Source organism: Streptomyces sp. NPDC043726 (assembly GCF_056436565.1).
Window position 1 is genome coordinate 1 of sequence record NZ_JBWKCI010000001.1, and the last position, 114021, is coordinate 114021.

General features: G+C 70.2%; 100 protein-coding genes and 4 pseudogenes (1 of these 104 only partly in view). 40 read left to right on the forward strand and 64 right to left on the reverse strand.

Features of this window, described 5'->3' with window-relative positions; all coding sequences use genetic code 11:
- The 4 genes and pseudogenes from AC068Z_RS00005 to glgB form a co-directional block, all read left to right on the forward strand.
- Positions 1-516, forward strand: a pseudogene (locus tag AC068Z_RS00005) (alpha-1,4-glucan--maltose-1-phosphate maltosyltransferase); the annotation flags it as partial.
- On the forward strand, positions 513-2213 hold the full coding sequence (gene treS / locus AC068Z_RS00010) for a maltose alpha-D-glucosyltransferase (RefSeq protein ID WP_478550759.1): 1701 nt from the start codon (positions 513-515) through the stop codon (positions 2211-2213). The pseudogene AC068Z_RS00005 and the gene treS, both read left to right, overlap by 4 nt.
- An 85-nt stretch (positions 2214-2298) precedes the next feature.
- The gene (locus AC068Z_RS00015; protein WP_478550761.1) at positions 2299-3717 is read left to right on the forward strand and encodes a maltokinase N-terminal cap-like domain-containing protein; all 1419 of its coding nucleotides are present in this window, start codon (positions 2299-2301) and stop codon (positions 3715-3717) included.
- Positions 3714-6299 carry a 1,4-alpha-glucan branching enzyme gene (gene glgB / locus AC068Z_RS00020; RefSeq protein WP_478550763.1) on the forward strand — a complete coding sequence of 862 codons (2586 nt, stop codon included), beginning with the start codon at positions 3714-3716 and terminating at the stop codon, positions 6297-6299. Before AC068Z_RS00015 ends, glgB begins: the two co-directional genes overlap by 4 nt.
- Here glgB and AC068Z_RS00025 read toward each other — a convergent pair.
- From AC068Z_RS00025 to AC068Z_RS00040, 4 genes are all read right to left on the reverse strand, one after another.
- Positions 6296-8506 carry a HelD family protein gene (locus tag AC068Z_RS00025; protein WP_478550765.1) on the reverse strand — a complete coding sequence of 737 codons (2211 nt, stop codon included), beginning with the start codon at positions 8504-8506 and terminating at the stop codon, positions 6296-6298. The two genes, glgB and AC068Z_RS00025, sit on opposite strands and share 4 nt — an antisense overlap.
- Before the next feature lie 165 nt (positions 8507-8671).
- Positions 8672-8986 (reverse strand): thioredoxin family protein, encoded by a 315-nt coding sequence (locus AC068Z_RS00030; RefSeq protein WP_478552225.1) that lies wholly within the window; start codon positions 8984-8986, stop codon positions 8672-8674.
- Positions 8987-9000: 14 nt separating this feature from the next.
- Positions 9001-9390: a MerR family transcriptional regulator gene (locus tag AC068Z_RS00035; protein WP_478550767.1), complete on the reverse strand. Its 390-nt coding sequence runs from the start codon at positions 9388-9390 to the stop codon at positions 9001-9003.
- Positions 9391-9419: 29 nt separating this feature from the next.
- Positions 9420-9863: an Lrp/AsnC family transcriptional regulator gene (locus AC068Z_RS00040; RefSeq protein WP_478550769.1), complete on the reverse strand. Its 444-nt coding sequence runs from the start codon at positions 9861-9863 to the stop codon at positions 9420-9422.
- 111 nt (positions 9864-9974) lie between these two features.
- Here AC068Z_RS00040 and AC068Z_RS00045 point away from each other — a divergent pair, with 111 nt between their 5' ends.
- Both AC068Z_RS00045 and AC068Z_RS00050 read left to right on the forward strand, forming a co-directional pair.
- Positions 9975-10886, forward strand: a complete 912-nt coding sequence (locus AC068Z_RS00045; RefSeq protein WP_478550770.1) for an NAD-dependent epimerase/dehydratase family protein — start codon at positions 9975-9977, stop codon at positions 10884-10886.
- A 1-nt stretch (position 10887) separates the two neighbouring features.
- A complete protein-coding gene (locus AC068Z_RS00050; protein ID WP_478550772.1) occupies positions 10888-11784 on the forward strand; it encodes an aldo/keto reductase in 897 nt (298 codons plus the stop codon).
- Here the strand turns inward: AC068Z_RS00050 and AC068Z_RS00055 are convergent.
- From AC068Z_RS00055 to AC068Z_RS00065, 3 genes and pseudogenes are all read right to left on the reverse strand, one after another.
- Entirely contained in the window at positions 11771-12412 is a 642-nt protein-coding gene (locus tag AC068Z_RS00055) for a TetR/AcrR family transcriptional regulator (protein WP_478550774.1), read from the reverse strand. The two genes, AC068Z_RS00050 and AC068Z_RS00055, sit on opposite strands and share 14 nt — an antisense overlap.
- Positions 12413-12463: 51 nt before the next feature.
- A pseudogene (locus AC068Z_RS00060) lies at positions 12464-12835 on the reverse strand (maleylpyruvate isomerase family mycothiol-dependent enzyme); the annotation flags it as partial.
- A 496-nt stretch (positions 12836-13331) separates the two neighbouring features.
- Positions 13332-14741 (reverse strand): cation:dicarboxylate symporter family transporter, encoded by a 1410-nt coding sequence (locus tag AC068Z_RS00065; RefSeq protein WP_478552226.1) that lies wholly within the window; start codon positions 14739-14741, stop codon positions 13332-13334.
- Between the two features lie 121 nt (positions 14742-14862).
- Here AC068Z_RS00065 and AC068Z_RS00070 point away from each other — a divergent pair, with 121 nt between their 5' ends.
- Both AC068Z_RS00070 and AC068Z_RS00075 read left to right on the forward strand, forming a co-directional pair.
- Positions 14863-16554 carry an ATP-binding protein gene (locus tag AC068Z_RS00070; protein WP_478550776.1) on the forward strand — a complete coding sequence of 564 codons (1692 nt, stop codon included), beginning with the start codon at positions 14863-14865 and terminating at the stop codon, positions 16552-16554.
- Entirely contained in the window at positions 16554-17243 is a 690-nt protein-coding gene (locus tag AC068Z_RS00075) for a response regulator (RefSeq protein ID WP_478550778.1), read from the forward strand. Before AC068Z_RS00070 ends, AC068Z_RS00075 begins: the two co-directional genes overlap by 1 nt.
- Here the strand turns inward: AC068Z_RS00075 and AC068Z_RS00080 are convergent.
- Together AC068Z_RS00080 and AC068Z_RS00085 are read right to left on the reverse strand one after the other, a co-directional pair.
- Positions 17242-19614, reverse strand: a pseudogene (locus tag AC068Z_RS00080) (tetratricopeptide repeat protein); the annotation flags it as partial. The gene AC068Z_RS00075 and the pseudogene AC068Z_RS00080 overlap by 2 nt on opposite strands.
- 47 nt (positions 19615-19661) lie before the next feature.
- On the reverse strand, positions 19662-20234 hold the full coding sequence (locus AC068Z_RS00085) for a hypothetical protein (protein WP_478550780.1): 573 nt from the start codon (positions 20232-20234) through the stop codon (positions 19662-19664).
- A gap of 46 nt (positions 20235-20280) precedes the next feature.
- Here AC068Z_RS00085 and AC068Z_RS00090 point away from each other — a divergent pair, with 46 nt between their 5' ends.
- The 4 genes from AC068Z_RS00090 to AC068Z_RS00105 all read left to right on the forward strand — a co-directional run bounded on the left by AC068Z_RS00090 (position 20281) and on the right by AC068Z_RS00105 (position 24426).
- Complete coding sequence (locus tag AC068Z_RS00090; RefSeq protein ID WP_478550782.1) at positions 20281-21138, forward strand: 5'-methylthioadenosine/S-adenosylhomocysteine nucleosidase; 858 nt, start codon at positions 20281-20283, stop codon at positions 21136-21138.
- Between the two features lie 192 nt (positions 21139-21330).
- Complete coding sequence (locus AC068Z_RS00095; RefSeq protein WP_478550784.1) at positions 21331-22695, forward strand: ABC transporter substrate-binding protein; 1365 nt, start codon at positions 21331-21333, stop codon at positions 22693-22695.
- Between the two features lie 10 nt (positions 22696-22705).
- Positions 22706-23590, forward strand: a complete 885-nt coding sequence (locus AC068Z_RS00100; RefSeq protein ID WP_478550786.1) for a carbohydrate ABC transporter permease — start codon at positions 22706-22708, stop codon at positions 23588-23590.
- An 8-nt stretch (positions 23591-23598) separates the two neighbouring features.
- Positions 23599-24426 (forward strand): carbohydrate ABC transporter permease, encoded by an 828-nt coding sequence (locus tag AC068Z_RS00105; RefSeq protein ID WP_478550787.1) that lies wholly within the window; start codon positions 23599-23601, stop codon positions 24424-24426.
- Here the strand turns inward: AC068Z_RS00105 and AC068Z_RS00110 are convergent.
- The gene (locus AC068Z_RS00110) at positions 24416-26494 is read right to left on the reverse strand and encodes a tetratricopeptide repeat protein (RefSeq protein WP_478550789.1); all 2079 of its coding nucleotides are present in this window, start codon (positions 26492-26494) and stop codon (positions 24416-24418) included. The genes AC068Z_RS00105 and AC068Z_RS00110 overlap by 11 nt on opposite strands.
- Before the next feature lie 71 nt (positions 26495-26565).
- Here AC068Z_RS00110 and AC068Z_RS00115 point away from each other — a divergent pair, with 71 nt between their 5' ends.
- Positions 26566-29331 (forward strand): tetratricopeptide repeat protein, encoded by a 2766-nt coding sequence (locus AC068Z_RS00115; protein ID WP_478550791.1) that lies wholly within the window; start codon positions 26566-26568, stop codon positions 29329-29331.
- Here AC068Z_RS00115 and AC068Z_RS00120 read toward each other — a convergent pair.
- Positions 29328-29695, reverse strand: a pseudogene (locus AC068Z_RS00120) (pyridoxamine 5'-phosphate oxidase family protein). The gene AC068Z_RS00115 and the pseudogene AC068Z_RS00120 sit on opposite strands and share 4 nt — an antisense overlap.
- Positions 29696-29872: 177 nt before the next feature.
- On the opposite strand from AC068Z_RS00120, the gene AC068Z_RS00125 reads away from it, so the two are divergent.
- Positions 29873-30607: a helix-turn-helix domain-containing protein gene (locus AC068Z_RS00125; protein ID WP_478550793.1), complete on the forward strand. Its 735-nt coding sequence runs from the start codon at positions 29873-29875 to the stop codon at positions 30605-30607.
- Here the strand turns inward: AC068Z_RS00125 and AC068Z_RS00130 are convergent.
- Together AC068Z_RS00130 and AC068Z_RS00135 are read right to left on the reverse strand one after the other, a co-directional pair.
- Complete coding sequence (locus tag AC068Z_RS00130; RefSeq protein ID WP_478550794.1) at positions 30579-31919, reverse strand: DUF3500 domain-containing protein; 1341 nt, start codon at positions 31917-31919, stop codon at positions 30579-30581. The two genes, AC068Z_RS00125 and AC068Z_RS00130, sit on opposite strands and share 29 nt — an antisense overlap.
- A 93-nt stretch (positions 31920-32012) precedes the next feature.
- Entirely contained in the window at positions 32013-33038 is a 1026-nt protein-coding gene (locus AC068Z_RS00135) for an ATP-dependent 6-phosphofructokinase (RefSeq protein ID WP_478550795.1), read from the reverse strand.
- Between the two features lie 200 nt (positions 33039-33238).
- On the opposite strand from AC068Z_RS00135, the gene pta reads away from it, so the two are divergent.
- From pta to pyk, 3 genes are all read left to right on the forward strand, one after another.
- Positions 33239-35329, forward strand: coding sequence for a phosphate acetyltransferase (gene pta / locus AC068Z_RS00140; RefSeq protein ID WP_478550796.1), 2091 nt, complete (start codon positions 33239-33241; stop codon positions 35327-35329).
- Positions 35326-36549, forward strand: a complete 1224-nt coding sequence (locus AC068Z_RS00145) for an acetate kinase (RefSeq protein WP_478550798.1) — start codon at positions 35326-35328, stop codon at positions 36547-36549. The genes pta and AC068Z_RS00145 overlap by 4 nt, the downstream gene beginning before the upstream one ends.
- A gap of 74 nt (positions 36550-36623) precedes the next feature.
- The gene (gene pyk, locus AC068Z_RS00150) at positions 36624-38054 is read left to right on the forward strand and encodes a pyruvate kinase (protein WP_478550800.1); all 1431 of its coding nucleotides are present in this window, start codon (positions 36624-36626) and stop codon (positions 38052-38054) included.
- Positions 38055-38172: 118 nt separating this feature from the next.
- Here pyk and AC068Z_RS00155 read toward each other — a convergent pair whose 3' ends face one another.
- The 4 genes from AC068Z_RS00155 to AC068Z_RS00170 form a co-directional block, all read right to left on the reverse strand.
- Complete coding sequence (locus AC068Z_RS00155) at positions 38173-39468, reverse strand: hypothetical protein (protein ID WP_478550802.1); 1296 nt, start codon at positions 39466-39468, stop codon at positions 38173-38175.
- Positions 39458-40024 (reverse strand): DUF6114 domain-containing protein, encoded by a 567-nt coding sequence (locus AC068Z_RS00160; protein WP_478550804.1) that lies wholly within the window; start codon positions 40022-40024, stop codon positions 39458-39460. Before AC068Z_RS00160 ends, AC068Z_RS00155 begins: the two co-directional genes overlap by 11 nt.
- Positions 40025-40155: 131 nt before the next feature.
- A complete protein-coding gene (locus tag AC068Z_RS00165) occupies positions 40156-40794 on the reverse strand; it encodes a DUF6230 family protein (RefSeq protein WP_478550806.1) in 639 nt (212 codons plus the stop codon).
- A gap of 659 nt (positions 40795-41453) precedes the next feature.
- Positions 41454-42431, reverse strand: a complete 978-nt coding sequence (locus tag AC068Z_RS00170) for a tetratricopeptide repeat protein (protein WP_478550808.1) — start codon at positions 42429-42431, stop codon at positions 41454-41456.
- 218 nt (positions 42432-42649) lie between these two features.
- Here AC068Z_RS00170 and AC068Z_RS00175 point away from each other — a divergent pair, with 218 nt between their 5' ends.
- On the forward strand, positions 42650-43273 hold the full coding sequence (locus AC068Z_RS00175; RefSeq protein ID WP_478550810.1) for a TetR/AcrR family transcriptional regulator: 624 nt from the start codon (positions 42650-42652) through the stop codon (positions 43271-43273).
- Between the two features lie 33 nt (positions 43274-43306).
- Here the strand turns inward: AC068Z_RS00175 and AC068Z_RS00180 are convergent, their stop codons facing one another.
- From AC068Z_RS00180 to AC068Z_RS00195, 4 genes are all read right to left on the reverse strand, one after another.
- Positions 43307-45007 carry an acyl-CoA mutase large subunit family protein gene (locus tag AC068Z_RS00180; protein WP_478550812.1) on the reverse strand — a complete coding sequence of 567 codons (1701 nt, stop codon included), beginning with the start codon at positions 45005-45007 and terminating at the stop codon, positions 43307-43309.
- A 122-nt stretch (positions 45008-45129) separates the two neighbouring features.
- Positions 45130-45468, reverse strand: coding sequence for a DUF3817 domain-containing protein (locus tag AC068Z_RS00185; RefSeq protein ID WP_478550814.1), 339 nt, complete (start codon positions 45466-45468; stop codon positions 45130-45132).
- A gap of 63 nt (positions 45469-45531) precedes the next feature.
- A complete protein-coding gene (locus tag AC068Z_RS00190) occupies positions 45532-46041 on the reverse strand; it encodes a MarR family winged helix-turn-helix transcriptional regulator (RefSeq protein ID WP_478550816.1) in 510 nt (169 codons plus the stop codon).
- A 22-nt stretch (positions 46042-46063) separates the two neighbouring features.
- Entirely contained in the window at positions 46064-47326 is a 1263-nt protein-coding gene (locus AC068Z_RS00195; RefSeq protein WP_478550818.1) for an MFS transporter, read from the reverse strand.
- Between the two features lie 77 nt (positions 47327-47403).
- Here AC068Z_RS00195 and AC068Z_RS00200 point away from each other — a divergent pair, with 77 nt between their 5' ends.
- Positions 47404-48384, forward strand: a complete 981-nt coding sequence (locus AC068Z_RS00200) for an ArsR/SmtB family transcription factor (RefSeq protein ID WP_478550820.1) — start codon at positions 47404-47406, stop codon at positions 48382-48384.
- A 78-nt stretch (positions 48385-48462) separates the two neighbouring features.
- Positions 48463-49464 carry a glycoside hydrolase family 6 protein gene (locus tag AC068Z_RS00205; protein WP_478550822.1) on the forward strand — a complete coding sequence of 334 codons (1002 nt, stop codon included), beginning with the start codon at positions 48463-48465 and terminating at the stop codon, positions 49462-49464.
- Between the two features lies 1 nt (position 49465).
- Here the strand turns inward: AC068Z_RS00205 and glxA are convergent, their stop codons facing one another.
- The 8 genes from glxA to AC068Z_RS00245 all read right to left on the reverse strand — a co-directional run bounded on the left by glxA (position 49466) and on the right by AC068Z_RS00245 (position 56588).
- Positions 49466-51421: a radical copper oxidase GlxA gene (glxA, locus tag AC068Z_RS00210; protein ID WP_478550824.1), complete on the reverse strand. Its 1956-nt coding sequence runs from the start codon at positions 51419-51421 to the stop codon at positions 49466-49468.
- Positions 51422-51424: 3 nt separating this feature from the next.
- The gene (locus tag AC068Z_RS00215) at positions 51425-53236 is read right to left on the reverse strand and encodes a glycosyltransferase family 2 protein (protein ID WP_478550826.1); all 1812 of its coding nucleotides are present in this window, start codon (positions 53234-53236) and stop codon (positions 51425-51427) included.
- A 167-nt stretch (positions 53237-53403) separates the two neighbouring features.
- Positions 53404-53670: a hypothetical protein gene (locus AC068Z_RS00220; protein WP_478550828.1), complete on the reverse strand. Its 267-nt coding sequence runs from the start codon at positions 53668-53670 to the stop codon at positions 53404-53406.
- A gap of 27 nt (positions 53671-53697) precedes the next feature.
- Positions 53698-54345, reverse strand: coding sequence for a TetR/AcrR family transcriptional regulator (locus AC068Z_RS00225; protein ID WP_478550830.1), 648 nt, complete (start codon positions 54343-54345; stop codon positions 53698-53700).
- A complete protein-coding gene (locus AC068Z_RS00230) occupies positions 54342-55022 on the reverse strand; it encodes a DUF4166 domain-containing protein (protein WP_478550832.1) in 681 nt (226 codons plus the stop codon). Before AC068Z_RS00230 ends, AC068Z_RS00225 begins: the two co-directional genes overlap by 4 nt.
- Complete coding sequence (locus AC068Z_RS00235; protein WP_478550834.1) at positions 55019-55780, reverse strand: hypothetical protein; 762 nt, start codon at positions 55778-55780, stop codon at positions 55019-55021. The genes AC068Z_RS00230 and AC068Z_RS00235 overlap by 4 nt, the downstream gene beginning before the upstream one ends.
- A gap of 164 nt (positions 55781-55944) precedes the next feature.
- Positions 55945-56244: an MTH1187 family thiamine-binding protein gene (locus AC068Z_RS00240; protein ID WP_478550836.1), complete on the reverse strand. Its 300-nt coding sequence runs from the start codon at positions 56242-56244 to the stop codon at positions 55945-55947.
- Positions 56241-56588 (reverse strand): DUF3817 domain-containing protein, encoded by a 348-nt coding sequence (locus AC068Z_RS00245; RefSeq protein WP_478550838.1) that lies wholly within the window; start codon positions 56586-56588, stop codon positions 56241-56243. The genes AC068Z_RS00240 and AC068Z_RS00245 overlap by 4 nt, the downstream gene beginning before the upstream one ends.
- Positions 56589-56781: 193 nt before the next feature.
- On the opposite strand from AC068Z_RS00245, the gene AC068Z_RS00250 reads away from it, so the two are divergent.
- From AC068Z_RS00250 to AC068Z_RS00265, 4 genes are all read left to right on the forward strand, one after another.
- The gene (locus AC068Z_RS00250; protein WP_478552228.1) at positions 56782-57414 is read left to right on the forward strand and encodes an AIM24 family protein; all 633 of its coding nucleotides are present in this window, start codon (positions 56782-56784) and stop codon (positions 57412-57414) included.
- A gap of 1 nt (position 57415) precedes the next feature.
- On the forward strand, positions 57416-58066 hold the full coding sequence (locus AC068Z_RS00255; RefSeq protein WP_478550840.1) for an AIM24 family protein: 651 nt from the start codon (positions 57416-57418) through the stop codon (positions 58064-58066).
- On the forward strand, positions 58063-58857 hold the full coding sequence (locus AC068Z_RS00260; RefSeq protein WP_478550842.1) for an AIM24 family protein: 795 nt from the start codon (positions 58063-58065) through the stop codon (positions 58855-58857). The genes AC068Z_RS00255 and AC068Z_RS00260 overlap by 4 nt, the downstream gene beginning before the upstream one ends.
- 95 nt (positions 58858-58952) lie before the next feature.
- A complete protein-coding gene (locus AC068Z_RS00265) occupies positions 58953-59429 on the forward strand; it encodes a MarR family winged helix-turn-helix transcriptional regulator (RefSeq protein WP_478550844.1) in 477 nt (158 codons plus the stop codon).
- A 4-nt stretch (positions 59430-59433) separates the two neighbouring features.
- Here AC068Z_RS00265 and AC068Z_RS00270 read toward each other — a convergent pair whose 3' ends face one another.
- Together AC068Z_RS00270 and AC068Z_RS00275 are read right to left on the reverse strand one after the other, a co-directional pair.
- The gene (locus tag AC068Z_RS00270; RefSeq protein WP_478550846.1) at positions 59434-60840 is read right to left on the reverse strand and encodes a sensor histidine kinase; all 1407 of its coding nucleotides are present in this window, start codon (positions 60838-60840) and stop codon (positions 59434-59436) included.
- Positions 60837-61502, reverse strand: a complete 666-nt coding sequence (locus AC068Z_RS00275) for a response regulator transcription factor (RefSeq protein ID WP_478550848.1) — start codon at positions 61500-61502, stop codon at positions 60837-60839. The genes AC068Z_RS00270 and AC068Z_RS00275 overlap by 4 nt, the downstream gene beginning before the upstream one ends.
- Positions 61503-61623: 121 nt before the next feature.
- Between AC068Z_RS00275 and AC068Z_RS00280 the strand changes: the two genes are divergently transcribed.
- A complete protein-coding gene (locus tag AC068Z_RS00280; protein ID WP_478550850.1) occupies positions 61624-62250 on the forward strand; it encodes a PepSY domain-containing protein in 627 nt (208 codons plus the stop codon).
- Positions 62251-62329: 79 nt separating this feature from the next.
- On the opposite strand, the gene meaB is transcribed toward AC068Z_RS00280, so the two are convergent.
- Entirely contained in the window at positions 62330-63286 is a 957-nt protein-coding gene (meaB, locus tag AC068Z_RS00285; RefSeq protein ID WP_478552230.1) for a methylmalonyl Co-A mutase-associated GTPase MeaB, read from the reverse strand.
- A gap of 30 nt (positions 63287-63316) precedes the next feature.
- Positions 63317-64510: an acetyl-CoA C-acetyltransferase gene (locus tag AC068Z_RS00290; protein ID WP_478550852.1), complete on the reverse strand. Its 1194-nt coding sequence runs from the start codon at positions 64508-64510 to the stop codon at positions 63317-63319.
- A gap of 148 nt (positions 64511-64658) precedes the next feature.
- On the opposite strand from AC068Z_RS00290, the gene mce reads away from it, so the two are divergent.
- The 7 genes from mce (at position 64659) to AC068Z_RS00325 (ending at position 74416) form a co-directional block, all read left to right on the forward strand.
- Positions 64659-65099, forward strand: a complete 441-nt coding sequence (gene mce, locus AC068Z_RS00295) for a methylmalonyl-CoA epimerase (RefSeq protein WP_478550854.1) — start codon at positions 64659-64661, stop codon at positions 65097-65099.
- A 210-nt stretch (positions 65100-65309) separates the two neighbouring features.
- Positions 65310-69191 (forward strand): polarized growth protein Scy, encoded by a 3882-nt coding sequence (gene scy / locus AC068Z_RS00300; protein ID WP_478550856.1) that lies wholly within the window; start codon positions 65310-65312, stop codon positions 69189-69191.
- A gap of 183 nt (positions 69192-69374) precedes the next feature.
- Complete coding sequence (locus AC068Z_RS00305) at positions 69375-70310, forward strand: cellulose-binding protein (RefSeq protein ID WP_478550858.1); 936 nt, start codon at positions 69375-69377, stop codon at positions 70308-70310.
- Positions 70311-70395: 85 nt separating this feature from the next.
- Positions 70396-71355, forward strand: a complete 960-nt coding sequence (locus AC068Z_RS00310; protein ID WP_478550860.1) for an ABC transporter ATP-binding protein — start codon at positions 70396-70398, stop codon at positions 71353-71355.
- Positions 71356-71358: 3 nt separating this feature from the next.
- On the forward strand, positions 71359-72129 hold the full coding sequence (locus AC068Z_RS00315; RefSeq protein ID WP_478550862.1) for an ABC transporter permease: 771 nt from the start codon (positions 71359-71361) through the stop codon (positions 72127-72129).
- 179 nt (positions 72130-72308) lie between these two features.
- Positions 72309-73547, forward strand: a complete 1239-nt coding sequence (locus AC068Z_RS00320) for an ABC transporter ATP-binding protein (RefSeq protein ID WP_478550864.1) — start codon at positions 72309-72311, stop codon at positions 73545-73547.
- Positions 73544-74416, forward strand: coding sequence for an ABC transporter permease (locus tag AC068Z_RS00325; RefSeq protein ID WP_478550866.1), 873 nt, complete (start codon positions 73544-73546; stop codon positions 74414-74416). The genes AC068Z_RS00320 and AC068Z_RS00325 overlap by 4 nt, the downstream gene beginning before the upstream one ends.
- 3 nt (positions 74417-74419) lie before the next feature.
- Here the strand turns inward: AC068Z_RS00325 and AC068Z_RS00330 are convergent, their stop codons facing one another.
- Entirely contained in the window at positions 74420-74761 is a 342-nt protein-coding gene (locus AC068Z_RS00330; protein ID WP_478550868.1) for an ATP/GTP-binding protein, read from the reverse strand.
- Positions 74762-74984: 223 nt separating this feature from the next.
- Between AC068Z_RS00330 and AC068Z_RS00335 the strand changes: the two genes are divergently transcribed.
- On the forward strand, positions 74985-76013 hold the full coding sequence (locus AC068Z_RS00335) for an LLM class flavin-dependent oxidoreductase (RefSeq protein WP_478550870.1): 1029 nt from the start codon (positions 74985-74987) through the stop codon (positions 76011-76013).
- Positions 76014-76118: 105 nt separating this feature from the next.
- Here the strand turns inward: AC068Z_RS00335 and AC068Z_RS00340 are convergent, their stop codons facing one another.
- The gene (locus tag AC068Z_RS00340) at positions 76119-76511 is read right to left on the reverse strand and encodes an SCO5389 family protein (RefSeq protein WP_015657788.1); all 393 of its coding nucleotides are present in this window, start codon (positions 76509-76511) and stop codon (positions 76119-76121) included.
- A 243-nt stretch (positions 76512-76754) separates the two neighbouring features.
- Between AC068Z_RS00340 and nucS the strand changes: the two genes are divergently transcribed.
- Positions 76755-77426 (forward strand): endonuclease NucS, encoded by a 672-nt coding sequence (gene nucS / locus AC068Z_RS00345; protein ID WP_478550872.1) that lies wholly within the window; start codon positions 76755-76757, stop codon positions 77424-77426.
- Between the two features lie 87 nt (positions 77427-77513).
- Here nucS and AC068Z_RS00350 read toward each other — a convergent pair whose 3' ends face one another.
- From AC068Z_RS00350 to AC068Z_RS00365, 4 genes are all read right to left on the reverse strand, one after another.
- Complete coding sequence (locus AC068Z_RS00350; RefSeq protein WP_478550873.1) at positions 77514-80054, reverse strand: ATP-binding protein; 2541 nt, start codon at positions 80052-80054, stop codon at positions 77514-77516.
- A 253-nt stretch (positions 80055-80307) separates the two neighbouring features.
- Positions 80308-80631 carry an STAS domain-containing protein gene (locus tag AC068Z_RS00355; protein ID WP_478550875.1) on the reverse strand — a complete coding sequence of 108 codons (324 nt, stop codon included), beginning with the start codon at positions 80629-80631 and terminating at the stop codon, positions 80308-80310.
- 157 nt (positions 80632-80788) lie between these two features.
- Positions 80789-81637, reverse strand: a complete 849-nt coding sequence (locus AC068Z_RS00360; protein WP_478550877.1) for a 3-hydroxyacyl-CoA dehydrogenase family protein — start codon at positions 81635-81637, stop codon at positions 80789-80791.
- 126 nt (positions 81638-81763) lie between these two features.
- Positions 81764-82405 carry a TetR/AcrR family transcriptional regulator gene (locus AC068Z_RS00365; protein WP_478550879.1) on the reverse strand — a complete coding sequence of 214 codons (642 nt, stop codon included), beginning with the start codon at positions 82403-82405 and terminating at the stop codon, positions 81764-81766.
- A 79-nt stretch (positions 82406-82484) separates the two neighbouring features.
- On the opposite strand from AC068Z_RS00365, the gene AC068Z_RS00370 reads away from it, so the two are divergent.
- Genes AC068Z_RS00370 through AC068Z_RS00380 form a run of 3 tightly spaced genes read left to right on the forward strand, consistent with a single transcriptional unit; the run spans position 82485 to position 84610 of the window.
- Positions 82485-83267, forward strand: coding sequence for an ATP-binding cassette domain-containing protein (locus AC068Z_RS00370; protein WP_478550881.1), 783 nt, complete (start codon positions 82485-82487; stop codon positions 83265-83267).
- 7 nt (positions 83268-83274) lie between these two features.
- Complete coding sequence (locus AC068Z_RS00375) at positions 83275-84024, forward strand: ABC transporter permease (protein WP_478550883.1); 750 nt, start codon at positions 83275-83277, stop codon at positions 84022-84024.
- Positions 84025-84037: 13 nt separating this feature from the next.
- Entirely contained in the window at positions 84038-84610 is a 573-nt protein-coding gene (locus AC068Z_RS00380) for a cob(I)yrinic acid a,c-diamide adenosyltransferase (protein WP_478550884.1), read from the forward strand.
- Here the strand turns inward: AC068Z_RS00380 and AC068Z_RS00385 are convergent.
- Positions 84527-85150, reverse strand: coding sequence for a hypothetical protein (locus tag AC068Z_RS00385; RefSeq protein ID WP_478550885.1), 624 nt, complete (start codon positions 85148-85150; stop codon positions 84527-84529). The genes AC068Z_RS00380 and AC068Z_RS00385 overlap by 84 nt on opposite strands.
- Positions 85151-85302: 152 nt before the next feature.
- Here AC068Z_RS00385 and AC068Z_RS00390 point away from each other — a divergent pair, with 152 nt between their 5' ends.
- The 3 genes from AC068Z_RS00390 (at position 85303) to AC068Z_RS00400 (ending at position 89078) form a co-directional block, all read left to right on the forward strand.
- Complete coding sequence (locus AC068Z_RS00390) at positions 85303-86487, forward strand: sensor histidine kinase (protein WP_478550887.1); 1185 nt, start codon at positions 85303-85305, stop codon at positions 86485-86487.
- Positions 86484-87125, forward strand: a complete 642-nt coding sequence (locus tag AC068Z_RS00395) for a response regulator (RefSeq protein WP_478550889.1) — start codon at positions 86484-86486, stop codon at positions 87123-87125. The genes AC068Z_RS00390 and AC068Z_RS00395 overlap by 4 nt, the downstream gene beginning before the upstream one ends.
- A gap of 126 nt (positions 87126-87251) precedes the next feature.
- Entirely contained in the window at positions 87252-89078 is a 1827-nt protein-coding gene (locus AC068Z_RS00400; protein ID WP_478550891.1) for a glycosyl hydrolase family 18 protein, read from the forward strand.
- 10 nt (positions 89079-89088) lie between these two features.
- Here the strand turns inward: AC068Z_RS00400 and AC068Z_RS00405 are convergent, their stop codons facing one another.
- From AC068Z_RS00405 to lysA, 24 genes are all read right to left on the reverse strand, one after another.
- The gene (locus AC068Z_RS00405; RefSeq protein ID WP_315886266.1) at positions 89089-89535 is read right to left on the reverse strand and encodes a DUF2550 domain-containing protein; all 447 of its coding nucleotides are present in this window, start codon (positions 89533-89535) and stop codon (positions 89089-89091) included.
- Between the two features lie 151 nt (positions 89536-89686).
- Positions 89687-90061 carry a F0F1 ATP synthase subunit epsilon gene (locus tag AC068Z_RS00410; protein ID WP_478550893.1) on the reverse strand — a complete coding sequence of 125 codons (375 nt, stop codon included), beginning with the start codon at positions 90059-90061 and terminating at the stop codon, positions 89687-89689.
- A 112-nt stretch (positions 90062-90173) separates the two neighbouring features.
- Entirely contained in the window at positions 90174-91610 is a 1437-nt protein-coding gene (atpD, locus tag AC068Z_RS00415) for a F0F1 ATP synthase subunit beta (protein ID WP_451719790.1), read from the reverse strand.
- Positions 91610-92527 carry a F0F1 ATP synthase subunit gamma gene (locus AC068Z_RS00420; protein WP_451719793.1) on the reverse strand — a complete coding sequence of 306 codons (918 nt, stop codon included), beginning with the start codon at positions 92525-92527 and terminating at the stop codon, positions 91610-91612. Before AC068Z_RS00420 ends, atpD begins: the two co-directional genes overlap by 1 nt.
- A gap of 21 nt (positions 92528-92548) precedes the next feature.
- The gene (atpA, locus tag AC068Z_RS00425) at positions 92549-94156 is read right to left on the reverse strand and encodes a F0F1 ATP synthase subunit alpha (RefSeq protein WP_478550895.1); all 1608 of its coding nucleotides are present in this window, start codon (positions 94154-94156) and stop codon (positions 92549-92551) included.
- A 126-nt stretch (positions 94157-94282) separates the two neighbouring features.
- On the reverse strand, positions 94283-95098 hold the full coding sequence (locus AC068Z_RS00430) for a F0F1 ATP synthase subunit delta (protein WP_478550897.1): 816 nt from the start codon (positions 95096-95098) through the stop codon (positions 94283-94285).
- Positions 95095-95643 carry a F0F1 ATP synthase subunit B gene (locus AC068Z_RS00435; RefSeq protein ID WP_451719802.1) on the reverse strand — a complete coding sequence of 183 codons (549 nt, stop codon included), beginning with the start codon at positions 95641-95643 and terminating at the stop codon, positions 95095-95097. Before AC068Z_RS00435 ends, AC068Z_RS00430 begins: the two co-directional genes overlap by 4 nt.
- A 38-nt stretch (positions 95644-95681) precedes the next feature.
- A complete protein-coding gene (locus AC068Z_RS00440; RefSeq protein ID WP_478550899.1) occupies positions 95682-95918 on the reverse strand; it encodes an ATP synthase subunit c family protein in 237 nt (78 codons plus the stop codon).
- Positions 95919-95996: 78 nt separating this feature from the next.
- The gene (gene atpB / locus AC068Z_RS00445) at positions 95997-96767 is read right to left on the reverse strand and encodes a F0F1 ATP synthase subunit A (RefSeq protein WP_478552232.1); all 771 of its coding nucleotides are present in this window, start codon (positions 96765-96767) and stop codon (positions 95997-95999) included.
- Between the two features lie 273 nt (positions 96768-97040).
- On the reverse strand, positions 97041-97478 hold the full coding sequence (locus AC068Z_RS00450) for a Cg1360 family ATP-synthase-associated protein (protein WP_451719805.1): 438 nt from the start codon (positions 97476-97478) through the stop codon (positions 97041-97043).
- Positions 97479-97775: 297 nt separating this feature from the next.
- A complete protein-coding gene (locus tag AC068Z_RS00455; protein ID WP_478550901.1) occupies positions 97776-99107 on the reverse strand; it encodes an MraY family glycosyltransferase in 1332 nt (443 codons plus the stop codon).
- A 129-nt stretch (positions 99108-99236) separates the two neighbouring features.
- Entirely contained in the window at positions 99237-100475 is a 1239-nt protein-coding gene (locus AC068Z_RS00460; RefSeq protein ID WP_478550903.1) for a serine hydroxymethyltransferase, read from the reverse strand.
- A gap of 120 nt (positions 100476-100595) precedes the next feature.
- On the reverse strand, positions 100596-101276 hold the full coding sequence (locus tag AC068Z_RS00465; RefSeq protein WP_478550905.1) for an arsenate reductase/protein-tyrosine-phosphatase family protein: 681 nt from the start codon (positions 101274-101276) through the stop codon (positions 100596-100598).
- On the reverse strand, positions 101273-101920 hold the full coding sequence (locus AC068Z_RS00470) for an L-threonylcarbamoyladenylate synthase (protein ID WP_451719815.1): 648 nt from the start codon (positions 101918-101920) through the stop codon (positions 101273-101275). Before AC068Z_RS00470 ends, AC068Z_RS00465 begins: the two co-directional genes overlap by 4 nt.
- A 49-nt stretch (positions 101921-101969) precedes the next feature.
- Positions 101970-102815 carry a peptide chain release factor N(5)-glutamine methyltransferase gene (prmC, locus tag AC068Z_RS00475; RefSeq protein ID WP_451719817.1) on the reverse strand — a complete coding sequence of 282 codons (846 nt, stop codon included), beginning with the start codon at positions 102813-102815 and terminating at the stop codon, positions 101970-101972.
- 32 nt (positions 102816-102847) lie between these two features.
- Complete coding sequence (gene prfA, locus AC068Z_RS00480; RefSeq protein ID WP_478550907.1) at positions 102848-103924, reverse strand: peptide chain release factor 1; 1077 nt, start codon at positions 103922-103924, stop codon at positions 102848-102850.
- Between the two features lie 108 nt (positions 103925-104032).
- Positions 104033-104257 carry a 50S ribosomal protein L31 gene (rpmE, locus tag AC068Z_RS00485; protein ID WP_093906598.1) on the reverse strand — a complete coding sequence of 75 codons (225 nt, stop codon included), beginning with the start codon at positions 104255-104257 and terminating at the stop codon, positions 104033-104035.
- Positions 104258-104406: 149 nt separating this feature from the next.
- Positions 104407-105546, reverse strand: coding sequence for an LCP family protein (locus AC068Z_RS00490; protein ID WP_478550909.1), 1140 nt, complete (start codon positions 105544-105546; stop codon positions 104407-104409).
- Positions 105547-105750: 204 nt separating this feature from the next.
- Complete coding sequence (locus AC068Z_RS00495) at positions 105751-107484, reverse strand: trypsin-like serine protease (protein ID WP_478552234.1); 1734 nt, start codon at positions 107482-107484, stop codon at positions 105751-105753.
- A 165-nt stretch (positions 107485-107649) separates the two neighbouring features.
- Positions 107650-109647, reverse strand: a complete 1998-nt coding sequence (gene rho, locus AC068Z_RS00500) for a transcription termination factor Rho (protein ID WP_478550911.1) — start codon at positions 109645-109647, stop codon at positions 107650-107652.
- 405 nt (positions 109648-110052) lie between these two features.
- Entirely contained in the window at positions 110053-110970 is a 918-nt protein-coding gene (gene thrB, locus AC068Z_RS00505; RefSeq protein WP_451719830.1) for a homoserine kinase, read from the reverse strand.
- Between the two features lie 225 nt (positions 110971-111195).
- Positions 111196-112254, reverse strand: a complete 1059-nt coding sequence (gene thrC / locus AC068Z_RS00510) for a threonine synthase (RefSeq protein ID WP_478550913.1) — start codon at positions 112252-112254, stop codon at positions 111196-111198.
- Between the two features lie 6 nt (positions 112255-112260).
- On the reverse strand, positions 112261-113553 hold the full coding sequence (locus AC068Z_RS00515; protein WP_478550914.1) for a homoserine dehydrogenase: 1293 nt from the start codon (positions 113551-113553) through the stop codon (positions 112261-112263).
- A gap of 158 nt (positions 113554-113711) precedes the next feature.
- Positions 113712-114021, reverse strand: partial view of a diaminopimelate decarboxylase gene (lysA, locus tag AC068Z_RS00520; protein ID WP_478550915.1) — the 3' end only. The gene runs 1082 nt beyond the window's last position; 310 of the gene's 1392 nt are visible here — the last part of the coding sequence; its start codon lies off the right edge, out of view — the gene reads right to left on this strand; its stop codon occupies positions 113712-113714.

Genomic DNA, 114021 nt, shown 5'->3' on the forward strand with positions numbered 1-114021 from the left:
GCCGCGACCCTCTCCCCCACCTGGGGCATCTACAGCGGCTACGAACTGTGCGAGAACACCCCCCTCAGGGCGGGCAGCGAAGAGTACCTCCACTCGGAGAAGTACCAGTTGCGCCCACGTGACTGGGAGACCGCGGACACCATCGCTCCACTCATCACCAAGCTCAACGCCGTCCGCCGCGCGAGTCCCGCCCTACGGCAGCTGCGTAGTCTCCACTTCCACCATGCCGACAAGGAACAGGTGATCGTCTACTCGAAGCGGTCGGGGTCGAACACGGTTCTGGTGGTCGTCAACCTCGACCCCCACCACACCCAGGAGGCCACGGTCTCGTTGGACATGCCGCAACTCGGCCTGGACTGGCACGAGTCGGTACCGGTGCGCGACGAGCTCACCGGCGAGACCTATCACTGGGGCAGGGCCAACTATGTGCGCCTCGTACCGGGGACCAGCCCCGCGCACATCCTGACCGTCCTGCGACCGTCCACCCCGCAGATCGGAGGGTCACCCACAAAATGATCGTCAACGAGCCCGTCCATGACACCTTCGAGGACACCCCGGCCGGCGACCGGGACCCCGACTGGTTCAAACGTGCCGTCTTCTACGAGGTGCTCGTCCGCTCCTTCCAGGACAGCAACGGCGACGGCGTCGGCGACCTCAAGGGCCTGACCGCCAAGCTGGACTACCTCCAGTGGCTCGGCGTGGACTGTCTGTGGCTGCCGCCGTTCTTCAAGTCCCCCCTCCGGGACGGCGGCTACGACGTCTCCGACTACACCGCCGTCCTGCCCGAGTTCGGCGACCTCGCCGACTTCGTGGAGTTCGTCGACGCCGCCCACCAGCGCGGCATGCGGGTCATCATCGACTTCGTCATGAACCACACCAGCGACCAGCACCCGTGGTTCCAGGAGTCGAGAAAGGACCCCGACGGCCCCTACGGCGACTACTACATGTGGGCCGACGACGACAAGCAGTACGCCGACGCCCGGATCATCTTCGTCGACACCGAGGTCTCCAACTGGACCTTCGACCCGGTCCGCAAGCAGTACTTCTTCCACCGGTTCTTCTCCCACCAGCCGGACCTCAACTACGAGAACCCGGCCGTGCAGGAGGAGATGATCTCCGCGCTGCGCTTCTGGCTGGACCTGGGCATCGACGGCTTCCGGCTCGACGCCGTGCCGTACCTCTACGCCGAGGAGGGCACCAACTGCGAAAACCTTCCGGCAGCCCATGAGTTCCTCAAGCGGGTGCGCAAGGAGATCGACGCCCACTATCCGGACACGGTGCTGCTGGCGGAGGCCAACCAGTGGCCGGAGGACGTCGTCGACTACTTCGGCGACTACGCCAGCGGCGGCGACGAGTGCCACATGGCCTTCCACTTCCCGGTCATGCCGCGCATCTTCATGGCGGTACGGCGGGAGTCCCGGTACCCGGTCTCGGAGATCCTGGCCAAGACGCCGGCCATCCCGTCGGGCTGCCAGTGGGGCATCTTCCTGCGCAACCACGACGAGCTGACCCTGGAGATGGTCACCGACGAGGAACGCGACTACATGTGGGCGGAGTACGCCAAGGACCCCCGCATGCGCGCCAACATCGGCATCCGGCGCCGCCTCGCGCCCCTCCTCGACAACGACCGCAACCAGATCGAGCTCTTCACCGCCCTGCTGCTCTCCCTCCCCGGCTCGCCGATCCTCTACTACGGCGACGAGATCGGCATGGGCGACAACATCTGGCTCGGCGACCGGGACGCGGTCCGCACCCCGATGCAGTGGACACCGGACCGCAACGCGGGCTTCTCCTCCTGCGACCCGGGCCGGCTCTACCTGCCCACGATCATGGACCCGGTCTACGGCTACCAGGTGACGAACGTCGAGGCCTCGATGTCCTCCCCGTCGTCCCTGCTGCACTGGACCCGGCGCATGATCGAGATCCGCAAGCAGAACCCCGCCTTCGGACTGGGCTCGTACACCGAACTCCAGTCGTCCAACCCGGCGGTGATCGCGTTCCTGCGGGAGTACGAGGACGATCTCGTCCTGTGCGTGCACAACTTCTCGCGGTTCGCGCAGCCCACCGAGCTGGATCTGCGGAGGTTCAACGGACGGCACCCGGTGGAGCTGTTCGGGGGGGTGCGGTTCCCGGCCATCGGGGAACTCCCGTACTTGCTGACCATGGCGGGACACGGTTTCTACTGGTTCCGGCTGCGCAAGGAGAACGTCTAGAAGCCCGGCGGGGCGGTTTCCTCCGCCCCGCCCGGGGCACGCATCACTAACACCCCGACCACCCCCGGGGAAAGGACGCGACGTCATGTCGGAAGCCGTCACCCGTACCCTCACTTCCGCTCCGGGTTTCCTGGCGTCCCTGGATCCCCTGTTGCGGGAGTGGCTGCCACGGCAGCGGTGGTTCGCCGGGAAGGGACGTCCGGTCACCGGGTTCTCCCTGGTCGCCGCCACCGAGCTGCTCCCGGCGGAGAGCAAGCTGGGCCTCTACCACCTGCTGGTCCAAGCCCATCAGTCCCCCCTGCCCGGCGACTGCTACCAGCTCCTCATAGGCGTGCGCGAGGCGCTGCCGCCCCGGCTGGCGCCCGCGCTGATCGGACACGTCGACCAGGGACCGCTCGCCGGACGCACGGTGTACGAGGCCCTGTACGACCCCCGGCCCGCCGAGGTGCTCCTGGAGGCGCTGCGCACCCAGGCCCGCATCGGCGGGCTGCGCTTCGAACGGGAGCCGGACCAGGAGATCCGCCCGGGCCTGGTGCCGCGGGTGATGACCGCCGAGCAGTCCAACTCCTCGATCGTCTACGGCGATACGTTCATCCTGAAGCTGCTGCGCCGGGTCGTGCCCGGCGTCAACCCGGACCTGGAGCTGCCGCTGGCGCTGGCCCGCCAGGGCTGCCCCCGGGTACCGGCGCCGACGGCGTGGATCCGCGCCGAGCAGGCCGGGGAGAGCTGGGTCCTCGGCGTGCTCCAGCCGTTCGTGCAAGGCGCGTCGGACGGCTGGGAGCTGGCGCTGCTGGAGCTGGCCAAGGGCGAGGACTTCGCCGTGGAGGCGCGGGCGCTCGGGCGGGCCACCGCGGAGGTGCACACCGCCCTGGCCCGCGCGCTGCCCACGGTCACCCTCGGCCACGCCCAGCTGGAGCTGATGGTCGACGGCATGCTGGAGCGCCTCGACAGCGCCGAGCAGGCGGTGCCGGCGCTGCGGCCGTACGCGCCCGGGCTGCGGTCCGCGTTCGAGGCGCTGGGCGCCCTCGCGGCCGAGGGCCGCACCTGGACCGCCCAGCGCGTGCACGGCGATCTGCATCTCGGCCAGTGTCTGCGCTCGCCCGCGGGCCAGTGGTGGCTGATCGACTTCGAGGGCGAACCGGCCAAACCGCTCGCCGAACGGCGGATGCCGCAGCCTCCGCTGCGGGACATCGCGGGGATGCTGCGCTCCTTCGACTACGCGGCCCACTCGGTCGACCCGCCGATACCCGGCTGGGCGGAGACCTGCCGGGCCGCGTACTGCTCCGGGTACGCCGAGGTCTCCGGGGTCGACCCGCGGACCGACCCGGTGCTGCTGCGAGCGTGCGAGACGGACAAGGCGATATACGAGGTCGTGTACGAGGCCCGGCACCGCCCCGACTGGCTCCCGGTCCCGCTCTCCGCCGTGCGCCGTCTCGCCACCGATGACGGCACCCCCACTCCCTCCCCTCTTACCTCACCCTCGTCCAGGAGGCCCCACCCGTGACTCCCCGCCCCCCGTCCCCCGGTCCGGATCCGCAACAGTCGGCCGAGCAGACGGCCGAGGAGAAGAGCGTCGCGAAGAAGGCGGCCAAGAAGGCCCCTGCCAAGAAGGCCGCGAAGAAGGCGGCGGAGAAGAAGGCGGCAGCGAAGAAGACCGCGAAGAAGGCGGTGACCAAGAAGGCCGCAACCAAGACGGCGCCCACCAAGACGGTCAGCACCAAGACGGCGGCCACCAAGACGGTCGCCGCGAAGAAGGCCACCGCCAAGAAGGCTCCCGCGAAGAAGACGACCGCTGAGAAAGCCCTCGTCGACAAGGCCGCCGCGAAGAAGACGGCCGCGAAGAAGACGGCCGCTCGGAAGGCCGTGCAGCCGCTCGTGGCCGAGCCCGCGTCGCTCGCCGTCTCCCCCGCCGTGGACGCCGACGACCGTGCCCGGCTGCTCGCCGGCACCCATCACGACCCGCACTCCGTGCTCGGCGCGCACCCCGTGCCCGGTGGAGTCGCCTTCCGGGTCTTCCGGCCGTACGCCCGTTCCGTGACCGTCCTCGCCGGGGATCTGCGGGCCGATCTGCACGACGACGGCGACGGCTTCTTCTCGGGACTCACCGCGCTCAAGTCCGTGCCGGAGTACCGGATCCTCGTCGCCTACGACGGTTCCGAGCTGGACACCGAGGACCCGTACCGCTTCCTGCCCGCGCTGGGCGACCTCGACTTGCATCTGATCGGTGAGGGCCGGCACGAGCAGCTGTGGACGGCGCTCGGGGCCGAGCCGATGACCCACCAAGGCGTGCCCGGCACCCGTTTCACCGTGTGGGCGCCGAACGCGCGCGGGGTGCGGCTCGCCGGTACCTTCAACTTCTGGGACGGCACCGGGTACCCGATGCGGTCGCTGGGCGGTACCGGGGTGTGGGAGCTGTTCGTCCCGGCCATAGGAGAGGGCGAGCTGTACAAGTTCGAGATCACCCGGCCGGACGGCTCGCACACCCTGCGCGCCGACCCGCTGGCCCGCCGTACCGAGGCGCCGCCGAACACCTCGTCGATCGTGGACGTCTCGCACCACGTGTGGCACGACGAGGAGTGGCTCGAGCGGCGCGGACGGGTACCGGCCCATGAGGGCCCCTTCTCCGTCTACGAGGTCCATCTGGCGTCCTGGCGGCCCGGACTGACGTACCGCCAGCTCGCGGAACAACTCCCCGCCTATGTGAAGGACCTGGGCTTCACGCACGTGGAGCTGATGCCGGTCGCCGAGCATCCCTTCGGCGGCTCCTGGGGCTACCAGGTCACCGGCTTCTACGCGCCCACGGCCCGGCTCGGCACACCGGACGACTTCAAGTTCCTGGTCGACGCCCTGCACCAGGCGGGGATCGGCGTGCTGATGGACTGGGTGCCGGCCCACTTCCCGCGCGACGACTGGGCGTTGGCCGAGTTCGACGGCCGCCCGCTGTACGAGCACGAGGACCCGCTGCGCTCGGCGCATCCCGACTGGGGCACGCTGGAGTTCGACTTCGGGCGCCGGGAGGTGCGCAACTTCCTGGTGGCGAACGCCATTTACTGGTGCGAGGAGTTCCACATCGACGGGCTGCGCGTGGACGCGGTCGCCTCGATGCTGTACCTCGACTACTCGCGCGAGCCGGGGCAGTGGGTCCCCAATGAGCACGGCGGCCGGGAGAACCTGGACGCGGTGGCGTTCCTCCAGGAGATGAACGCCACGGTGTACCGGCGGGTGCCCGGTGTGGTGACGATCGCGGAGGAGTCCACGGCCTGGGACGGCGTCACCCGCGCCACCCATCACGCCGGCCCGGGCGGGTTCGGCGGGCTCGGCTTCGGCCTGAAGTGGAACATGGGCTGGATGCACGACTCGCTGGGCTACATGTCCCACGAGCCGGTCTACCGCAAGCACCACCACCACGAGATGACCTTCTCGATGGTGTACGCGTACAGCGAGAACTACGTGCTGCCGATCTCCCACGACGAGGTCGTGCACGGCAAGCGGTCCCTGGTGTCGAAGATGCCGGGCGACTGGTGGCAGCAGCGCGCCAACCACCGGGCGTACCTGGGCTTCATGTGGGCGCACCCCGGCAAGCAGCTCCTCTTCATGGGCCAGGAGTTCGCCCAGGGCGCGGAGTGGTCGGAGGCGCACGGCCCGGACTGGTGGCTGCTGGACCCGGCGTACGGCGCCGAGCCGGACCACCGGGGGGTGCGCGATCTGGTGCGGGATCTGAACGTCGTCTACCGGGACACTCCCGCGCTGTGGCAGCGGGACACCGACCCGGACGGCTTCCGGTGGGTCGTCGGGGACGCGGCGGACGACAACGTCCTCGCGTTCCTGCGGTACGACGCGGAGGGCGTCCCGCTGCTGTCGGTGTCCAACTTCTCGCCGGTGGTGCGGCAGGACTACCGTCTGGGCGTGCCCGAGGACGTGCCGGCCTGGCACGAGACGCTCAACACGGACGGGGCGAAGTACGGCGGCGGCGACGTCCTCAACCCCGACCCGCTGAAGCCGGAGCCCCAGGGCCGGCACGGCCGGGCGACCAGCATCCGCCTGACCCTGCCGCCCCTGGCGACCGTGTGGCTGCGGCCCGCCTAGCGCAGGCCTGAGGGCAGCGGGCCGGTGTGCAGTACGCCCAGCCTCTGCGTCGCCCGGGTCAGGGCGACGTAGAGGTCGCTGGTGCCGTAGCGGCCGGGCTCCACGACCAGGACCGAGTCGAACTCCAGGCCCTTCGCCTGGCGGGGGTCCAGCAGGACGACCGTCCGGGTGAGGTCCGGTTCCGCGCCCGCCGTCACGCCGTCCAGCCGGGCCGCGATGCGGCGGTGCAGGTCGCGGGGGGCGATGACGGCCAGCCGGCCCTCCGTCGGGGTCAGTTCGCCGACCGCCTTGGCGACCGCGCCGGGCAGGTCGTCGGTCGCGCGGATCCACGGCCGTACGCCTGTCGAACGCACTGAGCTCGGCGGCTGGAAGTCCGGCTGCTCGGCGCGGACGACCGCCGCCGCCAACTCCATGATCTCCGCCGGGGTGCGGTAGTTGACGCCGAGGCGCGTGTGCTCCCAGCGGTCCTCCACGTACGGCCGGAGGATGTCGGCCCAGGAGCCGACGCCCGCCGCCTCGGCGGTCTGGGCCGGGTCGCCGACCAGGGTCATCGAGCGGGTCGGGCTGCGCCGCATGAGCAGCCGCCAGGCCATCGGCGACAGCTCCTGCGCCTCGTCGACGATGATGTGCCCGAACGCCCAGGTGCGGTCGGCCGCCGCGCGCTCGGCGGCGCTGCGGTGGTCGTCCTCCTCCTGCCGCTCGGCGAACCGCTCGGCGTCGATGATGTCGTGCGCGGACAGGATCTCGCTGTCCTCGTCCTCCTTGTCGTCGAACTCGTACGTCCGCGAGGCGTACGACACGTCCAGCACGCCCTGGGCGTACGCGACTTGGGTCTCCCGCTCGCGCTCGGCCCGCAGCCGCGCCACCCGGTCGTCGTCGCCGAGCAGTTCGGCCGCCTCGTCGAGCAGCGGTACGTCCGCCACCGTCCAGGAGCGGGTCACCGGCCGGCGCACGGCCGCCGCGTCGGCGTCGTCGAGGTACCCCTCCGGCTCGGCGAGGAAGTCGGCGACCACGCGCTGCGGGGTGAGCAGCGGCCACAACTGGTCGATCGCGGTCCAGACCTCGGGGTTCTCGGCCAGCTCGTCGCGGATCTGGGTGATGTCGCTCGGGTCGAGCAGGTTCGAGCCGTCGTAGGGGTCGGTGCCGATGCGCTCGGCGACCATGTCGGTGAGGGTGTTGAGGATGTGGCCCTCGAAGTGCTCGCGGGCCGCGTTGTGCGGGAGCTTGGCCGCACGGGTGCGCTCGCGCGCGACGCTCACCAGACCGTCGTCGAGCATCAGGATCTCGCGGTCGTGCTCGATCGCGATCACCGGATCGGGCAGCGCCTGCCGGTCGCGTACGACGGCGGCGAGCACGTCCGCCATGTCCGCGCGGCCCTTCACGGCGGCCGCCTCCGGGGTGTCCGTGGCCGTCGCCCGCACGCCGGGGAACAGTTCACCGACGGTCGCCAGCAGCACGCCCGTCTCGCCGAGGGAGGGCAGCACCTCGCCGATGTAGCCGAGGAAGGCGGGGTTGGGGCCGACGATCAGTACGGCCCGCCGGGCGAGGAGTTCCCGGTGCTCGTAGAGGAGGTACGCGGCCCGGTGCAGCGCCACCGCGGTCTTGCCGGTGCCGGGGCCGCCCTCGACCACCAGGACTCCGCGGTGCGGGGCGCGGATGATCTCGTCCTGTTCGGCCTGGATGGTCTGCACGATGTCGCCCATCCGGCCGGTGCGGGCGGAGTTGAGCGCGGCGAGCAGCACGGCGTCGCCGCTCGGGTCCTCGTGGCCGGTGCGTTCCCGGTCGCCGAGGTCGAGGATCTCGTCGTGCAGCGCGGTCACCGTACGGCCGCTGGTGCTGATGTGCCGGCGCCGGCGCAGGCCCATCGGGGTGTGTCCGGTGGCCAGGTAGAAGGGGCGGGCGACGTCGGCGCGCCAGTCGATGAGGATCGGGGTGCGCGCGGCGTCCTCGGTGCGCAGTCCGATCCGGCCGATGTGGTGGACGACGCCGGAGGCGAGGTCGATCCGGCCGAAGCAGAGCGAGCCGTCGACCGCGTTCAGCGCGGCGAGCAGGCCCGAGCGCTCGGCGACCAGGATGTCCCGCTCCAGACGGGCCTGCATGGGCGTGTTGCCCTGGGCGAGCGCGTCCTCGACGGAGGTCTCGGTGTCACCGCGCAGCACGTCCACGCGCGCGTACAGGCCGTCGATGAATTCCTGCTCGCGGCGCATTTCATCGTCCGGAAATTCGCTGTTTGACAATTCCACTCCCGCCCGGATATACTGCGCTTACTCAGCTTCTTCGCGATGCAATTCTCTTGAAGTCGCGAATCATTGAATATACGCAGAGAAATCCCCTGAGCGCAATTGCTCGGGGGATTTCTTTGCTTCCGGGGCTCAGAGCACCTCCGCCAGCTCCGCCAGCAGCCGACGCTTGGGCCGGGCCCCCACCATCATCTTCACCGGTTCTCCCGCGCGGAACACCATGAAGGTCGGCATCGACAGCACCTTGTAGGCGTTCGTGGTCTCGGGGTTGGTGTCCACGTCCAGCTGGACCACCTTCAGCCGCTCGCCCTCCTCCGCCGCCAGCGCGCTCAGCACCGGCCCCATCTGCCGGCACGGCGGACACCAGTCGGCGGTGAACTCCACCAGCACCGGCAGTTCCGCGCCGATCACCTCCGCCGCGAAGTCCGCGTCCGTCACCTCGGCCACACCCGCTGCCTTGATCATTGGCCGGCCCCTCCCATCTCGCACAACGGCTCGTCCGTCTCGTCCAGCGCCGCGAGCCGCACCCCGATCCGCGCCCGCACGGCCTGCAGCTCCCCGATCAGCGCGTCGAGCTCGTCCAGCTTGCGCCGGTAGACCGCGAGCGAGGCCGGGCACTCGTCGCCCTCGGGATGGCCGGCCCGCAGACACTCCACGAACGGCCTGGTCTCCTCCAGGTCGAACCCGAAGTCCTGGAGCGTCCTGATCTGCCGGAGCAGCTTCAGATCGCTCTCGTCGTAGGTCCGGTAGCCGTTGCCGCCGCGCCGTGCGGGCAGCAGGCCCCGGGATTCGTAGTACCGAAGCGCCCGGGTCGTGGTCCCGGCCCGCTCGGCCAGCTCGCCGATTCGCATGCGTACGAACGTAAGCCTTGACCCCGACGTCAAGGCAACAGCGGTTTGTGCGCGACGGGAGAGGTGAGCACGATCGAGGTCGTCGTCCGGCCGAGCGCGGAGACCTCTTCGAGGACCTCCTCCAAATGGACGGTGTCCTGGACGGCGACCTTGAGGATCCAGCAGTCCTCGCCGACCACGTGGTGCACCTCGGTGATCTCGGGGCGCTCGACGAGCTCCAGGGTCCTCGGGTGCCTCAGGTTGTAGCCGCCGTGCGGATTGACCCGGATGAAGGCCTGGATGCCGTAGCCGAGCCGGGCGGGGACGACCCTGGCCCCGTACCCGCTGATCACGCCCGCGGACTCCAGGCGGCGCACCCGCTCGGTGACCGCCGCCGGGCTCAGCCGCACCCGGCGGCCCAGCTCGCTGAGCTTGATCCGGCCGTCCGTCTGGAGGAGCTGGAGGATCTGCCGGTCCAGCGCGTCGAAGGCCACTGAGGTTTCCTCGGCAATGGCGCGTGGGCGCCGTGGTTCTTTCGCCGGGACCGCCTGAACTCCCATGGTTCCCCCTTCAGTACCGGGTAGCACGCGAAGAGAATTATGGTCATGGAAAAGGCACGAGAGGTACTGGTCATCGGCGGCAACCGCTATTTCGGCAAGCGGCTGATCCGGCGGCTGCTGGCGGCCGGTGACCACGTCACGGTCCTCAATCGCGGCTCCGCACCACCACCCACCGACGCTGTTCATCTGATCGCCGACCGCGACGACGAGGACTCCCTGCGAGAGGCGCTCGGCTCTCGCACCTTCGACGTCGTCGTCGACCAGGTCTGCTACACCCCGCGCCAAGCGGTGCTCGCACGGCGGGTGTTCACCGGCCGTACCAGGCGCTATGTGATGACGTCGACGGTGGAGGTGTACGAGCACCAGGACTCCCCCACCCCTGTCGTGGAGTCGGACGTCGACCCGCACACGGTCGCCGTCGACCACGAACTCCCTTGGACTGAGGCGGAGTTCCTGGAGCGCCACTACGGCGAGGGCAAACGCCAGGCGGAGGCGGTCCTGGCCGCTGACCCCGACTTCCCGTTCGTGGCCGTACGGGTCGCCCATGTGCTGGGCGGGGACGACGACTTCACCGGACGGCTCGTCCACTACGCCGACCGGATCCGCTCCGGCGCCCCGATCGCCGTGCCGGTGGTGAACCGGCCCGCCACCTACATCCACGTCGAGGAGATCGCCGACTTCCTGTTCTGGGCGGCGGGCGAGGACTTCACCGGACCGGTCAACGCGGCCTCCCACGGCCTGCTGGGCACGGAGGAACTGTGCGAGGCGGTGGCCGCGCACCTGCCCGGGGGCCGGGTGGTGCTGCGGCGCGTGGCGGTCGGCGAGGTGTCGCCCCTGTCCTTCGCCCGCTCCTACGGCATGGACAACTCCCGGGCCACCGGGCTCGGTTTCGCCTTCGGCGACGTACGGCGGTGGCTGCCGGAGGCCGTCGCCGAGACCCTCGGAAAGGGCGCCTGACATGCGGTACCGCACCCTTGGCGGCCTGCGCGTGAGCGCGATCGGGCTCGGCGCGATGCCGCTGTCCATCGAGGGCCGGCCGGACGAGGCACGGGCGCTGGCCACCGTGCACGCGGCGCTCGACGCGGGCGTGACCCTGCTGGACACGGCGGACTCCTACCACCGGCCGGGCGAGGCCCCGGGCCACAACGAGCTGCTGGTCGCCCGCGCGCTCGCCGCCCACGGCGGTGACACGGGCGAGGTGCTGGTGGCCACCAAGGGCGGCCGGGGCCGCTCGGCCGACGGCGGCTGGACGGTGAACGGCGACCCCGGGTGGCTGAAGTCGGCCGCGGAGGCGTCCCTGAAGCGGCTGGGAGTGGAGGCGATCGGCCTCTACCAACTCCACAAGCCCGATCCCGCGGTCCCCTTCGCGGAGTCGGTGGGCGCGCTGAGCGAGCTGCTCGACGAGGGGAAGATCCGGCTGGCCGGGATCTCCAACACGGACGTCGACGAGATCAGGGTGGCCCGCGAGATCCTCGGCGACCGGCTGGTCTCGGTGCAGAACCGGTACTCGCCCGCGGTGCGGGACAGCCGGCCGGAGCTGAGGCTGTGCGCGGAACTGGGACTGGGCTTCCTGCCGTGGAGCCCGCTGGGCGGGATCTCGCGCAGCTCGCTGGACGGGCCGTCGCGGACCGAGGGCGACGACGGACCCCTGGGCGCGTTCCACGCGGTGGCACGGGAGCGCGGGGTGAGCCCCCAACAGGTCTGCCTGGCCTGGCTGCTGGGGCTGTCGCCTACGGTGGTCCCGATCCCCGGGGCGAGTCGTCCGGAGACGGTCCGGGACTCGGCGGGGGCGGCGGACCTGGACCTGAGCGCCGAGGAGCGGGAGCGGCTGGACGACGCCGTCAGGAGCCGGTGAGGGAGCGGGTCTCGGCGGCGTAGAGCTCGACGGGGTCGAAGCCCATGCCGGTGAAGTGTCCGGCGAGTTCGAGGGAGAGCACGCCGTGAATACGGGTCCAGAAGGTGAGGGCGCGATGGAGCGCGGGGGTCGGGGCGGGATGGTCACCGGCCCAGGAGCGATGCTCGGCGAGGTGCGCGTGAAAGGCGTCCTCGGGGATCTTCTCGGCCGCGCACGCGTCAAGGATCACGGTCATGATCTCGGAGGCGATCAGGGTGGTGTCGGGGGGCGCCTGATAGCCCGGGACGGGAGTGCCGTAGATGAGGAAGTACCGCTGCGGGTCGTCCAGGGCCCAGCGGCGCATGGCCCCCGCGAGCTCGGCGAGACTCGGGCCGGACTCGGCGGCGGCCTGGAAGCGGTCGGCGAGGCTGCGGTAGGCGTCCTTGATCAGCTCGGTGATCAGCTCGTCCCGGTTGGCGAAGTACCGGTAGAGGGCGGGGCCGCTCATGCCCATCTGCTTGGCGATGGCGTTCAGCGAGAGCGCGGAGGCCCCGGCCCCGGCAATCTGCTCCCAGGCCCGGCTCTTGATCTCGTCCCGCACCTGGGCGCGGTAGCGCTCGCGAGGAGTCTTGGGATCGGATTCGGGCACGAGCGCCTCCTGACCGGTCGGGATATAGCATCAAGATTTAGCTAGAGGCTATCACCGACAAGGGGAGCGCGGGCTACGGCCGAAGGTAAGGGGAGCGTCGGCGTGGGACTTCCGCAAATGCCATTCGGCCGGGGTCCCGCGGCCCGACAGCCGCATCAGCAGGGCCGCGATCGGGGCCCGGACCTCCTCACCCTCGCCCCGGGTCCACTCGATGTCCGTCGCGATCAGCCGAGCCTTCGGCAGGGGCCAGGGACGCGGCGGAAAGCGCATCGTCCAGACTCGGTCCGCCGCGTCCCGGGCCGCCGCCGGAGGCATCGCGCGCGTGCGGCCCAGCGCTAGCGCGATGTCCTGGCCATGGACCAGGATGTCGAGCAGCGGCTCGCGGGGAGTCGTCGTGGGAGCCAGCCGGCGGGAGCCGACGATGCACCAGATCTCCGTACGAGAAGCGCGGCGCCAGCGTCAGGTCTGCCAGACTCGCCCGTTCCGCGGCGACGATCATCAATCGAACGACCGAGGGGGAACCACCCGTGGCCGTCGAGAGCGAGCTCAACACCGGCGTGCTGCTCTTCCTCCCCTACCGCGCCCTGGAGAACCGCGTCTTCGCCGCCCTCGCAGAGGCCGGTTACGACTTCACCCCCGCGCAGGCCCGGGTCATGCAGCGCATAGGCCCCGACGGCACCCGGCTCACCGAACTCGCCGAACTCGCCGAGCAGGTCGGGTTACGTACGGCGGATCCCGGACCCGACCGACAAGCGGGCCCGGATGCGCGAGGCACTGGCCCTGCTCCGGGAGCTCACCGACCCGTGGGCGTGAACGCGACCTCGTGGGCGGAAACGCGATCTCGCGGGCGCCAACGCGAAAAGGCCCGAGCGGTCAGGCCAATGGGGGGAGTGCCTGACCGCTCGGGGCTCGGTGGGAGCTACGCCTTCGCCAGCTCCTTCTCGCCGCCCTGCTCGGGAACCTCCGCCGGAGCCTCGTCCCCGTCCCCGTCGTCCAGCAGCGTCTTCTCGTCGAACGGGATCTGACCGGCCAGCACCTGGTCCACCCGCCCGCGGTCGATCTCCTTGGTCCAGGTGCCGATCAGCACCGTCGCCACGGCGTTGCCCGCGAAGTTGGTGAGAGCCCGCGCCTCGCTCATGAAACGGTCGATGCCGACGACGAGACCGATGCCGTCCACCAGGGCCGGCTTGTGCGACTGCAGACCACCGGCCAGCGTCGCCAGACCCGCACCCGTGACGCCCGCCGCGCCCTTCGAGGCCACCAGCAGGAACAGCAGCAGCGGAATCTGCTCACCGATGGACATCGGCGTCCCCATGGCGTCCGCGATGAACAGCGAGGCCATGGTCATGTAGATCATCGTGCCGTCGAGGTTGAAGGAGTAGCCGGTCGGGACGGTGATGCCGACCACCGGCTTGCTGACGCCGAGGTGCTCCATCTTCGCGATGAGCCGCGGCAGCGCGGACTCGGACGACGACGTCGACAGGATCAGCAGGAACTCACGGCCCAGGTACTTGAAGAGCGTGAGGATGTTCAGGCCCGCGACCACCCGCAGCAGCGCGCCGAGCACCAGGAAGACGAACAGCACGCAGGTGACGTAGAAGCCCAGCATCAGGACCGCGAGGCTCTTCAGCGCGTCCAGACCCGCGGAACCGGTGACGGCGGCGATGGCGCCGAAGGCACCGATCGGCGCGGCCCACATGACCATCGCGAGGATCCGGAAGACCAGCCGCTGGATGTGCTCCACACCGCGCAGGATCGGCTGGCCCGCCGAGCCCATGGCCTGGAGCGCGAAACCGGCGAGCAGCGCGATGAGCAGGGTCTGCAGGACCTCGCCCTCGGTGAAGGCGGAGACGATCGTGGTGGGGATGATGCCGAGCAGGAACTCGGTGGTGTCCTTGGCCTCGGCGTCGACCTGCGCGTGCCCGGCCTCCTTGACCGCGTCGGTCACCGCGAGGCTGGAGCCCGGGTCGAGGATGTTGCCGACGACCAGGCCGATCCCGAGGGCCACCAGCGACATGACCAGGAAGTAGACCAGGGCGATACCGCCCACGGCACCGACCTTGGCGGCCTTGCGCACCGAGCCGATGCCCAGCACGATCGTGCAGAAGATGATCGGCGAGATCATCATCTTGATCAGGTTCACGAAGCCGGTTCCGATCGGCTTCAGCTCGACCGCGAAGTCGGGCGCGGCCAGACCGACGGCGATGCCGAGGGCGACCGCGACGATCACCGCGATGTAGAGATAGTGCGTGCGGTCCCTTTTGGCTGCGGGTGCCGTTTCGGGGGTACTGGCGGCCACGGCTGCCCTCCTTGACGTCTTCGTCGGCATCACCGGCGTGCGGCTCACGTCCGGGGGTTTTGAGGAATGCCGTGACTATCTCCCGCCCTGTGAGGGCGGTCACGCTTCCGTTCATTTAGTTCACGCTCAACGTGCGAGGCACACTGACGACATGCGCATCCCCGTCCCCCGCCCCCGCAGCCTGGCCGGCCAGCTCTTCGCCATGCAGGCCGTGCTGATCGCGGTGCTCGTCGCCGGGTACGCGCTGTTCACCTACGTCAGCGACCGCCGCCAGGCCGAGGACGCGGCGGGCCGCCAGGCGCTGGCCGTGGCCCGCTCGATAGCGGACTCCCCCTCGGTACGGCAGGCGATCGGCACCGACAACCCCACGTCCTCGCTCCAGCCGTACGCCCTCCATGTCCAGCGGGACACCGGGGTCGACTTCGTCACGATCATGAATCCCCAGGGCACCCGCTGGACCCACCCCGACCCCACGGAGATCGGCCAGCGCTTCATCGGCCACATCGAGCCGGCGCTGAAGGGCGAGTCCTTCACCGAGACGTACACCGGCACGCTCGGCCCGTCCGTCCGGGCGGTCACGCCCATCTGGTCCGACGGGAAGATCGTCGGCCTGGTCAGCGCGGGCATCAAGGTCGAGGCGATCAGCCAGCGCGTCCAGGGCCAGCTGACCGCGATGATCGGCGTGGCGGGCGGCACGCTCGCGCTCGGCGCGGTGGGCACGTACGTCATCAACGCCCGCCTGCGCCGCCACACGCACGGGATGAACGCGGCCGAGCTGAGCCGGATGCACGACTACCACCAGGCCGCGCTGCACGCGGTGCGCGAGGGTCTGCTGATGCTGGACGGGCGGTACCGGGTGGCGCTGATCAACGACGGCGGCCGTGAGCTGCTCGGCCTGTCGGAGGAGGAGGCGGTGGGCACGTCGGTCGCCGACCTCGGCCTGCCGCCGTCCCTCACCGGCGCGCTGCTGTCCTCCGAGCCCCGGGTGGACGAGGTGCACCTGACGGCGGACCGGGTGCTGGTGGTGAACACCTCACCGGTGTCGGGCGGCGAGCGCCGAGGCACGGTCGTAACCCTGCGAGACGTCACCGAACTCCAGTCCCTGATGGGCGAGTTGGACTCGGAACGCGGCTTCACGCAGGCGCTGCGCTCACAGGCGCACGAGGCGGCGAACCGGCTGCACACGGTGGTGTCGCTGATCGAACTGGGCCGCTCCGAGGAGGCGGTGGACTTCGCCACGGCCGAGCTGGAACTGGCACAGGCGCTGACGGATCAGGTGGTGGCGGCCGTGGGCGAGCCGGTGCTGGCGGCTCTGCTGCTGGGGAAGACCGCGCAGGCGAACGAGCGGGGCGTGGAGCTGGTGGTGTCGGAGGACAGCCGCCTGGACGACGGCCTGCTGCCGCCGACGCTTCCGGCCCGGGACCTGGTGACGATCCTCGGAAACCTCATCGACAACGCGGTCGACGCGGCGCAGGGAAGTGTGCGGGCGCGGGTGACGGTGACGGCGTACACGGCAGGCTCGGAGCTGGTGCTGCGCGTGTCGGACACGGGGACGGGGGTGGACCCGGCGCACACGGAGGAGGTGTTCGTACGGGGCTTCTCGACCAAGCCGGCGGCGGGGCCCGGTGGGCGGGGGCTGGGGCTGGCTCTCGTACGGCAGGCGGTGGGGCGGCATGAGGGGTCGCTGACGGTGGCGGGGGCGGAAGGGGGCGGGGCGGAGTTCGAGGTGCGGTTGCCGTTGGGGGGTGCCGTGGAGCGGGGTGGCCTGCAGAGCGGCGCTCTGGAGCGGGCTGGCCTGCAGAGCGGCGCTGTGGAGAGCGGTGCCGTGGGAGGCGGGCAGTGATGGCTGAGCAGCCGATTCGGGTGCTGGTCGTGGAGGACGATCCCGTCGCCGCGGACGCGCATGTGATGTACGTGGGGCGGGTGCCGGGGTTCGTCGCGGTCGGCAAGGCGCATACGGGGGCGGAGGCTCGGCGGATGCTGGAGCGTACGGCGGTGGATCTGCTGTTGCTGGATCTGCATCTGCCGGACGGGCACGGGTTGCAACTGGCGCGGTCCCTGCGGGCGGCCGGGTACCACGCGGACGTCATCGCGGTGACGTCGGCGCGGGATCTGGCGGTGGTGCGGGAGGGGGTCTCGCTGGGGGTCGTGCAATACGTGCTGAAGCCGTTCACCTTCGCGACGCTGCGGGATCGGCTGGTGCGGTACGCGGAGTTCCGGGGTGCCGCGGGTGAGGCGAGCGGGCAGGACGAGGTGGACCGGGCGCTGGCCGCCCTGCGGGCACCTTCGCCCGCCGCGCTGCCCAAGGGGCTGAGCGCGCCGACTCTGGAGCGGGTGACCGTGGTGCTGCGGGACTGCGAGGAAGGGCTGACCGCGGCGGGGGTGGCTGAGGCGGTGGGGATTTCCCGGATCACGGCCCGGCGGTACCTGGAGCATCTCGTGGACGCGGGGAGGGCGGGGCGCAGTCCGTTGTACGGGCAGGTGGGGCGGCCGGAGTTGGTGTATCGGTGGGTTCGGGGTGGGGGGAGTTAGGCAGGAGTTCGCCGGCCCAGGTGCGGGCCTGGGCGGCTTCGTTGGGGGCATTGGCTCGGGTGTAGGCATCGGCGGCGCGGAGGTAGTGCACGAGGGCTTCGGCCGGTTGATGGGCGGTCTCGTGGCCGGAGGCCAGGTTCTGCAGGGCTTGGCCCGCCCGGTACCAGTCCTCGAAGTCCTGGAAGATCTCCACAGCCCGGGTGTGCGCCTCGATCGCTTCCTCCACCCGTCCAGCCTCATCCAGGGCGAGCGCCAGATTGCCCCATGCCATGCCCTCGCCGTGGCGGTCCCCAACCAGTCGTAGCAGGTCGCGGGCGCGGGAGTGAGCCTCGATCGCCTCCTCCCCCCGGCCCGCCTCCCGCAAGGAAATGCCCAGGCTGTTCCACGCGCCGGCCTCGCCGTGGCGGTCGCCGGCACCCTGGCACAGGTCACGGTCGCGAATGTGCGCCTCGATCGCCTCTTCCACCCGGCCGGCTTTCCTCAGGCCGAGGCCCAGGTTGTTCCACGCGGCGGACTCGCCGTGGCTGTCCCCGGCCGACTGGCACAGGTCCCGGTAGTGGGTGTGGGCCTCGATCGCCTCCTCCACTCGGCCCGCCTCCCGCAGGGCAAGGCCCAGATGGTTCCACGCCGTTGCCTCGAGTCGCCGGGCTCCTGCACGGTGAGCGGCCTCCTGCGCGACACCGGCCACGGTGATTCCGTCGTCGAAGTACCGCCGCCAGTCGAGGTACACCGCAAGACAGCTGGCCAGCCATACCGCCAAGATCGCGAAACGCTCCTCCCGCGCCCAGGACACCGCCGCCACCAGCCCAGCCCGCTCCCCGTCGAACCATGCCAGCGCCCGCCCCCGGTCAGTGAACAGCTGCGGTTCCTCGCGGCCCGGCAGCCACCGCAGCCTGTCGTCCGCCGCATCAGCCAATTGCAGGTAGAACGCCAACACCCGCTCCCTCGCGACCTCCCCCTCCTCCCTCAACTCCGCGTCCCCCGCGACCAGGCCCACCCCATACGCCCGCACCAGGTCGTGCAGCCGCCAGACACCACGCGCACTCCCACGCTCGACGAGGTGGGCACGCGCCAGTTCCTTCAACCTCCCGAGCGGCGGAGCATCAGCACCGACCAACGCGGCGGCGACTTCATCACTCACCTCGGGTCCCGGTGCAAGGGCCAGCAAGCGCAGCAGACGAGCCTGGTCGGTCGGCAAGCGGCGGTACGAGAGGTCGAATGCGGCCCGCACACTGCGGTCGCCGTCATCGAGGTGGGCGAGCCGATCATGCGACGCGGTGAGTTCGTCGACGAGCTCCGCCACCGGCATCCCCGGATCCTCCGCCAAGAGCGCCGCCGCGATCTGAAGGGCCAGCGGCAGATGGCCGCACAGGGACGCCAGTTGCGCTGCCCTGTCCGCGTCGACCGCCACGCGGTTGTCGTCCGGGTCGGCGATGCGGAGGGCGAGGTCCAACAGTTCGTACGCCGCCTCCGCCGTGAGCTGCTCCAAGGGCACGAGCCGGGCCCCGAGTTGAGCGAGCCGGTCGCGCGAGGTGACCAGCACCCGATGCCGGGTGTCCCCCGGCAGCAGCGGCCGTACCTGATCCGGCGAGGACGCGTTGTCGGCGAGGATCAGCACCGGCCCGCGTTTCTTGGCGAGCACGGATCGGTAGAGGACCGTACGGTCGTCAGCCGCCGTCGGGATCTGCTCCGGCGGCACCCCCAGTGCCCGCAACAGGGACTGGAGCGCCTGGTCAGCGGTGACGGGCTCCTCGTCGTACCCGTGCAGGTCGACGAAGAGGACACCACCGGGAAACCACCCCTTCCCACAGGCGAGATGGGCGGTCTCCACGGCCAGCGCGGTCTTGCCGACTCCGCCGAGCCCGGAAACTGCGGCCACGAGGACGGCCGCTTGACTCGGGGAGCCCGCCTCGCTCGCCGGATCCAGCGCCCGCAACAGCGCCTCCGTCTCCCCACCCCGCCCGGTGAACCCCCCAGGCCGGGGCGGCAGCGAAGCCATGGCCTCCGGCGCGGCGGCCCCGCTCTGCTGCTGCACGACAACCTGAACGCCCACGACCTCCCGCAGAAAGACGCCACCCCGAAAGTCGCTGTGATCCCCGTCGTACCAGGCGACTCCGCTCCCCGGCGCATGCCGCTCCATGGCCTCCTGGACAGCGACGGCAACCCGCTCATTCCCGCCCAGCAGCTTGGCCACCCGCTCGCCCCAGCCCCGCACGGCCTCCTGCCGCCCCGGCCGCTCAGCCGCCTCGGCGATAACCTGCGCGGACGCCCCCGGATCGACCCCGACCTCCGTCGCGAGCTCCTCCAGAACCCGCCGCCCGGCCTCCCCGCCGGCGCCCTCCGCCAAGGCCGCCAGTAACGCCGCTCTCATGTGCTCGTCCCGTCCCCCGATCCGTACGGTAGGTCAACGGTAGGGCGTCACCCGGCAGTTGTCCCGGCACTCGCCGCTCTCTCCGGCCGCGCGTACACCACGATCTGCGCCCCGAGCCCGACCACGGCGAGCGCCTCCAGCACGGACAGCGTGACCAGCAGTCCCCCGCCCTCGCCGGCCGCCCAGAACACGACGAGCGCGGCGAGCGGTACGACGCAGAACGCCGTGAGGTCGACGGCCCCCTGTATGGCCTTGCGGGACTTGCGACGCGCGTCCCCCCGATGGGCCTGCTCCCACCCGAAGGCGACGAAGTCCCCGTCGCCGGACTGGGCGAGCCGAGCGAGCCGAGGCCCCAACTCCCCGCGCACATAGCGCCCGATCGCCGAGATCTTCTCGTCGTTGACCAGGTACGTCCACCCGAGAACGACACACACGGGCGGCAGTGCCAGCAGCATCGACGCCTGCTCGGCCTGGGCGGCCGCGGCGATGACGGCGGCGACGACGGTGAGGGTGACGTAGAGGAGGTTGTCGCGGAAGCCGATACGGGTCTTCTGCTCGTCCTTGACGGTCTGGTACTCGGTGAGGAGCAGCTGGCCGATGGTGACGTCGGGCTCCGCCACGTTGTTTCCTTCCCCCGGTGCGCGTGCTTGGCAGTACCTTAAATGCGTGCCGCACACTTCACACACCGTCGTCGTCGTGACCGCGCTGCCCGTCGAGTACGACGCCGTACGAACCCATCTCGGCGACGAGGTCGAGGAGTTGGTCCACGAGGACGGAATGCGCGTGGAGGTCGGTCCGCTCGCGGGCACGGACTGGCGGATGGCCGTGGCAGAGCTGGGCGAGGGGGCGGTGAACGCGTCCGCGCTGACGACGCAGATCATCGGCTGGCTGCGCCCCGAGGCGGTGCTGTTCGTGGGCGTGGCCGGGTCGTTGAAGGACGACGTGGCGATCGGTCATGTCGTCGTCGGTACGAAGGTGTACGCGGTCCAGGGCGGCAAGGTGACACGGGACGGCTTCCAGGCCCGCCCGGAGGTCTGGCACGGGTCGAACCGGCTGGTACAGGCGGCGCGTTCGGCGTTGCGCGGTCTGGACGGGGTGCGGGGTCATCTGAAGCCGATCGCATGCGGGGACGTGGTCCTGACGGACGACAAGTCGGCGTTCGCCGAGTTCATCAGACGCAACTACAACGACGCGAACGCCATCGAGATGGAGGGCGCGGGGGCCGTCCATGCGGCGCACGTGAGCGGGCAGTTGGACGCACTGGTGATCCGCGGCATCAGCGACCGCGCGAACCCCGGGAAGGCGAAGGCCGACAAGGGGGGTTCGCAGAAGCGGGCGGCCGCGCGGGCGGCGGAGGTCGCGGTGGGGGTGCTCCGGAAGCACCGGCCGCGTGGGGGCGGGGGCAGCGGGTCGTCGTCCTCCGACTCCAAGGAGGGGCCCCAATACGGCGGCGACCACATCGACTTCCGGGGCGGGGTCTTCAACGGGCCTGTTGTCGGCAAGCGGGTCGACCGGGAGCGGTAGGGGGGCGGTACTGAATCCGGTTACGGCGGATCAGGCGGTGCTGGCGCCGCTGGACGCGAACCGAGTGGGCGAAGTCCTCCAAGGCGCCAACGTCCAATCCGCCGCAGACGCATTGACCTGACTAGACCACTCCACTTACGTTCACACGGCAGCCACCCCCGCGCCACCCACGAAGTGAGCCCGCAGGAGGTCATGCCCGTGCGCCCCACCGCCGCCCCCGCCGCCCTACTCCTCGCCACCGTCCTCGCCGCCACGACCCTCACCGCGTGCGGCAGCGGTTCCGGTGATGATCCGGACACCGTGAAGGTCTCCTTCAAGCAGTCGACGGACAACAACATCAAGGTGATGGACACCTTCCTCGGGGACATCAAGAAGCAGTTCGAGGACAAGTACCCGGGCAAGAAGGTCGAGTTCATCCCCATCAAGGCCCCGGACTCGGAGTACTACACCAAGCTCCAGCAGATGCTCCGCTCCCCCAAGACCGCCCCGGACCTGGTCTACGAGGACACCTTCCTCATCAACTCCGACATCACCAGCGGGTACTTGAAGCCGCTCGACGACTACCTCGCCAAGTGGGACGACTGGGACCAGTTCATCGACACCGCGAAGGCCGCGGCCAAGGGCGAGGACGGCAAGACGTACGGCGTCCCGGACGGCACCGACACCCGCGGACTCTGGTACGACAAGGCCATCTTCGAGAAGGCCGGCCTCCCCGCCGACTGGCAGCCGAAGACCTGGGACGACGTCCTCGAAGCGGCCCGGACCATCAAGGAGAAGGTCCCGGACGTCACCCCGCTCAACGTCTACACGGGCAAGCCCGCGGGCGAGGCGGCCACCATGCAGGGCTTCGAGATGCTCCTCTACGGCACCGAGGACCGCCTCTACGACGACGAGTCGAAGAAGTGGATCGCCGGAAGCCAGGGCTTCAAGGACTCCCTCGCCTTCGTCGAGACCGTGTACAAGGAGAAGCTCGGCCCCGACGTCGCCGACGCCCTCGACCCCAACTTCGGCACCCGCGTCCGCGGCGAACTCCTCCCCCAGGGCAAACTCGGCATCGACCTCGACGGCTCCTGGCTCCCGCAGGACTGGCTGGAGGGCAGCGGCCACGAATGGCCCGAGTGGTCCGAGAGGCTCGGCCTCGCCGCCATGCCGACCCAGCACGGCCAGGCCCCCGGCAAGGTGAGCATGTCCGGCGGCTGGACCTGGGCGATCCCGGCCAAGGCGGCCAACCCCGACCTGGCCTTCGACTTCATCAAGACCATGCAGACCAAGGCCAACGCCCAGAAGTGGTACATCGCCAACTCCGGCATCGCGGTCCGTGAGGACGTGGCGAACGATCCCGCGTACGCCGACGCCCAGCCCGGCATCAAGTTCTTCACGGACCTGGTGGCGAGCACCAACTACCGCCCCGCGTATCCGGCGTACCCGAAGGTCTCCACCGCCATCCAGGAGGCGATGGAGAGCGTGACGACAGGGGACGCGTCGGTGGAGGAGGCGGCGGCGAACTACGACGAGGAGCTGAGGAGCGCGACCGACGACCAGGTGATCGAGAAGTGAGCCGCCGCGTATGAGGCCGCGGACGCGAACCCGCGCTCTCTCCCCTGTCCTCCTCCGCGCCCTTCCCCTCACCCCCGCCGTCGTCCTTCTCCTCCTCTTCCTCGCCGGACCGATCGCCTACTGCGCCTGGATCGCCTTCACGGACCTCCAACTCACGGGTCAGGCTGAGGAGTCGTTCGTCGGTTTCGAGAACTTCCGTACGGCCTTCGGGGACGAGGCGTTCCTGAACGCCGTATGGCTGACGCTCGTCTTCACGGTCGTATCGGCGCTGATCGGCCAGAACACCCTGGGCCTGGCCCTGGCGGCCCTGATGCAGCGTGCCTCCCGACCCATCCGCACGCTCACGGGCGGCATCGTGATCGCGGCCTGGGTCCTCCCGGAGGTCGTGGCCGGCTTCCTCCTCTACGCCTTCTTCCGCCGCGAGGGAACCCTGAACGCCATCCTGGACTGGCTCCATCTCCCCTCCCAGAACTGGCTGTTCACCTTGCCGATCCTGGCGGTGTCGTTCGCGAACGTGTGGCGCGGCACGGCCTTCTCGATGCTGGTGTACTCAGCCGCGCTGAACGAGATACCCCGGGAGATCACGGAGGCGGCGGAGGTGGACGGCGCGGGCGGCTGGCGCCGGATGTGGCACATCACGCTGCCGATGATCCGCCGCTCCATCGGCACGAACCTGATGCTGATCACCCTCCAGACCCTCTCCGTCTTCGGCCTGATCTGGGTGATGACGAGGGGCGGCCCGGGCGGAAAGAGCCAGACCCTGCCCCTCTTCATGTACGAGGAGGCGTTCCAGAAGAGCATGATCGGCTACGGCACGGCGGTGGCGCTGCTGTTGCTGGTCGTGGGCTCGCTCTTCTCGGTGGTGTATCTACGGCTGCTGCGGACGGAGGTGTAGGGCGCGCCATGCGATCCCGCAGAACAACTCGCCGACTGGCCGCCGACGCGGGCCTGTTGGCGGTGGCGGCGGCCTTCGTCCTGCCCCTGGCGTGGGTGGTCCTGTCGTCGCTGGACCCGCGGGCCGACCTGACGGTGAAGGTGCCGGACGGGGTGACGTGGGACAACTTCGACGCCGTACTCACGGAGGACATCACCTTCACCCCCCTGCTGAACAGCTTGCTGCTGTGCGGCGGCGGAACCGCGCTGACAGTGGCCTGCGCGGCCCTCGCCGCATACCCCCTGTCCCGCTTCCGCTCCCGCCTGAACCGCCCGTTCCTCCTGACGATCCTGTTCGCCACCTGCCTGCCGATCACGGCGATCATGGTCCCGGTGTACGCGCTGTTCGTCCAAGTCAACCTGATCGACACGATGCGCGGCACGATCTTCTTCTTCGCTGCCTCTCAACTGCCGTTCGCCATATGGCTGATGAAGAACTTCATGGACGGCGTCCCGAAGGAACTGGAGGAGGCTGCCTGGACGGACGGGGCGAACTCCTTCCAGTCCCTCATCCGCATCGTGCTCCCGCTCATGGGCCCGGGACTCGCGGTGGTGACCGTCTTCTCGTTCGTGATGATGTGGGGCAACTTCTTCGTCCCGTTCATGCTCCTCCTCACCCCGGACCAGATGCCGGCGGCGGTGAGCATCAACGAGTTCTTCGGCAACCGGGGGACGGTGGTGTACGGGCAGCTGGCGGCATTCTCGGTGATCTACTCGACACCGGTGATCCTGCTGTACGTGCTGGTGGCTCGACGGTTGGGCGGGGGGTTTGCTCTGGGTGGGGCGGTCAAGGGGTGAGCTGCTGGGCCCTGGCACGCGCTTTGGCGGCTTCGGTGGGGGCGTTGGCTTCGGTGTAGGCGTCGGCGGCCTGGAGGAAGTAGGCGCGGGCTTCGGCGGGGTGGTGAAGGTTGTTGTGGGCGAGGCCGAGGCTGTAGAGGGTGTCGCCCATTCCGTACCAGTCCTCGAACTCACCGGAAATTTCCAGCTCCTTGCCGTATGCGTCGATCGCTTCCTCTGTCCGACCCATGTCACCCAGGACGTTGCCGAGGTTGCACCACGCCTCCCCCTCGCCGTGGCGATCTCCTGTCGCCTGGTAGAGGTCGCGGGCGCGAGTGAGGGCATCAACCGCCTCCTCCAGTCGACCCCCACTCTCCAGGGCGCAACCGAGGATGTTCCATGCAAATGCCTCGCCGTGGCGATCCCCGAAGGCTTGATAGAGGTCGCGGGCGCGAGTGAGAGCATCAACCGCCTCCTCCACCCGCCCCGCATCGTCCAGAGCGCTGCCGAGGTTGTTCCACGCGCTGGCCTCGCCGTGGCGATCCCCGAAGGCTTGATAGAGGTCGCGGGCGCGAGTGAGAGCATCAACCGCCTCCTCCACTGGACCCGCCTCCCGCAAGGCGATACCGAGAAGGGTCCACGCGTTGGCCTCATGTGAGCGGTCCCCAATGCGGTGGGCCACGTCCTGCGCAGTACCCGCCACGGTGATCGCGTCATCGAAGTGTCGCCGCCACCGGAGGTACACCGACAAGCATGGGGCCAACCGCAGCGCCGCATCCGCGAACCGCTCCTCCCGCGCCCACGACACCGCTCCCACCAGCCCTGCCCGCTCCCCGTCCAGCCAGGCCAACGCTTCCGGACGCTCCACGAACCGCTCTGGCTCCGGCATCCCCGGCAGCCACCGCAAGCGCAAATCCGCCGCACCCGCCCACCGGCAGTAGAACGCCATCAACCGCTCCCGCGCCGCCGCCCCCTCCGGTACCCCTACAAGCCCCACCCCATACGCCCGCACCAAGTCGTGCAACCGCCACCGCCCACGCCCGCTTCCCCTCTCCGCCAGGTGAGCGCGAGCCAGGGCATCCAGCGTCCGAGCCGGGGAGAAGTCCTCCCCCGTCATCGCGGTCACCGCCTCAGTGGTGACTTCGGCGCCCGGCGCCAGCGCGAGCAATCGCAGCACCGCGGCCTGATCATCGGGCAACTGCCGATACGACAGATCGAAGGCCGCCCGGACACTGCGCTCACCGTCGTCGAGGTGGACGAGCCGGTCGCGTAACTCCGAGAGCTCATCGGCCAGTTCAGCAACCGGCTTCTCCCGGTCCAGGATCAGGAGCGCGGCAGCGATCTGAAGGGCGAGCGGCAAATGCCCACAACGCGTGGCGACTCGCACAGCCGCCTCCCGCTCTTCCCCGACCCGCCAGTCACCCGGGTCGGCGATCCGCAACGCTCGATCAAGCAGTCCCACAGCTTCCTCAGGCGTCAGCTCAGCCAACGCGACGAGTCGAGCGCCGAGTTGAGGCAGCTTGCTCCGTGAGGTGACCAGCAACCGATGTCGCACACCCCCCGGCACCAGCGGCCGTACCTGCTCCGCCCTGGAAGCATTGTCGGCGAGCACCAACACCGCCCCCCGCTCCTCCAGGACCGATCGATACAACGCTCCCCGCTCATCCCCCCGCCCGGGGATATGCTCCGGCTCCACGCCCAACGCCCGCAGCAACGCCTCCAGCGCCTGTTCTGCCGTAACGGGATCGTCGCCGTAGCCGCCCAGATCCAGAAACAGCACCCCACCCGGAAACCATCCGCGCCCACACGCAACGTGAGCAGCCTCCACGGCCAGCGCGGTCTTCCCGATCCCCCCGAGACCGGACACGGCAGCAACCAGCACCGCCTCCGCCCCGCCCTCCCCCGAAGGATCAAAGGCCCGAAGCAGTTCCACCAGCTCTCCACCCCGCCCGGTGAAGCCGGCCACCCTCGCGGGCAGGGCATTCAACGCCGTAGGGGCAGCCGCCCGCTGATAGAAGTTCCCCTTCGCCACGACGGGCCCGTGGAACTCCCCGCCCCGAAAGTCGACATGATCTCCGCCGCCGGCCATCGCACCTCCCACACCCGCACGGTACGCCCAACACCCCCTCTGGCCAGCCCACTTGGCAGTACCGTAAGAACGTGCCCACCGTCGCCGTCCTCACCGCCCTCCCCCTCGAATACACGGCGATCCGCGCCCACCTGACGGACCTCGAGAAGCGCGTGCATCCGGATTACGGCACCAGGGCCGAGGTGGGTCGGCTCCCGGGCACCCCCTGGGAGATCGCGCTCCTGGAGCTGGGCGAGGGCACACGCGGCGCGGCGGCGCTCACCGAGCGGGTGGCGACCTGGTTGAGCCCGCAGGCCATCCTCTTCGTCGGTGTGGCCGGTGGCCTCAAGGACGACATCCGCATCGGCGACGTCGTCATCGCCACCAAGGTGTACGCCATCCACGGCGGCAAGGAGACCCCGGACGGCTTCCTCGACCGCACGGAAACCTGGCACGCCCCGCACGCCCTCGAATCGGCGGCCCGGCATGCGCTTCGGAGCGAGCCGCACATCCACTTCAAGCCCATCGCCGCCGGTGAAGTCCTCCTCGCCGACGCCGACTCCCCTCTCGCCCACCGCCTCCGACAGCGCTTCAACGACGCCGTGGCCATCGAGATGGAGGCGTCCGGCGTGGCGCACGCGGCCCATCTCGCGGGCGGGGCGGGGGCGTTGATCATCCGAGGGATCAGCGACAAGGCGGATGCGGGGAAGGGGGAGGCGGACAGGCGGGGCTGCCAACCCGAGGCCGCCGCACGAGCGGCGGAGGCGGCGGTGGCCGTACTCCGGGAACTGGAGCCGAGGGAGAACACCCCGCAGCCACCCCACCACGGCCCGGTCCCCACCGCCTCGACCACCCTCCCGCCGCGCCCGCTCGGCTTCACCGGCCGATCCGCGGATCTGTCCCACCTCCTCACCCACCTCTCCCCCGCACCGGACGGCACGCCCACACCCCCGCTCCTCATCTCCGCCGTCACCGGAATGGGCGGAATCAAGACGGCGCTGGCCATCGAGGCCGCTCACCAGGCGCTGTCCGAGGGCTGGTTCCCCGGCGGCACGCTCTTCGTCGACCTGCGCGGCTACGACGACAACCCGGTCACCGCGGATCAGGCGGTGCTGGCGTTGCTGGACGCGCTGGGCGTACGTGGCACTGAGCTGCCGAAGACGACGGCACGGCAGTACGACGTGTACCGCGGCCTGCTGTCCGAGGAGCAGCCTCGGATCCTGCTGATCCTCGACAACGCCTCGGACGCGTCCCAGTTCGTCCCCCTCCTCCCCGGCACCGGCCGCCACGGCGTCCTGATCACCTCACGCGACCGACCCGACTCCGTGCCTGTGCGGATCGTCGCCCTGGAGACGCTTCCCGAGGACGAAGCCGTCGCGTTGGTGACCACGGCCCTTGGCGGCGACCCACGAGACGAGCGTGCCGCCCGTGAACCGGACGCCCTCCGCGAACTCGTCGCCCTCTGCGGCCACTTGCCCTTGGCTCTGCAGATCGCCTCCGCCATGCTGCGCCGGCGCCGGAACCACTCGATCGCCTCGCTGGTGGCAGAGATCAAGAAGACCGGGGATCCGTCCGTCGTCCTCGACAAGGGCAGCAGGGGGATGGACCAGTACGGCCGTTCCCTTGCCCTTCGGCCGGTGCTGGAGACGTCGTATCGCCGACTGCCCGCCGATCAGGCGCGGTTGCTTCGGCTGCTGGCTCTCGCGCCGGGGGCTGATACGGGTACTGAGGCCGTGGGGGCGCTGGTCGACCTGGACGTGGATGTCGCCGGAGAGCTGTTGGAGGACCTCGGCGCCGCTGGTCTCGTCACGGCCGTGGGGGTGGCTGATGGCGTGCGGTGGCGGCTGCACGACTTGGTGCGGGCTTACGGAGCGGGGCTTGTCGGGGTGGAGGAGGGGGAGGCCGCGCGGGAGCGGGTGCTGAGGTTCTATGTGCGCTTGGCGAACGCGGCGGACGACCGGCTGCGGTGGCTGCCCGGGGACGCCGAGCCGGAACGGTTCGGGGACCGGGGGGAGGCCTTTGCGTGGTTCGACGGGGAGCGGGCGGGGCTGGTGAACGCGGTGTCGTGGGCGCGCGAGGAGCGGTTCTCGAAGCGGGCGATGCGACTGTCCTGGTGTCTCGGGCTGTACCTCCACTGGCGGCGGTACTTCGACGACTCCGTCACCGTCGCCGGTGTCGCACAGGAGGCCGCCCATCGCGCCGGCGACGGCCCCAGGGAGGCCGTGGCCTGGAACAATCTCGGCCTCGCCCTGCGGGAGGCAGGCCGGGCGGAGGAGGCGATCCACGCACACACCCGCGCCCTGGACCTGTGCCAGGACACCGGCGACCGCCACAGCGAGGCCAGGGTGTGGAACAACCTCGGCAACGACCTGCAGGAGGCAGGCCGGGCAGACGAGGCGATCCACGCACACACCCGCGCCCGCGACCTGTGCCAGAACCTCGGCGACCACGACGGGGAGGCCAGTGTGTGGAACAACCTCGGCAGCGCCCTTCGGCAGGCGGGCCGGCCGGAAGAGGCGCTTGAGGCACACACCCACGCCCGCGATCTGTACCGGAACACCGAAGACCGCCACGGCGCGGCCAGTGCGTGGAACAACCTCGGCCTCGCGCTACGGGAGATGGGCCGGATGGAGGAGGCGCTGGCGGCGCTGGGCGAAGCTCGGGCGATCTTCCAGGAGTTCGAGGACTGGTACCGGACAGGCAAGGTCCTCCAAGGCCTGGCCTTCACCCACCAGGCCAGCCACCGTCTCACCGAAGCCCGCGCCCACTACCTCCGGGCCGCCGACTCCTACACCCGGGCCAACGCCCCCACCGAAGCCGCCCAGTGCCGCGCCCAAGCCGACCGGCTGGCCTTCTAGCCCTCCGGCAGCACCCCCGCCCTGAACGGCTCCGCCCCCACCACCCTCCGCACCCGATCCACCTCGATCAACAACACGCCCGTTCCGCCGCCTCGCCCTCCACGAAGCGGACCACGTGCCCCCGGATCTCGGCCCTGTCGTAGGGGTTGTCGACCGCGTGGTGGGACAGGGATACGTACGGATTGCGCCGCAGGTTGTCCACCTTGACGCGGCCCATCGACGTGTTGACCATGACGTACTCGTCTTCGATGTCCGCTCACACAGGCGAGACGTGGGGCGCGCCGTCGGGGCCGACCGTCGCGAGGTGCCAGAAGTTCGGAGCCAGGAGTCGTTCCCGAATATGCCCGTTGAGCTTGCCGTTCACGCAAGGCCACCCTTCCGGGGCGTCCGCGCGAACGCCCCGGCGTGATCCTCGCCGGACCCCGACCCGACCAACCGGTAATCTTCGGCCACCGCCGTCGCCACGTCCGGAACCGTACGTTCCTACAATCCGTAATCCTGGCCGAACAGCCCGTAGTCAGCGCACGCCGGCGCCCCTAGCTTGTGGCCCGTGCGCCGACCCCCAGCTCAACCGAACCAGCCCTCCCCTTCGACTCCCCCGTTCAACGCCCCCGCCGCCAGAAGACTCCGTGCCGCCCTGAACATGGGCCCCGAGCATGTCGCCTACGGCATGCGCGTCTCGTACGGGCTCCCCTACGTCACCCCCGACCTCGTCGTCGCCTGGGAACGCGGGGTCACCTCCCCCTCCAACCCCGAGCTCACCGCCCTCGCCGGCGTCCTGTGGTGCTCGCCCGGTGAGCTGCTCGGCCGTCCGCGGACCCTGCGTGAGCACCGCATGTCCCGCGGGCTCGCCGTCGAGGACGTCGCCCGTGCCGTGGGGCACGAGCTGCACGCCTATGTCCGGATGGAGGAGAGCGACGACTGGCGTGGCACCGACCGCCAGTCCGCCGCCCTCGCCGATCTCCTCGGGCTCTCCGTGGCCGACTTCGTCACCGTCACCGGCCGCGACGGCAAGCTCGCCGACCTCCTGCGCAGTGCCGTCACGACGCGCTGGCAGGCGTACGTACGCCCGATCGGCAAGCTCGCCCCGCTCGACCGGAGGCTTCTGGAGGACGCCCTCCAGGATCTGCACGCGGACTACCACGGCCAGATGGTCGCCACCCTCAGCTGGGGCGGCGGCGACAGCGGATCCAGCGCGTCGGGGCGGGAGTTCCTCGACCGGATCGTGGACCACTTCTGGACCAAGGTCAGTGATCGTTCTCCAGGTGGAGCTTGAGCAGGTCCACCCCGTAGTCGCCCCCGTTCGGCGTGCGGATCATGGTGTGGATGTGCTGCTGGGACGGCTCCCCGCCGCCCATGCCCATGCCGCCGCCCTCGCTGGAGTTCTCCGAGCCGTCCTCGCTGTAGAACAGCGGCGCCTGGGCGTCGTACTCGATCAGGACCACCGGGCTGTGCACCCGGTAGTAGAAGGCCGAGTCGTCCTCCGTCTCGCCCATCCAGAAGAAGTACGTGTCGTCCAGGTGCTCCTCGACCTCGGTCATCCTCACCTCGGCGTGCGCCTCGCTGATGTACCCGACGTACACCCCGACGAGGTCGAGGAGCTTCTGCCGCTGCGCGGAGGTGAGGTCGGAGCCGGGGACGCCCTCGTAGGCCAGCTCCAGGTTGTCCTGGCCGGCCCCGGACTTCATGTCCTCGTTTCCGTTGGACTGGGACGAGACCGCCTTGCCGCGCTGGGTCTTGTCCAGGGAGCGGACCATGGCCAGGCCCGCCTTCGTCTCCGGGCGGAACAGGGTGATCTGCTCCCCCTGATACGTCGCCGACGTAGGTTCCGAGCCCATGAAGGTCGGGGTCATCACCACCTGGTCGCCCAGGACGAAGTAGTTGATGGCGACGTGGTGGCCCTCGAACTGGAAGCCCCACGGCTTCGTCGTCGACGGGGTGCTCATGAAGGTGAAGTAGTAGTGGCCCTCGGTCAGGGTCTCCTGGCCGCCGCCCCTGGAGTCACCCAGGAACGCGTTCAGCTTCATGATCCCGCGGGTCTGCTTCAGGCCGTCCGCCGACAGGGCCGTGCCGAGCAGCGCGTAACCGAGGTCGCGCTGCTCGGTCGTCAGGTCGCCCATCCGGACGCCCTCGCGCTCGTAGCCGTCGACGTTGCTCCAGGCCGTCCACTCGTCGGCGTCGATGTCGAAGGTGCAGGACCGGCGTTCCTTGGTGGAGAGCCCGTCGAGGAACGCCTGCGCCGCCTTGACCAGCGCGTCCGTGGACACGCCGGTGGAGTGGACCGAGAACAGGTCCTCGACGACGGTGCCGTCGATGGTGACGCCCTTGACGTCGGCGTACTTGACCTGGCTGGCTCCGGGGCCCATGCCCCCGCCGCCGCCCGCGCCGGGTCCGCCGGAGGGCATACCGCCGGGAGCGGCGGCGGAGGCGGTCCCGGAAGAGGCCTCCGAGGAGGAACCGCTCGAACAACCCGTCATCGTCGCCACCGCCGCGGCGCCGCCGACGAGCAGGGACTTGTTCATGAACCAGCGCCGGGTGCGCTCGGTCTCGGGGGTGCGGGGCCGGTGCCCGTGGTCATGTGCGTGCATACGCACCACGGTCCGGCCCGCACCTGAAGCGCCGCTGGGCCGGACCTGTGAGAAGCCTGGGCGCGAGTCCTGCGGCCCGGAGATTTCCCCGGCCTAGAAGACCGACTCCGCCTCGTCCATCCGGTCCTTCGGCACCGTCTTCAGCTCGGTCACCGCCTCCGCCAGCGGCACCATCACGACGTCCGTCCCGCGCAGCGCGGTCATACGGCCGAACTCGCCCCGGTGCGCGGCCTCCACCGCGTGCCAGCCGAAGCGGGTGGCGAGGACACGGTCGTACGCCGTCGGAACGCCACCGCGCTGGACGTGGCCGAGGATGACCGGCTTGGCCTCCTTGCCGAGCCGGCGCTCCAGCTCGAACGCCAGGGCCGTACCGATGCCGCGGAAGCGCTCATGGCCGTACTGGTCGATCTCGCCCTTGCCGTAGTCCATGGAGCCGTCGGCGGGGTGGGCGCCCTCGGCGACGCAGATGACGGCGAACTTCTTGCCGCGGGAGAAGCGCTCCTCGACCATCTTGACCAGGTCGGCCGGGTCGAACGGGCGCTCGGGCAGGCAGATGCCGTGGGCGCCGGCGGCCATGCCGGACTCCAGGGCGATCCAGCCCGCGTGACGGCCCATGACCTCGACGACCATCACGCGCTGGTGGGACTCGGCGGTGGTCTTCAGGCGGTCCATCGCCTCCGTCGCGACGCCGACCGCGGTGTCGAAGCCGAAGGTGCGGTCGGTGGAGGAGATGTCGTTGTCGATCGTCTTCGGGACACCGACCACCGGCAGGCCCGCGTCGTACAGCATCCGGGCCGCCGTGAGCGTGCCCTCGCCGCCGATCGGGATCAGCGCGTCGATGCCGAAGTCCTCGACCATGTCGCCGGCCCGCTCGCAGGCCTCGCGCAACCGGTCGCGCTCCAGGCGGGAGGAACCGAGGATGGTGCCGCCGCGGGCCAGGATGCCGCTGACGCTGTCCAGGTCGAGGCCGCGGTAGCGGCCTTCGAGAAGGCCCGAGTACCCGTCCTCGAAGCCGATGACCTCGTCGCCGTACTGAGCGACGGCCCGGTGCACGACCGACCGGATCACTGCGTTCAGGCCGGGGCAGTCGCCGCCTGCGGTGAGAACTCCGATACGCATCGTGCTGTGTCTCCTGCTCGCTGTTGACACCGGTGAGCCAGTCCGATTGTTTCACGTCCCCGAGGGCGATGCCGCTTCCCTCAAGCTGACGGGCGCCTTATATAGCGCCGGAGGTATTGTCAAGAGGGTTCTGCTCACCTCGGTGGGCGATTTTTATGACGTTCGCTTGACCAATTCGCTGGACGAAGGGGAGACCACGCGTGACGCGCAGCGTGTACGTGACGGGTATCGACCGCGGTGACGGCCGCCAGGTCGTCGAACTGGGGGTCATGGAACTCCTGACCCGGCAGGTCGACCGGGTCGGTGTCTTCCGGCCCCTCGTCCACGACGGGCCGGACCGGCTGTTCGATCTGCTGCGCGCCCGCTACCGGCTGACGCAGGACCCGGCCACGGTCTACGGCATGGACTACCACGAGGCGTCCGCACTGCAGGCCGAGCGGGGCACCGACGAGCTGGTCTCCACCCTCGTCGACCGCTTCCACTTGGTGGCCCGCGACTACGACGTCGTGCTCGTCCTCGGCACCGACTACGCCGACACCCAGTTCCCGGAGGAACTCTCCCTCAACGCGCGGCTCGCCAACGAGTTCGGCGCCTCCGTCATACCCGTCGTCGGCGGCCGCAGGCAGACCGCCGAGTCGGTGCTCGCCGAGACCCGCAACGCCTACCGCGCCTACGACGGTCTCGGCTGCGACGTCCTCGCCATGGTGACCAACCGGGTGGACCGGGAGGACCGCGACGCCATCGCCGAGCGGCTCTCGGGACGGCTGCCGGTCCCCTGTTTCGTGCTGCCCGACGAGCCGGCCCTGTCCGCGCCCACGGTCGCGCAGATCTCCCACGCCCTCGGCGCGAGGGTGCTCCTCGGCGACGACTCGGGGCTCGCCCGGGACGCGCTGGACTTCGTCTTCGGCGGCGCGATGCTGCCGAACTTCCTGGGCGCCCTGACCCCGGGCTGTCTGGTGGTGACCCCCGGGGACCGGGCCGACCTGGTCGTCGGCGCGCTCGCCGCGCACAGCGCCGGCACCCCGCCGATCGCCGGGGTGCTGCTCACCCTCGACGAGGTGCCGAGCGACGACGTCCTCACCCTCGCCGCCCGGCTCGCCCCCGGCACCCCGGTGCTCTCGGTGTCCGGCAACAGCTTCCCGACCGCCGAGCAACTGTTCTCGCTGGAGGGGAAGCTGAACGCGGCCACCCCGCGCAAGGCGGAGACCGCGCTCGGCCTGTTCGAGCGGTACGCCGACACCGGCGATCTGCTCAAGCGCGTGAGCGCCCCGAGCAGCGACCGGGTGACGCCGATGATGTTCGAGCACAAGCTGCTGGAGCAGGCCCGGTCCGATCTGCGGCGGGTCGTCCTGCCCGAGGGCACCGAACCCCGGGTGCTGCACGCCGCCGAGGTGCTGCTGCGGCGCGGGGTGTGCGATCTGACGCTGCTCGGTGACGTCGACCGGATCCGCAAGAAGGCCGCAGACCTCGGCATCGACCTGGGCGGCTGCCGGCTGATCGACCCGGCCACCTCCGAGCTGCGCGACTCCTTCGCCGAGAAGTACGCCGACCTCCGCGCCCACAAGGGCGTGACCGTGGAACTGGCCTACGACGTCGTCTCGGACGTGAACTACTTCGGCACCCTGATGGTCCAGGAAGGCCTCGCCGACGGCATGGTCTCCGGCTCCGTGCACTCCACGGCCGCGACCATCCGCCCGGCCTTCGAGATCATCAAGACCAAGCCGGACGCCTCGATCGTCTCGTCCGTCTTCTTCATGTGCCTGGCCGACAAGGTCCTCGTCTACGGCGACTGCGCGGTGAACCCCGACCCGAACGCGGAACAGCTGGCCGACATCGCCATCCAGGCCGCCGCGACCGCCTCCCAGTTCGGCGTGGAGCCGCGGATCGCGATGCTGTCGTACTCCACGGGCACGTCCGGGTCCGGCGCCGACGTCGACAAGGTGCGCGAGGCGACCGAGCTGGTCCGGCTGCGCAGGCCCGATCTGCGGATCGAGGGCCCGATCCAGTACGACGCCGCCGTCGAGCCGTCGGTGGCGGCGACGAAGCTGCCCGACTCCGATGTCGCGGGACAGGCGACGGTTCTGATCTTTCCCGACCTCAATACGGGCAACAACACCTACAAGGCCGTGCAGCGTTCGGCCGGCGCCATCGCCGTCGGACCGGTGCTGCAGGGTCTGCGCAAGCCCGTCAACGACCTGTCCCGCGGCGCGCTGGTGCAGGACATCGTCAACACCGTCGCCATCACGGCGATCCAGGCCCAGTCCCCCACAGAGAAGGCGTCCCAGCAGTGAGCTCGTCAAGCGGCACCCGTGTCCTGGTCCTCAACTCCGGCTCCTCGTCCGTGAAGTACCAGCTGCTCGACATGAGCGACGGCAGCCGGCTCGCGGTGGGCCTCGTCGAGCGCATCGGCGAGGAGACCTCCCGGCTCAAGCACTCCCCCGAGGACGCCGAGCCCCGGGAGTGGACCGCCCCGATCGCCGATCACGAGGCCGCGCTGAAGGCCGTGTCGGAAGAGCTGTCCAAGGACGGTCTCGGGCTCGACTCCCCGGAGCTGGCCGCGATCGGGCACCGGGTGGTGCACGGCGGCCGGCGCTTCACCGAGCCGACCGTGATCGACGACGCCGTGCTCGCCGAGATCGAGCGGCTGATCCCGGTCGCCCCGCTGCACAACCCGGCCAACCTCACCGGCATCCGCACCGCCCAGGCACTGCGCCCCGATCTGCCGCAGGTCGCCGTGTTCGACACCGCGTTCCACACCACGATGCCGGAGGCGGCCGCCCGCTACGCCATCGACGTGGAGACCGCCGACGCGCACCGCATCCGCCGCTACGGCTTCCACGGCACCTCGCACGCCTACGTCTCCCGGGCGACGGCGAAGCTGCTGGGCAAGTCGCCGGAAGAGGTGAACGTGATCGTGCTGCACCTCGGCAACGGCGCCTCGGCCTCGGCGGTGCGCGGCGGGCGGTGCGTGGAGACCTCCATGGGGCTGACGCCCTTGGAGGGGCTGGTGATGGGTACCCGCTCGGGAGACATGGACCCGGCCGTCATCTTCCATTTGATGCGTGTTGGGGGAATGTCCGCCGACGAGATCGACACTCTTCTCAACAAGAAGAGCGGACTGATCGGCCTGTGCGGCGACAACGACATGCGCGAGATCCGCCGCCGGACAGACGAAGGTGACGAACAGGCGCAACTCGCCTTCGACATCTACATTCACCGCTTGAAGAAGTACATCGGCGCCTATTACGCCGTGCTCGGACGGGTGGACGCGGTCGCCTTCACAGCGGGAGTCGGGGAAAACGCGAGTCCGGTGCGAGAAGCTGCGATCGCCGGCCTGGAGGAACTGGGACTGGTGGTGGACGGCGAGCTGAACGCCGTACGCGGTGACGAACCGCGGCTGATCTCGCCGGAATACTCACGGGTAGCTGTGGCCGTGGTGCCGACCGACGAGGAACTGGAGATCGCTGCACAGACGTACGCGCTTGTAAAAGGCTCACGGAACCTCACCTGAGCGGCATCCCGCCCCTTTGTATTTTCCGCCAGACGGAATATTCCGTAGCGAAACAAACCGATAGGATCGCCCCCATGCGCCGTTCGAAAATCGTCTGTACTCTCGGCCCCGCGGTCGACTCCCATGAACAGCTCGTCGCGTTGATCGAGGCGGGCATGAATGTGGCCCGTTTCAACTTCAGCCACGGCACGCAGGAAGAGCACCAGGGGCGGTACGACCGCGTCCGGGCCGCCGCTCAGGAGACCGGCCGCGCGATCGGTGTCCTCGCCGATCTCCAGGGCCCCAAGATCCGTCTGGAGACCTTCGCCGAGGGCCCGGTGGAGCTGGAGCGCGGTGACGAGTTCGTCATCACCACCGAGGACGTCCCGGGTGACAAGCAGATCTGCGGAACCACCTACAAGGGCCTGCCGGGCGATGTCTCGCGCGGCGACCAGATCCTCATCAACGACGGAAACGTCGAGCTGAAGGTCCTGGACGTCGAGGGCCCCCGGGTCAGGACCATCGTCATCGAGGGCGGTGTCGTCTCCGACCACAAGGGCATCAACCTGCCCGGCGCGGCGGTGAACGTGCCGGCCCTGTCCGAGAAGGACGTCGAGGACCTGCGGTTCGCGCTGCGCATGGGCTGCGACATGGTCGCGCTGTCCTTCGTGCGGGACGCCGACGACGTCCAGGACGTGCACAAGGTCATGGACGAGGTCGGCCGCCGCGTCCCGGTCATCGCCAAGGTGGAGAAGCCGCAGGCGGTGAACAACATGGAGGACGTCGTGATGGCGTTCGACGGTGTGATGGTCGCGCGTGGCGACCTGGCCGTCGAGTACCCGCTCGAGAAGGTCCCCATGGTGCAGAAGCGGCTCATCGAGCTGTGCCGCCGCAACGCCAAGCCGGTGATCGTGGCGACCCAGATGATGGAGTCGATGATCACCAACTCCCGTCCCACCCGCGCCGAGGCCTCCGACGTGGCGAACGCGATCCTGGACGGTGCCGACGCGGTCATGCTGTCCGCCGAGTCGAGCGTGGGCGCCTACCCGATCGAGACCGTCAAGACGATGTCGAAGATCGTCCAGGCGGCCGAGCAGGAGCTGCTCGCCAAGGGCCTGCAGCCGCTGGTCCCGGGCAAGAAGCCGCGCACGCAGGGCGGTTCGGTCGCCCGCGCGGCCTGCGAGATCGCCGACTTCCTCGGCGGCAAGGGCCTGATCGCCTTCACCAAGTCCGGTGACACCGCCCGCCGGCTGTGCCGCTACCGCGTCGCCCAGCCGATCCTGGCCTTCACCACCGACGAGTCCACCCGCAACCAGCTCACCCTCAGCTGGGGCGTGGAGTCGCACGTCGTCCCGTTCGTGAACAGCACCGACGAGATGGTCGACCTGGTCGACGGCGAACTGGTCAAGCTGGGCCGGTTCAACGAGGGCGAGATCGTCATCATCACGGCCGGCTCGCCCCCCGGCGTCCCCGGCACCACCAACATGGTCCGCGTCCACCACCTGGGCGGCGACCACACCAACTGACGGCCCGCGAAGGGCCTTGACCGGCCCGCGAAGGGTCGCGTACGGCGCTGAGGGCGCCCCCTGGACCAGGGGGCGCCCTCAGGCGTTGTGCGGCTCCCGAACGGGCTTGTGCGGGGCGTCAGTCGGTCGTGAACTGGTGCAGTCCGGGCACGTGCAGGGTGCCGCCGAACTGGCCGGCCTGCACGACCTTCACCTTGGTGAAGTAGATGAGCGGGATGTTCAGCGGCGGCGGGTTCTCCGGGCTGAACGTCACCGGGATCAGCCCCAGCAGATTGCCGGAGATGGACTCGGTGTACATGATCGTCTTGCCGTCGCGGATCGTGGACGTCGTCCCCGAACCGGCCTGCACGTGGTACGTCTTGCCCGACTGCGGGTCCTTCACCGTCTGGTGCAGATCGCCGATGTCGGTGCCGTCGGAGATGACGTACTTCAGTACTTCCTTGGTGGTGCCGTTGGCCGTCTTCACCTTGACGATGCCCTGGTAGTCGGCGCCCTTGAGCAGCAGCGAGCTGGCGTCCAGGTACCACGGATCGTCGGGCAGCGGCACGGAGTTGTCGACCCCGCCCTTGTCGTCCGTGGCGACCGGGCAGTCCTCCGGGTCGGTGGTGGAGCTCGCCGAGGGGCTCGGGGTGGCGGTGGCTTCGTCGGCCGCCTCCTCCGCCTCCTCCTCGACCGCCTCGCCGGCGTCCTCGACCGTCTCGGTGGTGTCCTTCACCGCGTCCTCGACCGTGTCGGAGACCGTGTCGGTGGTCTCCTCGACGGGCTCGGAGGCGTTCTCCTCCTCGGCGCTCGGCGACGCGGAGGCCGACGGGGTGGCCGACGGCGACGGGCTCGCGCTCGCCGTCTCGTCCTCGCCGCCGGTGAAGATGTCCTCGAGGGCGTTGCCGATGTCGTCCAGCACGGTGCCGTCGGACTCGGAGGGCGAGGGCGACGGGGACGCCGTGGCGGTGTCCTCGCCGGCGCCGGACTGCGGCTCCGTGGTCTTGCTCTCGGTCGGGCTCGCCGTGGGCTCGGTCTCGTCGTCGGAACCTGAATCCGGCGAAGAGGGACCGCCCGCGGAGGCCGACGGGGTGGGGGTCGGCTCGGCCGTGTCCTCGGCGGCGGGAGACTCGCTGGTGCTCTCGCTCGCGGACGGCGACGGGGAAGCGGACTCGCCCTCCAGGGCGGCCACGCAGTCCTTGTACTCGTCGGCCGTCAGGCTCTTGGCGGCCGGCTGGTCCTCCGCGTTGGCGAGCGTCGGCGTGAACCCCATCCCCATGAGGACCGCGGTCGGCATCGCCGCCAGGGCTATCGCCTTGCCGGCCGGCATGTGGAACCTGGTGAACAGCGGCTTCTTGGGAGCCGCGTGCCGCGGCCCGGTTCTCGCACGGGACGTGTCCACGTCAGTCCCGTGGGTCACCTCGTCAGCCGGCACTGTGCCTCCCGTTCGCCCCGTTCGCCGGGCTCGTTCCTGACAGATCGTTCGGCTCACCCACCGGGTCCGGGTCCGCCTGCGCCGGGATCGCGCCCTCGGGGGCGGCTCCCTGCTTGACCGTGTCCTCCTGCGCCGGCTGCGACTGCGACGGCGCACCGGGCGCCCACGCGACGGCCATCGCGCCGCCCACGAGGGCGAACAGGAAGCCGATCAGGAAGCCACCGAGGTTGGACACGGGGATGGACACCAGCGCCAGCAGGATCGCCGCGACGCCCGCGAAGGTGCGTACGTGCTTCTGGAACCAGAGGCTGACGCCGAGGACGACCAGCAGTACACCGATGATCAGGGATCCGGCGCCCGCGGTGGTGGACATCGCCAGCGTCAGATGACCGATCTGGAGGTTCGCGTACGGGAAGTAGGCGATGGGGAGTCCGCCGAGGATGACGAACAGACCGGCCCAGAAAGGCCTCTCGCCCCGCCAGGCGCGGAAGTGCCGCCTGATGACCCGGATGTAGTGCTCGTCACGGCCGGGTACGGCAGGAGTCTCGGCGCTCATGGAAAACAGCTCCCTGCTGCGGCGTTGCTGTGGTGGTGAGTTGTGATGCTCGGGGTGCGGACGTGTGAAGAGGACGCCCGTACGGTGGACGGGCGGGGGCGCCACCGGCTCCCCCGCCCGTCAGCGAGTGCTTAGTAGCACTCCTTGACACCCGTCGACAGCTTCATCGACAGACCGCTGAGCTTGAAGGTTCCGGCGGTGGTCGCCCACGCCGTCTGCTTCACGTCCTTCAGCACGACCGAGTCGGCCTGCTGAGCGAACCCGAACGGGTTGGACTGCTCCTTGCCGCCCTTCATGCCCGGACCCTTGGTGGCGTCCTTCGCGGCCACACCGATGTCGATGCCCTTGAACGTGGCATCGGCCTCGAGCTCGGCGACGTCGATGTACAGGTTCTCGGCCTCGACCGGCTTGTTCGGGTCTTCGCCGGCCCGCAGGATCAGGCTGACGCTCCCGAGCAGCGGGATGTCGGGCGTGACAACCGACTGGCACAGGCTGTTGATGGTCGCGGACTTGAACGCCGAGACCGCGACGGGGTGGACCGTCTTCTTGCCGCTGAGCGTGTAACCCTCATCGAGGGCGCCGTACTGGGCGAAGCCCGTACCGTCGAGCTGCTTGGTCGTCACCTTGAACGACTGGCCCGACACGCTGAACGACGCGGCGAGAGCGCCCTGCGCGAGGGCGACACCTATCGCTGCCGTGGCGGCCACGCTGGGCACCATCACGACGGCGAACCGCTTCCATCTGGTCCCGCCACGCACCTGGGACTCCATATTTCCTCCTTCTCGGACGTACATCTCCTGGCCCTGACTGGCCACTTCGACTACGGCTCAGCCGGGCAGGGATGGGAGAAGTGCTACGTCCTCGGGAAGGAGAGCGCCCGCGGTCGACGGCGCGAACCGCGCCCGAATCACCGGCGATCACCCCCGAGCGACAACCACTGGTCGCGCCTGACACGCATCACGCACAACCTTGCTGGACAGGCTTCGCCGGGTGGGCGAAGACCCCCCTGTCCAAGAGCCGGCGCCACTGCCGCCGGCTCTGCTCGGTGGGGACCCTGGGCTCCCGTCGACCCGACCGGCTGTCGGGTAGTACGGGAATGGACCGAGCGTCGCCGATCGTGGTGCATTCTCGCCGCCCGCACAAGGGGCTTCGTTACTCGGTAGTAACGGGCGGATAACCGAACAACGACCCGTCGGTCTCGGACAGGCACACAGGGTGGCTGCAAGCGGGCGGACAAATGCCTGAATGGCCGGACAGAATCCGACAGAACAACGCCCTGGACTTACTGGAAGTAACAGCGGCCGCGATTACCAAGATTTGGCAAAGCGCGGCCGCACTGACGCTCCGTCGGCAGTTCTTTCACTCGGGCAACACGCGCCCTCGCGTTTAGTGACTGGTCAGAACGGGGCTGCCGACCCGGTCGGCCCGCTCAGAAGAGAGCGCGGGCAAGTGCCCTGCGCGCCGCCGCGACGCGCGGATCCTCGGCCCCGACGACCTCGAACAGCTCGAGCAGCCGCAGTCGTACGGCTTCCCGCTCGTCGCCCGCCGTGCGCTGAACCGTCTCGATGAGCCGCCCGAAGGCGTCCTCCACATGCCCGCCCACCAGGTCCAGGTCGGCCGCGGCGATCTGGGCCCGCGCGTCCCCGGGGTTGGCGGCCGCGTCCTTGCGCACCTGTTGCGGATCGGCACCCTGCACCCGCTGGAGCAACTCGGCCTGCGCGAGACCGAGTTTGGCCTCGGTGTTCGCCGGGTCGTCGCTCAGCACGTTCTTGTACGCCTGAACCGCCCCGCCGAAGTCCCCCGCGTCCAGAGCGCGTACGGCGGACTCCAGCAGCGCGTCGTACGGACCGGCCGGAACCGCGGGAGCCGCCTGGGCGCCCGCGCCGGGCTCGGCGTCCGGGTCGACGGCCAGTCCGGTGAGCCCGAACCGCTGCTCGGCCACGGTCACCAGCTGGTCGAGGGTCTCGCGGATCTGCGCCTCACCGGCGGCCCCCTGGAAGAGCGGCAGCGCCTGCCCGGCGACGACGGCGAAGACCGCGGGGATCCCCTGCACGCCGAACTGCTGCATCAGCATCTGGTTGGCGTCGACGTCGATCTTGGCGAGGACGAAGCGACCGTTGTACTCGACGGCGAGCCGCTCCAGCACCGGGCTGAGCTGCTTGCAGGGCTGGCACCACTCGGCCCAGAAGTCGATGACGACGGGCACCTCGGTGGACCGCTGAAGTACGTCTCGCTCGAACCCGGCCTCGTCGACGTCGATGACGAGGTCGGCGGGCGAGACGGCCCCTCCCCCGCCCTGCCGGGCCGTTTCGGCGCGCGCCTGCTCCGCCTTCGCCTTGGCCTCCTGGGCCGCCTTCACCGCGGCGAGGTCGACGACTCCGCTCATGGACATGTTCCGTGGCTGCATGCGTCTATCCTCCCCCGTTCTCGCGCGCGAGTGAAAAGCGATGAGAAAGCCGGTCGAGCTTCTCTGTTGTTCGACTGTCTTCGACGCCGGGTCCCCACCCCACGCCAGTGGTTTCGCTACGAGTCGTAGCGTAATGGCACCGGGTGCCTCCGGTACACCGGGTCTCCGTGATCTCCCTCACGGCGTCAACGGGAACCGGACGTGGTTAAGGTCTGGGGATGCAGAGCAGCACTCCCGCCCCACGCGCCACAGGGCGCCCCCGCAGCGCAGCGGCCGACGCCGCGATCCTCGCGGCGACGCGGGAAGCGCTGGTGGAGCTGGGCTGGTCGAAACTGACCCTGTCGGACGTGGCCGTGCGGGCAGGGGTGGCGAAGACGACGCTGTACCGCCGCTGGTCGGGCAAGAACGAACTCGTGGTCGACGCGGTGGCGGAGCTCTTCGACGAGCTCGAACTCCCCGACCGCGGAACGCTGGGCGCGGACATCGAGGGCGTGGTCCTGCAGTTCGCGGCCATCCTGGCCCGCCCGGAGGCCAAGAGCGGCCTGATGGCGGTGGTGGCGGAGTCGACGCGGGACGAAGCGCTCCGCGAACGCATCCGCGCCTCCATCGTCGACCGGCAGAAACGACTGGTCCTGGAGGGCAGGTCCCGCGCCCAGGCCCGAGGCGAACTCCCCCCGTCCACGGACGAGTCGGAAGCCGCCCGCACGGTCGACCTCATCTTCGACGTGGTGGCGGGCGCGGTGGTCCACCGCTGCCTGGTCAGCGCGGAACCGGCGGACGAGCAGTGGGTCCGAAGCTTTACGACGGTGTTGGTGGCCGGCCTGGCGGCAGCAGCTTCCTGACTGCGCGCCCGTACCGGCCACCGAAGGGTGCGGTCAGAAGCCCGCCGGCTCCGTGTACACCCCCCACTCGTCGCGCAGCACGCCGCAGATCTCGCCCAGCGTCGCCTCCGCGCGCACCGCGTCCAGCATCGGCTCGATCATGTTGGAACCGTCCCGCGCCGCCGCGAGCATCGCGTCCAGCGAGGAGCGCACCGCCGCCTCGTCGCGCGCGGCCTTGCGGTCGCCCAGCACCCGCACCTGCTCCCGCTCGACCTCGTGGCTCACCCGCAGGATCTCCAGGTCCCCGGTGACCGAGCCGTGATGGACGTTCACGCCCACCACCCTCTTGTCGCCCTTCTCCAGGGACTGCTGGTAGCGGAAGGCGGACTCGGCGATCTCGCCGGTGAACCAGCCGTCCTCGATCCCGCGCAGGATGCCGGAGGTGATCGGACCGATGGGGTGGCGGCCGTCGGGGTGGGCCCGCAGCCCCCGCTCCTTGATCTGGTCGAAGATCTTCTCCGCGTCCGCCTCGATCCGGTCCGTGAGCTGCTCCACGTACCAGGCGCCGCCCAACGGGTCCGCCACGTTCGCGACGCCCGTCTCCTCCATCAGCACCTGCTGCGTCCGCAGCGCGATCTCCGCCGCCTGCTCCGAGGGCAGCGCCAGCGTCTCGTCCAGCGCGTTCGTGTGCAGCGAGTTCGTCCCGCCCAGCACCGCCGCCAGCGCCTCCACAGCCGTACGCACGACGTTGTTGTACGGCTGTTGCGCCGTCAGCGAGACACCCGCCGTCTGCGTGTGGAATCGCAGCCACTGGGCCTTCTCCGACCGCGCGCCGTACACGTCCCGCATCCAGCGCGCCCAGATCCGGCGCGCCGCGCGGAACTTGGCGATCTCCTCGAAGAAGTCGACGTGCGCGTCGAAGAAGAAGGACAGGCCGGGCGCGAACACGTCCACGTCCAGGCCCCGGGACAGGCCCAGTTCGACGTACCCGAAGCCGTCCGCCAGCGTGTAGGCCAGCTCCTGCGCGGCCGTCGCGCCCGCCTCGCGGATGTGGTAGCCGGAGACCGACAGCGGCTTGTACGCGGGGATGCCGGCCGCGCAGTACTCCATGAGGTCGCCGATCAGGCGCAGATGCGGCTCGGGCTGGAAGAGCCACTCCTTCTGCGCGATGTACTCCTTGAAGATGTCCGTCTGGAGCGTGCCGTTCAGGACGGACGGGTCCACGCCCTGCCGCTCCGCCGCCACCAGGTACATGCAGAACACCGGCACCGCCGGGCCGCTGATCGTCATCGAGGTCGTGACATCGCCCAGCGGGATGTCCTTGAACAGGACCTCCATGTCCGCCGCCGAGTCGATCGCCACCCCGCAGTGGCCGACCTCGCCCAGCGAGCGCGGCTCGTCGGAGTCGCGGCCCATGAGCGTCGGCATGTCGAAGGCGACCGACAGGCCCCCGCCGCCGTTGGCGAGGATCATCTTGTAGCGCTCGTTGGTCTGCTCGGCGTTGCCGAACCCGGCGAACTGCCGGATCGTCCAGGTGCGCCCGCGGTATCCGGTCGGGTACAGCCCGCGCGTGAAGGGGTACTCCCCCGGCCAGCCGATCCGCTCGAAGCCGTCATAGGTGTCCCCGGGCCGGGGGCCGTACACCGGCTCCACGGGGTCGCCGGAGAGCGTGGTGAAGTCAGCGTCGCGCTTGCGCGCGGCGTCGTACCGGGCCTGCCAGCGACGGCGGCCTTCCTCGAGGGCGTCAGCGTCCATGCCTCCAAATTACTAGGACGTCCTAGTAAATGTCGACGGCTGACGGTGATCGACTGGGGCGTTCGAGTAATGCTCCACCACGACCCGCCGGACGCGCGTGCTCGTCCGGCGGGATGACGCGGTCACGCCTTCGCGACCGCCGGCGCGTCCTCGTCGACCTTCGCGTCCAGCTCGCGGCTGATCTTCCGCTCCACGAAGAACGCGGCCGTCGGAATCGTCCCGGCGAGCAGGACCCACAGCTGCTTGGCGACCGGCCACTTCGCCTTGGAGCCCAGGTCGAAGGCGAAGACCAGGTAGACGACGTACAGCCAGCCGTGCGCGATCGAGACGACCCGGGTCGCGTCGGCGGCGCCGTCCAGGTCCAGCGCGTACTTGCCGATCATGCAGAGGCACAGCAGTACCAGGAGCACACCGGTGACGTAGGCCATGACGCGGTAGCGGGTGAGCACGCTCTTTTTCATGCCGACGAGCGTAACGGCACGTTCCGGGCGATCTTTCCCCGGGTCACTGCTCCCGGAACCGGGTCACTGCTCCTCGAAGTCGTGCGCGGCGATCCGCAGCGGCCGGAGCATCGCGAAGATCTCCGCGCACTCCTCGGCGTCGTACACCCCGAGCCCGAAGTCCATCGCCATCAGGTCGCGCGTGGCCGCCTCGACCACCTCGCGGCCCTTCTCCGTGATGGAGGCGAGCGTGCCGCGTCCGTCGTTGGGGTTGGGGCGCTTGTCCACCAGGCCCGACCGCACCAGCCGGTCGACCGTGTTCGTCACCGAGGTGGGGTGCACCATCAGCCGCTCGCCGATCTTGGACATCGGCAGTTCCCCGGCCTTGGAGAAGTTGAGCAGCACCAGCGCCTCGTAGCGCGCGAAGGTCAGCCCGTACGGCTTGACCACCGAGTCGACCTCCGCGAGCAGGATCTGCTGGGCGCGCATGATCGAGGTGATCGCGGCCATGGACGGCACGTTTCCCCAGCGCTGCTTCCAGAGTTCGTCGGCGCGGGCGATGGGATCGAAGGGAAGGCTGAGCGGCTTCGGCACGGCACCAGACCCTACCGGTCGGTCATATGGCGGTCAGCCCCGTCTCGCCCATCGGTCCCCGGGAGGTCCGGCGGACCTCCCGGACGAGGCACAGACAGCACACCGTACCGAGCGCGCCGATCCCGCCGACCACGTGCGCGACCGGCCAGAACTCGGCCGCGGCCCCGGCCAGCGCCATGCCGATGCCCTGGATGGTCATGATGCCCGCGGTGTGCACGGTCATCGCCCGCGCGCGCAGTTCCGGCGGCACGGCGTCCACGAACCAGCGGTCCAGGCCGAGGGTGTACGCCCCCGCGAGCCCGGTGACCAGCAGTGCGGCCAGGATCCAGCCGAGGCCGGGCGATAGCGGGTAGACCAGCAGGGGCAGCAGGGCGCAGGCCGCGAGCGGGAGGACGATCCGGGAGCGGGCGGCGGGCGTGAGGGCGGAACCGGCCCAGACCTCGCCGATAATCGTGCCGACCGGCATCGCGCCCATCAGCAGCCCGACGCCGGCCGCGTCCATGCCGATCTCGTCGGCGTAGGCGGCGGCCAGCGCCTCCGGCGCGACCATGAACATCGGCGGCACCCACAGAAGCAGCAGCAGCGCGCGGATCCTGCGGTCGCCGAGCACCTGGCGGGCGCCCGCCAGCGAGTACCGCACGAGCGAGCCGCCCCGGTCCCTGGCGGGCCTGCGCCGGGTGCCGAACCGCAGCAGCAGCGCGGAGCAGAGGAAGGTGCCCACCGTGATGAGCAGGGCGCCGCGCGGGGTCACCACCGTGAGCAGCGCGCCGCCCACCCCGAAGCCCACCAGCAGCGCGCTCTGCGCGACCATCCGCAGCAGCGAGCGGCCCAGCACGAAGAGGTCGCCGTCCCCGAGGACCTCGGCGAGCGTGGCCGTCCTGGTGCCGCTGAACACCGGCGAGACGACGGCGATCACACAGCGCAGGGCGAGCAGCGCGGCGACCGGGGCGCCGGGCGCGGCCATGGCCGCCGCGCATCCCGCGCACACCAGGTCGCACAGCACCAGCACCCGGCGCGCGGGATACCGGTCGGCGATCCCGGACAACAGCGTCCCGCCGATCAGGTACGGCAGGAAGCCGAGGGCGAACGTCAGCGCGCTCAGCAGGGGTGAGCCGGTGAGGCCGTACACGAGCACGGTGAGCGCGATCTCACCGACGACCGTGCCGAGCAGGGAGAGCGCGTAGGCCGCGAAGACGGCACGGAACTCCCGTACGGCGAAGACGCGTCGGTAGCCGGTGGGTTCCTGGAGGGCTTCCGGCGCGGCCGGGCCCGGCTGTTCTGGCATGGCCGCAGCCTGCACGCGGGTGCGCCGCCCGCCGTAGAGTTTCGGCGACAGCCGAATGTTCCGGACCCGGGAGGGCCGTGCCGTTCCACCTGCGCTTCGGCGACGACGACCTGCTGCGGTGCCGTTTCGCGGTCTCCCCGCTCTGGGAGACCCAGGAGGCGGTGCGCACCCTGCGCCGGCCCGACCGGCACGGCTATCACCCGCACTGGCTCCGCCGTATCCGGGAGGCGGCCGGCGCGCTGGACCTGGCCCCGCTGTGGCTGCTCATGCCGAGGCGCGGGCACTCCCCGGACTTCCTCGGCCCGCCGCCGATCGGCCCCGCGGGCGACTTCGCGCAGGAGATCGCGGTGGTCCGCTCGGCCGATCCGGAGGCGGCGCGCGCCGACATGGCCCGCGCGCTCGCCGACACCCCGGGCGCCCTGGACTCCACCGCGGGCAGGGCGCTGCTCGCCGACCCGGGCCGTGCCGTCCATGAGCTGGCCGATCTGCTGGAGGCCGCCTGGCGCGTCCTCGTCGAACCGGACTGGCCGCGGCTGCGGGCCCTGCTGGAGGCCGACGTCGCCTTCCACTCCCGGCGCCTGGCCGAGGTGGGGCTCGGGGCGCTCCTGCCCGAGGTGGACCCGCGGCTCGCCTGGAACGGCCGCACCCTGACCCTGGAGGTGGACGGCGAGCATGTGCGCGACCTCGACGGGCGGGGCCTGGTCCTGATGCCGAGCGTCTTCTCCTGGCCGGATGTGATCAGCGGCTTCGAGCCGCCCTGGCAGCCCACCGTCGTCTACCCGGCCCGGGGACTCGGCGGCCTGTGGGCCGAGCCCGTGGACCGCACCCGCGAGGCGCTGGTACGGCTGCTGGGCCGGGGCCGGGCGGCCGTGCTCGCCGCGCTCGACGAGCCCGCCACCACCTCCGCGCTCGCCCACCGCCTCGGCCTCGCGCCCTCGTCGGTGTCGGCGCATCTGACGACGCTGCGGGACACCGGACTGCTCGTCGCACGGCGCTACGGCCATCAGGTGCTGTACGAGCGCACACCCCTGGGGATCGCGCTCGCCTCGGGCGGCTGACCCATGTCCATTCCGTGATAAATCACATCTTTGTGGAACGATTGGTGACGGAACGTCACCTCCGCTCAAGGGAGCAGCATGCCCCGGCTGATCCACCCCCTCGCGGCTCTCGCGGTGCTCGGACTCGCGGCGGGCTGCACCGCCGCCTCCGATGTCGACGAGGCCTCCGTCGCCGGCGCCGCGTCCAAGAAGAGCCGCGCCGTCCCCGCCTCTCCGTTCTGGGTCGACCCCGACAGCCCGGCCGCACGCCAGATCGAGCTGTGGGAACGAACGGGCCGTACGCAGGACGCTCAGGTGCTGCGCCGGATCGCCGACCGGCCCGCCGCGCTGTGGCCGGCCGGTGAGACCGACCCGGGGCCCAAGGTCCGCTCGGCGACCGCGGCGGCCTCCGCCGAGGGGCGTACGGCGCTCTTCGTGGCGTACGACATCCCGCACCGCGACTGCGGCCAGCACTCCGCGGGTGGGGCCGCGGACGCGGACGCCTACCGGGAGTGGACGGGGAAGTTCGCCGACGCGCTCGGCGAGAGCAAGGCGCTGGTCGTGCTGGAGCCGGACGCGATCGCGCACATGGTGGACGGCTGCACCCCGGCCGAGCTGCACGCCGAGCGGGAGCAGCTGCTGACCGAGGCGATCCGCCGGTTCAAGCGGCAGCCCCACACCCGGGTGTACCTGGACGCGGGCAACCCGTCCTGGATCAAGGACCCCGGGAAGCTGGTCGAGCCGCTGCGCCGGGCCGGGATCGCCGAGGCCGACGGCTTCGCGCTCAACGTCTCCAACTTCCAGACGAACGAGGACACCAAGGCGTACGGCCGTCAGCTCTCCCAGAGCCTCGGTGGCAAGCACTTCGTCATCGACACCAGCCGCAACGGCAACGGCCCGCTGCCCGGCGTCTGGTGCAACCCGCCGGGCCGCGCGCTGGGCACCCCGCCCACGACGGACACCGGCGAGCCCGCGCTCGACGCCTATCTGTGGGTCAAGCGGCCCGGGGAGTCGGACGGGAGCTGCGAGGGCGGTCCGGCGGCCGGCCGGTGGTGGCCGGAGTACGCGCTGACGCTGGCCCGCAACTCCCCGTCCCGGTAGCTCACTTCACCTGGATCCACTGCGCCTTCGACGGGGTGCCCTCGGCGTCGGTGACGAAGAGCATGTACCAGCCGGGCGGTACCAGCGCCGGGTCCTTTGGCACGGTGACCGTGACGGAGCCCTCGGACCGGGTCAGCCCCAGCTCGATGGAGCGCTGCTCGACGTCCGTCGTGTGTGTCACCGCGCTCGGGCGCATCAGGCGGGCCTTGACGATCCGCTCGGGGTGGTCGGTGCGGTACGTGGCCCGGCGGTCGTCGGCCAGGAGCTCGGGGCCGTCCTTCAGTACGGGCCGGGCGGCGCCGTTCCTGTGCAGGGCGGGCGGGGTGAAGATCTCCATGCGCTGCTCGAAGTGGCCGAGCTTGGTGTTCTGCTGGTCGTCGAAGAGCGGGTCCGAGCCGAACGTGGCGACCCGCCCGTCGGGCAGCAGCAGTGCCTCGGAGTGGTAGTTGCGGCCCACCTTGGGCGCCGCCGCCTCCCGGAAGACGTTCTCCTCGGGGACGTAGAACTGGGCCTTGAGGATGTTGCTGGCGCTGCGGCCGCGGTAGTCCTCGGAGCCGTTGGCGGTGAAGACGGTGTCGTCCGGCATGATCACGCTGTTCAGGTAGCGCGTGCCCTGGGGGAGGTCGGGGCCGTCCTCGAAGACGGGGTTGTCCTTCTTCAGGTCGACCACGGCCGTGCGCGGGGTGGACTTCCTGGACTCGCCGACGCCTCCGCCGCCGAGGATCATCACCTTCTGGTCCTGGGCCGGGGGCAGCAGGAGGGAGGCGGCGGTCTCGGTCTCGTCCGGGTCGCGCAGGCCCGGCACCTTCTGGAAGGTGTTGGTCTTCAGGTCCCACAGGCCCGGCTCACGGCCCATGTTGTCGGGTCCGTACCCGGCGTTGGCCGCCGGGTAGAAGAGCTTCCCGCCCTTGGTGAGGAACAGGGCGGGATAGGTGGGGAAGTAGCGCTTGGGGCCCGGGGTCCACATCTTGGTCTTCGGGTCGTAGATCTCGTTGTCCCCGGGGTCGACCGCACCGACGTCGTCGAGGCCCGAGACGGCGAGGACCCGTCCGTCGTCGAGGCCGACCAGGGTCGGGTACCAGCGGGCCTTGTCCATCGGGTCGACCGGGATGTACTTCTCCGCGACGGGGTCGAACTCGTAGGCGGCGCGGATGCCCTGGAAGTCCTGCTTCTCCAGGGTGATCTTCTCGGAGAGGCCGTAGGTGTCGGCGGCGTCCTGGCCGGTCAGCCCGACGACCTCGTACTGCGCCTGCCGGTCGGTGACGGACAGGGGGCCCTTCTCGACGGCCTCGACGAAGACGCGGGCCTCGGCGGCGGTGACCTTGGTCTGCCAGGGCTGCATCACTCCGGCCTGGTCGTACGTCACCTTGAAGGTGCGGGTGGCCTTGGGCACGGTGACGTCGAACCGGGTGACGTACTCGACTCCGGCGGGTGAGCGGAAGCGGGTGCCCTTCTTCAGGAACACGGCCTTGTCGGGGTTCTCGTTCTTGACCCGCATCCCGCCGCCGGCCCGCTCGACCTCGCCGTCGAGGCGCTCGTAGCGCGCGGTGCCGCCGGCCACCAGCAGTCGTCCGTCGGGGAGTTGGGCGTGGCCCGAGCAGAAGAAGTCGTCGGGGGTGGGGATCTTCTTGAAGGTGTTCTTCTCCGGGTCCCACAGGACGGTGTCGAAGGACCCCTCGTCGAACTTCTTCTGCTCGTTGCCCGAGCCGGCGACGATCAGCACCTTGCCGGTGTGCAGCAGGGCCGCGTGGATGGCGTTGGTGCGGTACTCCTCGGGGATGTCGACCTGGCTCCAGGAGCCGTACCGGGCCTGGTAGGCGGGCTGGGCGATCTTGTAGGCGTGGTACTTCTCGCCCGCGAAGTCCAGCGCCGCCGGGGCGTTGAGGCCGGCCAGGACCGCGATGCCGCCGATGCCGAGGACTCTCTTCTTGGTCTTCTGCGAGGGCTGGTAGGCCATGGGCTAGTTGCCTCCTGTCGAGGTGCCGGGGACGGGGGCGGTCGCTCCGCTGGCGGCGAGCGTCGGTTCGGCGTCCTCGACGGACCGTGCGGCCGGAACCGACGACCGGCGTTCACGGCGGTCCTTCAGCAGCGTGGAGGCCCACACCGCGACCGGCGCCAGCGAGATCGTCATGGCGAGCACCGCCCAGGTCCGCATGGCCACATGGGTGTGGGCGCGGGCCATGGACGCGGCCAGCGAGATGGCGAGCAGCGCCGCCCAGGCCAGATGGATGCGGAAGGTGAGCAGCCGGTCGGGGCTGGCGTCGCCGCCCTTGGGGGTGACGACGAACCGGCTGGGCCTGCGGATCAGCGCCTCACCGAGGGACTTCAGGTAGATCGGCGCCGACAGGGCCGACATCGCCATGCCCGCGAGCCCGCTGGAACCCTGGGGTTCGTGCGGCGAGACGTTGTGCCGGCGGTTCCACAGATACAGGCCGATCTGGAGGGCGGCCGCGTCGCTGTAGAGCATCAGCCACACGGAGGCGGTGACCTGGGTCCCGGAGGCCCCGAACCAGAGGAACAGGAAGCAGCTGAGGCTGCCGAGGAACCAGTTGACGGCCGTCATCGGGTAGTAGACGAGCATCAGCGTGTACGAGAAGAGGCGGCCCGGAGGCATGGTGAACGGTGCCTTCCAGTACTGCTTGAAGAGGGTCTCGTAGGTTCCACGCGACCAGCGCACCTGCTGGGTGAAGAAGTCGGTCCAGGAGGCGGGCCCCTCCCCGACGGCGAGCACGTCCGGGGTGTAGACGGACCGCCAGTGCGCGCCCGTGCGCGGATTGCGGCGCCGGTGCAGTTCGAAGCCGGTGGCCATGTCCTCGGTGATGGAGTCGTACAAGCCGCCGATCTGCCGGACGGCGGAGATCCGTACGACGTTGTTGGTGCCGACGAACATGGGGGCGCGGTAGCGGTTGCCGGCGCGCTGGATGAGCGCGTGGAAGAGGAACTGCTGGGACTCGGCGGCCTTGGTGACGGGGTTGTGGTAGTTGCCGTACACCTGCGGGCCGACCACGAAGGCGACGTCCGGGTCGCGGAAGTAGCCCATCATCCGCTCCAGGAAGTTCGGGAGCGGGACGTGGTCGGTGTCGACGGAGGCGAAGAACTCGTAGTCGTCGCCGTGCATCGCGATCCACGCGTTGTAGTTGCCGTGCTTGGTGCGGGCCTTGTGGGCGCCCTTGGGGCGGTTCCACTCCGGGACGCCGAGGCGGGTGAAGTGCCGGACGCCGAGTTCCGCGCAGAGGGCCTTGGCGCGGTCGTCGTCCCCCTCGTCGAGGAGCCAGACGTCGAGCGGGCCGTCGTGGGTGATCCTCCTCGCGCCTTCGAGGGTGGCGCGGACCATGGAGAGGGGTTCCTTGCCCGGGACGTACGTCGTGAGGAAGGCGACGCGGGTGCCGGGTTCGGGCACGACCGGGACGGGGTCGCGGGCCACGAGGGTGGCGTGGGCGACGGAGGCGACGTTGACCACCATGAAGAGCTCGATGAGCCCGATGGATATGAGCATGGCGACGTCGAGCCAGACCAGCCAGCGGTCGGCGCCCTCGCGTTCGACCCAGTGGGTGGGCCAGACGAGGTAGACGAGCAGGGCGCCGGTGAGCAGGGGCGCCAGGGTCATCAGGAGGATCGCGCGTATTCGGTGCGGCTCACGGGACAGCAGCGAGGTGTACTGCACGCGGTACGAAGCACCGGCCGGCTCCATGAGCGGTCCGGCGAGTCGGCTGTGGGTTTCGTAGTCATATCCCTCCGGCCGCACAGCGCCCTCCAGTGATCGAGGAGTCATCGACGGTCGTTGCCGATACCACCACACAAGTGGAGATTCAGGGGCGTGTCGAACTGGAGGCGTCCAGGTGGGTGCCCGTCACTCCGCCGGCAGCCGCCGGGCGGTGAGGGCGAGTCGAGCGCGGGTCAGGCCGGTGGGTTCGGTGGGTTCCAGGCCCAGGCTCAGGCCTAGTTGTTCGATTCGGGAGCCGGTGGCGCGGTAGTGGCCCGCACCGCGCCCTCGGGCAGCTCGGCGAGGGGCGCCAGGGCGCCCAGGTCGGTGTGGCGGACGACGGGTTCGCGCGCGCTGGTGAAGCGCGGGGCGGTGCGCGCCTCGCGCCAGGACCGCTCAGGACTGCCGGGCGCGCCGACGCCCGCGCGGACGCCGGCCGGGAGAGGGGCGGGGTCCGGGGCCACGGCGATGACTACCCCATCGACCACGCGCTGTCGGCGCATGACGGGGAGGCGATGTGCTCGGACGGGTCAGCGCTGCGCACGCCGTAGGTGGTGCCGGACCGCGCGCTGGGCCACCGGGCCCAGGTCGTCCAGTGCGGCGACCAGGCGCCCGAGCTGCTCCAGCGCGTCCAGGGCCGAGCCCGCCCCGGCCGCGTCCACGCCTTCGTACAGCTCGATCCCCACGAAGGAGGCCGCCACGGCTCGCGCGAGGCCCGGTGCGTCCACGAACTCGCCGAACGGGGTCTGTGCCATGACCCTGCTCAGGACCTTCTCGATCTCGGTGATCCACAGATCGAGTCCGGCCGCCGTGGCCGGACCGAGGCTCTCATGGGTCTGGGCGCCGGCCAGGAGCTGGCCGAGCAGGGAGACGTAGCCGGAGGCTCTCTCCTCCTCGTGCATCTCCCGGCCGAAGGCGAGGAGTTCGGAGAGCGAGGTGATGGTGGCGAAGCGGTCGCGGTAGCGGGCGACGCGCTGTTCGGCACCGTACCGGCAGGCCGCCGCCAGCAGGTCGTTCAGGGAGCCGAAGTGGTAGAAGACCAGCGCCTGGTTGACCCCGGCGGCGGCCGCGACCGTACGCGCCGAGGTCTTCGCGATCCCCTGCTCGGTCAGCGTCCGCAGCGCCCCGTCGAGGAGCTTCGTCTTCGTCTCCAGGGACTTGGCGGTCTCCGGGCTCACGCGCGCGCCTCCTCGCGCACCGGGCGCAGACCGGGTCGTACGCCGCACTTGCGGAGGTCGCTGTAGGTGGCGCGGAAGGAGCCCTCGTAGCCGAAGAGCGGCCCGAAGTACCGGTTCACCACCCGGACCTTGACGCGGAAGCGGTCCGTGGCCTCGTCGTACGACTCGCGCACCTCGGCCGTGGCGCCGATCAGTTCGGGGACCCGGACGTCCACGGCCCCCTCCCGGAAGCGGTGTTCGCCGGAGCGGATGAGGAGCGAGCCGTCGGGCTCGGCCCGGAAGTACAGGTCGGTGGCGAGGTGCTGGTGGGTGCCGAGGTAGTCGAGGACCCGGTCGCCCCGGGGGCCCAGCACCATCTGGGCGTCGAAGCGGCGGGAGCGGCCCGGCAGGTCGAAGGTGCGCACGAAGCTCACCGTCTCACGGCCGAAGGTGTCGGTGTACGGCACGTTCTCGATGACGAACGGCACCCGGCGCCCCTCGCGCGGGACGAGGATGTTGCGGGTGGTGCCGAGGGCGAGGAACGGCTTCACGAACGCCCCGCCGTGCCAGATGCGGTCCATGACGCCTCGGCCGGTGCAGGCCTCCCCGCTCGTCAGGCCGACGGAGAAGCGACGCTGGAGCTGCGGGTGCAGCCGGTCGAAGTCGGCGCCCATCGCGGTGCGGAAGATCGAGGTCATCGCGGGTTCTCCAGGGCCTTGAGGAGTCGGGGGGCGCACGCGCGGGTCGGCGGGCGGCGCAGGCAGCGGCGGGCGGCCGGGGTGTGGGACAGGGGCGCCTTGAAGAGCGCCAGGCACACGGCGACGGTGAGCAGCAGCGGGCAGAGGTACGCCATCGAGGCGGCGAAGGGGCCGAACAGCCACAGCAGGGACTCCAGCCCCAGACCGGTGCAGGCGAAGGCGATGACGAGCGCGCGGACCGTCAGCTCGGCCAGCCAGTTCAGGCGGGCCCGCTCGGGGGTGACACCCCGCTCCAGCCACAGCCGCAGCCGGTCGAAGGACCAGGCCGTCGCCCAGCCCATGAGCGGACGGAACACCAGCCGGTCGGCGAGCGCCCCCAGGGCGCCCCAGCGGGGCCGGTAGTCGTACCCGGTGAGGAAGCGGACACCGTCGCCGTCGGGGATGTACCGCCAGTAGCCGCTGCCCTCGGCGAGCAGGGAGAGGGGGTGCGGGGAGGCGAAGCGCAGGGCGGAGGTGCGGGTGCCGTCGGGGCGCTCCTTCTCGCCGGCCGAGACTCCGGTGCCGGCGACGGTGAGGAAGGGCAGCACGCGCGTGGCGTAGCGGAAGCGCTGCGGTTCGCCCTCCGCGCGCGGGAGGTGGTCGATCTCGGTGAAGCGGAGGTCCCAGCGCTGGTGCTGGGACGGCTCCTGCGTACGCGACCAGAGGTCGTCGAGATCGGCGCGGATCCGCGCCTCTATGTACAGACCGGTGTGCCTCACGCGAATCCCCCAGGTCGGCAAGCGGTTTGAGCGACTGCTCAAACTTTCTGGGCAGGAAGGTACACGGTTTTGAGCGACTGCTCAAACAGCGGGCACGAGAAAACCCCGGCCCGCGCGGGCCGGGGTTTTCTCGTACGGTGCCGCCACTCGGCGGCCAGAGGGCACTAGTCGGCGGCCAGGTACCGCTCCACCGTCTCCACCTTGGAGGTGAGCCCGTCGGTCACGCCGGGCCGGATGTCCGCCTTGAGCACCAGGGACACGCGCGGGGCGCGTGCCTCCACGGCGGCGACGGCGCGCTTGACGACGTCCATGACCTCGTCCCAGCTCTCGCCCTCGACCGAGGTGAACATCGCGTCGGTGCGATGCGGCAGACCGGACTCGCGGACGACCCGGACGGCGTCGGCGACGTACTCCCCCACGTCCTCGCCGACACCGAGGGGCGTCACGGAGAAGGCGACGATCATGACGTCTTCACCGCGTCCTCCTGGCGCGCGCGGAAGGCGATGACCGCGTCCTCGGCCTCGCGCTTGAGCTTGCGCTCGGCGAAGAAGCCGCCGGCGGGGAGCACGGAGAGGACGAAGTACAGGGCGCCGGTGCCGAAGGACCACTTCGCGCGGTTCCAGGCGTCGGCCCAGAAGATCACGTACAGGATGAACAGGATGCCGTGGATCGCGCCCATCACGGGCACCGCGTTGAAGTCCGTGGTCCGCTTCAGCACCGAGCAGACGAGCAGGAGGAGGAAGGAGACCGCCTCGGGCGCGGAGACGAGGCGGAGGCGGCGGAGGGCGGAGGCGGTCTTGATGTCCACGGGTCACCTTCGGTGGGAGAGACGTAGGGGTTTGTGAACGCAAGCACAAACGTTCGTCCATTGTGGCAAACGGGCGGGGGTGCTCCGGCCCGGGGGTCGCGGTCCATCCTCCCCTGAGGGGACGTTCAGGGTGTATCTCCACCTACGGGCTCTGTCGGCGGCGGGCCACCGCCGTTACCTTCGCTGCGTGGCGATGTTCCGACTTCAAGGCAGCAAGGTGCTCGCCGTCGAGATGACCGGGGACGCCGTGAAGGCGAAGAACGGCTCGATGGTCGCGTACGACGGACAGATGGCGTTCAAGAAGCTCAGCGGTGGCGGTGAGGGCATCCGGGGCATGGTGACCCGGCGCATCACCGGCGAGCAGATGACGGTGATGGAGGTGAAGGGGCACGGGACCTGCTGGTTCGCGGACCGGGCGGCCGAGATCAACCTCGTCGGCCTTCAGGGGGACAAGCTGTACGTGGAATCGAGCAATCTGCTCGCGACCGACGCGGGACTGCGGACCGGCACGTCCTTCACCGGGATGCGCGGCGCCTCGCAGGGCAACGGCCTGTTCACCACGACCGTGGAGGGCCATGGCCAGGCGGCGATCACCTCGGACGGCCCGGCGGTCGTGCTGCGGGTCAGCGCGCAGTACCCGCTGACCGTCGACCCGGGGGCGTACATCGCCCACCAGGGCGACCTCCGGCAGTCCTTCCAGTCCGGCGTCACCTTCCGCACCCTGCTGGGCGAGGGCGGCGGCGAGGCCTTCCAGATCCGGTTCGAGGGCGACGGCCTGGTCTACGTCCAGCCGAGCGAGCGGAACACGATCGCGGGGGACGTCTGACATGGCCTTCCGTGAGATCAACTCCAAGATGATCGAGGCGACCGTGCTGCCCGGGCAGCGGCTGTTCAGCCAGCGCGGCGCGATGCTCGCGTACAAGGGCGACGTGTCCTTCACCCCCAGCACCACCGGCGGCCAGGGCGGCCTGATGTCGATGATCGGACGCCGGGTGGCCAACGAGGCCACCCCGCTGATGACCGTCGAGGGCAGCGGGACCGTCCTGTTCGGGCACGGCGGCCATCACGTCCAGGTGATCGGCCTCACCGGGGACACCCTCTACGTCGAGGCGGACCGGCTGCTGGCCTTCGAGGGCACGTTGGAGCAGGGCACGATGTTCATGGGCTCCCAGGGCGGGGTGATGGGCATGGTCCGCGGACAGGTCACCGGGCAGGGGCTGTTCACGACCACCCTGAAGGGACACGGCTCGGTCGCCGTCATGGCGCACGGCGGCGTCCTGGAGATCCCCATCAGCCCGCAGCGCCCGGTCCATGTCGACCCGCAGGCCTACGTCGCCCACCACGGCGACGTACGCAACAAGCTGTCGACCGCGCTGGGCTGGCGGGACATGGTGGGCCGGGGCTCCGGCGAGGCCTTCCAGCTGGAGCTGAGCGGCAGCGGCGCGGTGTACGTCCAGGCCTCGGAGGAGAAGCTGTGAGCACCTACCCGGGTGCGGGTCCGGTCGTCCACGACCCGATGACCCTGCCGTCCGACGACAACGTCGACAACTACACCTTCTGCGTCGAGCTCAAGGGGACCCAGTGGTTCCTGCAGAAGGGGAAGATGATCGCCTACTACGGCTCGATCGACTTCAACGGCATCGGACACGGCCGGCTCGACCGCCTCGTCCGTACGTCCTTCCATTCGCCTCTGCACGCGAGCGACTGGGTCGTCGCCGAGGGCTCGGGCAAGATGCTGCTCGCCGACCGGGCCTTCGACGTGAATTCGTACGACCTCGAAGACGGCAATCTGACCATTCGCTCAGGCAACCTGCTCGCTTTTCAGCCAACTCTTTCGCTGAAGCAGTCGATCGTGCCGGGATTTCTGACCCTCATCGGAACCGGAAAGTTCGTGGCCGCATCTAACGGTCCGGTGGTGTTCATGGAGCCCCCGATCCGGGTGGATCCACAGGCGCTCGTCGGCTGGGCCGACTGCCCGTCCCCGTGCCATCACTACGACTATCAGTACATGACCGGCCTGATGGGCGGCCTACGTGCGATGACGGGCCTCGGAGGGGCATCCGGAGAGGAGCACCAGTTCGAGTTCGTGGGAGCCGGCACCGTGCTCCTGCAGTCCTCCGAGACCCTCATGGCCGAGCAGGCGACGGGGACCGTCCCACACCAGGCGGGTGTGCCCGGAAGTGGGGGCTCCACAGGTGGCTCACAGCAAGCCGGCGCACCGCGTCTTCCCGGACAGCTGGGGGACCTCCAGCGTCGCTTCGGGCTGTGAGCGGTAGTCTGCGGAGTGTGACGACTTCGAACGCGTGCGCACTGTCACACCGCCCTCACTAGTTCGCTTTTCAACATTTTAGGTAGACTTCATTCATGGAGACCGAGACGGCCACGCGCTGGCTGAGCGATGCGGAGCAGTGCGCCTGGCGCACCCACCTGGAGGTCAACAGACTGTTGACGTACCAGCTCGAGAGGGACCTCCAGCCGTTCGGCCTGACAATGAACGACTACGAGATCCTGGTGAACCTCTCCGAGTCGGAGGACGTACGGATGCGGATGAGCGACCTCGCCTCCGCCACCCTCCAGTCCAAGAGCCGCCTCTCCCACCAGATCACGCGCATGGAGAACGCGAACCTGGTCCGGCGTGAGAACTGCGAGTCCGACCGCCGCGGCCTCTACGCCGTCCTCACCGAGCACGGCATGGAGACGATGAAGAAGGTGTCGCCGCATCACGTGGCGTCCGTGCGCCGGCACTTCATCGATCTGCTGACGCCGGAGGCGCTGGTGGAGCTGGACAAGGCCCTCAAGCCGATCGCGGAGCACCTGCGCGGACAGCGCGGCCGCCCCTGATCCCTCAGTCCCTGTCGCAGGCGATCGGCAGGCGGAGTTCGAACAGGGCTCCGCCCGCCGGGGCGTCGCCCACGGTGAGGGTGCCGCCGTGCCGCTCGGCGACATCGCGGGCGATGGCGAGGCCCAGACCGGCGCCGCCGTCGTCGCGACTGCGGGCCTCGTCGAGCCGTACGAACCGCTCGAAGATCCGCTCCCGGTCCCCCTCGGCCACCCCGTCCCCGTCGTCGGCGACCTGAAGGACGGCCCGGTCGCCCGCCCGCCGGACGGTCACCTCGACCGCCGAACGGGCGTGGCGGGCGGCGTTGTCGAGCAGATTGGCGAGCACCCGCCCCAGCTGGCCCCGGGATCCGGCGACCGCCACCGGCCCGTCCGCCATCACGCGCACCCCGGCCCGCCCCTCGGCCTCCGCGGCGGCCAGCGCGGCGAGATCGACCCGGGTGTCACCGGGCCGCTCCCCCGCGTCGAGCCGGGCGAGCAGCAGCAGATCCGCGGCGAGGTGCTGCAGCCGTACGGTGTCCTCGACGGCCCCGTCCAGATCCAGGAACTCCGGATGGGCGGCGGCCACTTCGAGCTGGGTGCGCAGCGAGGCGATGGGGCTGCGCAGCTCGTGCGAGGCGTCCGCGACGAAGCGCCGCTGGCGCTCGACCGAGGTCTCCAGGGCGGAGAGGGTCTCATTGGTCGTACGGGCCAGCCGCGCGACCTCGTCATGGGTGTCCGGCTCGGGAACCCGCCGGGACAGGTCCTCGGAGGCGGTGATCTCCGCCATCTCGCGCCGGATGCCCTCCACCGGGCGCAGCGCCCGCCGGGTGACCAGCCAGGTCACCGAGCCGACGACCCCGAGCAGCGCGGGCAGCCCGATCAGCATGACGGTGGAGGCGGTGGACACGGCGTCCCGCTCGGCCTCCAGCGAGGCGCCGGCGTGGACGACGACGGTCGCGCCGCGCGGGTCGGTGACCTCCAGCTCGGCGAACCGGTACTCGGTGCGCTCCCCGTCGACGGTGGCCCACCCCTGTGTGTGCCCCTCGATGTCACCGACCTCGCCCAGCTCCGGATCGTCATCGTCGTCCTCGTCCTCGCGTCCGGTGCCAGGGCTGCGGACCGGCGCGACACCGTCCACACCGGTCCCGCTGACGACCTCCAACCCTTCGCTCACGGCCAGCACTCGCCCGTCCCTGTCCACCACCTGCACGGGATGGTCCTCGTCCAGATCGAGCTCGCCGTACGGCACGTCCTGCGCGATCTGGGCAGCGACCGAGCGGGCGGCGTCGTCGGCCTCCGAGTCCGCCTGGGCGGTGAGGTTGCCGCGCAGGGTGACCAGCACGACGGCACCGGCGGCGACCAGGGCGACGGCGACGACCAGGGTGGCGGCGAGGGTGGCCCGGGCGCGGACGGACCCGAACAGGCGCCTCATCTCCCGGACTCCAGCCGGTACCCGGCGCCGCGCACGGTGTGGATGAGACCGGCGCCGAGTTTGCGGCGGAGGGTGCTGATGTAGACCTCGACGATGTTGGGGTCGCCGTCGTAGGCGAAGTCCCAGACGTGGTCGAGGATCTCGGACTTGGAGACGACCTGCCCGGCCCGCAGGGCGAGCTGCTCCAGTACGGCGAACTCCTTGGTGGTGAGCGGGATCTCGGCGCCGTCCCGGAAGACCTGGTGGGCGCCCGTGTCGACGCGCAGGGCCCCGAGGGCGAGCACCGGCGATCCGGCACCGCCGCTTCGCCGGCGCAGCAGCGCCTTGACGCGGGCGACGAGCACGACGTACGAGAACGGCTTGGTGAGGTAGTCGTCCGCCCCCGTGTCCAGCCCCTCGGCCTCGTCGTACTCCCCGTCCTTGGCGGTGAGCATGAGGATCGGCACGTCGTTGCCGGCGGCGCGGAGGGCGGAACAGACCCGGTAGCCGTTCATCCCCGGCAGCATGATGTCGAGCACGACGAGGTCGTACGGCAGTTCACCGGCCCGGTGCAGCCCCTCAAGACCGTCGTGCACGACATCCACGGCGAACCCCTCGGCCGACAGCCCCTTGGCCAGCGACAGGGCCAGCCGCTTCTCGTCCTCCACGATCAACAGGCGCATGTCCCCCAGGGTGGCAGAGCGAAGCTGAAGTGATCTTCAGGTGGGTTCAGGGTGGCTTCAGGTCGGATGACGGACCTTGGTGGCGAACGAGCGGAGCAGTCACACACCTTCTGGAGGACCCATGAAGCGCAACATCCTCATCGCCACCGTCGCAGCGGCGGCCCTGGTGGGCGGGGGTACGGCGGTCGCCTTCGCCGGCGGTGACGAGGCGCGGCAGGAGCGGGCGGTGGACGTGCGGGACGACTCCGCGCGGGACGACTCGGCGGAGGACGACTCCGCGGAGGCGCGCACCGCGAAGGTGACGGCGGCTGAGGCGATCGGGGCGGCGCTGAAGGCTCAGCCGGGGACGGCGGTCGGGGCGGACCTGGAGGACGACTCCGACGACTCCGATGACTCCGGCGACGGCTTCCGTGGCTGGGAGGTCGAGATCCTCGGCGCGGGAGCGCAGTCGTACACGGTCCAGGTGGACCCGGCGACGGCGAAGGTCGTCGGCACGCAGGTGGAGGACGACGATGACGACGACGCCGATGACCAGGAGCGCGCCGCTTCGGGTACGACGGCCCGGGAGGCGGCCGAGGCCGCGGCGGCGAAGGGCTTCGTGACGTCGCTGGACCTGGAGGACGACGACCGCACGACGACCTGGGACGTGGAGACGGAGAACGCCCGGGGCGCGGAGAGCCACTGGAACGTCGACCTGGACACGACGAAGGTCACGGCCGACAAGAACGACGACGACTCGGACGACTGACGACGCGGACGACGGAGAACCCGGGCCGAAACGCCGGAGAGGCTGATCCAGCTTCTCCGGCGTTCGACGTGTGCGCGGTTCAGCCCCGCGTCAGGCCCTCGACCAGTTCGTCCGCCGCGCGGTACGGGTCCAGCTCGCCCGCGACGATCTTCTCCGCGAGTGCGCTCAGCCGCCGGTCTCCGTGGAGGTCGCCGATCCGTTCCCGCAGCGCCGTCACCGCGATGGTCTCCACCTCACGTGAGGCCCGGGCCCGGCGGCGCTCCGCCAGCACCCCCCGCTCCTCCATCCACGCCCGGTGCTTCTCCAGCGCCTCGACCACCTCGTCCACGCCCTCCGAGCGCGCCGCGACGGTCTTCACGATCGGGGGCCGCCAGTCGCCGGGACCCCGGGACTCGCCCAGACCCAGCATGTGGTTCAGCTCACGAGCCGTCGCGTCGGCGCCGTCCCGGTCGGCCTTGTTCACGACGTACACGTCGCCGATCTCCAGGATGCCCGCCTTGGCCGCCTGGATCCCGTCGCCCATGCCCGGCGCCAGCAGCACCACCGACGTGTCGGCCTGCGACGCGATCTCGACCTCCGACTGGCCCACCCCGACCGTCTCGACCAGGATCACGTCGCAGCCCGCCGCGTCCAGCACCCGGATCGCCTGCGGGGCCGCCCAGGCGAGGCCGCCCAGGTGGCCGCGCGTGGCCATGGAGCGGATGTACACCCCGGGGTCCGAGGCGTGCTCCGACATCCGGACCCGGTCACCGAGCAGCGCCCCGCCGGAGAAGGGGGAGGAGGGGTCCACGGCCAGGACGCCCACCCGCTTGCCCTGCTTGCGGTACGCGGTCACCAGGGCGGAGGTCGACGTCGACTTGCCGACCCCCGGCGACCCCGTCAGGCCCACCACGTACGCCCCGCCCGTCAGCGGGGCCAGCGCCGCCATGACCTCCCTGAGCTGCGGGGACGCCCCCTCCACCAGGGAGATCAGCCGAGCCACGGCCCGGGGCCTGCCCTCCCGTGCCTGGGCCACCAGCGTGGAGACGTCCTGCATCACAGCTCCGATCACCTAGAAGAGAACAGCTCAGGCCTTGGGGACCCGCACGATCAGCGCGTCACCCTGGCCACCGCCGCCGCACAGCGCGGCCGCGCCCACGCCACCGCCCCGGCGCTTCAGCTCCAGCGCCAGGTGCAGGACGAGTCGCGCACCCGACATGCCGATCGGGTGGCCGAGGGCAATCGCACCACCGTTGACGTTCACCTTTTCCGTGGACACCCCGAGGTCCTTCATTGACTGGACCGCGACCGCCGCGAACGCCTCGTTGATCTCGATCAGATCGAGGTCGGAGACCTCCAGGCCCTCCTTCTTCAGGGCGTGCAGGATGGCGTTGGAGGGCTGGGACTGCAGCGAGTTGTCCGGGCCCGCCACGTTGCCGTGGGCGCCGATCTCGGCGATCCACTCCAGGCCCAGCTCCTGCGCCTTGGCCTTGCTCATCACGACGACCGCGGCCGCGCCGTCGGAGATCTGCGAGGACGAGCCGGCGGTGATGGTGCCGTCCTTGGTGAACGCGGGACGCAGCTTGCCCAGCGACTCCGCCGTCGTCTCGGCGCGGATGCCCTCGTCCTTGCTGAAGACGACCGGCTCGCCCTTGCGCTGCGGGATCTCCACCGGGGTGATCTCGGCCTCGAAGATGCCGTTCTTCTGGGCGGCGGCGGCGCGCTGGTGCGAGAGGGCGGCCACCTCGTCCTGCGGCTCGCGGGCGATGCCGAGGCGGCTGTTGTGCTTCTCCGTGGACTGGCCCATGGGGATGTTCTCCCACGGGTCGGTCAGTCCGTCGTAGGCCATCGCGTCGAGCATCTCGATGGCGCCGTACTTGAAGCCCTCACGGGACTTGGGCAGCAGGTGCGGGGCGTTCGTCATCGACTCCTGGCCGCCCGCGACGATCACGTCGAACTCGCCGGCGCGGATCAGCTGGTCGGCGAGCGCGATGGCGTCGAGGCCGGAGAGGCAGACCTTGTTGATGGTCAGGGCGGGCACGTTCATCGGGATGCCGGCCTTGACCGCGGCCTGGCGGGCCGGGATCTGGCCCGCGCCGGCCTGGAGGACCTGGCCCATGATCACGTACTGCACCTGGTCGCCACCGATCCCCGCACGGTCGAGGGCGGCCTTGATCGCGAAGCCGCCGAGGTCGGCTCCGGAGAAGGACTTGAGGGAGCCCAGCAAGCGGCCCATGGGCGTCCGAGCGCCCGCGACGATCACCGAAGTTGCGGAAGACATGTCGTGCGATCCCCTTCCAGCTTGCACAGCCGAGGAGTGAACGAGGGTTTACTTCGAATGTACTGAGTGGCACTCCGTGCCGTCACCGGGCTGTCGGTGTGATCGCTGGCACGTTGCGTAACCACCTCGGGAGCGCTGCACTGGCATCATGCTGACGCGAATCGACCACATCGGGATCGCCTGCTTCGACCTCGACAAGACCGTCGAGTTCTACCGGGCCACCTACGGCTTCGAGGTGTACCACTCGGAGGTCAACGAGGAGCAGGGGGTCCGTGAGGCCATGCTCAAGATCAACGATACGTCGGACGGCGGCGCGACCTACCTCCAGCTGCTGGAGCCGACCCGCGAGGACTCCACCGTCGCCAAGTGGCTCGCCAAGAACGGCGAGGGTGTGCACCACATCGCCTTCGGTACGGCGGACGTCGACGCGGACGCCGCGGACATCAAGGGCAAGGGCGTACGCGTCCTGTACGAGGAGCCCCGACGCGGCTCCATGGGGTCACGGATCACCTTCCTGCACCCCAAGGATTGTCATGGAGTACTGACAGAACTGGTCACTTCGGCGCCCGTTGAGTCACCTGAGCACTGACCCTCGTACATATGGGCCGGTAGGGTTGGGGTCGGTCGTCGCTCTCGGGCGTTCGACCGCGGGCCGGGGTCCGGGTTTCGGGGGACGAGCGTCGGGGCAGCAGCCCATGCTCCGCCGTTGATCTGACACCATTCCCCGGGGGCCCCGTTCGGCGGATGGACGGAGCTCGTATGGAGTGACTTGCGACCAGGGGACGGATGGGACCGCGCAGTGCGGGGCTACGAACGCCAGGAGCGAGAGCCGGCGGCTGACGTCGACCACCTCTCTCGGTTCGAGGCCGAGATGGAGCGGCTGAAGACCGAGCGGGAAAAGGCGATCCAGCACGCCGAGGACCTCGGCTACCAGGTCGAGGTGCTGCGCGCCAAGTTGCACGAGGCGCGGCGCACCATCATGTCCCGGCCGGACTTCGGCGGCGGCGACATCGGCTATCAGGCCGAACAACTGCTGCGGAACGCGCAGATCCAGGCCGACCAGCTGCGGCAGGACGCCGAGCGCGAGCTGAGCCAGGCCCGCGCGCAGACGCAGCGCATCCTCCAGGAGCACGCCGAGCAGGCCGCGCGGCTCCAGGCGGAGCTGCACCAGGAGGCGGTCACCCGCCGTCAGCAGCTCGACCAGGAGCTCGCCGAGCGCCGGCAGACCGTCGAGAGCCATGTCAACGAGAACGTGGCCTGGGCCGAACAGCTGCGCGCCCGCAGCGAGTCCCAGGCCCGCCGGCTCCTCGACGAGTCCCGCGCGGAGGCCGAGCAGGCCATGGCGGCCGCCCGCGCGGAGGCCGAGCGGCTCACCGCGGAGGCCCGCCAGCGGCTCCAGAGCGACGCGGAGGCCGCCCGCACCGAGGCCGAGCAGCTGCTGCGCCGGGCACGTACCGACGCCGAGCGGCTGCTCAACGCCGCCTCCACCCAGGCCCAGGAGGCCACCGACCACGCCGAGCAGCTCCGCAGCTCCACCGCCACCGAGTCGGACGCGGCCCGCCGCCAGGCCGGTGAGCTGAGCCGGGCCGCCGAACAGCGGATGGCGGAGGCCGAGGAGGCGCTGCGCAAGGCGCAGTCCGAGGCGGAGAAGATCCTCACCGAGGCCAAGGAGGCCGCGGGCAAGACGCTCAGCAGCGCCGAGTCGGCCAACGAACAGCGCACCCGTACGGCCAAGGAGCAGGTCGCCCGGCTGGTCAGCGAGGCCACCAAGGAGGCCGAGGCCACCAAGGCGGAGGCCGAGCAGATCGTCGCGGACGCCCGCGCCGAGGCCGAGAAGGTGCTGACGGAGGCCGCCGAGAAGGCCCGTACGCTCACCGCCGAGGAGAGCGCCACCCAGCTGTCGAAGGCGGCCAAGACCGCCGAGGACGTCCTCAACAAGGCGCAGGAGGACGCGCAGAACACGACCAAGGCCGCCGCCGAGGAGGCCGAGCGGATCCGCCGTGAGGCGGAGACCGAGGCGGACCGGCTGCGCGCCGAGGCGCATGACATCGCCGAGCAGCTCAAGGGCGCGGCGAAGGACGACACCAAGGAGTACCGCGCCAAGACGGTCGAACTGCAGGAGGAGGCGCGAAGGCTGCGCGGCGAGGCCGAGCAGTTGCGCGCCGACGCGGTCGCCGAGGGCGAGAAGATCCGCGCGGAGGCCCGCAGGGAGGCCGTCCAGCAGATCGAGGAGGCGGCCAGGACCGCCGAGGAGCTGCTGTCGAAGGCCAAGGCGGACGCGGACGAGCTGCGTCAGGGCGCCACGGCCGACAGCGAGAAGGTCCGCACCGAGGCCATCGAGCGCGCCACGACGCTGCGCCGGCAGGCCGAGGAGACCCTGGAGCGCACCCGGCAGGAGGCCGAGCGGCACCGGGACGAGGTCGTCGAGCAGGCCGAGGGCATCCGGGCCGAGGCCGAGCGGGCCGCGCGCGAGCTGCGCGTGGAGACCGAGCAGGCCATAGAGGCCCGCCGCGCGGAGGCCGCCGAGGAGCTGACCCGGCTGCAGACCGAGGCCGAGCAGCGGCTGACGGCCGCAGAGCAGGCGCTCACCGACGCCCGGGAGGAGGCCGCGCGGATCCGCCGCGAGGCCGCCGACGAGAGCGAGCGGCTGCGCGCGGAGGCCGCCGAGCGGATCCGCGTCCTCCAGCAGCAGGCCGAGGCCGAGGCCGACCGGCTGCGCACCGAGGCCGCCGCGGACGCCTCCGCCTCCCGCGCGGAGGGCGAGGCCATCGCCGTACGCCTGCGTTCCGAGGCCGCCGCCGAGGCGGAGCGGCTGAAGACGGAGGCCCAGGACACCGCCGACCGCGTCCGGGCCGAGGCGCAGGCAGCCGCCGAGCGTCTCGCGACCGAGGCGTCGGAGACGCTGGCCGCCGCCCAGGAGGAGGCCGCCCGGCGCCGTCGGGAGGCCGAGGAGACGCTGGGTTCGGCCCGGCAGGAGGCCGACCAGGAGCGTGAGCGGGCCCGCGAGCAGAGCGAGGAGCTGCTGGCCTCCGCGCGCAAGCGGGTGGAGGAGGCGCAGACCGAGGCGGTGCGGCTGGTCGAGGAGGCGGACCGGCGCGCCACCGAGATGGTCTCCGCCGCCGAACAGCACGCCCAGCAGGTGCGCGACTCGGTCACCGGACTGCACGAGCAGGCCCAGGAGGAGATCCAGGGGCTGCGCAGCGCGGCCGAGCACGCGGCCGAGCGCACCCGGCGGGAGGCCGAGGAGGAGGCGGACCGGGTCCGCGGCGACGCCTACTCGGAGCGGGAGCGGGCGGCGGAGGACGCGGGCCGGATCCGGCGCGAGGCGGCGGAGGAGACCGAGGCCGCCAAGGCGCTGGCCGAGCGTACGGTCTCGGAGGCGATCGGCGAGGCGGAGCGGCTGCGCGCGGACGCGGCCGAGCACGCCCAGCGGGCGCGCACCCAGGCCTCGGACGCCATCGCCGAGGCCGACCAGGCGGCGGCGCGGACCCGGGCGGACGCCCGCGAGGACGCCAACCGCATCCGTTCGGACGCGGCGACGCAGGCCGACACCCTCATCACCGAGGCGCGCAACGAGGCCGAGCGGCTGACCACGGAGACCCTGGAGGACACCGACCGGCTGCGTCAGGAGACGGTCGCCGAGGCCGAGCGGGTCCGCGTCGAGTCCGTCGCGAAGGCCGACAAGCTCATCGCGGACGCCACCGGCGACGCGGAGCGGCTGCGCGCCGAGGCCGCCGAGACGGTCGGTTCCGCGCAGGCGCACGCCGAGCGGATCCGTACCGAGTCCGAGCGGGTCAAGGCCGAGGCGCTGGCCGAGGCCGAGCGCACGGTCGGCGCCGCGCGCGCGGAGGCCGAGCGGACCCTGGACGAGGCCCGCAAGGACGCCAACAAGCGGCGTTCGGAGGCCGCGGAGCAGGTCGACACGCTCATCACGGAGACCGCCGCCGAGGCGGACAAGCTGCTCTCCGAGGCCCAGACGCAGGCGCACAAGACCACCGCGGACGCCGAGGGCCAGGCCGACACCATGGTGGGCGCCGCCCGCAAGGAGGCCGAGCGGCTGGTCTCGGAGGCGACGGTCGAGGGCAACTCCCTGGTGGAGAAGGCCCGTACGGACGCGGACGAGCTGCTGGTCGGCGCCCGCCGGGACGCCACCGCGATAAGGGAGCGCGCCGAGGAGCTGCGCGACCGCATCACCAGCGAGATCGAGGAGCTGCACGAGCGGGCCCGCCGCGAGGCCGCGGAGACGATGAAGTCGACCGGCGACCGCTGCGACGCGCTCATCAAGGCCGCGGAGGAGCAGCTGGCCAAGGCCCAGGCGAAGGCCAAGGAGCTGGTCTCGGAGGCCAACTCCGAGGCGGGCAAGGTCCGTATCGCGGCGGTGAAGAAGGCCGAGGGGCTGCTCAAGGAGGCCGAGCAGAAGAAGTCCTCGCTGGTCAAGGAGGCCGAGGAGCTGCGGGCCGAGGCGATCCGCGAGGCGAAGCGGACGGTCGAGGAGGGCAAGCGCGAGCTGGAGGTGCTCGTGCGCCGACGCGAGGACATCAACGCCGAGATCTCCCGTGTCCAGGACGTGTTGGAGGCGTTGGAGTCCTTTGAGGCCCCGGCGGCCGGCAAGGACGGGGGCGTCAAGGCGGGCGCCACCGTCGGCGCCCCACGATCGGGTGGCAAGTCCTCGGAGAGCTAGCCAAGCGAAGCGATTCCGGTGTCTTCTGGGGCCTTTGACCAACTTTTTGGCAAGTGGTCCGACGGTTAGCCACTCAAAAGGGGTGTCATTCTCCAGATCAAACACGTATCCGCTCGATGACACACCGCTTCGGCCCCTAGGATTCCACCTATCACCTCACCGGTCTCATTCGACAGGAACCCCATGAGCGACACTTCCCCCTACGGCTTCGAGCTTGTGCGGCGTGGGTACGACCGCGCTCAGGTGGACGAACGGATCTCCAAGCTCGTCTCCGACCGTGACAGCGCTCTCGCCCGCATCACCGCTCTGGAAAAGCGCATCGAGGAGCTCCACCTCGAGACGCAGAACGCCCAGGCCCAGGTAACCGACGCCGAGCCGTCGTACGCCGGTCTCGGCGCGCGTGTCGAGAAGATCCTCCGCCTCGCCGAGGAAGAGGCCAAGGACCTGCGCGAGGAGGCCCGGCGCGCGGCCGAGCAGCACCGCGAGCTCGCTGAGTCGGCGGCCCAGCAGGTCCGCAACGACGCAGAATCGTTCGCGGCGGAGCGCAAGGCCAAGGCGGAGGACGAGGGCGTCCGGATCGTCGAGAAGGCCAAGAGCGACGCCTCCCAGCTGCGCTCCGAGGCGCAGAAGGACGCGCAGTCCAAGCGCGAGGAGGCGGACGCCCTCTTCGAGGAGACCCGGGCCAAGGCCGCGCAGGCCGCCGCCGACTTCGAGACCAACCTGGCCAAGCGCCGCGAGCAGTCCGAACGCGACCTGGCCTCCCGTCAGCAGAAGGCCGAGAAGCGCCTCGCGGAGATCGAGCACCGCGCGGAGCAGCTGCGCCTGGAGGCCGAGAAGCTGCGCACGGACGCCGAGCGCCGCGCCCGCCAGACCGTGGAGACCGCGCAGCGCCAGGCCGAGGACATCGTCGCCGACGCCAACGCCAAGGCCGACCGCATCCGTTCGGAATCCGAGCGCGAGCTCGCGGCGCTGACCAACCGCCGCGACTCGATCAACGCCCAGCTGACGAACGTCCGCGAGATGCTGGCCACCCTCACCGGTGCCGCGGTGGCCGCCGCCGGCACCCCGGCCGAGGACGAGCCGATCTCCCGCGGGGTTCCCGCTCAGCAGTCCCGGTAACGCCTCGGCGTACAACTGCTGAACACCTGCGAAGCCCTCTGTCACTCCGGTGGCAGAGGGCTTTGTCCCGTTTTAGCGTGTCGGCATGATCGAGCTCGAGGGGCTGACCAAGCGGTACGGCGAGAAGGTGGCGGTCAACAATCTCACCTTCACCGTCAGACCCGGCATCGTGACCGGGTTCCTCGGCCCCAACGGCGCCGGCAAGTCCACCACCATGCGCATGCTGCTGGGCCTGGACCGGCCGACGGCGGGTGACGTCCGGATCGACGGCAAGCACTACGACCAGCTGAAGGACCCGCTCAAGTACATCGGGGCCCTGCTGGACGCGAAGGCCATGCACGGCGGCCGCAGCGCCTTCAACCACCTCCTCTGCCTGGCGCAGAGCAACGGCATCCCGAAGGCGCGGGTGCACGAGGTCCTGGACACCGTCGGTCTGACGGCGGTCGCGCGGAAGAAGGCAAAGGGCTTCTCGCTCGGCATGGGCCAGCGGCTCGGCATCGCGGGCGCGCTGCTCGGCGATCCCCGGATCCTGATGTTCGACGAGCCGGTCAACGGACTCGACCCCGAGGGCATCCACTGGATCCGCAACCTGATGAAGTCGCTGGCCGCGCAAGGCCGGACGGTGTTCGTCTCCAGTCACCTGATGAGCGAGATGGCGCTCACCGCGGACCATCTCGTGGTCATCGGCCAGGGCCGGCTGCTCGCCGACACCTCCATGGCCGACTTCATCGCGCAGAACTCGCGCTCCTACGTCCGTATCCGCACCCCGCAGCGCGAGCGGCTGCTCGATGTGCTGCAGCGGGCCGGGATGACCGTCGTACAGACCGGGAGCGGGACGCTGGAGGTGGACGGGGAGAAGTCGGAGCGGATCGGGGAGCTGGCCGCGCAGCAGCAGATCGTGCTGCACGAGCTGAGCCCCCAGCAGGCGTCTCTGGAGGAGGCGTTCATGCAGCTGACCGCGGAGTCGGTGGAGTACCACGCCCATACCGAGGCGCCGCCCGGGCAGCGGCAGCCATGGGGCGACGGCTGGCGCGGGGAGGGCTGAGCGATGGCGACGAGTCAGGTCATCCGTTCGGAGTGGACGAAGATCCGGTCCGTGGCGTCGACGGTGTGGACGCTGTCCCTCGCGGTGGTGGTGACGGTCGCGCTGGGCATGCTGATCTCGCTGCTGTCGAAGAACGAGTTCGACAACATGGACCGCGAGGACCAGCTCTCCTTCGACCCGACCTTCATCAGCTTCGCCGGGATGAGCCTCGGCCAGCTCGCGATGATCGTGTTCGGGGTGCTGGTGGTGTCGAACGAGTACAGCACCGGCATGATCCGCACCTCGCTGGCCGCGGTGCCGCAGCGCGGCTCCTTCCTGTTCAGCAAGATCGCGGTGGCGACCGGGCTGGCGCTCGCGGTGGGTCTCGTCACCAGCTTCGTCACCTTCTTCCTGGGGCAGGCGATGCTCGGCGAGCACAAGGCCGTCATCGGTGACGACGGAGTGCTGCGGGCGGTGATCGGCGGCGGTCTCTACATGACGCTGATCGCGATGTTCTCGATGGGCGTCGCCGCGATGCTGCGCTCGCCGATGCTGTCGCTGGGCATCCTGATGCCGTTCTTCTTCCTGGTCTCCAACATCCTCGGCAATGTCCCGGCCACCAAGAAGATCGGCCGCTATCTGCCCGACCAGGCCGGCAGCAAGATCATGCAGGTGGTCACCCCGGTCGACAACGACACCCCCTACGGCCCCTGGGGCGGTCTCGGGATCATGGTGCTGTGGGTGATCGCGGCACTCGCGGGCGGCTTCGCGCTGCTGAAGAAGAGGGACGCGTGAGGGTGCGGAAAAGGGACGCCTGAGGGAGGAAGAGGGACGCCTGAGGGTGAAGAAAGAGGGGCGCCTGGAGGAATCTGTCTTTGCCCTGTCTTGAAGGGAACCGTCAGCGCCCGGATATCCTCCTAACCCTTACGGGGGCGTGTGCCCCGCTGTCCTGAACCTTTCGATGGGTGCGGAGCATGATCGAGGCAGTCGGCCTGACCAAGCGCTACGGCGACAAGACCGCTGTGTACAACCTTTCCTTCCAGGTGCGGCCCGGTGCCGTCACCGGCTTCCTGGGGCCCAACGGCTCCGGCAAGTCGACGACGATGCGGATGATCCTCGGCCTGGACAACCCCACCTCGGGGCAGGTGACGATCGGTGGCTACCCGTACCGCAAGCTGCCCAACGCCCCCCGCCAGGTCGGCGCCCTGCTGGACGCCAAGGCGGTGCACGGCGGCCGCAGTGCCCGCAACCATCTGCTGAGCCTCGCCCAGCTCTCCGGGATCCCGGCCCGCCGGGTCGACGAGGTGCTCGGGGTCGTGGGCCTCCAGGACGTGGCCAGGCGGCGCTCCAAGGGCTTCTCGCTCGGTATGGGCCAGCGGCTCGGCATCGCCGCGGCGCTGCTCGGCGACCCCCAGGTGCTGCTCTTCGACGAGCCGGTCAACGGCCTCGACCCGGAGGGCATCCTCTGGGTGCGCAACCTGATGAAGTCGCTCGCGGCGGAGGGCCGTACGGTCTTCGTCTCCTCGCACCTGATGAGCGAGATGGCGCTGACCGCCGACCACCTGATCGTCATCGGCCGCGGCCAGCTGCTCGCCGACATGAGCGTGCAGGACTTCATCGCCGCGAACTCCGCCGGCTTCGCGCGGGTGCGGACCCCCGACACCGAGCCGCAGCTGCGCGAGAAGCTGTCCACGGCGCTGGCCGAGGCGGGCGGGCACGTCCTGTCCGAGCAGGACGGCGCGCTGCGGGTGACGGGCCTCGCCCTGCCGCGCATCAGCGACATCGCCCACGAGACGGACGTACGGCTGTGGGAGCTGTCGCCGCACCAGGCCTCGCTGGAGGAGGCGTACATGCGGATGACGCAGGGCGCCGTCGACTACCGCTCGACCATCGACCAGAAGGCCGGGCTCCAGCAGCCTCTGCCGCCCGGCGCGCAGCCGCCGATGCCGGTGCCGGGGCAGGGCCAGCCGGGCTGGTACGCGCCTTTGTCGCCGCAGCAGGGCGGTCAGCCGTTCGCGATGCCCCAGGGCGCCCCCGGGGCCCCCGGACAGCCCCCGCAGCCCGCCCAGGGCCCGTACGGCGCCCCCGCGGCGGCCGCCAACCCCTACGCGCAGCCGGCCCCCGCGGCGGCCGCCAACCCCTCTCCCGCTCCCACCGCCGCCCCCTCCCCCGCTCCCGCAGTCGACACGACCAAGCCCGAGGACGCCCGATGAGCACCCCGCAGCCCCCGATGCCGCAGACCGCCGCACCGAACTGGCAGCCGGCGCCCGGCGCTTCGCACCCCGGTTACACCTCGCCGATCCCGGTGACCCGCACCCACCTCGGCCACGCCCTCGCCTCGGAGTGGACGAAGATCCGGTCGGTGCGCTCCACGATGTGGACGCTCGGCGTGTTCGTCGTGCTGGTCGTCGGCATCGGCCTGGCCACCGCCGCGCTGGTCTCCGCCAACGCCGGCGAGGGCGAGCTGGCGGGCGAGAACCCGCTGTCCTTCGGCTTCTTCGGGCTGCTGCTCGGCATCATGTGCGTCATCACGCTGGGCGTGCTGACCACGGCGTCGGAGTACGGCACCGGCATGATCCGCACCACGATGACCGCGTGCCCGACCCGCGGCCGGGTGCTGGCGGCGAAGTCGGCCGTGTTCTTCGCGCTCGCCTTCACCGTGACCCTGTGCTCGTCGGTGCTGGTCGCGCTCGCGGACGTCTCGATGCTGACCGACGCCCGGGAGCCGACCAGCTCCGAGTGGCTGAAGGGCACGGTCGGCGTCTCGCTCTACATCGCGCTGCTCGGCCTGCTCTCGCTGGTCGTCGGCTCGATCATCCGGCACTCCGCGGGCGCCATCACCATCATGATCGGCGTCGTGCTGGCGCCGCTGGTGATCGCGCTGTTCATGTTCTCGGAGTCGTTGGAGGACCTGCGCGACTTCCTGTTCGAGTACTCGATCCCGAACCAGCTCAGCGTCTTCTACACGCAGTCCCTCACCGACACCGGCCCCTCCGGCTGGGACCCGCTGTGGGTCATGCTCGGCGTGACGGCGGCCGCCTTCGCCGGCGCGTACGCGCTGCTGGAGAAGCGGGACGTCTAGGACCTAGAACTTCGGCGCGTTCCGGGACCGCTGCACCCGTGTGGTGCGGCGGTCCTTCGCGTTCCAGCAGGACTTGTGCCAGTGCCTGCGGTCGTCGACGCCCGCGTGGGCGGGCCAGGCCACGACGTGCGGGACGCCGTCGGGGATCAGCTGGTCGCAGCCGGGACAGCGGTACGACTTGCCCTGCGCGCTGGCGCCCGCCACATGCCGTACGTTCCAGTCCTCGCCCTGCCACTCCTCCGAGGACTGCCAGCCGCCGTAGCGTCCGGAGCGGTCGTCCTCGGCGCTCCGGCCGGACGGGGCCGACGCACCGCCGGCCTTGGGACGGTTGCGACGCGGGGACACAGGACACCTCACGGGGCTATACAGGAAGCAGGGGCCGTGTCCAGCCTACGCGGCACGGACAGGGGTACGCGTAGGGCACCAAACGCCACAAGTCCCCTGCCGCGGCGACTCATTCTGCAGACAATCCGCAAATCCCTTCGTCAAGCCGTGTCCTCGGCACGTGTCAGACGGTTATGCCGGGTGGGGGAGCTCCGCGTCGGAGCCAAGGAAGCAGGAAAAAGCAATGCGCGTTGGAAGTTTCGTGTTGGCGGCCCAGTTCCCGGGGCAGGGCGAGGGGGAGGCGCTGCACCGCGCGGTCCGCTCGGCCGAGGTCGCGGAAGAGGCGGGGCTCGACTCGGTCTGGCTGGCCGAACACCACTTCGTGCCGTACGGCACCTGTCCGTCGGCGATCACCCTGGCCGCGCTGCTGCTCGGCCGCACCCGCCGGATCCGGATCGGCACCGCCGTGACCGTGCTGCCCACCGCCCACCCGGTCGCCGTCGGCGAACAGGCGGCGCTGCTGCACCTGACGAGCGGCGGGCGCTTCTCGCTGGGCGTCGGGCGCGGCGGACCCTGGGTCGACCTGGAGGTCTTCGGCTCCGGTCTGGAGGCCTACGAGACGGGGTTCCCGGAATCACTCGATCTGCTGGTGCGCTGGCTGCGCGAACCGTCGGTCGCGGCCTCGGGAGACCGCTTCTCCTTCCGTGAGGTCCCGGTCGTCCCACGGCCCTCGGAGTCCCTGTCGGGCCCACCCGGGCCCGAGGTCGTCGTCGCCTGCACCTCGCCGAAGAGCGTGCGGCTCGCCGCCGAGCGCGGGCTGCCGATGCTGCTCGGGATGCATGTGGGCGACGAGGAGAAGGCGGAGATGGTCGGCCTGTGGCGGGAGCACGCGCGCGCGAGCGGACGGACACCGGACGAGATCCGGGCGGTGGCCCATGTCTCGGCCGGCGTCTGCCAGATCGCCGACCGGCGCACGGACGCGGCGGAGACCCTCTTGAAGGCGATGCCGGGCTGGCTGAAGCAGGGCCTGGAGGCCCATGTGACGGTGGACGGCCGGCACCGGACGATGCGGGACCCCCTGGCCTACACCGAACTGCTCTGCGGGCTGCACCCGGTGGGCACGCCCCGGCTGTGCGCGGACCGGCTCGCGGCGACGAGCGAGCGAACCGGCATCTCCCGTTTCGCCCTGCTCGTCGAGGGCTCGGGCGACCTCGCGGCCACCGAGGAGAACGTACGCCGGCTGGGCACCGAGGTGCTCCCGCACCTCGGCTGAACCAGGGGCCCGCGACAGGCCCCGGGCCTGCCCTGCCGGAAGCTTGCCGCCCCGGTACTCCATGCACCTCCCGCGTACGGAGCGGCAAGCAAACGGCTCACGGGGTCAGCAGTCCCGGAGCTCCGGGGACTGGTTCAACAGCTGGTTGCGCACCGAGGTGAAGCGAGCCAGCGTCTCGTCGACCGAGGAGTCCAACGGGAACACCGCCACCCGGTGGCAGTTCTGGAAGGCCAGCCGCACACCGAAGTGCCGCTGCAGCGCGCCGCGTATCGCGTCACTCGCAAGCGCACGCAGCAGCTGGCCACGCGCCTGCTCGTCCGGCGGGGGCGTCTGGTTGTCGGCGAACTCTCCACCGTCGACCTTCAGCTGAGCCACCAGGGAGCTGATCATCTCCCATGCGTAGGGCAGGGAGGTCCGGACGCAGTCGACGAAGGCGGCTTCGTCGACCTCGCCTCGCTCGGCCTGTTCCAGTAGGGCCGGTGAGACGTCGAGCGACATGAGTTCTCCTCTCGCACCCCCGAACAACAGGGGTTGCCGGACAGGGACGGGAGTTCACTTCCCGAACACGCTGCGTGCACGGATCGCGACCTCCCGTTTACTACGGTAGGCAACAGACCGTGACGGCACCAGAAGAATGCGTGCATGGGCAACTCCCAGTGGGCACACAATCGGCCACAACCGAACAGGGCTTATCCAGGGCGAATCGCGTGCACACCAGCCCGTCGAGTAGCGTTGCCGACCATGCGTCTCGTCATTGCCCGATGCTCCGTCGACTACGCGGGCCGGCTCACCGCCCACCTCCCGTCCGCACCCCGTCTGATCCTGGTGAAGGCGGACGGCAGCGTGTCCATCCACGCGGACGACCGGGCCTACAAGCCCCTGAACTGGATGTCCCCGCCGTGCTCGTTGAAGGAGGGCACCGGTGACGAGGACGGCGTGTGGACCGTCACCAACAAGGCGGGCGAGAAGCTCATCATCACGATGGAGGAGATCCTCCACGACTCCTCGCACGAACTCGGCGTCGATCCGGGCCTGATCAAGGACGGCGTGGAAGCACACCTCCAGGAACTGCTCGCGGACCGCATCGAAACGCTGGGCGAGGGCTACTCGCTGATCCGGCGCGAGTACATGACGGCCATCGGCCCGGTGGACATCCTGTGCCGGGACGCCGAGGGGCGGACGGTCGCGGTGGAGATCAAGCGCCGGGGCGAGATCGACGGCGTGGAGCAGCTCACGCGCTACCTGGAGCTGCTGAACCGCGATCCCCATCTGGCCCCGGTCCGCGGCATCTTCGCGGCCCAGGAGATCAAGCCCCAGGCCCGCGTCCTCGCGACGGACCGGGGAATCGGTTGCGCGGTGCTCGACTACGACGCGCTGCGGGGCATCGAGGACGACAAGCTGCGGCTGTTCTGAGTTCTCTGTCCCTCTCCTACGACGCCTCTACGACGACGAAGGCCGGGTCCTGGGAAAGGACCCGGCCTTCGTGTGCCGTGCGGCGCCTCAGATCACCTCGGCCGAGGTGCTGGGGCTCTCCGGCGCGCTCGCGGAACTGCTCGTCTCCGCGGGGGCGCTGGAGGTGGCGGGACCACTGGCCGAGTCCGAGGTGGACGGCGTCGTGGACGGCTCCGTCTCGGTCGGCGTCGGAGTCGGGGTCGGCGTCGTCTCGGTCTCGCTCGGCGTCGGAGTCGGCGTCGAGGACGTCGGCGGCCTGGTGGTCGACGGCGGCCTCGTCGTCGAACTCGGCGGCTTCGTGGTCGGCTTGGTCGGATCCTCGCCCGGACCGTCCGAGCCGCTCGGGTCGTCCGACGGCTCGGCGGGGTCGTCCGTCGGCGTCGGGTCGTCCGACGTGCCGAGGGTGCCGTCCGGCCCGGGGTCCGTCGGCCGGCTCGTCGCCGTGCCGGTGTCGCCCGAACCCTCGCCGTCGTCCGCCTTGTCGGCGCCCAGGCTGTCGTCGCCCGGGTCCTGGCTGGCCGAGGGGTTGACGCCCACTTGGTCGGACGGGGTGCCGGTCTCGCCCTCGGACGTGGCGCCGAGGGTGACGACCGTGCCGAGCACCGCCACCAGCAGCGCCCCCGCGCCGGCCGCGACGAGGTTGCGCTTGGCGAGGCCCTTCAGGCCGCCCCGCGCCTTGCGCGAGGGACCGGGGGACGAGGTGCGGTGGATGACCAGCGGCGGGTCGCTCGCGGGCGGCTGGAGCGGCGGGAACGGAGCCGGGATGCCACCGGGCGGCGACTGCGACTCCTCGTGCCGGGCGTCCGGCACCTCCTCCCCCGCCATGGCGCCGATCCCGGCCACGAAACCGACGCCGGGCGTGTCCCCGGTGCGGTCGGCGACCAGCGCCAGCGCCCGTCGGCCCGCGACGGTGCCCCGCTTGTCCGCGAGGGCGCCCCGCAGACCGATGGAGGCCTCCAGTTCCGCGCGGGCCCGGTCGAACTGTCCGCCGCAGAGCGCGAGGATGCCCAACTCATGGTGGAAATAGGCCTGTTCTCCCACGTCCCCGGCGAGCCTGGCGGCCTCGGCGCCGGACCGCAGGGCCCGCTCCCAGGCGCTCCAGTGCAACCCGGCGGCGAAGGCGGGCGCCGCGGTCCGGGCGAGCAGGACCGTCGGGTTCTCCTCGCCCTCCTCGGGCGCCGTGGACGTCGGCACCAGCACGCTCAGTGCGGCGAGCAGGGCGTCCGCCTCGGCGCACACCCGCTCCGGGGTGACCGAGGGGTGCCCGGACCACCAGGCGTAGTGCTGGGCGGCGGCCAGGGCGCCGGCCTCGACGCCCTCGGCGTACCCGGCGGCCGCCAGCTGGGTGCGGACGCCCGCCGCGAGGCGGTAGCGGGTGCCGACCGGGGAGACCAGACCGCAGGCGGCCAGCTCGCCGAGCGCGGCGTCCGCGTGGGTGTCGCCGACGAGGGCGGGCAGATGGGCCTGGTGCGGCACCTCGCCGCCGAGCGCGACGGCGATGCGCAGGGCGGCGCGGGCGGAGGCGCTGAGCCGGGAGGCGAGCAGCGGGGCGGGCGCGGCCGCCTCGCCGAGCGCCGGCAGGGGTATCTCCACCCCGTCCTCGGCGTCGAACGGCACGTCGACGGGCGCGTCCAGGGGCAGCGAGTCCTCGAAGACGCCGTACTCGTCGACGGCCCCGGCCCCGGCCCGCAGCTGGTCGCGCTGGCGCAGCAGGGCGCCGGCCTGGACGAAGCGCAGCGGCAGGCCCTCGGACTCGAACCACAGGTCGCCGGCCCAGTTGGCCTCGTCCTCGGTGAGCGCCCGGCCGACGGCCCGCTCCAGCAGGTCGAGTCCGTCGGCCCGCTCCAGACCGCCGAGGAAGACCTCTTCCAGCGCGGAGTCGGCGGACGGTGCGGGCACCTCGGGGGTGGCCGCGATCAGGAACGCGCACTCGGGCGTGGCGTCGAGCAGTTCGTCGAGGGCGGCGCCGCCGATCTCGATGTCGTCGAGGACGACGACCGCGCCGATCTCCCGGACGCAGGCGAGCAGTTCGTCGCGGTCCGGGCGGTGCAGGGGTGCGTCGTAGACGGCGTAGAGAAGGTCGTGGAGCAGGTCGCTCGCGGTGCGGTGGAAGCCGTTCAGCCGGACCACGCCGTCGGGGGCGAGGTCCGCGCAGTCCTCGGCGACGACGTCGAGGAGGCTGGTACGGCCGGAACCGCCGGGACCGGTCAGGCGTACGGAGCGGCCGCGGGCGAGCAGCCGGACGAGCCGTTCGCGCTCCTCCTGGCGGGCCAGCAGGGGCAGTTCCGGCTGGGGCGGTCCGGGCGGGACCGGCGGCCTGGCCGCGCGGTCGGCCTCGGCGCGGGCGGCCGGGGTGAGCTTCGCCGGACGGGTCGGGCGTTCGCCGGGCGGGCATGCCTCGATCTCGCTGCCGTCGACCGGATTGACGGTGAGCAGGAAGTCGCCCGAGACGAGCTGGACGGTCCGGGCCAGTGCGGGCGTGTGCTGTCCGAAGTCGGGTGTGAGGGGGTCCCTGGGCGGGCGCTGGCGCGGCGCGTCGGCGCCGTCGTCCTGGCCGTACTCCTCGGGTCCCCGGTTGTTCGGGTCCATAGGTTTCAAGCCCCCCAAAAGCGTCGTGTGCTGACCCCTCCCGGCCGTTGTGCACACCGCGCTGTCGCTTCTGGTCCGGGCCCGCTCGAAGGGTTGTCACGCAGCGGGCGACCGAACCCTAAACCTTCGCACAGTATCTCCGACAGGCCGGGGTACCGCGCCGTCCGAGACGTCACAGCTTCGTGAGGATTGTGCGCGAGGTGCGCTTCGCGACCGGAACGTCCCGGCCGCTGAACCCCTCCCGTGCCGGTCGTCACACGCGCGGCAGCGACTCCACCCCGATACCGCCCTCGATGGCGAGGATCCGGTGCAGCCGGGTGGCCACCAGCAGGCGCTGCATCTGCGGCGGCACCGCGCGCAGCACCAGGCGTCTGCCGCAGCGGCCGGCCCGCCGGTGCGCCCCCATGATCACCCCGAGTCCGGTGGCGTCCCAGAATTCCAGCTCGGACAGGTCCAGCACGAGATCGCCGACTCCGTCGTCGACGGCCGAGTGCAGGACCGTACGGGCGTCCGCCGCGCTGCGGACGTCGAGGCGGCCCCCGACGACCAGCTCGGCGTGGTCGCCCTTGATGTGCATAGCGCTCCCCTAAGCGTGCGTCTCGTGCTCCGCGATGTGTGTCCGGTGATGCAACCTCTGACGGCGGGAAGCGGTCAGAGGTTGCCGTCTGTAAGCGAACCGATACCGAATTCACCCCGGGGAGTGATACTCCCGGGGCCTGTGCGGTTTCAGTGGCTCAGTGCTTGTAGAAGCCCTGCCCGCTCTTGCGGCCGATGTCACCGGCGTCAACCATCCGGCGCATCAGCTCCGGCGGAGCGAACTTCTCGTCCTGGGACTCGGTGTAGATGTTGCTGGTGGCGTGCAGCAGGATGTCGACACCGGTGAGGTCCGCCGTGGCGAGCGGGCCCATGGCGTGGCCGAAGCCCAGCTTGCAGGCGAGGTCGATGTCCTCGGCGGTCGCGACGCCCGACTCGTAGAGCTTGGCGGCCTCGACGACGAGGGCGGAGATCAGGCGGGTGGTGACGAAGCCGGCGACGTCGCGGTTCACGACGATGCAGGTCTTGCCGACGGATTCGGCGAACTCCCGCGCGGTGGCCAGGGTTTCGTCGCTGGTCTTGTAGCCGCGCACCAGCTCGCACAGCTGCATCATCGGCACCGGCGAGAAGAAGTGCGTGCCGACGACCCGTTCGGGACGCTCCGTCACGGCCGCGATCTTGGTGATCGGGATCGCGGAGGTGTTGGAGGCGAGCACCGCGTCGTCCCGCACGATCTTGTCGAGCGCGCGGAAGATCTCGTGCTTGACCTCGAGCTTCTCGAAGACGGCCTCGACGACGATGTCGGCGTCGGCGCAGGCGTCCAGGTCGGTGGTGGCGGTGATCCGGCCGAGGGCGGAGTCGGCGTCGTGCGCCTCGAGCTTGCCCTTGCCGACGAACTTGTCGTACGAGGCCTTGATGCCGTCGGTGCCCCGCTTCAGGGCCTCTTCGGTGACGTCGCGCAGAACGACGTCCCAGCCCGCCTGAGCGGAGACCTGGGCGATGCCGGAACCCATCAAGCCGGCGCCGATGACGGCAAGCTTCCGTGCCACTGTGCGACTCCCCATTACACGCTGTTTACGTTGCCTCTCGGCCGGACCCTAGCGTTCGTGAGGCGCTGTGTGACCGGTTAGTAACGCGAGTCACGTCTCATCTGACGGACATCACACCGGCAGGGGTCATTCCGCGCCACGGACGGCGTAGTTGAGCACCATCTCGCCCAACAGGTCCTCGATGTCGTCGAGAAGGACGAGCACTTCGCGTGACACTTCGTCCGGATTGCGCCCCTTGAGCATCTCGCGGCCGACGGAGACGAAGACGGTGTGATGGGTCCAGGCGATCTGACCGGCGACCAGTCCGGGGAGCCGGTCGGCGTCGGAGGCGCGGACCTCCGCGCGCAGGGTGGCTTCGAGGTGGTCGTTGATCTCCTGCTGGAGACTCCACAGCCGGGACCGCAGCGTCGGCGCCTCGTGGATGACGCGCATGAAGCGGTCGTACCCCTCCATGAGGCCGATCCGCGGCGAGACCGCCTCGGCCTCGGCGCGCAGTTCGCGCAGTACGGCGCGGGCGGCCGACTCCCCCACGTCCCGTCCGCGCACCCAGCGCGAGAGCTGCTCGACGACTCCGGCGGACCGGTCGAAGAACAGGTCCTCCTTGGCCGGGAAGTAGTTGTAGACGGTGTTCACGGAGACGTCGGCGGCCTCCGCCACCTCCGCGATGGTCACGGTCACGAAGCCGTGCTCCAGGAACAGCCCGGTGGCGATGTCCGAGATCCGCTGTCTCGTCTCGCGCTTCTTCCGCTCCCTGAGCCCTTCCGCCATGCCGCCATCCTAGCTTCGATGGGCTCACTTAAATTTTGGGGTCATTGCAAACTTTAAGAGACTCTGTTTTTCTTGGGCCATGCCCATCATCAGTACGGCCTCGCTGGCCCGTACCTTCCGGACGAAGACCGGCACGGTGGAAGCCGTCCGCGGGGTCGACCTCACCGTCCGCGAAGGGGAGATCCTCGGGTTCCTCGGACCCAACGGCGCCGGGAAGACGACCACCCTGCGGATGCTCACCACCCTCCTGAGACCCACCGGCGGCGCCGCCACCGTGGCCGGGCACGACCTCGCGACCGACCCCGCGGGGGTGCGCCGGGCGTGCGGTTACGTGGCCCAGTCGGGCGGAGTCGACCCGCAGATCTCGGTGCGCGAGGAACTGGTCACCCAGGGACGCCTGTACCGGCTGACGAAGGACCGGGCGGCCCGGCGTGCCGCCGAACTCGCCCGCGATCTCGGCCTCACGGAACTGCTCGACCGCAAGTGCGGCGCGCCCTCCGGCGGTCAGCGGCGCCGTCTCGACATCGCGATGGCCCTCACCCACCGGCCGAAGGTGCTGTTCCTCGACGAACCGACGACCGGCCTCGACCCCGCGAGCCGGGCCGACCTGTGGGAGCTGGTGCGGCGGCTGCGCGACGAGCACGGCACGACCGTCCTCCTGACCACGCACTACCTCGACGAGGCCGACGCCCTCGCCGACCGGCTGGTCGTCGTCGACCAGGGCGTGGTCGTGGCCGAGGGCACCCCGAGCGCCCTGAAGCTGAAGTACGGCGGCTCGATCGACGCCTCCCTCCAGGACACCTTCCTCGCCGTCACCGGCCGCGGTCCCGCCCCGGCCGACGCCGCCCCCGTAGCCGTATAGGAAACCGATGCTCCTTCACGACACCGCGCTCATCTACGGCCGGTACCTCCGCCAGTCCCTGCGCTCCCGGTTCGCGCTGCTCTTCGGCGTGCTGATGCCGTTGCTGTACCTGCTCTTCTTCGGACCGCTGCTCACCGATCTGCCGCTGGGCGCGCGGGGCAGTTCCTGGCAGGTGCTCGTGCCCGGGCTGCTGCTCCAACTGGGCCTGTTCGGGGCGTCGTTCGCGGGCTTCGCGGTCATCATCGAGTCGGGCCAGGGCGTGCTGGAGCGCATGCGCGTGACCCCCGTCAGCCGGCTCGCCCTGCTGCTCGGACGCGTCCTGCGCGACGCCACCGTGTTCGTCTTCCAGGCGGTGCTGCTGGTGCTGGCCGCGCTGGTGATGGGGCTGCGGGCGCCCCTGCCCGGCGTGCTGATCGGCTTCGCGTTCGTCGCGCTGCTGACGGTGTCGCTGGCCTCGCTGTCGTACGCGCTCGCCCTGAAGGTCCGTACCCCGCAGGAGTTCGGCCCCGCGGTCAACGCCATGACGATGCCGATGATGCTGCTGTCGGGCCTGATGCTGCCGATGACACTGGGGCCGGCGTGGCTGGACGACCTGTCCCACTTCGTCCCGTTCCGCTATCTCGTGGACGCGGTGCGCGACGCCTACGTCGGTGCGTACGCCACGCAGCACATGCTCTACGGCGTCCTGGTCGCGGGCGCTTTCGCCGCCCTGGCCGTGACGGTCGGCACACGCGTGTTCCGAACCGCCGGAGCGTAACTACGCTGGCCTCATGGTCAATCTGACGCGCATCTACACCAGGACCGGCGACCGCGGCACCACGGCGCTCGGGGACATGAGCCGGGTCGCCAAGACCGATCTGCGGATCTCGGCGTACGCCGACACCAATGAGGCGAACGCCGTGATCGGGACGGCGATCGCGCTCGGCGGCCTGGACGAGGAGGTCGTGAAGGTCCTCACCCGCGTGCAGAACGACCTGTTCGACGTGGGCGCGGACCTGTCGACGCCGGTGGTGGAGAACCCCGAGTTCCCGCCGCTGCGGGTCGAGCAGTTCTACATCGACAAGCTGGAGGCCGACTGCGACCGCTTCAACGAGCGGCTGGAGAAGCTGCGGTCCTTCATCCTGCCCGGCGGCACCCCGGGCGCGGCCCTGCTCCACCAGGCCTGCACGGTCGTGCGCCGGGCGGAGCGGTCGACGTGGGCCGCGATGGAGGTCCACGGCGAGGTCATGAACCCGCTCACCGCGACCTACCTCAACCGGCTATCGGATCTGCTCTTCATTCTCGCGCGTACGGCCAACCAGGCGGTCGGGGACGTGCTCTGGGTCCCCGGCGGGGAGCGCTGACCTCCCGGACGGCGCCTTCTTCGGCCAGATCGCGTAGGACAGCGCGATCAGGCCGTGGATGCCGGCCGCCCGCCAGGCGATGAAGATCCAGCTCTCCAGGGAGCCCGTGCGGCTCGGGTCGTCGACGTACCACATGGCGATCAGCAGCAGCACACTCGCGACGGCGGCGGCCGTGACACTGCCCAGCCACACCTTGCCCTCGTGGCGGGCCCGGGCCATGCCGTAGCGGGGCGGGCCCACCGGCCGCCCGGCGCCGCCGAAGCGGTGGGCGGCGTGACCGTCGAGCCACTTCACCGTGCGATGCCCGTGGCCGACCGTGTAGCCGATGTACAGCGCGGCGAGGCCGTGCTTCCAGCTCGGGTCGGCGCCGTTCTTCAGGTCCACCGCGGTGGCGACCAGCAGCACCACCTCCAGCAACGGCTCGCACAGCAGCAGGGCGAGCCCGGTGCGCGGCATCCGCAGCGGGTAGCGGAAGGCGAGACCCGCCGCCAGCAGCACCCAGAAGCCGACCTCACAGGCGATGATCAGTCCGACGATCACGACACGCTCCTCTCGGTCACCCTTCCAGGCTCCCGGCGCGCGGCGCGGCTTTCGTCGTCGGCGGTGACGAACCGGCGGTACATCGAAAGATGCAGTACGGGACCCTTCCCCGGGATCAGGCGGCGAGGCCGCGGGCCGTGTTGGATGGATCCATGGCCGTACCGCTCCCCCGCCCGCACCGCGACGACGTCCGGATCGCGTTCGCCGGGCTGCTCGGCGGGCTGCTCATCTGGGGCGTCGGGCTCGGCACCCGCCCCTCCGACGACCCGATCGTGCTCTGGGAGGGCCGCTGGCCGGTCCTGGTGCCGCTCACCGTCATGGCCGCCTGCGAGCTGCTGCGCCGCACCCGCCCCCGGACCGGCCTGATCGTCGGAACGGTCGCGATCGTCGCGGACACCCTCACCCAGGGCAACCTGGCGACGGTCGTGATGTTCACGGACCTGATCTACGCGGCCGTCCTGTACGGCCCGCCCGCCACCGCGCGCCGGGTGCCACGGATCACCGGTCTGCTGACGGTGGTCGGCACGGTGGTGCCCGTCGCGGTCTGGCAGGAGCCGGAGGCGCTGCTGATCGGCGTGGTCACCGGGATCATCGCCTTCACCCCGGCCGCCACCGGCTGGATCGTCCGCAACCACCGGGACGCCGCCGAGGCCGCCCGGCTGCACGCCGAACAGACCGCGCTGCTCGCGGAGATGGACCGCGCCCAGGCGGTCACCGCCGAACGCGCCCGGATGGCCCGCGAACTGCACGACATGGTCGCCAACCACCTCTCCGCCATCGCCATCCACTCCACCGCCGCGCTCTCCCTGGACGACCCGAAGACCTCCCAGGAGGCCCTCACGGTGATCCGGGAGAACAGCGTCGAGGGACTCGCCGAGATGCGCCGGCTCATCGGCATCCTGCGCGACAGCAGCGGCGACCTGGAACCGGCGGCGGCCCCCACGCTCGACGGACTCGGCGCGCTCGTGGAGAGCGCCCGCACCAACGGCCTCGACGTCCGTCTCGACACCGAGCACGGCAAGCTCCCCGCCCCCGTCGAACTCGCCGCCTACCGCATCGTCCAGGAGTCCCTCACCAACGCCCTCAAGCACGCCTCCCCCGGCCGGGTCACGGTCACCCTCGCCCAGCGCGACGGCGTCCTCGACGTGACGATCACCAGCCCCTACGGCGACCATGACGGCCCTCGCGCCCCCGGTTCCGGAGCCGGTCTGGTCGGGATGCGGGAGCGGGCCGCGCTGCTGGAGGGCGGCTTCGAGGCGGCCCCGGAGACCTCGGCGGAGGGCAGGATCTGGGCCGTGCGTGCCACGCTTCCCGTGACCGAAGGAGACCGAGAATGATCCGCGTCCTCGTCGCCGAGGACCAGTCCGCCGTTCGCGCCGGACTGGTCCTGATCCTGCGCAGCGCGCCCGACATCGAGGTGGTCGGCGAGGCGGCGGACGGCGAGCAGGCGGTGGCGCTGGCCCGCGAGCTGCGCCCCGACCTGGTGCTGATGGACGTACAGATGCCGCGTCTGGACGGGGTGTCGGCGACCCGGACGGTGGTCGGGGAACAGCTCGCGGACGTGCTCGTGCTGACGACGTTCGACCTCGACGAGTACGTGTTCGGCGCGCTCCGGGCGGGCGCGTCCGGGTTCCTGCTGAAGAACACCGACGCCCGGGATCTCCTGGAGGCCGTACGGACGGTGGCGCGCGGCGAGGGTGTCGTCGCCCCGGCCGTCACCCGGCGGCTGATCGCCGAGTTCGCCGCCGGACCCGTGCGCGAGCCGAAAACCGATCCGGCGGTGCTCGAATCGCTGACCCGGCGGGAGCGCGAGGTGCTGTCCTGTCTCGGCGAGGGGCTGTCCAACGCGGACATCGCGGCCCGCCTGGAGATGGCGGAGGCGACGGTGAAGACGCACGTCAGCCGGTTGCTGGGGAAGCTGGAGCTGCGCAGCCGGGTCCAAGCGGCGGTGCTGGCGCAGGAGTTGGGGATCTAGCGTTACCGCTCACCAAAGTGGTCTGGACCTATTGACCTGTGGTCCAGACCTTTCTATTCTCGCGGCACCGTGGGCGAGAAGGCTCAGTCCCGCCCCAACACCCCTTTCAGAAAAGGGAGGCGCAGCATGCGCTTCAGACACAGAGCCGCGGCAGGGTTCGCGACCCTGTTGCTCCCCTTCGCCGGCCTGGTCGGCCTCGCGAGCCCCGCCCAGGCGGCCACCGAGGCCACCGCCACCTACGTCAAGACCCAGGACTGGGGCTCCGGCTTCGAGGGCAAGTGGACGGTGAAGAACACCGGCACCACGACCCTCACCTCCTGGGCCGTCGAGTGGGACTTCCCCTCCGGCACCTCCGTCGGCTCCGGCTGGGACGCCGACTTCAGCTCCTCCGGCACCCACTGGACCGCCAAGAACAAGTCCTGGAACGGCACCCTCGCCCCCGGCGCCTCCGTCTCCTTCGGGTTCAACGGCACCGGCTCCGGCTCCCCGGCCAACTGCAAGCTCAACGGCGGCAGTTGTGACGGCGGCTCGGTCCCCGGCGACGCGGCTCCCTCCGCGCCGGGCACCCCGACCGCCTCCGGCGTCACCGACACCTCGGTGAAGCTCTCCTGGAGCGCGGCCACCGACGACAAGGGCATCAAGAACTACGACGTCCTGCGCGGCGGCACCAAGGTCGCGACGGTGACGACCACGTCGTACACGGACACCGGTCTGACCGCAGGCACGGACTACTCCTACACCGTGCAGGCCCGGGACACCGCCGACCAGACCGGACCGGTCAGCGGCGCGGTCGCGGTCCGCACCACCGGCGGCGGCACCGACCCCGACCCGGAGCCCGGCTCCAAGGTCAACCTCGGCTACTTCACCGAGTGGGGCGTCTACGGCCGCAACTACCACGTCAAGAACCTGGTCTCCTCCGGCTCCGCGTCGAAGATCACGCACATCAACTACGCGTTCGGCAACGTCAAGAACGGTCAGTGCACCGTCGATGACACCTACGCCGCCTACGACAAGGCCTACACCGCCGACCAGTCGGTCAGCGGCACCGCCGACACCTGGGACCAGCCGCTGCGCGGCAACTTCAACCAGCTGCGTCAGCTGAAGGCCAAGTACCCGCACATCAAGGTGCTGTACTCCTTCGGCGGCTGGACCTACTCCGGCGGCTTCGGCCAGGCCGCGCAGAACGCGGCCGCGTTCGCCAAGTCCTGCAAGGCCGTGGTCGAGGACCCGCGCTGGGCCGATGTCTTCGACGGCATCGACATCGACTGGGAGTACCCGAACGCCTGTGGTCTGACCTGTGACACCTCGGGCCCGGCGGCCTTCAAGAACCTCTCCCAGGCACTGCGCGCCGAGTTCGGCTCGAACTACCTCATCACCGCGGCCATCACCGCCGACGGCTCCTCCGGCGGCAAGATCGACGCGGCCGACTACGGCGGCGCCGCCCAGTACCTCGACTGGTACAACGTGATGACGTACGACTACTTCGGCGCCTGGGACAAGACCGGCCCGACGGCCCCGCACTCCCCGCTCACGTCGTACAGCGGCATCCCGAAGGACGGCTTCAACTCCGCGGCCGCCATCGCCAAGCTCAAGGCCAAGGGCGTCCCGGCGAGCAAGCTCCTGCTCGGCATCGGCTTCTACGGCCGCGGCTGGACCGGCGTCACCCAGTCCGCCCCCGGCGGCACGGCGACCGGCCCGGCGACCGGCACCTACGAGGCGGGCATCGAGGACTACAAGATCCTCAAGAACTCCTGCCCCGCCACCGGAACCGTCGGCGGCACGGCGTACGCCCACTGCGGCAGCAACTGGTGGTCCTACGACACCCCGGCCACCATCGGCACCAAGATGAGCTGGGCCAAGAGCCAGGGCCTGGGCGGTGCCTTCTTCTGGGAGTTCAGCGGCGACACCAGCAACGGTGAGCTGGTGAGCGCCATCAGCAACGGGCTGAAGTAAGCACCTTCAGCTAGGCGACATTGACGCGCTGACCGGGCGGGGCTGCCTCAAGCCACGCGAGAAACCCGGTCAGCGCGTCTTCGCTCATCGCGAGCTCGAGCCGCGTGCCCCGGTGCAGACAGGTCAGGATGACGGCGTCGGACAGCAGCGCCAGCTCCTCCTCGCCCTCGGGCAGCCGGCGTCCGGCGACCTCGATGGCGGCGCGCTCCAGAACGCGGCGCGGGCGGTAGGCGTAGGAGAAGACGCGGTACCACTCGATGCGGTCGCCGTTGTAGCGGGCGACGCCGTAGGACCAGCCCTTGCCGCTGGTGTCGGTCTTCTCGGGAGTGTCCCAGCGCAGGGAGCAGTCGAAGGTGCCGCCGGAGCGCTGGATGAGTCTGCGGCGCAGCCCGAAGACGAACAGCCCGAGCACCACAAGGGCCACGACGATTCCGCACACAGTCAGAGCGAGGACCATCGACACCGACCTCCTCGTCTCCTAGGTACCTTCAGATCAGGTAACGGAACGGAAAAAACATCCATATCTGCCTCAGCCGCGGCCGGCCCCGGATCGCTCCGGTTCCAGCCGCGGCTGAGTGACGTCATCGCGTGGCGCGACCCCGCTGAATCTAGCGGGCCGCCGCGGCACGCAGGCGGACGTCGGCGCGACGCTCGGCGGCGGCGTCGCCCTCCGCCTTCGCACGCTCCAGCTCGCGCTCCGCGCGCTGGACGTCGATCTCGTCCGACAGCTCGGCGATCTCGGCCAGCAGCGACAGCTTGTTGTCCGCGAACGAGATGAAACCGCCGTGCACCGCGGCGACGACCGTTGCACCTTCACTCGTACGGATGGTCACCGGGCCCGACTCCAGCACACCGAGCAGCGGCTGGTGACCGGGCATGACGCCGATGTCGCCGGACGTGGTGCGCGCGACGACCAGGGTGGCCTGGCCGGACCAGACCTCTCGGTCGGCGGCGACCAGCGCGACGTGCAGCTCAGCAGCCAAGGGAGGCTCCTCGGGTCACCACCCGGCGGTTGTGCCGGGTGTTGGTTACAAGTCTAGTGGGCGTGCGTGAGGGGGCGGGACGTGCCCCGCCCCCTCACCAAGAGCACGTGGCTCAGGAGACGCCCAGCTCCTTGGCGTTGGCCTTGAGGTCCTCGAGGCCACCGCACATGAAGAACGCCTGCTCCGGGAAGTGGTCGTACTCGCCGTCACAGATCGCGTTGAAGGCCGCGATCGACTCGTCCAGCGGGACGTCCGACCCGTCGACGCCGGTGAACTGCTTGGCGACGTGGGTGTTCTGGGACAGGAAGCGCTCCACGCGACGGGCACGGTGGACGACGAGCTTGTCCTCCTCGCCGAGCTCGTCGATACCGAGGATCGCGATGATGTCCTGGAGGTCCTTGTACTTCTGCAGGATCGTCTTGACGCGCATGGCGGCGTCGTAGTGGTCCTGCGCGATGTAGCGCGGGTCCAGGATGCGGGACGTGGAGTCCAGCGGGTCCACGGCCGGGTAGATGCCCTTCTCGGAGATCGGACGGGAGAGAACCGTCGTCGCGTCGAGGTGGGCGAAGGTGGTGGCCGGGGCCGGGTCGGTCAGGTCGTCCGCGGGGACGTAGATCGCCTGCATCGAGGTGATCGAGTGACCACGGGTCGAGGTGATGCGCTCCTGGAGGAGACCCATCTCGTCGGCCAGGTTCGGCTGGTAGCCCACCGCGGAGGGCATACGGCCGAGCAGGGTCGACACCTCGGAACCGGCCTGGGTGAAGCGGAAGATGTTGTCGATGAAGAACAGCACGTCCTGCTTCTGCACATCGCGGAAGTACTCCGCCATGGTCAGACCGGCGAGGGCCACGCGCAGACGGGTGCCCGGGGGCTCGTCCATCTGGCCGAAGACCAGCGCGGTCTTGTCGATGACGCCGGAGTCCGACATCTCCTCGATGAGGTCGTTGCCCTCACGGGTGCGCTCACCGACACCGGCGAACACCGACACACCGTCGTGGTTGTTGGCGACGCGGTAGATCATCTCCTGGATGAGCACCGTCTTGCCGACGCCGGCACCGCCGAACAGACCGATCTTTCCACCCTTGACGTACGGGGTGAGAAGGTCGATGACCTTGACGCCGGTCTCGAACATCTCGGTCTTCGACTCGAGCTCGTCGAAGTTCGGCGCCTTGCGGTGGATGCCCCAGCGCTCGCCGTCGTAGGACTCGTCGACGTTCAGCACCTCACCGAGGGTGTTGAACACCTTGCCCTTGGTGAAGTCGCCGACCGGCACCGTGATGGAGGCACCCGTGTCGGTCACCGGGGCCTGGCGGACCAGACCGTCGGTGGGCTGCATCGAGATCGTCCGGACCAGGCCGTCACCCAGGTGCTGGGCGACCTCCAGGGTCAGGATCTTCTTCTCGCCGGCGTTGGCCGGGTCGGCCACCTCGACGTGCAGGGCGTTGTAGATGTCGGGCATCGCGTCGACGGGGAATTCCACGTCGACGACCGGGCCGATGACCCGGGCGACGCGGCCCGTGGCAGCGGCCGTCTCAACTGTCGTCGTCATTACCTGTCACTCCCCGCGCTCGCGTCGGCCAGGGCTGCGGAGCCACCGACGATCTCGCTGATTTCCTGGGTGATTTCGGCCTGGCGGGCCGCGTTGGCAAGCCGGGAGAGGTTCTCGATGAGCTCTCCGGCGTTGTCGGTCGCCGACTTCATCGCGCGCCGCGTGGCGGCGTGCTTGGAGGCGGCCGACTGGAGGAGCGCGTTGTAGATACGGCTCTCCACGTAGCGCGGCAGCAGGGCGTCGAGGACGTCCTCCGCCGACGGCTCGAAGTCGTACAGCGGGAGGATCTCGCCCTTGGGGGCGGCCTCCGCCGCGACCTCGTCGAGGCTGAGCGGCAGCAGACGGTCGTCGAGCGCCGTCTGCGTCATCATCGAGACGAACTCGGTGAAGACGATGTGGAGCTCGTCCACGCCGCCCTCGGCCGTGTCCTTCTCGATGGCCTCGATGAGCGGTGCCGCGACCTTCTTGGCGTCCGCGTACGACGGCTCGTCCGTGAACCCGGTCCACGACTCCGAGACCTTGCGCTCACGGAAGTTGTAGTGCGCCAGACCACGCCGGCCGACGATGTAGACGTCGACCTGCTTGCCCTCGCGCTCCAGGCGCTCCGTCAGCAGCTCCGCCGCCTTGATGGCGTTGGAGTTGAAGGCGCCGGCCAGACCGCGGTCGCTCGTCAGGAGCAGCACCGCGGACCGCGTGACCGTCTCGGCCTGCGTGGTCAGCGGGTGCTTGGTGTTCGAGCCGGTGCCGACCGCCGTGACCGCGCGGGTGAGCTCGGTCGCGTAGGGCGTGGAGGCCGCCACCTTGCGCTGCGCCTTGACGACGCGCGAGGCGGCGATCATCTCCATCGCCTTCGTGATCTTCTTGGTCGCGGTGACGGATCGGATGCGACGCTTGTAGACCCGGAGCTGGGCTCCCATGAGTCAGGTCCCTTCCTTACGTCACTTGGAGGCGCTGGTCGCCTTCGGGGCGGCCGGGGCCTCTTCGCCGAGAAGCTTGCCTTCCGACGTCTCGAACTGCTTCTTGAAGTCCGTGATCGCGTCGGCCACGGCCGTCAGCGTGTCGTCGGACAGCTTGCCGCCCTCCTTGATGGAGGTCATGAGGCCCTGCTCCTTGCGGTGCAGGTACTCCAGCAGCTCCTTCTCGAAGCGGCGGATGTCCGCGACCGGCACGTCGTCCATCTTGCCGGTGGTACCGGCCCACACGGAGACGACCTGGTCCTCGGTGGACATCGGCTGGTACTGAGCCTGCTTCAGCAGCTCGACCATGCGCTGACCGCGCTCCAGCTGGGCCTTCGACGCGGCGTCCAGGTCGGAACCGAAGGCGGCGAACGCCTCCAGCTCACGGAACTGGGCGAGGTCCACGCGGAGACGGCCGGAAACCTGCTTCATCGCCTTGTGCTGCGCGGAACCACCGACTCGGGAGACGGAGATACCGACGTTCAGCGCGGGGCGCTGACCGGCGTTGAACAGGTCCGACTCCAGGAAGCACTGGCCGTCGGTGATGGAGATGACGTTGGTCGGGATGAACGCCGAGACGTCGTTGGCCTTGGTCTCGACGATCGGCAGACCGGTCATCGAGCCGGCGCCCATGTCGTCGGAGAGCTTCGCGCAGCGCTCCAGCAGACGGGAGTGCAGGTAGAAGACGTCACCCGGGTAGGCCTCACGGCCCGGCGGGCGGCGCAGCAGCAGCGACACGGCGCGGTAGGCGTCGGCCTGCTTCGAGAGGTCGTCGAAGATGATGAGGACGTGCTTGCCCTCGTACATCCACTGCTGACCGATGGCCGAACCGGTGTACGGCGCCAGGTACTTGAAGCCGGCCGGGTCGGACGCCGGGGCGGCGACGATGGTCGTGTACTCCAGCGCGCCGTTCTCCTCCAGCGCGCGGCGGACCGACGCGATCGTCGAGCCCTTCTGACCGATGGCGACGTAGATGCAGCGGACCTGCTTGTTCGGGTCGCCGGTGCGCCAGTTGTCGCGCTGGTTGATGATCGTGTCGACGGCCAGGGCGGTCTTGCCGGTCTGGCGGTCACCGATGATCAGCTGACGCTGGCCACGGCCGATCGGGGTCATCGCGTCGACGGCCTTGTAGCCGGTCTCCATCGGCTCGTGCACCGACTTGCGCTGCATGACCGTGGGGGCCTGCAGCTCCAGGGCGCGGCGCCCGGACGTCTCGATCTCGCCGAGACCGTCGATCGGGTTGCCGAGGGGGTCGACGACACGGCCGAGGTAGCCCTCGCCGACGGCCACGGAGAGAACCTCACCGGTGCGCTGCACCGGCTGCCCCTCCTCGATGCCGCTGAACTCACCGAGGACGATGGCGCCGATCTCGCGCTCTTCCAGGTTGAGCGCGAGGCCGAGGGTGCCGTCCTCGAACTTCAGCAGTTCGTTGGCCATGGCCGAGGGAAGACCCTCGACCTTCGCGATGCCGTCGCCGGCAAGGGTGACCGTACCGACCTCCTCGCGCGAGGCCGCGTCCGGCTTGTACGACTGGACGAAGGTCTCCAGTGCGTCCCGGATCTCCTCCGGCCGGATCGTGAGCTCCGCCATCTGGGTTCCCTGCTCTCCTTGTTGGGCCCGAAGTTTCACTTTGGGGGTCTGGGGGCGACCCCCAGGATTCTTCATGTACGGCCCAACCAGGGCCGTCGTAAGTACGTACTGCTATGAAGTTGCTGCTCAGCTCGCCAGTCGGCGGCCGGCGTCCTCGATGCGGTCGGCGAGGGAGCCGTTGATGACCTCGTCACCGACCTGCACCCGGATCCCGCCGAGGACCTCGGGGTCCACGTCGAGGTTGAGGTGCATCTGGCGGCCGTAGAGCTTCGCCAGCGCGGCGCCGAGGCGCTGCTTCTGGCCGTCGCTCAGCGGCACCGCAGAGGTGACCACGGCGACCATCCGGTCCCGGCGCTCGGCGGCGAGCTTGGACAGGGACTCGAGGCCCGTCTCCAGGCTACGTCCACGCGGCGCGGTCACAAGGCGCGTCACCAGACGCTCGGTGACGGCGGTGGCCCGGCCACCGAGCAGGCTGCGCAGCAGCTCGCTCTTGGCCGCCTTGCTCGCCGAGCGGTTGGTCAGCGCGGCCCGCAGCTCGGTGCTGGAAGAGACGATCCGGCCGAACCGGAACAGCTCGTCCTCGACGTTGTCGAGCGTGCCCGCCTTCTGCGCGGCGGTGAGGTCGGCGGTGTTCGCCAGCTGCTCCAGGGCGTCCACCAGGTCGCGGGACTGCGACCAGCGGGCGCGCACCAGACCGGCCAGCAGGTCCACGGTCTCGCCGCCGACCTGGCCGCCGAGCAGCCGCTGGGCCAGCTCGGCCTTGGCCTCACCGGCCTGCGCCGGGTCGGTGAGGACCCGACGCAGCGACACCTCGCGGTCGAGCAGCGCGGTGACGGCCGCCAGCTCGTCGGCGAGCTGCGCCGCGTCCACGGACGTCGAGTCCGTCAGCGCGTCGAGACGCTCACGTCCGGCTGCCAGGGCCTCGCGGCTCGCTCCGTTCATCGCGTGGCCTCGGCCTTCTCCTCGAGCTCGTCGAGGAAGCGGTCGATGACACGGCTCTGGCGGGCGTGGTCCTCGAGGGACTCGCCGACGAGCTTGCCGGCCAGGTCGGTGGCGAGCTTGCCGACGTCCCCACGGAGCGCGGACGCGGCGGCCTTGCGGTCGGCCTCGATCTGGGCGTGACCGGCGGCGACGATCTCCTCGCGCTGCCGCTGGCCTTCCGCACGCATCTCGGCGATGAGCGCGGCACCCTGCTCCTGCGCCTCCTGGCGCAGACGCGCGGCCTCGTGCCGGGCCTCGGCGAGCTGTGCCTTGTACTGCTCAAGGACGCTCTGGGCCTCGACCTTCATGGCCTCGGCCTCTTCGATACCGCCTTCGATCGCCGCGCGGCGCTCCTCCAGAACCTTGTTGATGTTCGGAAGCAGCTTCTTCCAGAAGAAGAAGAACACGATGGCGAAGGCGATGGTGCCGACGAGCAGCTCGGGGCCGGGCGGAACGAGCGGGTTCTGCTCTTCCTCGGCCGCCAGCTGTACCAGGTTGGCGATCACATCAGTGCCTTTCGTCGATTCGTGTCAGTAAGGGTTGATCACTTACCGAACACGAACGGCATAACGATGCCGATGAGGGCGAGCGCCTCACAGAAGGCGAAGCCCAGGATCTGGTTGGCGCGGATCAGACCGGCAGCCTCGGGCTGGCGGGCGAGGGCCTGCGTGCCGTTACCGAAGATGATGCCGACGCCGACGCCGGGGCCGATGGCGGCGAGACCGTAGCCGATGGAACCGAGGGAGCCGGTGACCTCAGCGGCAAGCTGCACAGAGGACATGCTGTAACTTCCTTCTCTTTGCGGACCGGTGGGGGTTGGCCACCGGACGACTTGGGGGTGGTGCGGGCGGGTTGGGGCTCAGTGGTGCTCGGCGAGAGCGCCCTGGATGTACGAGCAGGCGAGGAGCACGAAGACGTACGCCTGGACCGCCTGCACGAAAAGCTCGAAGAGGATCATGATGATGGTCATCACGAAGGAGACGCCGGCCGCCGGGATCATCCAGCTGTTCAGCAGGTACCAGGACGCGACGGTGAACATGACCAGCATCAGGTGGCCGGCGAACATGTTCGCGAAGAGTCGCACCGCGTGCGTGAACGGGCGGACCAGGACGTTCGAGAAGAACTCGATGACGACCACGAGCGGGAGAACCGCGCCCAGCGACTTGTCGTAGCCGGTGAGGTTCTTGAAGCCGCCGACGAAGCCGTGCTTCTTGAAGGTCAGCGACATCCAGACGACGTAGACGATCCCCGCGAGGATGATCGGGTACGCGATGATCGACGACACCGGGAACTGTGCCAGCGGGATCACGGACCAGATGTTCATGATCCAGATGAAGAAGAACAGCGAGACCATCAGGGGGACGTACTTCTCGCCCTCCTTCTTGCCGAGGGTCTCGTAGACGATGCCGCGGCGCACGAAGTCGTAACCGGCCTCGCCGACCATCTGCAGCTTGCCCGGCACAACCTTGGCCTTGCCGAACGCAGCCCAGAAGAAGCTGACGACAAGGAGGGTGGTGATGAGCGCGAGCAGCATCACCTTGTTGAACTCGAACCCTCCCACCGTGGCGATCGGCTTGAAGAGGAACGAGTGCAGGCCCGGAGCCGGAAAACCACACCCGTTGTCGGACATGATCCGACAGCTCCAGTCAAAGGCGAGCTGGGTCTGGTCAGCACTCACCGCGGGCTCCTTCGGCGTGACGCATGGGTACGGCAACCTCGTTGTGTCGGCGCGGCGCGCAGCCGCGGGTCGGCACCGGACTGGTGTAACGGATGTGGGGGCGGCTCTGGGGCATCAAGCCTCGCGATCGAGCAGGCGTCAGCTCAGATGCCCGCGCCCGCGATGCCGCAGTTGGCACCGGACGATAGCAGGAGTTCTCCCCGCCCTTTATCCCGCCCCTACCCCTCACGACGACGGCCCTGTCTTCTCGGTCTTCTCACTCTTCGCGGAGTCCGGGTCGATGTAGAAGATCTTGGCCTTCATGTGCGCGCGAGCCTGCGCGGCCATCCACACGACGGTTGCGACGACGAGCGAGATCGCGAACGTCTTCGCGTTGAAGAGAGAGGTGTCCTTGAAGAGGGCGACGAAGATCAGAAGAAGCAGGAGCTGGGCGACGTAGAGCATCAGCCCCATGGCCTGGAACAGCTGCGGGAGCGTTTTTGCCGTCCACTGCAGGACGTAGAGGCCGATCCCCATGAACAGGATGGCCAGCAAGGTGCCGATCACCGCGCCGAGCGCGCCCTTGCCGCCGGCCACCGCAGCGCTGACGGCGACGACGATCGCGCCGGCAGCCGCTGTGGGCACAGCGATCTGCAGAAGGTTCCGGGCGTCATTGGACGGCATGGCGGCAACTCCGCTTTCACAGGGGGCAGGGGTGTCGTCATGGACGAGCGTAGTCCCGGACTGAGAGAGAACCTCACTCCGATGGACCCTCGCACTGGGGTCCTTCGGCACTGTCCCGGGTTCTCGTGAACCGTATCACAAACTATTTGATGAGGTCTTTACCTGGCAGGTGTGCTCGCTGTCACACATGAGAGTGACAGTGCGCGTATGTGCAGGAACGGCGCCTCTTTGTCTGGTATTGCACTGCTTCGTTCCCCCACGAATTGGCAATGCTCTAGTCAGATTCTTACCTTGCCGTCAGCGCGACGACTCGGCTTTCCGCCGGTCCAGGAAGCGCGAACGGGCGCCCAGAGCGGTCGCCCCGTTGACCGAGGCCACCCCGGCGGCCACCGGAGTGCGCTCCTCGTGCGATTCCTCGCAGCCGGTCTGCAAAGTGGCCGCCGCCGGTTCCGCTACGGCCCCGCGCCGGCGATAGCGCGGGGGCACAAAGGCCTCGGCCCAGCGCGGGGTGCGCGGCGTGAAGCGCGGCAGGAGCAGCAGGATCAGTCCGATGGCGCTGAGGAACACCACACCCAGCACGATCCACATGGACGCCGAGTTGACCGAGTAGGCCAGCGCCCCGAAAGCGATCAGCGCGGACCAGAAGTACATGATGAGGACGGCCCGGCTGTGGGAGTGGCCGATCTCCAGCAGCCGGTGGTGGAGGTGGCCCCGGTCCGCCGCGAACGGGGACTGGCCCCGCCAGGTGCGCCGCACGATGGCCAGCACCAGGTCCGCGGCCGGGATCGCGATGATCGTCAGCGGCAGCAGCAGCGGGATGTAGACCGGCACCGTCTGGTGCACGGCCGCCTTCTCCGAGCCGGCGAACAGCTTCAGTGCGTCCGGGTCGACCTGTCCCGTGATGGAGATCGCACCCGCGGCCAACACGAGCCCGATCAGCATCGAGCCGGAGTCGCCCATGAAGATCCGCGCCGGGTGCATGTTGTGCGGCAGGAAGCCCAGGCACATGCCCATCAGGATCGCCGAGAACAGCGTGGCCGGGGCGGCGGCCTCGATGCCGTACGACACCCAGACCCGGTAGGCGTAGAGGAAGAACGCGGCCGAGGCGATGCAGACCATGCCGGCCGCGAGGCCGTCGAGGCCGTCGACGAAGTTGACCGCGTTGATGGTGATGACGACCAGCGCGACGGTGAGCAGGGTGCCCTGCCACTGGGTGAGTGCGACCGAGCCCACACCCGGGATGGGCAGCCACAGGATCGTCAGACCCTGCATGACCATGACGCCGGCGGCGATCATCTGGCCGCCCAGCTTGATCAGGGCATCGATCTCGAACTTGTCGTCCAGGACACCGATCAGCCAGATCAGCGCGGCGCCCGAGAGCAGGGCACGCGGCTCGTTGGAGTTCTCGAAGACCGTGCTGAGGTTCGCCAGATGGTCGGCGACCAGCAGGCCCGCGCACAGGCCGAAGAACATGGCGATACCGCCGAGCCGCGGAGTGGGTTCCCGGTGCACGTCACGCGCCCGGATCTCCGGCATCGCTCCGGCCACGATCGCGAACTTCCGCACCGGCCCTGTGAGCAGGTACGTCACCGCGGCCGTGATGCAGAGCGTCAGCAGGTATTCACGCACGGGCTTCCCCACAGGTCTCGCTGGCCATCTCAGCCCCACACCCTAGCGATGCACGCATATGGTTGGGGACTTCCGGGTAGCGACGATGGTTGCACGAGTGGCTGTGCATGCCCGACCGCCTGCCCCGGCTCAGCCGGGATAGGGCGGGAATCCCCCGGCCAGCTCCCGTACTTCTTCACGTGCGCGCACCGCTTCGGTCTCGCCGCGCAGCACCTCTGCCATGAGCACGGCGATCCGGGCCATCTCCACTTCCCCCATGCCCTGAGTGGTCAGGGCGGCCGTGCCCAGGCGCAGGCCGCGGGCGTCGCCGTGCGGCAGGGCACAGCAGTCCAGGACGACCCCGGCGGCGGCGAGCAGTCCGCGGCCGGTGCGGCCGTCGACGCCGAGCGGCGCCGGGTCGGCGGTGATCAGGTGGGTGTCGGTGCCTCCGGTGGTGACGACGAGCCCCTCCTCGGCGAGGCCGGCGGCCAGCACCCGGGCGTTGGCGACCACCTGATGGGCGTACGCGGTGAAGGCGGGTGTTGCCGCCTCGCCGAACGCGACGGCCTTGGCGGCGATGGTGTGCATCTGCGCGCCGCCCTGGGTGAAGGGGAACACCGCCCGGTCGACCCGCTCGGCCAGTTCGGCGCCGCACAGGATCATCCCGCCGCGCGGCCCGCGCAGCACCTTGTGGGTGGTGGCGCACACGATGTCCGCGTACGGCACCGGGCTGGGCGCCGCTCCCCCGGCGACGAGCCCGATGGGATGGGCGGCGTCGGCGATGAGATACGCCCCGACCTCGTCGGCGACCTCGCGGAAGAAGGCGTGGTCGAGGTGGCGGGGGTAGGCGATGGACCCGCACACGATCGCCTTGGGCCGGTGGCTCAGGGCGAGGGCGCGCACCTGGTCGTGGTCGACGAGCCCGGTCTCCGCGTCGACGCCGTAGGGGACGAAGTCGAACCAGCGGCCGGAGAAGTTGGCGGGCGAACCGTGGGTGAGATGGCCGCCGTAGGGCAGGCCGAGGGCGAGGACGGTGTCGCCGGGCCGGAGCAGGGCGGCGTACGCGGCCAGCACGGCCGACGAGCCGGAGTGGGACTGCACATTGGCGTGCTCGGCCCCGAACAGCGCCTTCGCCCGGTCCACGGCGATCCGTTCGGCGACGTCGACGATCTCGCAGCCGCCGTGGTGCCGGGCCCCCGGATAGCCCTCCGCGTACTTGTTGGCCAGCGGCGAGCCGAGCGCGGCCAGCACGGCCGGCGAGGTGAAGTTCTCGGCGGCGATCATCTGCAGGGTGGTCGCCTGCCGGTCCCGTTCACCGAGCAGGATCTCCGCCAGCTCGGGATCCTGCCGACGCAGGACATCGGCCTCTAGGACAGGGGTGACCGACATGGTGGGCTCCGGGGCGACGATCTTCGATGGCGGTTCGCCTCCGGGGCGCCTGAGCCCCTGCGGCTCACTCGCCCTGGTGACGTAAGCCCAATGTAGGCCCGGTGTGGGCGGTTCGCTCGGCTATGTCCGGGTGGGTACTCCGGTCAGGGCCGTCACCACCGGGTCCAGGGCCTGGTGTATCTCGTCGCCGATCGAGCGGAAGAAGGTCAGCGGGGCGCCGTACGGGTCGAAGACCTCGTCCGCCTCCGCCGTCGGGGCGAGCAGCCAGCCGCGCAGGGCCGCGGCGGCGCGGACCAGGGCGCGGGCGCGCTCGACGACGCCGTCCTCCAGCGGGGGCAGCGTCGCCGGGTCGATGGCCCGCACCAGGCGGGTGAACTCCTTCAGGGTGAAGGTGCGCAGGCCCGCCGAGTGGCCCATCGACACGACCTGGGCGCGGTGGTCCCGGGTCGCCGTCAGGACCAGGTCGGCCCGGATCACGTGCTCGTCCAGGAGCTCCCGTCCGACGAAACCGGAGGAGTCCGCGCCGAAGTCGGCGAGGACCGTCTCCGCGTTGGCCTCCATGGGCGCGCCCTCGTGGCCCCAGGTGCCCGCGCTCTCCACGACCAGCGCCCCGCCGAGCACGCCGAGCCGCTCCGCCACGAAATGGCGGGTCAGCCGCTCGGTGATCGGCGAGCGGCACACGTTGCCGGTGCTGACATGGAGGATGCGGAAGCTGTCGCGCGGAAGCCCGACGAAGGTGGTCGTGATCTCCGCAGCACGTTCCCCGTTGCCTATGCCACGCCCCGCGTCAGGGGCTGTCAATTCGCCACCTCGAGGTCGGGTACGACCTTGCGCAGCTCCTCGGCCGAGAGCGCGCCCGCGCGCAGCAGCAGGGGCACCTCACCGGTGACGTCGACGATCGAGGAGGGGACGTTGCCCGGGGTCGGGCCGCCGTCGAGGTACACGGAGACGGAGTCGCCGAGCATGCCCTGGGCCGCGTCGCAGTCCTCCGGCGCCGGGTGCCCGGTCAGGTTCGCCGAGGAGACCGCCATCGGGCCGACGTCGGTCAGCAGTTCGAGGGCGACCGGGTGCAGCGGCATGCGCACGGCGACCGTGCCCCGGGTCTCGCCCAGGTCCCACTGCAGGGACGGCTGGTGCTTGGCGACCAGCGTCAGCGCGCCCGGCCAGAACGCGTCGACCAGCTCCCAGGCCAGCTCGGAGAAGTCGGTGACCAGACCGTGCAGGGTGTTCGGGGAGCCGATGAGCACGGGCGTGGGCATGTTGCGGCCCCGGCCCTTGGCCTCCAGCAGATCGCCCACGGCCTCCTTGGAGAAGGCGTCCGCGCCGATGCCGTACACGGTGTCCGTCGGCAGCACCACGAGCTCGCCACGGCGGACGGCGGACGCGGCCTCACGCAGACCGGTCGTGCGGTCGGTCGCGTCATTGGTGTCGTATCGCCGTGCCATATCTAGCGGGCCTCCTCGTACACGTACTGCTGAAAGGTCTGGGTGGTGCTCACGGCAGGGCCTTGCGGGCCGTGGCGAAGCGGGGGCGGTTGTTGAGGTCGGGGTGGTCGGCCGCGTCGGCCCAGCCCCGCTCCTCGGTGAAGATCCACGGCACCTGGCCGCCCTGGGTGTCGGCGTGCTCGATGACGACGACTCCGCCGGGGCGCAGCAGCCGGTGCGCGGTGCGTTCCAGGCCGCGGATGAGTTCGAGGCCGTCCTCCCCCGAGAACAGGGCGAGTTCGGGATCGTAGTCGCGTGCCTCGGGCGCCACGTACTCCCACTCGGTCAGCGGGATGTACGGCGGATTGGAGATGACCAGGTCGACCTGGCCGTCCAGGTCGGGGAAGGCGTCAAGGGCGTTGCCCTGCCGCAGGTCGACCCTGGACCCCTCCATGTTCTTCCGGGTCCAGCGCAGGGCGTCCTCGGACAGCTCCACGGCGTGCACGCGCGAGCGCGGCACCTCCTGGGCGAGGGCGAGCGCGATGGCGCCGGAGCCGGTGCACAGGTCGACGATGAGCGGTTCCACGACGTCCATCGCGCGGACGGCGTCTATGGCCCAGCCCACCACCGACTCGGTCTCGGGGCGGGGCACGAAGACGCCGGGACCGACCTGGAGTTCCAGGTACCTGAAGAAGGCCCGTCCGGTGATGTGCTGGAGCGGCTCGCGCTGCTCACGGCGCGCGATGACCTCCCAGTACCGGGCGTCGAAGTCCGCGTCCTTCACGGAGTGCAGCTCGCCCCGCTTCACGCCGTGCACGAACGCGGCCAGCTCCTCCGCGTCGTTGCGCGGCGAGGGCACGCCGGCGTCGGCCAGCCGCTGGGTGGCCTGAGCCACCTCTGCGAGCAGCAGGTTCACGCAAGTCCTCCGGAAGTACTCGTACGTGCCTTCTATGCGGCGGCAAGCTTCGCGGCCGAGTCCGCGTCCACACAGGCCTGGATCACCGCGTCGAGGTCGCCGTCCAGGACCTGGTCCAGGTTGTACGCCTTGAAGCCGACGCGGTGGTCCGAGAGGCGATTCTCCGGGAAGTTGTACGTACGGATCTTCTCGGAGCGGTCGACGGTACGGACCTGGCTGCGGCGGGCGTCGGCGGCTTCCTTCTCCGCCTCCTCCTGCGCCGCGGCGAGCAGCCTGGAGCGCAGGATACGCAGTGCCTGCTCCTTGTTCTGCAGCTGGCTCTTCTCGTTCTGGCAGGAAGCGACCACTCCGGTGGGGATGTGCGTGATGCGCACGGCGGAGTCCGTGGTGTTGACGGACTGTCCGCCGGGCCCGGAGGAGCGGTAGACGTCGATCCTGAGGTCGTTCGGGTTGATCTCGACGTCGACCTCCTCGGCCTCCGGCGTGACCAGCACACCGGCCGCGGAGGTGTGGATACGGCCCTGGGACTCGGTCGCCGGGACGCGCTGCACGCGGTGCACGCCGCCCTCGTACTTCAGCCGGGCCCACACGCCCTGTCCGGGCTCCGTGGCGCCCTGGCCGCCCTTGGTCTTCACGGCGACCTGGACGTCCTTGTAGCCGCCCAGCTCGGACTCGGTGGCGTCGATGATCTCGGTCTTCCAGCCGACGCGCTCGGCGTAACGCAGGTACATGCGCAGCAGATCACCGGCGAACAGGGCGGACTCGTCGCCGCCTGCGCCGGCCTTGATCTCGAGGATGACGTCCTTGTCGTCGCTGGGGTCGCGCGGGACGAGGAGGAGGCGCAGCTTCTCCGTCAGCTCCTCGCGCTGCTTGTCCAGCTCCTTGACCTCGGCGGCGAAGTCCGGGTCGTCCGCGGCGAGTTCACGCGCGGTCTCGATGTCGTCGCCCGTCTGCTTCCAGGTGCGGTACGTGGCGACGATCGGGGTGAGCTCGGCGTAGCGCTTGTTCAGCCTGCGCGCGTTGGCCTGGTCGGCGTGGACCGACGGGTCGGCGAGCTGCTTCTCCAGATCGGCGTGCTCGGCGACGAGTTCCTCGACGGCCTCGAACATCTTTCGGCTCCTGAAATGCGTACGAAGGGAAGTGGCAGGGCGACCAAAAACGCCGGTCCCGGGCACACCCCGGGAGGGTGTGGCCGTGGACCGGCGAAATGGGGCTCGCTACTTCTTGGAGCCGGCGGAAGCCTTGCCGAAGCGGGCCTCGAAGCGGGCCACACGGCCACCGGTGTCGAGGATCTTCTGCTTGCCCGTGTAGAACGGGTGGCACTCGGAGCAGACCTCGGCGCGGATGGTGCCGCTGGAGATCGTGCTGCGGGTGGTGAACGACGCGCCACAGGTGCAGCTGACCTGCGTCTCGACGTACTCGGGGTGGATGTCGCGCTTCAAGGGAGTCTCCTAGTTTCGGGAGGGCGCCGGGTCGCCGCCGCGGGATGCGGAAGCGTGAACCGGAGCCGACGTACCAGTCTGCCAGGACTGGGGCCATCCCCCAAAACGGGGGGCACAGGTGATCTATTCCCGGGGCCCCGGCGAGGCGCTCAGGAGGAGCTGACGACGTCCTTCGCGGTGCCCGTGGCCGTTCCCTCGGTCGCCGACTTCGGGATCGCCCGGTCGTTCTTCAGGGCCTTCCAGACCTGGGCGGCCTTGGTCTCCTCGACCAGGACGCGGTTGCCGTCGGCCGGGTCGTACTGGACCGGCATCGTGACCATCGTCATGTTGCTCGCGCTGATGCCCTTGAGGCCGTTCGCGAACGACATGAGCTTGTTGACCGAGCCGAGGTCGGAGTCGGTGGTGACGGTCTTGGTCGCGGTGTCCGCCAGGTCGTAGAGCTTCTTCGGGTTGGTGAACAGCCCGACGTCCTTGACCTGGTTGATCAGCGCCTTGATGAAGGCCTGCTGGAGCTGGATCCGGCCGAGGTCGGAGCCGTCGCCGACGCCGTGCCGGGTGCGCACCAGGCCGAGGGCCTGCTCGCCGTCCAGCTGGTGGGTGCCGGCCTTCAGGTTCAGGTGGCTGTCGTCGTCGTTGATGTCCTCGGTGGTGGTGATCTCGACGCCGCCGAGGTCGTCGACCAGCTTCTGGAAGCCGCTGAAGTCGACCTCCAGGTAGTGGTCCATGCGCAGATCGGTGATCGACTCGACGGTCTTCACCGCACAGGCGGCCCCGCCGGTGGAGTACGCCGAGTTGAACATCACGCCGGACGCGGCGTCGTGGGTGTTGCCGTCGGTGTCGGTGCACTCGGGACGGTCGATGAGGGTGTCCCTCGGGATCGAGACCACGCTGGCCTTCTTGTGGCCCTTGTAGACGTGGACGATCATCGCGGTGTCGGAGCGGGCGCTGCCGTCGTCGGGGCCGCCGCCGAGCTTCTGGTTGCTCCCCGAGCGGGTGTCGGAGCCGAGGACGAGGATGTTCTCCGAGCCGTTGTCGGCCTTTTCCGGGCGGTCGGTGCCGAGGGCCTGGTCGATGTCGACGCTGTTGATGTTGCCGTTGAGCTTGAAGTACAGGAACCCGGCTCCGGTGCCGCCCAGGACGACGATCCCGGCGGCCGTCCAGGCCATGATCAGCAGACCTTTGCGCTTCTTGTCGCGGGGCTTGCGGCGCCGGCCCTTGGCGCGGCGGCGCGCACCCGCGGTGCCGGTGTCACCCGGTATGCCGGACTCCGGCGTGCTCTCGGCGGACATGTGCTCCTCGGTTCTCGTCCGGTCGGTTACCCCCTGCTTTCAGGGCCAGGCGTGGTCCGAAGACCTGTACCGCACCATCGTCGCTCCGCCAGGTCAGACGGCGAAACTCGGGAAAGGGTTGCACAACGCACTGTGGCCACCCTGTGAAAAGGTGGCCACAGTGCGTACCGAACTATTTCGGGCGAACGTCTCTCACCTGCGTTTTCAGCCGAAGATGTCGTACTGCTTGTACGTCGTCCCGACCGAGATCCTTGTGGCGAAGATCTCGCTGGTGGCCTTGCCGGTGCCCTTGTAGAGGTACAGCGTGCCGCCGGGCGTACGGGCCAGGAGGTCGGCCTTGCCGTCACCGCTGACATCGCCGACCGCGGCGACCTTGTTGTACGACGTGCTGCTCCACGTCCGCACCTTCACGCGGGACGAGAACGGCGCCGAGGCCGAGCCGGTGCCCTTGTAGAGGTAGACGTAGCCGTTGCTGCGCGTGCGGGCGACCAGGTCGGCCTTGCCGTCGCCGGAGAAGTCACCGTGGCCGACCAGGACGTCGTACTGGCTCCAGCCGGTGCCGGTGCCGATCTGCACGCGGGACGAGAAGGTCCCGTTGCCCTTGCCCGGGTACAGCCACGCCTTGCCGGCGGAGTCCACGGACACCAGGTCCGGCAGGTAGTCGCCGGTCAGGTCGCCGGGGGTGACGATCCGGGTGCGGGTCGCCCAGTTGTCGGCGACCTTCGAGGTGGCCCAGGAGCCGCTCGCGGGCACCCAGTGCTTCCAGTAGACGTCTCCGTCGGAACTCCGGCGGACCAGCAGGTCCTGAAAGCCGTCGCGGTTCAGGTCGTTCTGGAGGACGACGTTGTACGCGCTCCAGTTGCCCCACGACTCACGGGCGCCGAACGCGCTGCCCGTGGAGTCCAGTTCGTAGCCGGTCTTGGTGGAGGAGCTGCGCACCCACAGGTCGGCCTTGTGGTCGAGGCTGAGGTTGCTGTCGTCGACGCGCGGGTAGGCCGCGCCGACGTACGTCCGCACCTTGGCGAAGACGCTGTAGGCACCCTTGGCCACGCAGTCCTGCACGCCCCAGGAGACGACGCCCACGATGCGGTTGTTGACGACGAGCGGGCCGCCGGAGTCGCCGTTGCAGGCGGTCGTCGTACCGGAGTCGCTGCCGCTGGCCGGGTTGCCGGCGCAGACCATGTGGCCCTTGACGAAGTCGGCGCCGTAGGCGCCGGAGCAGGTGGCGTCGGACTGGATCGGCAGCGTGGCCGTCTTCAGCGTCGGGGAGATGTCCTGGCTGGTGGAGCTGGTCCGGCCCCAGCCGTAGACCTTGGCGCTGGTGCCGGCCGTGTAGGCGGCGGTCTCGGTGGCGGTCGCCATCCGGATCGGGGGCGCCGTGACGGGGCTGCCCAGCGTGAGGACCGCGATGTCGTTGTCGATCGTCCGCGAGCTGTAGGACGGGTGGTTCCACTGGCGCCGGACCGCGGTGGCGGTGCCGCCGTTCAGGTCGTTGTCGGGCAGCTGCGCGGTGCCGGTGACGACGGCGCCGTACGCCTTCCAGTTGTAGCCCTGGATGCAGTGCGCGGCGGTGAGGATCTTCGTCGGCGAGACGACGGCGCCGCCGCAGAAGAAGTAGACCCCGTTCGTCTCGTCCTGGTACCAGAGCTGGGCCATCCACGGCGCGTTCGTGATGGTCGTCGTGGTGCCGCCGATGATCTTCGCGTCGATCGTGGAGGAGCTGCTGTACGACGACTTGGCGGACGAGACTCCGGCGGTGTCGTCGTGAGCGGCGGCCCCCAGGACGCGCTGCTCCAGCTCGGCGAGCGTGGGCGAGCCGGCGCTCGTGATCGCGGGCGGGTTCGGCTCAGCCGAGGCGGCGCCCGCGGTCGAGGTCAGCAGCGCGGCGCCGACGGCCGCGGCGATGCCTGCGGCGGCGACGGGAAGCGCGATACGTATCCGGCGTCTGTGACGGCCACTGCCGGACCGGGTCGTGGACAAGGAAGTCCCCCCAGAGGTGCATGAGTCGGAAGAGGCGCCTGATGCACCCCTTCCTCTCAGCGCCGAAAAGCCGATCCCCGTCACTGCTGTGACGGGGATCGGCTTTTTTCGAAGCGGCGGCGACTAGTCGCCGTTGCCGGGCGTCGGCGTCGTCTTCTGGATCTGCATCAGGAACTCGGCGTTCGACTTCGTCTGCTTCATCTTGTCGAGCAGCAGCTCCACCGCCTGCTGCTGGTCGAGCGCGTGCAGCACCCGGCGCAGCTTCCAGACGATGGCGAGCTCGTCGGGGGCGAGCAGGATCTCTTCCTTACGGGTACCGGACGCGTCGACGTCCACCGCCGGGAAGATCCTCTTGTCCGCGAGCTTGCGGTCGAGCTTCAGCTCGGCGTTGCCCGTGCCCTTGAACTCCTCGAAGATCACCTCGTCCATGCGGGACCCGGTGTCCACCAGCGCGGTGGCGAGGATGGTCAGCGAGCCGCCGTCCTCGATGTTGCGGGCCGCGCCGAAGAAGCGCTTCGGCGGGTACAGGGCGGTCGAGTCGACACCACCGGACAGGATGCGGCCGGAGGCCGGGGCGGCGAGGTTGTACGCACGGCCCAGACGCGTGATCGAGTCGAGCAGCACGACGACGTCGTGACCCAGCTCCACCAGACGCTTGGCGCGCTCGATGGCGAGCTCGGCGACCGTGGTGTGGTCCTCGGCCGGGCGGTCGAAGGTCGAGGAGATGACCTCGCCCTTGACCGACCGCTGCATGTCGGTGACCTCTTCCGGACGCTCGTCGACCAGGACGACCATCAGGTGGCACTCGGGGTTGTTGTGCGTGATCGCGTTGGCGATCGCCTGCATGATCATGGTCTTGCCGGTCTTCGGCGGGGCCACGATCAGACCGCGCTGGCCCTTGCCGATCGGCGACACGAGGTCGATGATCCGGGTCGTCAGCACACCCGGGTCGGTCTCCAGACGGAGCCGGTCCTGCGGGTACAGCGGGGTGAGCTTGTTGAACTCCGGGCGGCCACGGCCGTGTTCGGGCGCCATGCCGTTGACGGAGTCCAGCCGCACCAGCGCGTTGAACTTCTCGCGGCGCTCGCCTTCCTTCGGCTGACGCACGGCACCGGTGACGTGGTCACCCTTGCGCAGGCCGTTCTTGCGGACCTGGGCGAGGGAGACGTAGACGTCGTTCGGGCCGGGCAGGTAGCCCGAGGTACGGATGAAGGCGTAGTTGTCGAGGATGTCGAGGATGCCCGCGACCGGGATCAGGACGTCGTCCTCGTTGATCTGCGGCTCCTGGCCGCCCATCTCGTCGCGGCCACGACGGCCCCGGCGGTCGCGGTAACGCCCGCGACGGCCACGACGGCCACCGTCGAAGTCGTCGTCGTCCTGCTGCGCCTGGCCACGGTCCTGACGACCGCCGCCACCCTGCTGCTGCCCCTGCTGCTGGCCGCGCTGGCCGCCCTGCTGGTCGTCGCCCTTGCGGCGCTCGCCGCGGTCACCGCGGTCACCACGGTCGCCGCGCTCACGGTCCCGGCCCCGCTCACGGCGGTCCCGGCGGCGGCCCTCGCCGCCGTCACCGGCGTCGCCCTGCGGCTGGGCCGGCGTCTCGGCCTTCGGCTCGCTCTTGGCCTCGGCGGCGACCGTCTCGGGCGCGGCGGCCGCGGGGGCGCCGACCTCGGCGGTGGCACGGCGACGACGGCGCTCGGCGGGCGCGTCGTCGGAGGCCGGCTGGCCGGGGATCTCGATCTGCTGCTGCGCCACGGCCTTCTCGGCGGGCGCCTCGGCCTTCTCCGCCTTCTTGGCGGGCGCGTCATCGCCGGTACGGGCCTTGGAGGTGGCCCGGCGCTTCGGCTTGGTCTCGGTGGCGGCCTCGGCCTTCGGGGCCGCGGCACCCCCTCCGGCCTGCGCTTCCTTGATGACCTCGATCAGCTGGCTCTTGCGCATGCGCGCGGTGCCCCGGATGCCGAGGCCGGATGCGACCTGCTGCAGCTCGGCCAGCACCATGCCCTCGAGGCCGGTACCGCGGCGCCGCCGGGAGCCGGCACCGGTGGCAGGCGCGGAGGCGTCCGTGGCGGGCGCGGCAGCGGTCTCCTCGACACGTGCGCCCATCAGATCGGTGGTGTCGCTCACGAAGGGTCCTTCCCTGGAGCGGACGTCGGCCTGTCTGGCTCGGCGACCGGTTGTGCTGTCCGGCTTCGGTCCTTGTCGTGGACCGGCCGGGGCGGTGGTCCGCCAAAGCGGCGGAAGAGATATCTGGTGATGGCGCTTCCCAAAGCCGTGGCACCGAGTGTCCGTGTCACGTGGCTTGGTCGCACCGGTTCCGGAGCGTGCCCGGCGAGTCGCTCAGTGCTCGCGTACGAGGTACTGCCCGCGTACGTCGTACGGAACACAGTGCGGCTTGGGAGGCTCCCGGAAGAATGTCTGTCCCGGACGGGGACACAAAGCACCTCGCCATGGTGGGGTCGGGTGCAGACTTGAGGTTAACACTACCGGATCCAACAAACATTCCCCCTCTCGAAATCCGGCAACCGTGTGTCAGGGCGCAAGCGGCAGCACGCTCGCTCCCTGGGCGTCGAGCTCGAGCCGGTTCGCGGCCCAGCCCTCGCCTGCCAGATCAGCCACCTTGTCGGCACTGTCGTCGTCGGCCAGCGCCAGTACGGTCGGGCCCGCTCCGGAGATCACCGCGGGGATCCCGTCGGCGCGCAGCCGCTCCACCAGCGCGGCGCTCTCCGGCATGGCCGGGGCGCGGTACTCCTGGTGAAGACGGTCCTCGGTGGCGGGCAGCAGCAGCTCGGGGCGCCGGGTGAGGGCCTCGACGAGCAGGGCGGCACGGCCCGCGTTGGTGGCGGCGTCGACGTGCGGCACGGTGCGCGGGAGAAGGCCGCGCGCGGTCTCGGTGAGGACCGGCTTTCCGGGCACGAAAACCACCGGAACGATGGAATCGGCGGGATCCATCCTGATCGCCCGGGCGGCGCCGGACTCCATCCAGGAGAGCGTGAAACCGCCGAGCAGGCAGGCCGCGACGTTGTCGGGGTGGCCCTCGATCTCGGTGGCCAGCTCCAGCAGCGCGGCGTCGTCCAGACGGGACTCGCCTCCTATGGTCACCGCGCGCGCGGCGACGATGCCGGCGCAGATGGCGGCGGAGGAGGAACCGAGGCCGCGGCCGTGCGGGATGCGGTTGGCGCAGACGATCTCAAGACCGCGCGGCTGTCCGCCGAGCAGGTCGAAGGCGGTGCGCAGAGAGCGTACGAGAAGGTGGCTCTCGTCACGCGGCAGCGTCTCGCTGCCCTCACCCGCGATGTCGATATGCAGCCCGGAGTCGGCCACCCGGACGACGACGTCGTCGTAGAGCCCCAGCGAGAGGCCGAGGGCGTCGAAGCCCGGGCCGAGGTTGGCGCTGGTGGCGGGGACGCGCACCCGGACGGCGGCGGCGCGGAAGGCTGGACCGGCCATCGCTCGATGACTCTCCTTGAGCTGCGTGATTGTCGAAGACATTCGATGACGTACGAAGACCCTGTGCGCCGTGGAGACGGCGCGGCACCCCGCCATACGCGGAGGCATATGCAGCGGGCGGGTTCAGTACAGCCTATCGAAGGAAGGTTCTGTGGCGACATAGGGCGCACAGGAGGCGCACGATGCGTGTCGTATGCCCCCTGTGCACCCCCCGTGTGCCGCTGATCAGGCCAGGCCCAGCCGCTCGGCCGCCGTGGCCGCGTCGACGGGGACGGTGACGGGCTGCGGGGCGCCGGCGACGGCCCAGTCGGGGTCCTTCAGGCCGTTGCCGGTGACGGTGCACACGATCTTCTGGCCCGGGTCGACCTTGCCCAGCTCGGCGGCTTTCAGCAGACCGGCGACGGACGCGGCGGACGCCGGCTCCACGAAAACGCCCTCCTGGGAGGCCAACAGCCGGTACGCGCGCAGGATCTCACGGTCCGTCACCTCGTCGATGAGGCCGCCGGACTCGTCCCGGGCCGCGAGCGCGAACTGCCAGGAGGCGGGGTTGCCGATCCGGATGGCGGTGGCGATCGTCGAGGGGTCCTTGACGACCTCACCGCGCACGATGGGCGCGGAACCGGAGGCCTGGAAGCCCCACATGCGCGGGGTGCGGGTGGCGACGCCGTCGGCGGCGTACTCCCGATAACCCTTCCAGTACGCGGTGATGTTGCCCGCGTTGCCGACCGGCAGGACGTGGATGTCGGGGGCGTCGCCGAGCATGTCCACGATCTCGAACGCGGCCGTCTTCTGACCCTCGATACGCACCGGATTGACCGAATTGACCAGCGCCACGGGGTAGTTGTCGCTCAGCGCGCGGGCGAGGGTCAGGCAGTCGTCGAAGTTGCCGTCGACCTGGAGGATCTTCGCGCCGTGGACGAGCGCCTGGCCCATCTTGCCGAGCGCGATCTTGCCCTGCGGGACGAGAACGGCCGAGACCATGCCCGCGCGTACGGCGTAAGCGGCCGCGGAGGCCGAGGTGTTGCCGGTGGAGGCGCAGATGACCGCCTTCGCACCCTCCTCCTTGGCCCGGGTGATGGCCATGGTCATCCCGCGGTCCTTGAAGGAACCGGTGGGGTTCGCGCCCTCCACCTTCAGGTGGACCTCGCAGCCCGTGCGCTCGGAGAGCACCTGCGCGGGCACGAGCGGCGTGCCGCCCTCGCGGAGCGTCACGACCGGCGTGGTGTCGGATACCGGCAGCCGGTCCCGGTACTCCTCGATGATTCCGCGCCACTGGTGGGTCATTGCTGGTTACTCTCCTTCAACCCGCATGATGCTGGCGACACCGCGCACGGTGTCGAGCTTGCGCAACGCCTCGACGGTGCCGCCGAGGGCCGCGTCGGACGCACGGTGGGTCACGACGACGAGGGACGCCTCGCCGTTGTTGCCCTGCTGCCGAACCGTGTCGATCGAGACACCGTGCTCGGCGAAGACGGTCGCCACCTGGGCGAGAACACCCGGTTTGTCGGCGACGTCAAGGCTGATGTGATAGCGCGTGACGACCTCGCCCATGCCCGAGACCGGGAGGGCGGCGTAGGCGGACTCACCGGGTCCGGTGGTGCCGCTGAGCCGGTTGCGGCAGACGGCGACGAGGTCGCCGAGGACCGCGGAGGCCGTCGGGGAGCCGCCCGCGCCGGGGCCGTAGAACATGAGCTGACCGGAGGCGTCAGACTCGACGAAGACGGCGTTGTACGCGCCGCGCACGGAGGCGAGCGGGTGCGTGAGCGGGATCATGGCCGGGTGCACCCGGGCCGACACGGACTGGCCGTCCCCGGCCCGCTCGCAGATGGCGAGCAGCTTGATGGTGCAGCCCATCTCCTTGGCGGAGGCGAAGTCGGCGGCGGTGACCTCGGTCATGCCCTCGCGGTAGACGTCGTCGAGGCGGACGCGCGTGTGGAAGGCGATGCCGGCGAGGATGGCGGCCTTGGCGGCGGCGTCGAAGCCCTCGACGTCGGCGGTGGGGTCGGCTTCCGCGTACCCCAGGGCGGTGGCCTCGTCGAGGGCCTCCTGGTAGCCGGCCCCCGTGCTGTCCATCTTGTCGAGGATGAAGTTGGTCGTGCCGTTGACGATGCCGAGCACGCGGTTGACCTTGTCACCGGCGAGGGACTCGCGCAGCGGGCGGATCAGCGGGATGGCACCGGCGACGGCGGCCTCGTAGTAGAGGTCCTTGCCGTGCTCCTCGGCCGCGGCGTGCAGGGCGGCGCCGTCCTGGGCGAGCAGCGCCTTGTTCGCGGAGACCACGGAGGCGCCGTGCTCGAAGGCGGTGGTGATGAGGGCGCGGGCGGGCTCGATACCGCCGATGACCTCCACCACGACGTCGATGTCGCCGCGTTTGACGAGTGCGGTGGCGTCGGTGGTGATCAGCTCGCGCGGGATGCCCTCGCGCACCTTGTCGGGCCGCCGTACGGCCACACCGGCGAGCTCCACCGGAGCTCCGATGCGGGCGGCGAGGTCGTCGGCGTGCGTCGTCATGATGCGCGCCACCTCTGAGCCGACCACTCCACAGCCCAGCAGCGCCACCTTCAGCGGACGCGTACGCATCATCCGACCTCGTTTCCTTTACTTCTGCGGTTGGACCAGTCTCACTCACCGGACCGGAGTTTCTATCCCTGGTCCGGATCGTGAGACGACTATTTCAGTATGTTGAAGGGCGGAGACCGGAAGATCTTCCGCCGCTCTCGTACTGTGCTCGCTGCGAGGGCTCAGCCGACGTCGAGACGCAGGAGGTCCTCCTCCGTCTCCCGGCGGACGATCACGCGGGACTCGCCGTCGCGCACGGCGACGACGGGCGGCCGCAGCACGTGGTTGTAGTTGCTGGCCATGGACCGGCAGTAGGCCCCGGTCGCCGGTACGGCGATCAGGTCACCCGGTGCCAGATCGGCCGGCAGGAACGCGTCCTTGACCACGATGTCCCCGCTCTCGCAGTGCTTGCCGACGACCCGGGCCAGCATGGGCCCGGCGTCGGACGTGCGCGAGACGAGGGCGACGCTGTACTCCGCGTCGTACAACGCC

Bases quoted from the DNA above. Each gene is read 5' to 3' on its own strand.
- AC068Z_RS00470 (WP_451719815.1), bottom strand. From the start codon at position 101,920: ATGGCACGGCGATACGACACCAATGACGCGACCGACCGCACGACCGGT.
- mce (WP_478550854.1), top strand. From the start codon at position 64,659: ATGCTGACGCGAATCGACCACATCGGGATCGCCTGCTTCGACCTCGAC.
- AC068Z_RS00440 (WP_478550899.1), bottom strand. From the start codon at position 95,918: ATGTCCTCTGTGCAGCTTGCCGCTGAGGTCACCGGCTCCCTCGGTTCC.
- AC068Z_RS00195 (WP_478550818.1), bottom strand. From the start codon at position 47,326: ATGCCAGAACAGCCGGGCCCGGCCGCGCCGGAAGCCCTCCAGGAACCC.
- atpA (WP_478550895.1), bottom strand. From the start codon at position 94,156: ATGGCGGAGCTCACGATCCGGCCGGAGGAGATCCGGGACGCACTGGAG.
- AC068Z_RS00215 (WP_478550826.1), bottom strand. From the start codon at position 53,236: ATGACTCCTCGATCACTGGAGGGCGCTGTGCGGCCGGAGGGATATGAC.
- AC068Z_RS00250 (WP_478552228.1), top strand. From the start codon at position 56,782: ATGTTCCGACTTCAAGGCAGCAAGGTGCTCGCCGTCGAGATGACCGGG.
- atpD (WP_451719790.1), bottom strand. From the start codon at position 91,610: ATGACGACGACAGTTGAGACGGCCGCTGCCACGGGCCGCGTCGCCCGG.
- AC068Z_RS00350 (WP_478550873.1), bottom strand. From the start codon at position 80,054: ATGGACCCGAACAACCGGGGACCCGAGGAGTACGGCCAGGACGACGGC.
- AC068Z_RS00310 (WP_478550860.1), top strand. From the start codon at position 70,396: ATGATCGAGCTCGAGGGGCTGACCAAGCGGTACGGCGAGAAGGTGGCG.
- AC068Z_RS00490 (WP_478550909.1), bottom strand. From the start codon at position 105,546: ATGTCCGCCGAGAGCACGCCGGAGTCCGGCATACCGGGTGACACCGGC.
- AC068Z_RS00390 (WP_478550887.1), top strand. From the start codon at position 85,303: ATGGCCGTACCGCTCCCCCGCCCGCACCGCGACGACGTCCGGATCGCG.
- AC068Z_RS00265 (WP_478550844.1), top strand. From the start codon at position 58,953: ATGGAGACCGAGACGGCCACGCGCTGGCTGAGCGATGCGGAGCAGTGC.
- AC068Z_RS00065 (WP_478552226.1), bottom strand. From the start codon at position 14,741: ATGCCGACGAAGACGTCAAGGAGGGCAGCCGTGGCCGCCAGTACCCCC.
- AC068Z_RS00050 (WP_478550772.1), top strand. From the start codon at position 10,888: ATGCGGTACCGCACCCTTGGCGGCCTGCGCGTGAGCGCGATCGGGCTC.
- AC068Z_RS00290 (WP_478550852.1), bottom strand. From the start codon at position 64,510: ATGTCTTCCGCAACTTCGGTGATCGTCGCGGGCGCTCGGACGCCCATG.
- AC068Z_RS00205 (WP_478550822.1), top strand. From the start codon at position 48,463: ATGCCCCGGCTGATCCACCCCCTCGCGGCTCTCGCGGTGCTCGGACTC.
- AC068Z_RS00315 (WP_478550862.1), top strand. From the start codon at position 71,359: ATGGCGACGAGTCAGGTCATCCGTTCGGAGTGGACGAAGATCCGGTCC.
- AC068Z_RS00420 (WP_451719793.1), bottom strand. From the start codon at position 92,527: ATGGGAGCCCAGCTCCGGGTCTACAAGCGTCGCATCCGATCCGTCACC.
- AC068Z_RS00035 (WP_478550767.1), bottom strand. From the start codon at position 9,390: ATGCGAATCGGCGAGCTGGCCGAGCGGGCCGGGACCACGACCCGGGCG.
- AC068Z_RS00175 (WP_478550810.1), top strand. From the start codon at position 42,650: ATGCAGAGCAGCACTCCCGCCCCACGCGCCACAGGGCGCCCCCGCAGC.
- AC068Z_RS00015 (WP_478550761.1), top strand. From the start codon at position 2,299: ATGTCGGAAGCCGTCACCCGTACCCTCACTTCCGCTCCGGGTTTCCTG.
- AC068Z_RS00160 (WP_478550804.1), bottom strand. From the start codon at position 40,024: ATGAGCGCCGAGACTCCTGCCGTACCCGGCCGTGACGAGCACTACATC.
- AC068Z_RS00230 (WP_478550832.1), bottom strand. From the start codon at position 55,022: ATGACCTCGATCTTCCGCACCGCGATGGGCGCCGACTTCGACCGGCTG.
- AC068Z_RS00340 (WP_015657788.1), bottom strand. From the start codon at position 76,511: ATGTCGCTCGACGTCTCACCGGCCCTACTGGAACAGGCCGAGCGAGGC.
- AC068Z_RS00450 (WP_451719805.1), bottom strand. From the start codon at position 97,478: ATGCCGTCCAATGACGCCCGGAACCTTCTGCAGATCGCTGTGCCCACA.
- thrC (WP_478550913.1), bottom strand. From the start codon at position 112,254: ATGACCCACCAGTGGCGCGGAATCATCGAGGAGTACCGGGACCGGCTG.
- AC068Z_RS00365 (WP_478550879.1), bottom strand. From the start codon at position 82,405: ATGGCGGAAGGGCTCAGGGAGCGGAAGAAGCGCGAGACGAGACAGCGG.
- AC068Z_RS00305 (WP_478550858.1), top strand. From the start codon at position 69,375: ATGAGCGACACTTCCCCCTACGGCTTCGAGCTTGTGCGGCGTGGGTAC.
- AC068Z_RS00170 (WP_478550808.1), bottom strand. From the start codon at position 42,431: ATGCAGCCACGGAACATGTCCATGAGCGGAGTCGTCGACCTCGCCGCG.
- AC068Z_RS00075 (WP_478550778.1), top strand. From the start codon at position 16,554: ATGGCTGAGCAGCCGATTCGGGTGCTGGTCGTGGAGGACGATCCCGTC.
- AC068Z_RS00110 (WP_478550789.1), bottom strand. From the start codon at position 26,494: ATGGCCGGCGGCGGAGATCATGTCGACTTTCGGGGCGGGGAGTTCCAC.
- AC068Z_RS00380 (WP_478550884.1), top strand. From the start codon at position 84,038: ATGGTCAATCTGACGCGCATCTACACCAGGACCGGCGACCGCGGCACC.
- thrB (WP_451719830.1), bottom strand. From the start codon at position 110,970: ATGGCCGGTCCAGCCTTCCGCGCCGCCGCCGTCCGGGTGCGCGTCCCC.
- AC068Z_RS00180 (WP_478550812.1), bottom strand. From the start codon at position 45,007: ATGGACGCTGACGCCCTCGAGGAAGGCCGCCGTCGCTGGCAGGCCCGG.
- AC068Z_RS00240 (WP_478550836.1), bottom strand. From the start codon at position 56,244: ATGATCGTCGCCTTCTCCGTGACGCCCCTCGGTGTCGGCGAGGACGTG.
- AC068Z_RS00070 (WP_478550776.1), top strand. From the start codon at position 14,863: ATGCGCATCCCCGTCCCCCGCCCCCGCAGCCTGGCCGGCCAGCTCTTC.
- AC068Z_RS00320 (WP_478550864.1), top strand. From the start codon at position 72,309: ATGATCGAGGCAGTCGGCCTGACCAAGCGCTACGGCGACAAGACCGCT.
- AC068Z_RS00335 (WP_478550870.1), top strand. From the start codon at position 74,985: ATGCGCGTTGGAAGTTTCGTGTTGGCGGCCCAGTTCCCGGGGCAGGGC.
- AC068Z_RS00105 (WP_478550787.1), top strand. From the start codon at position 23,599: ATGCGATCCCGCAGAACAACTCGCCGACTGGCCGCCGACGCGGGCCTG.
- AC068Z_RS00355 (WP_478550875.1), bottom strand. From the start codon at position 80,631: ATGCACATCAAGGGCGACCACGCCGAGCTGGTCGTCGGGGGCCGCCTC.
- AC068Z_RS00135 (WP_478550795.1), bottom strand. From the start codon at position 33,038: ATGCGTATCGGAGTTCTCACCGCAGGCGGCGACTGCCCCGGCCTGAAC.
- AC068Z_RS00270 (WP_478550846.1), bottom strand. From the start codon at position 60,840: ATGAGGCGCCTGTTCGGGTCCGTCCGCGCCCGGGCCACCCTCGCCGCC.
- AC068Z_RS00370 (WP_478550881.1), top strand. From the start codon at position 82,485: ATGCCCATCATCAGTACGGCCTCGCTGGCCCGTACCTTCCGGACGAAG.
- AC068Z_RS00185 (WP_478550814.1), bottom strand. From the start codon at position 45,468: ATGAAAAAGAGCGTGCTCACCCGCTACCGCGTCATGGCCTACGTCACC.
- AC068Z_RS00130 (WP_478550794.1), bottom strand. From the start codon at position 31,919: ATGCACGCACATGACCACGGGCACCGGCCCCGCACCCCCGAGACCGAG.
- AC068Z_RS00095 (WP_478550784.1), top strand. From the start codon at position 21,331: ATGCCCGTGCGCCCCACCGCCGCCCCCGCCGCCCTACTCCTCGCCACC.
- AC068Z_RS00515 (WP_478550914.1), bottom strand. From the start codon at position 113,553: ATGATGCGTACGCGTCCGCTGAAGGTGGCGCTGCTGGGCTGTGGAGTG.
- AC068Z_RS00375 (WP_478550883.1), top strand. From the start codon at position 83,275: ATGCTCCTTCACGACACCGCGCTCATCTACGGCCGGTACCTCCGCCAG.
- AC068Z_RS00100 (WP_478550786.1), top strand. From the start codon at position 22,706: ATGAGGCCGCGGACGCGAACCCGCGCTCTCTCCCCTGTCCTCCTCCGC.
- AC068Z_RS00460 (WP_478550903.1), bottom strand. From the start codon at position 100,475: ATGTCGGTCACCCCTGTCCTAGAGGCCGATGTCCTGCGTCGGCAGGAT.
- AC068Z_RS00430 (WP_478550897.1), bottom strand. From the start codon at position 95,098: ATGAACGGAGCGAGCCGCGAGGCCCTGGCAGCCGGACGTGAGCGTCTC.
- AC068Z_RS00280 (WP_478550850.1), top strand. From the start codon at position 61,624: ATGAAGCGCAACATCCTCATCGCCACCGTCGCAGCGGCGGCCCTGGTG.
- AC068Z_RS00255 (WP_478550840.1), top strand. From the start codon at position 57,416: ATGGCCTTCCGTGAGATCAACTCCAAGATGATCGAGGCGACCGTGCTG.
- nucS (WP_478550872.1), top strand. From the start codon at position 76,755: ATGCGTCTCGTCATTGCCCGATGCTCCGTCGACTACGCGGGCCGGCTC.
- treS (WP_478550759.1), top strand. From the start codon at position 513: ATGATCGTCAACGAGCCCGTCCATGACACCTTCGAGGACACCCCGGCC.
- AC068Z_RS00400 (WP_478550891.1), top strand. From the start codon at position 87,252: ATGCGCTTCAGACACAGAGCCGCGGCAGGGTTCGCGACCCTGTTGCTC.
- glxA (WP_478550824.1), bottom strand. From the start codon at position 51,421: ATGGCCTACCAGCCCTCGCAGAAGACCAAGAAGAGAGTCCTCGGCATC.
- AC068Z_RS00165 (WP_478550806.1), bottom strand. From the start codon at position 40,794: ATGGAGTCCCAGGTGCGTGGCGGGACCAGATGGAAGCGGTTCGCCGTC.
- AC068Z_RS00275 (WP_478550848.1), bottom strand. From the start codon at position 61,502: ATGCGCCTGTTGATCGTGGAGGACGAGAAGCGGCTGGCCCTGTCGCTG.
- AC068Z_RS00025 (WP_478550765.1), bottom strand. From the start codon at position 8,506: ATGCGCCGCGAGCAGGAATTCATCGACGGCCTGTACGCGCGCGTGGAC.
- AC068Z_RS00405 (WP_315886266.1), bottom strand. From the start codon at position 89,535: ATGGTCCTCGCTCTGACTGTGTGCGGAATCGTCGTGGCCCTTGTGGTG.
- AC068Z_RS00395 (WP_478550889.1), top strand. From the start codon at position 86,484: ATGATCCGCGTCCTCGTCGCCGAGGACCAGTCCGCCGTTCGCGCCGGA.
- atpB (WP_478552232.1), bottom strand. From the start codon at position 96,767: ATGTCCGACAACGGGTGTGGTTTTCCGGCTCCGGGCCTGCACTCGTTC.
- AC068Z_RS00220 (WP_478550828.1), bottom strand. From the start codon at position 53,670: ATGCGCCGACAGCGCGTGGTCGATGGGGTAGTCATCGCCGTGGCCCCG.
- meaB (WP_478552230.1), bottom strand. From the start codon at position 63,286: ATGCAGGACGTCTCCACGCTGGTGGCCCAGGCACGGGAGGGCAGGCCC.
- prfA (WP_478550907.1), bottom strand. From the start codon at position 103,924: ATGTTCGAGGCCGTCGAGGAACTCGTCGCCGAGCACGCCGATCTGGAG.
- pyk (WP_478550800.1), top strand. From the start codon at position 36,624: ATGCGCCGTTCGAAAATCGTCTGTACTCTCGGCCCCGCGGTCGACTCC.
- AC068Z_RS00325 (WP_478550866.1), top strand. From the start codon at position 73,544: ATGAGCACCCCGCAGCCCCCGATGCCGCAGACCGCCGCACCGAACTGG.
- AC068Z_RS00045 (WP_478550770.1), top strand. From the start codon at position 9,975: ATGGAAAAGGCACGAGAGGTACTGGTCATCGGCGGCAACCGCTATTTC.